This is a genomic window from Aquibium sp. A9E412 (genome assembly GCF_030398335.1).
Taxonomy (GTDB): Bacteria; Pseudomonadota; Alphaproteobacteria; order Rhizobiales; family Rhizobiaceae; genus A9E412.
The window spans coordinates 1-110,308 of sequence record NZ_JAOAOP010000005.1 but is presented as its reverse complement, the minus strand read 5'-3'; the positions used below and the strand labels follow the sequence as shown (position 1 = coordinate 110,308).

Annotated in this window: 112 protein-coding genes, 1 tRNA gene and 1 other RNA gene (1 of these 114 cut by a window edge); 59 read left to right on the top strand and 55 right to left on the bottom strand. The window is 70.9% G+C overall.

Annotated elements, in window-relative coordinates; all coding sequences use genetic code 11:
- The 6 genes in view from N1F89_RS04275 to N1F89_RS04250 are tightly spaced (at most 44 nt apart) and all read right to left on the bottom strand, a layout consistent with a single transcriptional unit that may run on beyond the window.
- Positions 1–187, bottom strand: the start of a protein-coding gene (locus N1F89_RS04275; protein WP_290081781.1) for an alpha/beta hydrolase. Its footprint begins 671 nt before the window's first position; the window shows 187 of its 858 coding nt (coding positions 1–187); its start codon is at positions 185–187; the stop codon falls past the left edge of the window.
- Positions 184–1,641, bottom strand: a complete 1,458-nt coding sequence (locus tag N1F89_RS04270) for a M81 family metallopeptidase (protein ID WP_290081779.1) — start codon at positions 1,639–1,641, stop codon at positions 184–186. The genes N1F89_RS04275 and N1F89_RS04270 overlap by 4 nt, the downstream gene beginning before the upstream one ends.
- On the bottom strand, positions 1,638–2,189 hold the full coding sequence (locus N1F89_RS04265; protein WP_290081776.1) for a TRAP transporter small permease subunit: 552 nt from the start codon (positions 2,187–2,189) through the stop codon (positions 1,638–1,640). Before N1F89_RS04265 ends, N1F89_RS04270 begins: the two co-directional genes overlap by 4 nt.
- Positions 2,190–2,193: 4 nt before the next feature.
- Positions 2,194–3,171 (bottom strand): TRAP transporter substrate-binding protein, encoded by a 978-nt coding sequence (locus tag N1F89_RS04260; RefSeq protein WP_290081774.1) that lies wholly within the window; start codon positions 3,169–3,171, stop codon positions 2,194–2,196.
- A 44-nt stretch (positions 3,172–3,215) separates the two neighbouring features.
- Positions 3,216–4,502 (bottom strand): TRAP transporter large permease, encoded by a 1,287-nt coding sequence (locus tag N1F89_RS04255; RefSeq protein WP_290081773.1) that lies wholly within the window; start codon positions 4,500–4,502, stop codon positions 3,216–3,218.
- Positions 4,499–5,644 (bottom strand): FAD-binding oxidoreductase, encoded by a 1,146-nt coding sequence (locus N1F89_RS04250; RefSeq protein ID WP_290081771.1) that lies wholly within the window; start codon positions 5,642–5,644, stop codon positions 4,499–4,501. The genes N1F89_RS04255 and N1F89_RS04250 overlap by 4 nt, the downstream gene beginning before the upstream one ends.
- 135 nt (positions 5,645–5,779) lie before the next feature.
- Here N1F89_RS04250 and N1F89_RS04245 point away from each other — a divergent pair, with 135 nt between their 5' ends.
- The 13 genes from N1F89_RS04245 to N1F89_RS04185 all read left to right on the top strand — a co-directional run bounded on the left by N1F89_RS04245 (position 5,780) and on the right by N1F89_RS04185 (position 20,461).
- Positions 5,780–6,421: an XRE family transcriptional regulator gene (locus tag N1F89_RS04245; RefSeq protein WP_290081769.1), complete on the top strand. Its 642-nt coding sequence runs from the start codon at positions 5,780–5,782 to the stop codon at positions 6,419–6,421.
- Positions 6,422–6,554: 133 nt separating this feature from the next.
- Entirely contained in the window at positions 6,555–7,295 is a 741-nt protein-coding gene (locus N1F89_RS04240; protein WP_290081766.1) for an XRE family transcriptional regulator, read from the top strand.
- Positions 7,292–8,896 (top strand): ABC transporter substrate-binding protein, encoded by a 1,605-nt coding sequence (locus tag N1F89_RS04235; RefSeq protein WP_290081763.1) that lies wholly within the window; start codon positions 7,292–7,294, stop codon positions 8,894–8,896. The genes N1F89_RS04240 and N1F89_RS04235 overlap by 4 nt, the downstream gene beginning before the upstream one ends.
- Before the next feature lie 70 nt (positions 8,897–8,966).
- Positions 8,967–9,989: an ABC transporter permease gene (locus N1F89_RS04230; RefSeq protein ID WP_290081761.1), complete on the top strand. Its 1,023-nt coding sequence runs from the start codon at positions 8,967–8,969 to the stop codon at positions 9,987–9,989.
- Positions 9,990–9,992: 3 nt separating this feature from the next.
- Positions 9,993–10,826 carry an ABC transporter permease gene (locus tag N1F89_RS04225; protein ID WP_290081760.1) on the top strand — a complete coding sequence of 278 codons (834 nt, stop codon included), beginning with the start codon at positions 9,993–9,995 and terminating at the stop codon, positions 10,824–10,826.
- On the top strand, positions 10,823–11,713 hold the full coding sequence (locus tag N1F89_RS04220) for an ABC transporter ATP-binding protein (protein WP_290081758.1): 891 nt from the start codon (positions 10,823–10,825) through the stop codon (positions 11,711–11,713). Before N1F89_RS04225 ends, N1F89_RS04220 begins: the two co-directional genes overlap by 4 nt.
- A complete protein-coding gene (locus N1F89_RS04215) occupies positions 11,710–12,531 on the top strand; it encodes an ATP-binding cassette domain-containing protein (protein ID WP_290081755.1) in 822 nt (273 codons plus the stop codon). Before N1F89_RS04220 ends, N1F89_RS04215 begins: the two co-directional genes overlap by 4 nt.
- Positions 12,524–13,021 (top strand): GAF domain-containing protein, encoded by a 498-nt coding sequence (locus tag N1F89_RS04210; protein ID WP_290081753.1) that lies wholly within the window; start codon positions 12,524–12,526, stop codon positions 13,019–13,021. Before N1F89_RS04215 ends, N1F89_RS04210 begins: the two co-directional genes overlap by 8 nt.
- Positions 13,021–15,096 carry a hydantoinase/oxoprolinase family protein gene (locus tag N1F89_RS04205; RefSeq protein WP_290081751.1) on the top strand — a complete coding sequence of 692 codons (2,076 nt, stop codon included), beginning with the start codon at positions 13,021–13,023 and terminating at the stop codon, positions 15,094–15,096. Before N1F89_RS04210 ends, N1F89_RS04205 begins: the two co-directional genes overlap by 1 nt.
- Positions 15,097–15,107: 11 nt before the next feature.
- Complete coding sequence (locus tag N1F89_RS04200) at positions 15,108–16,772, top strand: hydantoinase B/oxoprolinase family protein (protein ID WP_290081749.1); 1,665 nt, start codon at positions 15,108–15,110, stop codon at positions 16,770–16,772.
- A 21-nt stretch (positions 16,773–16,793) separates the two neighbouring features.
- The gene (locus N1F89_RS04195; protein WP_290081747.1) at positions 16,794–17,630 is read left to right on the top strand and encodes an aspartate/glutamate racemase family protein; all 837 of its coding nucleotides are present in this window, start codon (positions 16,794–16,796) and stop codon (positions 17,628–17,630) included.
- Positions 17,631–17,735: 105 nt separating this feature from the next.
- Positions 17,736–18,833, top strand: a complete 1,098-nt coding sequence (locus N1F89_RS04190; RefSeq protein ID WP_290081746.1) for a M24 family metallopeptidase — start codon at positions 17,736–17,738, stop codon at positions 18,831–18,833.
- 35 nt (positions 18,834–18,868) lie between these two features.
- Positions 18,869–20,461, top strand: coding sequence for a hydantoinase B/oxoprolinase family protein (locus N1F89_RS04185; RefSeq protein WP_290081743.1), 1,593 nt, complete (start codon positions 18,869–18,871; stop codon positions 20,459–20,461).
- Positions 20,462–20,576: 115 nt separating this feature from the next.
- Here N1F89_RS04185 and N1F89_RS04180 read toward each other — a convergent pair whose 3' ends face one another.
- The 4 genes from N1F89_RS04180 to N1F89_RS04165 all read right to left on the bottom strand — a co-directional run bounded on the left by N1F89_RS04180 (position 20,577) and on the right by N1F89_RS04165 (position 23,993).
- A complete protein-coding gene (locus tag N1F89_RS04180) occupies positions 20,577–20,891 on the bottom strand; it encodes a GNAT family N-acetyltransferase (protein WP_290081740.1) in 315 nt (104 codons plus the stop codon).
- The gene (locus N1F89_RS04175) at positions 20,888–21,523 is read right to left on the bottom strand and encodes an alpha/beta hydrolase (protein ID WP_290081737.1); all 636 of its coding nucleotides are present in this window, start codon (positions 21,521–21,523) and stop codon (positions 20,888–20,890) included. The genes N1F89_RS04180 and N1F89_RS04175 overlap by 4 nt, the downstream gene beginning before the upstream one ends.
- An 11-nt stretch (positions 21,524–21,534) precedes the next feature.
- Positions 21,535–22,467, bottom strand: a complete 933-nt coding sequence (locus N1F89_RS04170; RefSeq protein WP_290081735.1) for a ring-cleaving dioxygenase — start codon at positions 22,465–22,467, stop codon at positions 21,535–21,537.
- Positions 22,468–22,655: 188 nt separating this feature from the next.
- On the bottom strand, positions 22,656–23,993 hold the full coding sequence (locus N1F89_RS04165; protein WP_290081733.1) for a PRC-barrel domain-containing protein: 1,338 nt from the start codon (positions 23,991–23,993) through the stop codon (positions 22,656–22,658).
- 236 nt (positions 23,994–24,229) lie between these two features.
- On the opposite strand from N1F89_RS04165, the gene N1F89_RS04160 reads away from it, so the two are divergent.
- Positions 24,230–25,144 (top strand): diacylglycerol kinase family protein, encoded by a 915-nt coding sequence (locus N1F89_RS04160; protein ID WP_290081730.1) that lies wholly within the window; start codon positions 24,230–24,232, stop codon positions 25,142–25,144.
- Between the two features lie 5 nt (positions 25,145–25,149).
- Positions 25,150–26,442, top strand: coding sequence for a DUF2254 domain-containing protein (locus N1F89_RS04155; protein ID WP_290081728.1), 1,293 nt, complete (start codon positions 25,150–25,152; stop codon positions 26,440–26,442).
- A gap of 24 nt (positions 26,443–26,466) precedes the next feature.
- On the opposite strand, the gene N1F89_RS04150 is transcribed toward N1F89_RS04155, so the two are convergent.
- From N1F89_RS04150 to N1F89_RS04135, 4 genes are all read right to left on the bottom strand, one after another.
- Complete coding sequence (locus N1F89_RS04150; protein ID WP_290081727.1) at positions 26,467–26,976, bottom strand: DNA starvation/stationary phase protection protein; 510 nt, start codon at positions 26,974–26,976, stop codon at positions 26,467–26,469.
- 79 nt (positions 26,977–27,055) lie between these two features.
- The gene (locus N1F89_RS04145; RefSeq protein ID WP_290081726.1) at positions 27,056–27,241 is read right to left on the bottom strand and encodes a hypothetical protein; all 186 of its coding nucleotides are present in this window, start codon (positions 27,239–27,241) and stop codon (positions 27,056–27,058) included.
- Between the two features lie 212 nt (positions 27,242–27,453).
- Entirely contained in the window at positions 27,454–27,903 is a 450-nt protein-coding gene (locus tag N1F89_RS04140; protein WP_290081723.1) for a hypothetical protein, read from the bottom strand.
- 2 nt (positions 27,904–27,905) lie between these two features.
- Positions 27,906–28,253 carry a hypothetical protein gene (locus tag N1F89_RS04135; protein WP_290081718.1) on the bottom strand — a complete coding sequence of 116 codons (348 nt, stop codon included), beginning with the start codon at positions 28,251–28,253 and terminating at the stop codon, positions 27,906–27,908.
- A 159-nt stretch (positions 28,254–28,412) separates the two neighbouring features.
- Between N1F89_RS04135 and N1F89_RS04130 the strand changes: the two genes are divergently transcribed.
- A complete protein-coding gene (locus tag N1F89_RS04130; RefSeq protein ID WP_290081716.1) occupies positions 28,413–29,606 on the top strand; it encodes an AI-2E family transporter in 1,194 nt (397 codons plus the stop codon).
- Here the strand turns inward: N1F89_RS04130 and N1F89_RS04125 are convergent.
- Entirely contained in the window at positions 29,528–30,289 is a 762-nt protein-coding gene (locus tag N1F89_RS04125) for a Crp/Fnr family transcriptional regulator (RefSeq protein WP_290081713.1), read from the bottom strand. The two genes, N1F89_RS04130 and N1F89_RS04125, sit on opposite strands and share 79 nt — an antisense overlap.
- 125 nt (positions 30,290–30,414) lie before the next feature.
- On the opposite strand from N1F89_RS04125, the gene N1F89_RS04120 reads away from it, so the two are divergent.
- Positions 30,415–30,813 (top strand): response regulator, encoded by a 399-nt coding sequence (locus tag N1F89_RS04120; RefSeq protein ID WP_290081712.1) that lies wholly within the window; start codon positions 30,415–30,417, stop codon positions 30,811–30,813.
- Here the strand turns inward: N1F89_RS04120 and N1F89_RS04115 are convergent.
- Both N1F89_RS04115 and N1F89_RS04110 read right to left on the bottom strand, forming a co-directional pair.
- Entirely contained in the window at positions 30,796–31,347 is a 552-nt protein-coding gene (locus N1F89_RS04115; protein WP_290081710.1) for a sigma-70 family RNA polymerase sigma factor, read from the bottom strand. The genes N1F89_RS04120 and N1F89_RS04115 overlap by 18 nt on opposite strands.
- Positions 31,348–31,351: 4 nt before the next feature.
- Positions 31,352–31,558 (bottom strand): NepR family anti-sigma factor, encoded by a 207-nt coding sequence (locus N1F89_RS04110; RefSeq protein WP_290081709.1) that lies wholly within the window; start codon positions 31,556–31,558, stop codon positions 31,352–31,354.
- A gap of 220 nt (positions 31,559–31,778) precedes the next feature.
- On the opposite strand from N1F89_RS04110, the gene N1F89_RS04105 reads away from it, so the two are divergent.
- From N1F89_RS04105 to N1F89_RS04085, 5 genes are all read left to right on the top strand, one after another.
- Positions 31,779–32,573 (top strand): response regulator, encoded by a 795-nt coding sequence (locus N1F89_RS04105; protein WP_290081707.1) that lies wholly within the window; start codon positions 31,779–31,781, stop codon positions 32,571–32,573.
- Between the two features lie 144 nt (positions 32,574–32,717).
- Positions 32,718–32,885, top strand: coding sequence for a DUF1328 domain-containing protein (locus N1F89_RS04100; protein ID WP_290081705.1), 168 nt, complete (start codon positions 32,718–32,720; stop codon positions 32,883–32,885).
- 43 nt (positions 32,886–32,928) lie between these two features.
- Positions 32,929–33,111, top strand: coding sequence for a hypothetical protein (locus N1F89_RS04095; RefSeq protein ID WP_290081703.1), 183 nt, complete (start codon positions 32,929–32,931; stop codon positions 33,109–33,111).
- A 207-nt stretch (positions 33,112–33,318) separates the two neighbouring features.
- Positions 33,319–33,645 carry a hypothetical protein gene (locus N1F89_RS04090; RefSeq protein WP_290081702.1) on the top strand — a complete coding sequence of 109 codons (327 nt, stop codon included), beginning with the start codon at positions 33,319–33,321 and terminating at the stop codon, positions 33,643–33,645.
- 81 nt (positions 33,646–33,726) lie between these two features.
- On the top strand, positions 33,727–33,978 hold the full coding sequence (locus tag N1F89_RS04085) for a hypothetical protein (RefSeq protein ID WP_290081700.1): 252 nt from the start codon (positions 33,727–33,729) through the stop codon (positions 33,976–33,978).
- Positions 33,979–34,170: 192 nt separating this feature from the next.
- On the opposite strand, the gene N1F89_RS04080 is transcribed toward N1F89_RS04085, so the two are convergent.
- The 3 genes from N1F89_RS04080 to xylF all read right to left on the bottom strand — a co-directional run bounded on the left by N1F89_RS04080 (position 34,171) and on the right by xylF (position 37,526).
- Entirely contained in the window at positions 34,171–34,959 is a 789-nt protein-coding gene (locus N1F89_RS04080) for an ATP-binding cassette domain-containing protein (protein ID WP_290081697.1), read from the bottom strand.
- Between the two features lie 115 nt (positions 34,960–35,074).
- Entirely contained in the window at positions 35,075–36,388 is a 1,314-nt protein-coding gene (locus tag N1F89_RS04075; protein ID WP_290081694.1) for a sugar ABC transporter permease, read from the bottom strand.
- Positions 36,389–36,482: 94 nt separating this feature from the next.
- Complete coding sequence (gene xylF, locus N1F89_RS04070) at positions 36,483–37,526, bottom strand: D-xylose ABC transporter substrate-binding protein (RefSeq protein ID WP_290081693.1); 1,044 nt, start codon at positions 37,524–37,526, stop codon at positions 36,483–36,485.
- 191 nt (positions 37,527–37,717) lie between these two features.
- Between xylF and N1F89_RS04065 the strand changes: the two genes are divergently transcribed.
- The 6 genes from N1F89_RS04065 (at position 37,718) to serA (ending at position 45,444) form a co-directional block, all read left to right on the top strand.
- Positions 37,718–38,962, top strand: a complete 1,245-nt coding sequence (locus tag N1F89_RS04065; RefSeq protein ID WP_290081691.1) for an ROK family protein — start codon at positions 37,718–37,720, stop codon at positions 38,960–38,962.
- Positions 38,959–40,371 carry a hypothetical protein gene (locus N1F89_RS04060; RefSeq protein WP_290081689.1) on the top strand — a complete coding sequence of 471 codons (1,413 nt, stop codon included), beginning with the start codon at positions 38,959–38,961 and terminating at the stop codon, positions 40,369–40,371. Before N1F89_RS04065 ends, N1F89_RS04060 begins: the two co-directional genes overlap by 4 nt.
- Complete coding sequence (locus N1F89_RS04055; RefSeq protein ID WP_354670305.1) at positions 40,368–42,002, top strand: CRTAC1 family protein; 1,635 nt, start codon at positions 40,368–40,370, stop codon at positions 42,000–42,002. Before N1F89_RS04060 ends, N1F89_RS04055 begins: the two co-directional genes overlap by 4 nt.
- A 73-nt stretch (positions 42,003–42,075) precedes the next feature.
- Positions 42,076–42,414: a hypothetical protein gene (locus N1F89_RS04050; protein WP_290081687.1), complete on the top strand. Its 339-nt coding sequence runs from the start codon at positions 42,076–42,078 to the stop codon at positions 42,412–42,414.
- A 156-nt stretch (positions 42,415–42,570) separates the two neighbouring features.
- Positions 42,571–43,749 carry a phosphoserine transaminase gene (locus N1F89_RS04045; protein ID WP_290081686.1) on the top strand — a complete coding sequence of 393 codons (1,179 nt, stop codon included), beginning with the start codon at positions 42,571–42,573 and terminating at the stop codon, positions 43,747–43,749.
- A gap of 99 nt (positions 43,750–43,848) precedes the next feature.
- Positions 43,849–45,444 carry a phosphoglycerate dehydrogenase gene (serA, locus tag N1F89_RS04040; protein WP_290081682.1) on the top strand — a complete coding sequence of 532 codons (1,596 nt, stop codon included), beginning with the start codon at positions 43,849–43,851 and terminating at the stop codon, positions 45,442–45,444.
- Positions 45,445–45,492: 48 nt separating this feature from the next.
- Here the strand turns inward: serA and N1F89_RS04035 are convergent, their stop codons facing one another.
- The gene (locus tag N1F89_RS04035) at positions 45,493–46,410 is read right to left on the bottom strand and encodes a DMT family transporter (RefSeq protein ID WP_290081679.1); all 918 of its coding nucleotides are present in this window, start codon (positions 46,408–46,410) and stop codon (positions 45,493–45,495) included.
- A 198-nt stretch (positions 46,411–46,608) separates the two neighbouring features.
- Between N1F89_RS04035 and N1F89_RS04030 the strand changes: the two genes are divergently transcribed.
- Both N1F89_RS04030 and N1F89_RS04025 read left to right on the top strand, forming a co-directional pair.
- On the top strand, positions 46,609–47,904 hold the full coding sequence (locus tag N1F89_RS04030) for an adenylosuccinate synthase (protein WP_290081677.1): 1,296 nt from the start codon (positions 46,609–46,611) through the stop codon (positions 47,902–47,904).
- 87 nt (positions 47,905–47,991) lie between these two features.
- On the top strand, positions 47,992–49,527 hold the full coding sequence (locus N1F89_RS04025) for a hypothetical protein (RefSeq protein WP_290081674.1): 1,536 nt from the start codon (positions 47,992–47,994) through the stop codon (positions 49,525–49,527).
- Positions 49,528–49,807: 280 nt separating this feature from the next.
- Here the strand turns inward: N1F89_RS04025 and rpoH are convergent, their stop codons facing one another.
- On the bottom strand, positions 49,808–50,725 hold the full coding sequence (gene rpoH, locus N1F89_RS04020) for an RNA polymerase sigma factor RpoH (protein WP_290081672.1): 918 nt from the start codon (positions 50,723–50,725) through the stop codon (positions 49,808–49,810).
- 180 nt (positions 50,726–50,905) lie between these two features.
- Entirely contained in the window at positions 50,906–51,934 is a 1,029-nt protein-coding gene (locus N1F89_RS04015; RefSeq protein WP_290081670.1) for an RluA family pseudouridine synthase, read from the bottom strand.
- A 26-nt stretch (positions 51,935–51,960) separates the two neighbouring features.
- Between N1F89_RS04015 and N1F89_RS04010 the strand changes: the two genes are divergently transcribed.
- The 6 genes from N1F89_RS04010 (at position 51,961) to N1F89_RS03985 (ending at position 54,612) form a co-directional block, all read left to right on the top strand.
- A complete protein-coding gene (locus N1F89_RS04010; RefSeq protein WP_290081668.1) occupies positions 51,961–52,368 on the top strand; it encodes a fimbrial protein in 408 nt (135 codons plus the stop codon).
- Positions 52,365–52,766, top strand: a complete 402-nt coding sequence (locus N1F89_RS04005; protein WP_290081666.1) for a VOC family protein — start codon at positions 52,365–52,367, stop codon at positions 52,764–52,766. Before N1F89_RS04010 ends, N1F89_RS04005 begins: the two co-directional genes overlap by 4 nt.
- Positions 52,767–52,829: 63 nt before the next feature.
- A tRNA-Glu gene (locus N1F89_RS04000) sits at positions 52,830–52,905 on the top strand.
- Between the two features lie 161 nt (positions 52,906–53,066).
- On the top strand, positions 53,067–53,765 hold the full coding sequence (locus tag N1F89_RS03995) for a DUF5343 domain-containing protein (protein ID WP_290081664.1): 699 nt from the start codon (positions 53,067–53,069) through the stop codon (positions 53,763–53,765).
- Positions 53,758–54,240 carry a TIGR02391 family protein gene (locus N1F89_RS03990; protein ID WP_290081661.1) on the top strand — a complete coding sequence of 161 codons (483 nt, stop codon included), beginning with the start codon at positions 53,758–53,760 and terminating at the stop codon, positions 54,238–54,240. The genes N1F89_RS03995 and N1F89_RS03990 overlap by 8 nt, the downstream gene beginning before the upstream one ends.
- 18 nt (positions 54,241–54,258) lie before the next feature.
- Positions 54,259–54,612 (top strand): hypothetical protein, encoded by a 354-nt coding sequence (locus tag N1F89_RS03985; protein ID WP_290081658.1) that lies wholly within the window; start codon positions 54,259–54,261, stop codon positions 54,610–54,612.
- Between the two features lie 20 nt (positions 54,613–54,632).
- On the opposite strand, the gene N1F89_RS03980 is transcribed toward N1F89_RS03985, so the two are convergent.
- From N1F89_RS03980 to N1F89_RS03970, 3 genes are all read right to left on the bottom strand, one after another.
- Entirely contained in the window at positions 54,633–54,839 is a 207-nt protein-coding gene (locus N1F89_RS03980) for a hypothetical protein (RefSeq protein ID WP_290081655.1), read from the bottom strand.
- A gap of 56 nt (positions 54,840–54,895) precedes the next feature.
- Positions 54,896–55,138 (bottom strand): hypothetical protein, encoded by a 243-nt coding sequence (locus N1F89_RS03975; RefSeq protein ID WP_290081653.1) that lies wholly within the window; start codon positions 55,136–55,138, stop codon positions 54,896–54,898.
- Between the two features lie 229 nt (positions 55,139–55,367).
- Positions 55,368–56,465, bottom strand: coding sequence for a hypothetical protein (locus tag N1F89_RS03970; RefSeq protein ID WP_290081650.1), 1,098 nt, complete (start codon positions 56,463–56,465; stop codon positions 55,368–55,370).
- 277 nt (positions 56,466–56,742) lie between these two features.
- Between N1F89_RS03970 and N1F89_RS03965 the strand changes: the two genes are divergently transcribed.
- The 7 genes from N1F89_RS03965 (at position 56,743) to phoB (ending at position 67,901) form a co-directional block, all read left to right on the top strand.
- The gene (locus tag N1F89_RS03965; protein WP_290081647.1) at positions 56,743–60,849 is read left to right on the top strand and encodes a PAS-domain containing protein; all 4,107 of its coding nucleotides are present in this window, start codon (positions 56,743–56,745) and stop codon (positions 60,847–60,849) included.
- Between the two features lie 613 nt (positions 60,850–61,462).
- Positions 61,463–62,461, top strand: coding sequence for a PstS family phosphate ABC transporter substrate-binding protein (locus N1F89_RS03960; RefSeq protein WP_290081645.1), 999 nt, complete (start codon positions 61,463–61,465; stop codon positions 62,459–62,461).
- Between the two features lie 140 nt (positions 62,462–62,601).
- Positions 62,602–63,990: a phosphate ABC transporter permease subunit PstC gene (gene pstC, locus N1F89_RS03955; protein WP_290081644.1), complete on the top strand. Its 1,389-nt coding sequence runs from the start codon at positions 62,602–62,604 to the stop codon at positions 63,988–63,990.
- Entirely contained in the window at positions 63,983–65,593 is a 1,611-nt protein-coding gene (pstA, locus tag N1F89_RS03950) for a phosphate ABC transporter permease PstA (RefSeq protein ID WP_290081642.1), read from the top strand. The genes pstC and pstA overlap by 8 nt, the downstream gene beginning before the upstream one ends.
- 14 nt (positions 65,594–65,607) lie before the next feature.
- The gene (gene pstB, locus N1F89_RS03945; protein ID WP_290081802.1) at positions 65,608–66,423 is read left to right on the top strand and encodes a phosphate ABC transporter ATP-binding protein PstB; all 816 of its coding nucleotides are present in this window, start codon (positions 65,608–65,610) and stop codon (positions 66,421–66,423) included.
- Between the two features lie 34 nt (positions 66,424–66,457).
- Positions 66,458–67,165: a phosphate signaling complex protein PhoU gene (phoU, locus tag N1F89_RS03940; RefSeq protein ID WP_290081640.1), complete on the top strand. Its 708-nt coding sequence runs from the start codon at positions 66,458–66,460 to the stop codon at positions 67,163–67,165.
- Positions 67,166–67,211: 46 nt separating this feature from the next.
- Positions 67,212–67,901 (top strand): phosphate regulon transcriptional regulator PhoB, encoded by a 690-nt coding sequence (gene phoB, locus N1F89_RS03935; protein ID WP_290081638.1) that lies wholly within the window; start codon positions 67,212–67,214, stop codon positions 67,899–67,901.
- Between the two features lie 19 nt (positions 67,902–67,920).
- On the opposite strand, the gene N1F89_RS03930 is transcribed toward phoB, so the two are convergent.
- Positions 67,921–68,241: a hypothetical protein gene (locus tag N1F89_RS03930; RefSeq protein ID WP_290081636.1), complete on the bottom strand. Its 321-nt coding sequence runs from the start codon at positions 68,239–68,241 to the stop codon at positions 67,921–67,923.
- A gap of 161 nt (positions 68,242–68,402) precedes the next feature.
- On the opposite strand from N1F89_RS03930, the gene N1F89_RS03925 reads away from it, so the two are divergent.
- Entirely contained in the window at positions 68,403–68,576 is a 174-nt protein-coding gene (locus N1F89_RS03925; RefSeq protein ID WP_290081634.1) for a peptide ABC transporter permease, read from the top strand.
- 8 nt (positions 68,577–68,584) lie between these two features.
- On the opposite strand, the gene N1F89_RS03920 is transcribed toward N1F89_RS03925, so the two are convergent.
- The 6 genes from N1F89_RS03920 to N1F89_RS03895 all read right to left on the bottom strand — a co-directional run bounded on the left by N1F89_RS03920 (position 68,585) and on the right by N1F89_RS03895 (position 75,341).
- Positions 68,585–68,815, bottom strand: coding sequence for a hypothetical protein (locus tag N1F89_RS03920; protein WP_290081632.1), 231 nt, complete (start codon positions 68,813–68,815; stop codon positions 68,585–68,587).
- A gap of 439 nt (positions 68,816–69,254) precedes the next feature.
- Positions 69,255–70,115 carry an outer membrane protein gene (locus N1F89_RS03915; RefSeq protein WP_290081630.1) on the bottom strand — a complete coding sequence of 287 codons (861 nt, stop codon included), beginning with the start codon at positions 70,113–70,115 and terminating at the stop codon, positions 69,255–69,257.
- Between the two features lie 283 nt (positions 70,116–70,398).
- Positions 70,399–71,247, bottom strand: a complete 849-nt coding sequence (locus N1F89_RS03910) for an outer membrane protein (RefSeq protein WP_290081628.1) — start codon at positions 71,245–71,247, stop codon at positions 70,399–70,401.
- 225 nt (positions 71,248–71,472) lie between these two features.
- The gene (glmM, locus tag N1F89_RS03905; RefSeq protein ID WP_290081626.1) at positions 71,473–72,825 is read right to left on the bottom strand and encodes a phosphoglucosamine mutase; all 1,353 of its coding nucleotides are present in this window, start codon (positions 72,823–72,825) and stop codon (positions 71,473–71,475) included.
- A 178-nt stretch (positions 72,826–73,003) separates the two neighbouring features.
- On the bottom strand, positions 73,004–74,101 hold the full coding sequence (locus N1F89_RS03900) for an SO2930 family diheme c-type cytochrome (RefSeq protein WP_290081625.1): 1,098 nt from the start codon (positions 74,099–74,101) through the stop codon (positions 73,004–73,006).
- Position 74,102: 1 nt separating this feature from the next.
- Positions 74,103–75,341, bottom strand: a complete 1,239-nt coding sequence (locus tag N1F89_RS03895) for a parallel beta-helix domain-containing protein (protein ID WP_290081623.1) — start codon at positions 75,339–75,341, stop codon at positions 74,103–74,105.
- A 92-nt stretch (positions 75,342–75,433) separates the two neighbouring features.
- Here N1F89_RS03895 and N1F89_RS03890 point away from each other — a divergent pair, with 92 nt between their 5' ends.
- A complete protein-coding gene (locus tag N1F89_RS03890) occupies positions 75,434–76,066 on the top strand; it encodes a TetR/AcrR family transcriptional regulator (RefSeq protein WP_290081621.1) in 633 nt (210 codons plus the stop codon).
- 85 nt (positions 76,067–76,151) lie between these two features.
- On the opposite strand, the gene ftsH is transcribed toward N1F89_RS03890, so the two are convergent.
- From ftsH to ruvC, 12 genes are all read right to left on the bottom strand, one after another.
- Positions 76,152–78,092: an ATP-dependent zinc metalloprotease FtsH gene (ftsH, locus tag N1F89_RS03885; protein WP_290081618.1), complete on the bottom strand. Its 1,941-nt coding sequence runs from the start codon at positions 78,090–78,092 to the stop codon at positions 76,152–76,154.
- A 105-nt stretch (positions 78,093–78,197) separates the two neighbouring features.
- Positions 78,198–79,562, bottom strand: coding sequence for a tRNA lysidine(34) synthetase TilS (gene tilS / locus N1F89_RS03880; RefSeq protein ID WP_290081616.1), 1,365 nt, complete (start codon positions 79,560–79,562; stop codon positions 78,198–78,200).
- On the bottom strand, positions 79,556–80,575 hold the full coding sequence (gene ybgF / locus N1F89_RS03875; protein WP_290081615.1) for a tol-pal system protein YbgF: 1,020 nt from the start codon (positions 80,573–80,575) through the stop codon (positions 79,556–79,558). Before ybgF ends, tilS begins: the two co-directional genes overlap by 7 nt.
- 128 nt (positions 80,576–80,703) lie before the next feature.
- Positions 80,704–81,207: a peptidoglycan-associated lipoprotein Pal gene (pal, locus tag N1F89_RS03870; RefSeq protein ID WP_290081612.1), complete on the bottom strand. Its 504-nt coding sequence runs from the start codon at positions 81,205–81,207 to the stop codon at positions 80,704–80,706.
- A gap of 181 nt (positions 81,208–81,388) precedes the next feature.
- A complete protein-coding gene (tolB, locus tag N1F89_RS03865; RefSeq protein WP_290081611.1) occupies positions 81,389–82,702 on the bottom strand; it encodes a Tol-Pal system beta propeller repeat protein TolB in 1,314 nt (437 codons plus the stop codon).
- A gap of 49 nt (positions 82,703–82,751) precedes the next feature.
- The gene (locus N1F89_RS03860) at positions 82,752–83,759 is read right to left on the bottom strand and encodes an energy transducer TonB (RefSeq protein WP_290081609.1); all 1,008 of its coding nucleotides are present in this window, start codon (positions 83,757–83,759) and stop codon (positions 82,752–82,754) included.
- A gap of 7 nt (positions 83,760–83,766) precedes the next feature.
- A complete protein-coding gene (gene tolR / locus N1F89_RS03855) occupies positions 83,767–84,213 on the bottom strand; it encodes a protein TolR (RefSeq protein WP_290081608.1) in 447 nt (148 codons plus the stop codon).
- A 12-nt stretch (positions 84,214–84,225) separates the two neighbouring features.
- Positions 84,226–84,936 (bottom strand): protein TolQ, encoded by a 711-nt coding sequence (gene tolQ, locus N1F89_RS03850; RefSeq protein ID WP_290081606.1) that lies wholly within the window; start codon positions 84,934–84,936, stop codon positions 84,226–84,228.
- 312 nt (positions 84,937–85,248) lie between these two features.
- Complete coding sequence (gene ybgC / locus N1F89_RS03845) at positions 85,249–85,740, bottom strand: tol-pal system-associated acyl-CoA thioesterase (RefSeq protein ID WP_290081604.1); 492 nt, start codon at positions 85,738–85,740, stop codon at positions 85,249–85,251.
- A 54-nt stretch (positions 85,741–85,794) separates the two neighbouring features.
- On the bottom strand, positions 85,795–86,835 hold the full coding sequence (gene ruvB, locus N1F89_RS03840) for a Holliday junction branch migration DNA helicase RuvB (RefSeq protein ID WP_290081603.1): 1,041 nt from the start codon (positions 86,833–86,835) through the stop codon (positions 85,795–85,797).
- Positions 86,836–87,079: 244 nt separating this feature from the next.
- On the bottom strand, positions 87,080–87,691 hold the full coding sequence (gene ruvA / locus N1F89_RS03835) for a Holliday junction branch migration protein RuvA (protein ID WP_290081601.1): 612 nt from the start codon (positions 87,689–87,691) through the stop codon (positions 87,080–87,082).
- 209 nt (positions 87,692–87,900) lie between these two features.
- Positions 87,901–88,410, bottom strand: coding sequence for a crossover junction endodeoxyribonuclease RuvC (ruvC, locus tag N1F89_RS03830; protein ID WP_290081600.1), 510 nt, complete (start codon positions 88,408–88,410; stop codon positions 87,901–87,903).
- Positions 88,411–88,561: 151 nt separating this feature from the next.
- Between ruvC and N1F89_RS03825 the strand changes: the two genes are divergently transcribed.
- Positions 88,562–89,335, top strand: a complete 774-nt coding sequence (locus tag N1F89_RS03825) for a sulfite exporter TauE/SafE family protein (RefSeq protein WP_290081598.1) — start codon at positions 88,562–88,564, stop codon at positions 89,333–89,335.
- Between the two features lie 120 nt (positions 89,336–89,455).
- On the opposite strand, the gene N1F89_RS03820 is transcribed toward N1F89_RS03825, so the two are convergent.
- From N1F89_RS03820 to N1F89_RS03810, 3 genes are all read right to left on the bottom strand, one after another.
- Positions 89,456–89,989 carry a DUF1465 family protein gene (locus N1F89_RS03820; protein ID WP_290081596.1) on the bottom strand — a complete coding sequence of 178 codons (534 nt, stop codon included), beginning with the start codon at positions 89,987–89,989 and terminating at the stop codon, positions 89,456–89,458.
- Between the two features lie 328 nt (positions 89,990–90,317).
- The gene (locus N1F89_RS03815; protein WP_290081594.1) at positions 90,318–91,976 is read right to left on the bottom strand and encodes an acyl-CoA synthetase; all 1,659 of its coding nucleotides are present in this window, start codon (positions 91,974–91,976) and stop codon (positions 90,318–90,320) included.
- A gap of 73 nt (positions 91,977–92,049) precedes the next feature.
- Positions 92,050–92,820 (bottom strand): sulfite exporter TauE/SafE family protein, encoded by a 771-nt coding sequence (locus tag N1F89_RS03810; protein ID WP_290081591.1) that lies wholly within the window; start codon positions 92,818–92,820, stop codon positions 92,050–92,052.
- Positions 92,821–92,985: 165 nt separating this feature from the next.
- Here N1F89_RS03810 and N1F89_RS03805 point away from each other — a divergent pair, with 165 nt between their 5' ends.
- The 8 genes from N1F89_RS03805 to N1F89_RS03770 all read left to right on the top strand — a co-directional run bounded on the left by N1F89_RS03805 (position 92,986) and on the right by N1F89_RS03770 (position 101,440).
- Positions 92,986–93,639 (top strand): thiamine phosphate synthase, encoded by a 654-nt coding sequence (locus N1F89_RS03805; RefSeq protein ID WP_290081590.1) that lies wholly within the window; start codon positions 92,986–92,988, stop codon positions 93,637–93,639.
- Between the two features lie 2 nt (positions 93,640–93,641).
- Positions 93,642–94,652 (top strand): tetratricopeptide repeat protein, encoded by a 1,011-nt coding sequence (locus tag N1F89_RS03800; protein WP_290081589.1) that lies wholly within the window; start codon positions 93,642–93,644, stop codon positions 94,650–94,652.
- 124 nt (positions 94,653–94,776) lie between these two features.
- Positions 94,777–95,340: an elongation factor P gene (efp, locus tag N1F89_RS03795; RefSeq protein ID WP_290081588.1), complete on the top strand. Its 564-nt coding sequence runs from the start codon at positions 94,777–94,779 to the stop codon at positions 95,338–95,340.
- A gap of 39 nt (positions 95,341–95,379) precedes the next feature.
- The gene (locus N1F89_RS03790; RefSeq protein ID WP_290081587.1) at positions 95,380–96,180 is read left to right on the top strand and encodes an inositol monophosphatase family protein; all 801 of its coding nucleotides are present in this window, start codon (positions 95,380–95,382) and stop codon (positions 96,178–96,180) included.
- A 121-nt stretch (positions 96,181–96,301) separates the two neighbouring features.
- Positions 96,302–97,327 carry a MotA/TolQ/ExbB proton channel family protein gene (locus tag N1F89_RS03785; RefSeq protein ID WP_290081585.1) on the top strand — a complete coding sequence of 342 codons (1,026 nt, stop codon included), beginning with the start codon at positions 96,302–96,304 and terminating at the stop codon, positions 97,325–97,327.
- A 1-nt stretch (position 97,328) separates the two neighbouring features.
- Positions 97,329–98,360 carry a peptidoglycan -binding protein gene (locus tag N1F89_RS03780; protein WP_290081583.1) on the top strand — a complete coding sequence of 344 codons (1,032 nt, stop codon included), beginning with the start codon at positions 97,329–97,331 and terminating at the stop codon, positions 98,358–98,360.
- Between the two features lie 5 nt (positions 98,361–98,365).
- Positions 98,366–99,745 (top strand): mechanosensitive ion channel family protein, encoded by a 1,380-nt coding sequence (locus tag N1F89_RS03775; protein ID WP_290081582.1) that lies wholly within the window; start codon positions 98,366–98,368, stop codon positions 99,743–99,745.
- Between the two features lie 39 nt (positions 99,746–99,784).
- Entirely contained in the window at positions 99,785–101,440 is a 1,656-nt protein-coding gene (locus N1F89_RS03770; RefSeq protein ID WP_290081580.1) for an FAD-binding dehydrogenase, read from the top strand.
- Here the strand turns inward: N1F89_RS03770 and N1F89_RS03765 are convergent.
- Both N1F89_RS03765 and N1F89_RS03760 read right to left on the bottom strand, forming a co-directional pair.
- Complete coding sequence (locus tag N1F89_RS03765) at positions 101,428–101,913, bottom strand: hypothetical protein (protein WP_290081579.1); 486 nt, start codon at positions 101,911–101,913, stop codon at positions 101,428–101,430. The two genes, N1F89_RS03770 and N1F89_RS03765, sit on opposite strands and share 13 nt — an antisense overlap.
- A complete protein-coding gene (locus tag N1F89_RS03760; protein WP_290081578.1) occupies positions 101,910–103,715 on the bottom strand; it encodes an ABC transporter transmembrane domain-containing protein in 1,806 nt (601 codons plus the stop codon). Before N1F89_RS03760 ends, N1F89_RS03765 begins: the two co-directional genes overlap by 4 nt.
- Before the next feature lie 201 nt (positions 103,716–103,916).
- Between N1F89_RS03760 and rpmE the strand changes: the two genes are divergently transcribed.
- Both rpmE and N1F89_RS03750 read left to right on the top strand, forming a co-directional pair.
- Positions 103,917–104,138, top strand: coding sequence for a 50S ribosomal protein L31 (gene rpmE, locus N1F89_RS03755; protein ID WP_290081576.1), 222 nt, complete (start codon positions 103,917–103,919; stop codon positions 104,136–104,138).
- Between the two features lie 208 nt (positions 104,139–104,346).
- Complete coding sequence (locus tag N1F89_RS03750) at positions 104,347–104,967, top strand: YdeI/OmpD-associated family protein (protein WP_290081575.1); 621 nt, start codon at positions 104,347–104,349, stop codon at positions 104,965–104,967.
- A 100-nt stretch (positions 104,968–105,067) separates the two neighbouring features.
- Here the strand turns inward: N1F89_RS03750 and N1F89_RS03745 are convergent, their stop codons facing one another.
- Entirely contained in the window at positions 105,068–105,817 is a 750-nt protein-coding gene (locus N1F89_RS03745; protein ID WP_290081574.1) for a YebC/PmpR family DNA-binding transcriptional regulator, read from the bottom strand.
- Between the two features lie 199 nt (positions 105,818–106,016).
- Here N1F89_RS03745 and N1F89_RS03740 point away from each other — a divergent pair, with 199 nt between their 5' ends.
- Entirely contained in the window at positions 106,017–106,853 is an 837-nt protein-coding gene (locus N1F89_RS03740; RefSeq protein ID WP_290081572.1) for an MBL fold metallo-hydrolase, read from the top strand.
- A gap of 40 nt (positions 106,854–106,893) precedes the next feature.
- On the opposite strand, the gene N1F89_RS03735 is transcribed toward N1F89_RS03740, so the two are convergent.
- The 4 genes from N1F89_RS03735 to ssrS form a co-directional block, all read right to left on the bottom strand.
- On the bottom strand, positions 106,894–107,670 hold the full coding sequence (locus N1F89_RS03735; RefSeq protein ID WP_290081570.1) for a TerC family protein: 777 nt from the start codon (positions 107,668–107,670) through the stop codon (positions 106,894–106,896).
- Between the two features lie 70 nt (positions 107,671–107,740).
- Positions 107,741–108,571, bottom strand: coding sequence for a YmdB family metallophosphoesterase (locus tag N1F89_RS03730; protein ID WP_290081567.1), 831 nt, complete (start codon positions 108,569–108,571; stop codon positions 107,741–107,743).
- 8 nt (positions 108,572–108,579) lie between these two features.
- Positions 108,580–109,167 (bottom strand): 5-formyltetrahydrofolate cyclo-ligase, encoded by a 588-nt coding sequence (locus tag N1F89_RS03725; RefSeq protein WP_290081566.1) that lies wholly within the window; start codon positions 109,165–109,167, stop codon positions 108,580–108,582.
- A gap of 69 nt (positions 109,168–109,236) precedes the next feature.
- A non-coding RNA gene (gene ssrS / locus N1F89_RS03720) (6S RNA) lies at positions 109,237–109,393 on the bottom strand.
- A gap of 287 nt (positions 109,394–109,680) precedes the next feature.
- Here ssrS and N1F89_RS03715 point away from each other — a divergent pair.
- Both N1F89_RS03715 and N1F89_RS03710 read left to right on the top strand, forming a co-directional pair.
- On the top strand, positions 109,681–109,914 hold the full coding sequence (locus N1F89_RS03715; protein WP_290081564.1) for a hypothetical protein: 234 nt from the start codon (positions 109,681–109,683) through the stop codon (positions 109,912–109,914).
- A 137-nt stretch (positions 109,915–110,051) separates the two neighbouring features.
- Positions 110,052–110,282, top strand: a complete 231-nt coding sequence (locus N1F89_RS03710) for a hypothetical protein (RefSeq protein WP_290081563.1) — start codon at positions 110,052–110,054, stop codon at positions 110,280–110,282.
- The last annotated feature ends 26 nt before the right edge of the window (positions 110,283–110,308 follow it).

Below are 110,308 nucleotides of genomic sequence, written 5' to 3'. Positions count from 1 at the left end.
GGCCCTCCAGCGCGGCGATCTGCTGCCAGAAGATGTCGGCCCGGCCGAGCGTGCCGGGGATGAGCAGCAGCGCCGGCCCGTCGCCGCGCAGCTCGACGACGCCCCATTCGCGGCCGCCGAGCACGGTGCGGCGCTCGGGATGCGCGGCCGCGAAGCGCTCGCGCGCGGCGATCAGGCTGTTGGTCATGCGAAGGGGTCCTCCATCTTCGGCCAGTAGTTCGGCGCCCGCCGCGTGTAGGGGATGTTGGCGAAGTCGGGCGTGATGGCGCCGGGCGTGGCGACGTGGATCACCTCGGCGGCGATCGGCGCGAAGCCGGCATAAAAGTGCTGCGAGGACTTCACGCACACGATCGCCTTGCCGGCCAGGTCGATGCCGAGCCCGGTGAAGGCTTCCGGATGGAAGGTCTGCGTGCGCTGGTCGTTGATCACGAGGTCGATGTCGCCGGCCAGCGACAGCCACACCGTCTGGCCGAGCGGCGTCGACAGCTCGCCGAAGCGCTGCGTCAGCCCCTCGGCGACGCGCCGCACGGTGACCTCGAGGTCGAGCGGCCGGCCCGACATCGGGCCGCACTTGCCGCCGAGCCTGAGCGGCAGGGTCGCGCCCTCGCCCGCCTCGCGGCAGATGCGCACGGCGACCGGGTCCCAGTAGACGCCGCTCGCCACATTGGTCAGCCCGCGCGCGAGGATCGCCTCGAGCAGGAAGGTCGCGTCGCTCGGCGCGCCGCCGCCGGCATTGTCGGAGACGTCGGCCAGCACCACCGGCCCGGCCGGCGCCGCCGCCGCACGCGCGAGCGCGGCGTCGATGTCGGGATAGGCCGGCGCCACCTCGCGCCGCATGGCGAACAGCCGGTCGCCCATCGCGCGGGCCGTGCTGTCGGCCAGCTCGGCATCGCCGTCGGCGATCGCCAGCATGCGCGCGCCGACGCGCGGATGGTCGCCCCAGGGAAAGCCGTGCGCCAGCGACAGCGACAGGATGCCGGGCTCGCGCTCGCGCGCCTTCATCGCCTCGACGAAGCCGCGCATCGGCTCGCGCGGCGTGTGCATGGCGCAGATCATCCGGCAGTCGTGGTCGCGCATCACCGGCCGCGTCCTGCCCTCGGCCGCGTCGGCGGCGAGCGCGAACAGGTCCTGCGCCCGCTCGGGAATGTCGACATGCGGATACTCGCGGTAGGCGACCAGCAGCGTCGCCGCCTCGATCATCGCCTCGGTGAGGTGGCAGTGCGGATCGAGCAGCGCACCGATCACCGCGTCGCGGCCGACGACCTGCCGGCAGCGCGCGATCAGGTCGCCCTCGCAGTCCTCGTAGCCGTCGGCCATCATCGCGCCGTGCAGCGACAGAAGCACGACGTCGACCGGCATCGCCGCCTCGAGGTCGCGCAGGATCTCGTCGCGGAAGCCCTCGTAGACGGTCCTGACGGTCGGGCCGGCCGGCTGGGCGTGCGCCGTCAGGCTCTCGACGACCGGCCAGCCGCGCTCTTCCGCCGCCTCGCGCCACAGCCGCATCGGCGCCGACCAGTACTGCACGGGCCCGCGCGAGGCGTCGCCATGCGCGATCACCGCCTCCTCGAAGGACAGCATGCCCGTGGGCAGCGGCGAGAAGGAGTTTGTCTCCGTGCTCAGGCTGGCGATGAAGGTCTTCATGCGGGGCTCTCCTTGCGCGCCGGGTCGGGGTCCGGCGCGGGCGCGCCGGCGAAGCGGGTGACGAGGCCGGCCAGCACGTGCACCATGATGATGGCGAAAGCGACCGGCACCGCGGCGGTGAACCAGATCATCGGCACGCCGAGCATCTCGGCCTGGCGCTCCAGGCTGCGGCCGAGGAAGCCGCGGGAAAGCTGCATGTTGGCGCCGAACAGCGAATAGTAGAGGACGGGGAAGGCGAAAACGGCGACGCCGGCCGCGCGCACCAGCGCCAGCGCCTTGCCCGCCGCCCCGTCGAGCGCCGCCATGCCGGCGAACAGCACCGGGTCGGAGCGCTCGTGGAAGGCGACCGAGGCGCCCAGCATGCCGGCCCACACCATGGCGCGGCGGGCGAGCTCCTCGGTCCAGATCGGCGGCGCGTCGAACAGGTAGCGGGCGACGACCTGGTAGGCGGCCGCCGCGGCCATGGTCGCCACGGCCGCGATGGCGCCCCACAGCGCCAGCCGGTTGAGCCCGTCGGAAAGACGGGTCAGAAGCGCCGCCGCCCGCACGGGCTCACTCGCCCTTGGCGGCGCGCCAGGCGTCGAGCTGCTCGGCCGTCAGCAGGCCGCTGTCGTAGGTCTCCTCCGACGCCGCGCGGAAGGCCTCGCGCGCCGCCTCGTCGAGCCGCACGATCGACACGCCGGCCGCCTCGAGCTTGTCGTAGACGCCGCCCTGCGTCTTCAGCCATTCGCGGTTGGCCGCGTTGGCCGCATCCGCCGCGGCGTCGACCACGGCGCGCTCCTCGTCCGAAAGCCCCTGGTACCAGTCCTCCGAGACGATGGTGATGCGCAGCGACGGCGAGATCTCCGCGTCGGTGAAGTGCTTGATGAAGTCGGTGTGGCCGAACAGCAGCGGCACGATCGGCGGGTTGAGGTAGCCGTCGGCGACGCCCGTCTGCAGCGCGTTCGGCACCTCCGCCCAGCTGACGATCGTGCCGGTCGCGCCCCACGCCTTGAACAGCTCGATCTGGCTTTCGTCGAGCGCGCGCATGCGCAGGTCCGCCATGTCGTCGAGCGTCTCGACGGGGTGCTTGGTGTTGAAGATGCCGCTGCCCTGGCCGACCGTGTTGACGGCCAGCACGCGCACGCCCGACGGCGTCGTCTCGGCGTTGATCTGCTCCAGCATGCCGCCCTCGTAGAGCGCGCGGTCGACGTCCTGCATGCCGTCGAAGAAGTAGGGCAGCCGCAGGCCGAAGATCAGGTCGTCGAGCGAGGCGACGATGTTGAGCGGCGACATCGACACCTCGAGCAGGCCCTGCGAGACCTGGTCGAACAGCTCGTCGTCGCCGCCCAGCGCGCCGCGCTGGTACTCCTCGGCCTCGATGCCGTTCTGCTTGAGGTGCTCGACGAAGGTGTGCGCCCACACATAGCTGCCGGAGCCTTCGAGGTCGGGCGGGCTGTCGAGCGCCACCTTGACCTGCGCGGCCGCCGGGGCGGCGAAGGCGAGCGTCGCGGCGACGGCCGCCGCCCTGGTCAGTCTGGTCAGTGTCATGTCGGTTCTCCTCCCATTGGTTGCGGGTCTTGCGGTTTCCCCGGCTAGCCGCCGATCAGGCCGAGCGCGCGCGGCAGCGCCAGGCTGATCTCCGGCACGGCGACGAGCAGCGCCAGCACGGCGATCTCGGCCAGCACGAAGGGAATGACGGCGGCGGCGAGCCGCCAGTAGTTGGTGCGCGTCACCGCCGACACGACGAGCAGGCAGCCGCCGACGGGCGGCGTGGCGAGGCCGAGCGACAGGTTGAAGCACACGATGATGCCGAGATGCACCGGGTCGGCGCCCTGCGCCAGGGCGACCGGCGCCAGCAGCGGCACGAGCAGGGCGAGCGCCACGGGAATGTCGAGCACCATGCCGGCGACCAGCAGGATGACGTTGAGCACGATCATGAAGGCGACCGGCCCGAGGCCGAGCTCGGTGACGGTGGCAGCGATCGTCTCGGGCAGCCGCTCGAGCGCGCCGAGATGGCCGAGCGCTGCGATCGCCGCGATGATCATGAAGATCGAGCCCGACAGCGTCGCGGTGCGCTTGAGGCCGGCCAGCAGCGCGGCGCGGGTCAGGCCGTTGTAGAAGGCCGAGGCCGCCAGCGCCGCGAACACGGCGACGGCCGCGGCCTCGGTCGGCGTCATCCAGCCGAGCACGATGCCGCCGACGATGACGACCGGCAGCACCAGCGCCGGCGCCGAGCGCAGCAGCGTCGGGACGAGCGGCGGCGTCTCGCCGCGCGCCAGCTTGGGGTGGCCGGCGCGCCAGGCATAGACGGCGTTGACGATGAACAGCGCCAGCGCCAGCACCAGCCCCGGCACGATGCCGGCGAGGAAGAGCGCGGTCACCGAGGTGCCCATCAGGGCGCCGTAGAAGATCAGGATGATCGACGGCGGCACGATCGGCCCGATGATCGAGGAGGCCGCGGTGATCGCCCCGGCATAGGTGTCGGAATAGCCGCGCTCGCGCATCGCCGGCACCAGCGTGTTGGACAGCGCCGCGGCGTCGGCCACCGCCGAGCCGGAGATGCCGGCGAAGAACACGCTGGTCATGATGTTGACGTGGCCGAGACCGCCGCGCAGCCGCCCGACCAGCGCCATCGACAGGTCGATCAGCGCGCGCGTCACGCCGCCGCGGTTCATCACCTCGCCGGCGAGGATGAACAGCGGCATCGCCATCAGCGCGAAGACGTCGATCTTGGAGAAGATCTGCTGCGGCAGGATGGCGAGATAGCGCGCCTTGTCGGCCGCCACGAAGGCGAGCACGGCGGACGCGCCGATCACGTAGGCGAGCGCCAGACCCGATGCCAGCAGCACCAGTGCGGCGACGGGGACGAAGCCGATCATGCCGCTTGCGCCAGCCGGGCCGGCGCCAGCGCGGCCGGCGTCACGCCCTGGTCGGCGATGTCGGCCGGCAGCGCCTCGCCGCGCACCAGCGCGGCCGCCGCGCGCGCCATGGCCGGCGCCGACTGGATGCCGTAGCCGCCCTGGCCGGCGAGCCAGAAGAAGCCGGGCCGCTCGGGCGCGTAGCCGACCACCGGCCCCTTGTCGGCGACGAAGCTTCGCAGACCCGCCCACTTGTTCTCGATGCGCCGCACCGCGATGTCGAAGGCGCGCTCGATGCGGTCGACGCAGATCGCCACGTCGAGCTCCTCGGGCTGCGCGTCGCAGGGCGGCGACGGCGTCTCGTCGGCCGGCGAGACGAGCAGCCGGCCGGCGTCGGGCTTCATGTAGAACTCCTCGGCGACGTCGACGACCATCGGCCAGCCCGCCGGCCTGGCGCCCTCCGGCGCGGCGACGATCAGCGCCGTGCGCCGCTTCGGCACCAGGCCAACCGGCGCGGCGCCCGCCATCTGCGCCACCGCGTCGGCCCAGGCGCCCGCCGCGTTGACCACCGCGTCGGCCAACACGGTGCCGGCGCGCGTGTCGACCCGCCAGCGGCCGCCCTCCGGCGCCAGCGCCACGAGCTCGGCATCGGTCACAAGCCGCCCGCCGGCGCGGCGGAAGCGGCGCAGATAGCCCTGGTGCAGCGCATGCACGTCGATGTCGCGCGCGCCCGCCTCGGCGATGGCGCCGGCGGCATAGCCGGCGCGCAGCAGCGGCGCGCGCTGCCGTGCCGCCTCGCCGGTCAGCCGCTCGACCGTGCCGTGCTCGGCCAGCGCGGCATGCGCGGCCTCCAGCGCCTCGGCCTGGTCGGCCCTGGCGATCATCAGCATGCCGCGCGGGCCGAGCAGCGCGTGCTCGGCGAAGGCCTGCGGCGGCGCCTCGAAGAAGCCGGCCGAGGCACGCGACATGGCGCGGATCACCGGCGGCCCGTAGGTGGTGGAAAACAGCGCCGCCGAACGGCCGGTGGTGTGATAGCCGGGCTGCGGCTCGCGCTCGACGAGGACGACGCGATGCGTGGCGGCGAGCTCGCTCGCCAGCGAGGCACCGGCGATGCCGGCGCCGATCACGGCGATGTCGCAGCTCTCTCGCGCTCCGGCCGGCATGGCACCCCCCGATCTCAGCCCCGCACGAGGCGGAGCGGCGGGAAGCGTAACAGAGCTTTTCCGATGGGAAAACCGAAAATTTTCGTATCGGAAAACCGGCATGGACGCCGCCCCCCGGCACCGCTAGAGTGAGGCATGGACGAACGGCTGCGATCGGAACCGGTACGCGCGGAGCGCCGCGCCGAGATGGGCGAGCGGCTGCGCCAGATCCGGCACGAGCGCGGCCTCACGCTCGCCGAGGTGGCGCAGCGCTCCGGCCTCGCCGTGTCGACGGTCTCCAAGGTCGAGCGCGGCATCATGGCGCTGACCTACGACCGCTTCAGCCAGCTCGCCGACGGGCTCGGCGTCGACATCGCGGCGCTGTTTTCCGACGAGGGCGGCCAGTTCCTGCCCGGCGAGGTGGCGGTCGCCCGGCGCGGCGACTTCATGCTGCACGAGACGCCCAACTACGTCTACGAGATGCTGTTTCCGCAGCTCTGGCAGAAGGCGATGACGCCAATGCTGGGCACGCTGCGGCCCTACGAGGCGATGCGCTTCGACCGCTTCGTCAGCCATCCGGGCGAGGAGTTCCTGATGGTGCTCGAGGGCCGCGTCACGGTGCATCTGCAAGGCCGGGAGCCGGTCGCGCTGGAGACCGGCGAGAGCATCTATTTCGACAGCCGCCGCGGCCACCTCTACGCCTCGGCCGGCGCCGCCGACGCGCGCATCCTGGTGGTCTGCACGCGCCTGCCCGGCACCGAACCGGCGCCGCGCGCGGCCCCGGACGACGCAATCTAAGCCATTGGAAACATGAGCGGAACGCGTTTCAGCACGCGGTTTTTCGACAGCGCGTTTTACCTATACTAAAAACCGCTTGACTCGCGTCGCCAGCCTGTCACAGTTTTAGCAAGACTAAAACGGGAGGCCCGGCTTGAACGACGCCGCCAGTGGCAGTGAAGGCATCGCCATCGCGCACAGCCAGCTCGGCAAGCGGCTGCGCGAGCGCCGCCAGGAGCTCGGCCTCACGCTCAAGGAGGTGGCGAGCGCGGCGGGCCTCTCGGTCGGCTTCATCTCGCAGATCGAGCGCGACATCACCACGCCCTCGCTGTCCTCGCTGGCCTCCGTCTCGCGGGTGCTCGGCACCGACGTCGGCGAGTTCCTGTCGCAGCCGCGCGGCGACGCGGCGGCGACGCGGCGCAACCAGCGGCCGGTCTACTCGCTCGGCGGCGCCTCGCTCAGCTACGAGCGGCTGTCGGCCTCCTTCCCCGGCAACGTGCTGCGCAGCGTCATCATCCACGAGCCGCCGGGCCACCGCAGCGAGCCGATCGCCCACGAGGGCGAGGAGATCTTCTTCCTGCTCGACGGCGCGATCACCGTCGAGGTCGAGGGCGAGCGCACCATCCTGGAGGCGGGCGACTCCATCCACTTCCCCTCCGACCGCACCCACTCGACCTGGAACCACACCGACCGTCCGGCGACCATCCTGCACACCTGCACGATGGACGTCTTCGGCGACGCGCACGAGGCGGCCAGGACCGACCCGGCGCCGGCCGTGCGCAGGAGCAGCAGCCGAAAGAAGCTGCCCACAGCGAGAAAGGCGGCCGGCGCGACCGGATCCGGCCGTCCTTCGCCCAACCAGAAGCGAACTTCCACCAGAGAGGACAAGTCATGAAGACCAGAACCATGAGCGCCTGGGCAGGCGCCCTCCTCGCCGCCACCGCGCTGACCGCGACGACCGCCCTGCCGGCCGCCGCCCAGACGGTGCTGCGCCTCGACGAATCGGCCGTCGGCGAGCTCGACCCCGGCAAGGCGACCGACTACGCCGACTCCATCCTGATGTTCAACGTCTACGACACGCTGGTGCTGCCGGTGCAGGGCGGCCCGGGCTACGCGCCGCACCTGGCCGAGAGCTGGGAGACCGACGGCAGCGACTTCGTCTTCACGCTGCGCGACGACGTCACCTTCCAGTCCGGCAACAAGATGACCGCCGAGGACGTGGTCTTCTCCTTCGACCGCATGAAGGCGCTCGGCCAGGGCCTGTCCTTCCTGTTCGACAAGGTGGAGAGCGCCGAGGCGATCGACGAGCGCACCGTGCGCTTCAACCTCAGCGAGACCTACTCGCCCTTCGTCGCCTCGCTGGTGCGCCTGCCGATCGTCGACAAGAAGCTGGTGATGGAGAACCTCGGCGAGGGCGAAGGCGAGATGGGCGACTGGGGCCAGGCCTTCCTGTCGGCCAACGCCGCCGGCACCGGCGCCTATTCGGTGTCGGCGCACAATCCGCAGGAAGAGACGGTGATGCAGAAAAATCCCGACTACTTCCTCGGCATCGCCGACAAGGCGCCGGACGAGGTGCGCCTGCGCTACAGCCTGGAGGCGGCCACCGTGCGCACGCTGCTCGCCCAGGGCGAGCACGACATCTCCTCGCAGTGGCTGCCGCCGGAGGTCATCAAGTCGCTGGCGGCCGACGGCGCGCAGCTCCTCACCGAGACCGGCGGCGGCGCCTTCTACGTCAAGATGAACACCACCAAGCCGCCGCTCGACGACGTGAACTGCCGTCTGGCGCTGGCCAACGCCTACGACTACGCCGCCGGCCTGACCATGGTGGCGATCACCGACGAGGTGGCCCAGGGCAGCCCGGCGACGGGCGCGGTGCCGGTCGGCATGTTCGGCGCCAATCCGGAATCCGAGACGCTCGAGCGCGACCTCGAGGCGGCCAAGCAGTACCTGGCCGACTGCCAGTACGACCCGGCCGACTTCACGCTCGAGATCTCGTGGATCGGCGAGGTGCCGATCGAGGAGCGCTTCGCGCTGCTCATGCAGGCCAACTTCGCCGAGCTCGGCATCAAGTCGGAGATCCGCAAGGTGCCGTGGGCGCTGTTCACCGAGCAGGTGACCAAGCCGGAGAACACGCCGCACATCTCGCAGATCTTCGTCAACGCGGTGACCGGCGATCCCGACACGCTGCTCTTCCCGATGTACCACTCCTCGCTCGCCGGCACCTGGCAGTCGCCGGAATACCTGAACGACGAGACGGTCGACGCGCTGCTCGAGAAGGGCCGCACGGTGAGCGGCAAGGAGGAGCGCGACGCCGTCTACTCCGAGCTCAACGACCGGCTGATGGAGATCGCGCCGTCGATCTACGCCTATGACCGGCAGTCGATCTTCGCCGCCTCCGACCGCGTCAGGGCGCCGGCGCTGTCCGATCCGGACAAGGCCTTCGGCCTCGACGGCATGGGCTTCTCGTTCCGGCTCATGGAAATGACCGAAGAGTAAGGGGCCGCGCGCCCCGCGGGCCGGCGGCCAGCCGCCGGCCCGCCCACGCCACCACTGGAAAGCGAGCGCAATGTCGCCTGTCGTCCGCCTCATCCTGAAGCGGCTGGGGATCTCCTTGATCGTGCTGGTCGGGGTCTCGATGCTGATCTTCGCCATCGCCCGGGTCATCCCCGGCGACCCGGCGCGCATCGCGCTGGGCCCCAACGCCTCGGCCGAGCAGGTCGAGGCCCTGCGCGAAAGGCTCCACCTCGACGAGCCGCTGCCGCTGCAATACGCCTACTTCATCGCCGACCTGGCGCAGGGCGACCTCGGCGTGTCGCTCTACACCAACCGGCCGGTGACGACCGACATCGCCCAGTTCCTGCCGGCCACGCTGGAGCTGATCATCGTCGCCGGCCTGATGATGATCATGATCGGCCTGCCGCTCGGCGTGCTTTCGGCGCGCTACCGCGGCGCCTGGCCCGACAACGCCATCCGCATCGTCGCCATGCTCGGCGTCTCCGCCCCGAGCTTCGTGTGGGCGGTGATCCTGATGCTGATCTTCGCCTTCTTCCTGCCGCTGTTTCCGATCGCCGGGCGCATCGCCGACAGCTTCTCGGTGCCGTCGGTCACCGGCTTCCTGCTGATCGACACGCTGCTGGCCGGCGACATCCGCGCCTTCGGCAACGCCGCCTGGCACCTCGTGCTGCCGGCCTTCGCGCTGGCGCTGTCGGGCATCGGCCAGGCCGCCCGGCTGACCCGCGCCAACATGGTGGAGACCTACGACCGCCCGTTCATCGAGATGGCGCGCTCCTACGGCTTTCCCGAGCGGCGCATCGCCAACCGCTACGCCTTCCGGCCGTCGCTGATCCCCTCGCTGACGATCATCGGCCTCGACTTCGCCGCGCTGCTCGGCAACGCCTTCCTGGTGGAGGCGGTGTTCGCCTGGCCGGGCCTGTCGCGCTACGGCGTCGCGGTGATCCTGCGCAAGGATCTCAACGCCATCGTCGGCACGGTGCTCATCATCTCGGCGATGTTCCTGATCGTGAACATCGTGGTCGACCTGCTGATCGCGCTCATCAACCCGCGCATCCGTCTGTCGCAGAGGTCCTGAGCCATGAAGCGAACCGCCGCCATCCTGATCGCCAATCCGCTGTCGGCGCTCGGCGTCGCGCTCGTCGCGCTCGTCGTCCTGTCGGCCGTCTTCGCCGATTTCATCGCGCCCTTCCCCGAGCATCGCGGCGCCGTCGTCGACTTCGCCAATTTCAACAAGGCGCCCGGCTGGCCCTATCTGTTCGGCACCGACCTGGTCGGCCGCGACCTGTTCTCGCGCGTCATCTACGCCTACCGCATCTCGCTGATGCTCGGCATCGTCGTGCTCGCCATCGCGGTGCCGATCGGCGTCACCATCGGCCTGGTCGCCGGCTATTTCGGCGGCTGGACGGAAGCGGTGCTGATGCGCATCACCGACGTCTTCCTGTCGATCCCGCCGCTGGTGCTGGCCATGTCGATGATGGGCCTGCTCGAGCCGACGCTGACCAACGGCATGCTGGCGGTCACCGCCATGTGGTGGCCGTGGTACACGCGCCTCGTCTACAACCTGACGCGCGGCGAGAAGGAGGAGGGCTACGTGCTCGCCGCCGAGGTGATCGGCGCCTCGCGGCTGCACGTCGTCTTCCGCGAGATCCTGCCCAACTGCGTGCCGGCCGTTCTCACCAAGATGACGCTCGACCTCGGCTTCGTCATCCTGATCGCCTCATCGCTGTCCTTCCTCGGCCTTGGCGTGCAGCCGCCCACCCCCGACCTCGGCTCGATGGTCGCCGACGGCGCCAAGTACCTGCCGGACTCCTGGTGGCTCACCGTGTTTCCCGGCATGGCCATCCTGATCGCGGTCTTCGGCTTCAACCTGCTCGGCGACGCGCTGCGCGAAATCCTGGGAGTGGACCAGTGACCCCGCCCACCCTGCGCATCCGCGACCTGCACCTGTCGTTCAAGACCTACAGCGGCCTGATCGAGGTGCTGCACGGCATCTCGCTCCACATCCGCCGCGGCGAGCGCGTCGCGCTGGTCGGCGAATCGGGCTCCGGCAAGTCGGTCACCGCGCGCATCATCCTCGGCCTGCTGCAGACCCTGCGCAGCGCCCGCGTCGACGGCCTGGTCGAGTTCGAGGGCCAGGACCTGGAGGCGCTGTCGTGGCGCCAGCGCCACCGGCTGCGCGGCACGCGCATGTCGATGATCTTCCAGGATCCGACCTCCTCGCTCAACCCGGTCTACCGCATCGGCGAGCAGTTCCACGAGGTGCTCCGGCGCGCCGACGCGGCGATCACGCGTGAGGCGGCCGACGCCCGCGCGGCGCGCCTGCTCGAGGACGTCTCGATCGCCGAATCGGCGCGTGTGCTGGAGAGCTATCCCTTCCAGCTTTCCGGCGGCATGAACCAGCGCGTGATGATCGCCATGGCGCTCGCCAACGAGCCCTCGCTGCTGATCGCCGACGAGCCGGGCACCGCGCTCGACGTGACCGTGCAGGCGCAGACGCTGAGCCTGATGCGCGATCTGGTCATCGAGCACAACACGGCGGTGCTGTTCATCTCGCACAATCTCGGCGTGGTGCGCGAGTTCGCCGACCGCGTCTACGTCATCTACAAGGGCCGCATCGTCGAGCACGGCACGGCCGAGGCGCTGTTCGAGGACCCGCGCCACCCCTACACCCGCGCCCTGATGCGCGCCATCCCGCGCATCACCGGCGGCGGCATCCCCGAGATCGAGGACACCTCGGACGACTACTACGCGCCGCTCGTCGTGCACGAGGGCTGCGGCGAGCCGGAGGGCGCCCGATGAGCAACCCGCTGCTGTCCCTCCGCGACGTCGGCAAGACCTTCCACGTCGGCGAGCGCGAGGTGCGCGCCGTCGCCGACGTCTCGTTCGACGTGGCCGAGGGCGAGTGCCTGGCCGTCGTCGGCGAGTCGGGCTCCGGCAAGTCGACGATCGCCAACATGATCCTCGGCATCTATCCGCCGAGCGCCGGCCGGATCGCCTATCGCGGCGAGGCGCTGCCCGAGCGGCGCACGCTGGCGCACCGCCGCGCCATCCAGCTCGTGCAGCAGAACCCGCTGTCCTCGCTCAATCCGAAGCGCTCGATCGGCGCCTCGCTGCGCCTGCCGCTCGACGTGCACGGCATCGGCGACAAGGCCGGCCGCTGGGACCGCGTCGGCGCGCTGCTCGAGGAGGTTGGCCTGCCGGCCGACCACCGCAACCGCTCGCCGGCCGCACTGTCGGGCGGCCAGCGCCAGCGCGTCGCCATCGCCCGGGCGCTGGCCTGCGAGTCCGACCTGGTGGTGCTCGACGAGCCGACCTCGGCGCTCGACGTGCTGGTGCAGGCGCGCATCCTCAAGCTGCTCGACGAGCTCAAGCGGCGGCGCGGTCTGACCTACGTCTTCATCACCCACGACCTGTCGGTGGTGCGCAACATCGCCGACCGCGTGGCGGTGTTCGAGAAGGGCCGGCTGGTCGAGCTCGGCGACGTCGAGCGGATCTTCTCCGCCCCCGCCCATCCCTACACGCGCGGCCTCATCGCGGCGGTGCCCGTCGTCACCCGCGAGGAGGAGCGGCTGCGCGACAGCCTTTCCAAACAGCAAAGCGAGACCACCCTTGCCTGACTACGCGCCCTTCACCGCCGCGCTGGCCGAGACCGGCCAGCCCGGCCCGGCCTGCGACGCGCTGTGCCGCCTCACCGAGGCGACGCTCGGCGTCAAGCTGTTCACGCTGATGAGCTTCGACTTCGCGAGCGGCGTCGCCGAGCGCTTCTACTCCAACATGCCCGACGCCTATCCGGTGTCCGGCACCAAGCCGGTCAACACCACCGACTGGGCGCGCCAGGTGCTCGAGGAAAAGCGCTGCTTCGTCGCCAACGACATCGACGGCATCGCCGCCGTCTTCGACGACCACCCGCTGATCCGCTCGCTCGGCTGCGAGGCGGTCGTCAACATCCCGATCGTGCTCGACGGCCATGTGGCGGGCACCGTCAATTGCCTGCACGAAGCGGGCTTCTACACCGATGACAGGCTGCGCGCCGGCGAGGCGCTGAAGCTGCCGGCGGCAGCCTGCTTCCTTCTGCAGCAGCAAGCCAAGAACCGGGGAGCCGCATGATGGCCGACAAGACGATACGCGTGGCGACCGACGTGGGCGGCACCTTCACCGACCTCGTCTGCTTCGAGAGCGAGCCCGGCGCCGGGGTCTCGCGCATCACCACCGCCAAGTCCGACACCACGCCGCCGGATTTCGAGCAGGGCGTGCTCAAGGTGCTGGAGAAGGGCGGCGTCGACCCGGCCCAGGTCGACTTCCTGGCGCACGGCACCACGGTGGTCATCAACGCGTTGACCGAGCGCAAGGGCGTCAAGGTCGGCCTCATCACCACCGAGGGCTTCCGCGACACGCTGGAGATCGCGCGCGGCAACCGGCCCGACTTCTTCAACCTGCACTACCAGAAGCCCGAGCCCTTCGTGCCGCGCTACCTGCGCCGCGAGGTGCCCGGCCGCATCAGCTACAAGGGCGAGGAGATGCGCCCGCTCGACCTGTCGGGCCTGCCGGCGATCCTCGACGACTTCCGGGCCGACGGCGTCGAGGCCGTCGCCATCAGCTTCCTGCATTCCTACGCCGACCCGGCGCACGAGCAGGCCGCGCTCGCCGAGGTGCGGCGCCTGTGGAACGACGTCGCGGTCGTCGCCTCGCACCAGATCACCCGCGAATGGCGCGAATACGAGCGCACCAACACGGCCGTTCTGTCGGCCTATGTGCAGCCGATCGCCGAGCGCTACCTGTCGCGGCTCGCCGGCGGGCTGAAGGACAAGGGCTTCGCCCGCAGCCCCTACATCATGCAGTCGAACTGCGGCGTCGATTCGCTCGAGGCGGTGTCGCAGATCCCCATCACCATGGTGGAATCGGGCCCCGCCTCCGGCTTCTGGGGCGCGGCCGAGCTCGGCAAGCTGATCGGCGAGCCCAACGTGCTGGCGCTCGACATCGGCGGCACGACGGCGAAGTGCTCGCTGATCGAGGACGGCCAGGTCAAGATCATGACCGACTACTGGATCGAGCGCGACCGCACCACGGCCGGCTATCCGATCATGGTGCCCGTCGTCGACCTGGTCGAGATCGGCAATGGCGGCGGCTCGATCGCCTGGGTCGACGATTTCGGCAAGCTGCATGTCGGTCCGCAATCGGCCGGCGCCATGCCGGGGCCGGCCGCCTATGGCCGCGGCGGCGACAAGGCGACGACGACCGACGCCAATCTGTGGCTCGGCCGCATCAACCGCGACTACTTCTGCGGCGGCGACGTCGAGGCCGACATGGGCGCGGCCGAGACCGCGATTAGGGCGGTCGGCGAGCGGCTCGGCGTCGACGCCGACGAGGCGGCGCGCGGCATCGTGCGCATCGCCAACAACAACATGGTCAACGCGCTCAAGCTGGTGTCGCTCAACCGCGGCCACGACCCGCGCGACTTCACCCTCGTCGCCTTCGGCGGCGGCGGCGCCATGCATGCGGTGGCGCTGGCCGGCGAGCTCGGCGTCAGGAAGGTCGTCGTGCCGGCCGCCGCCTCGGTGTTCTCGGCCTGGGGCATGATGATGTCGGACCTGCGCCGCGACTACTTCGTCACCCGGCTGGCCGACCTGAAGCCGGGCGCCTCGGAAGGGATCGAGCGGCTGTTCGCCGAGACCGAGGCGCGCGCGCGCAAGCAGTTCGAGGCCGAGGGCATCGCCGGCGACCGCGTCACCTTCCTGCGCTACGGCAAGTTCCGCTACCAGAACCAGGAGCACACGACCGAGGTGCTGCTCGACGCCGGCGCCGTCACCGACGACCGGCTGTCGGCCATCGAGGACGCCTTCCACGAGACCTACGAGCGCGAATACACCTACCGGCTCGACGCGCCGGTCGAGATGGTCGGCATCCATCTCGTCGCCGCCGCCGAGGTGGGCAAGCTGACCATGGCCGAACGGCAGCCGACCGGCACCGCGCCGGAGGCCGCGGTCAAGGGCCGGCGCAAGGTCGACTATGCGCTCGAGGGCGTGCACGAGGCGACCATCTACGACGGCACGAAGCTGGAGCCCGGCATGCGCTTCGCCGGCCCCGCCATCGTCGAGGATCCCGGCACCACCATCGTCATCCATCCCGGCAACCGGGTGGAGATCGACGGCTACGGCAACATCCTCATCCATCTCGAAGCTTGAGGGAGGCGGCCATGACGGACCGTTCCAACGACCCGATCACGCTGGAGATCATCCAGAACTCGCTGCAGGCGACCGCCGACGAGATGTTCGCCGTGATGAAGAAGACGGCGATGAGCTCGATCATCTACGAGGTGCTCGACATGGGCACCGGCATCACCGACGCGCGCGGCGCGCTGGCCTCCTCGGGCGCCGGCATCCCGGCCTTCATCGGCGTGCTCGACAAGGCGGTCAAGGTGGTCGTCGAGAAGTTCGCCGGGCCCGGCGAGATCAAGCCCGGCGACGTGTTCGCGACCAACGATCCCTATTACGGCGGCGTCACCCATCTCAACGACATCGTCGTGGCGATGCCGGTGTTCGCCGGCGACCGGCTGATCGCCTGGACCGCCAACATCGCGCACAATTCCGACGTCGGCGGCATGGCGCCGGGCTCGCTGTCCGGCGAGGCGACCGAGATCTTCCAGGAGGGCCTGCGCCTGCCCGCCGTCAAGATCATCGACGGCGGCGAGCCGATCCGCTCGGTGATGGAGATCGTCAAGGTCAACTCGCGCATGCCCGACGTGCTGGAGGGCGACCTGTGGGCGGCCATCGCCTCGGTGCGCATCGGTGCCAGGCGGCTCGCCGAGCTGGCCGACAAATACGGCGTCGGCACCTTCGAGAAGGCGATGGCCTCGTTCCTCGACTTCGGCGAGCAGGTCTCGCTCAAGGAGCTCGCCAACCTGCCCAAGGGCACCTTCGAGCTGTCGGAGGAGCAGGACGACGGGCGCATCTTCAACGTCAAGATCACCATCACCGACGACGCCTTCACCGTCGACCTGCGCGACAATCCCGACCAGTCGAACAATCCGGTCAACACCAGCCGCGACGGCGTGATGGTCGCCGCGCAGATGATCTTCAAGTCGCTGACCGACCCCTACTCGCCGGCCAATGAGGGCTCGTTCCGGCCGATCCGCCTGCTCACCCGCGAGGGCTCGGTGTTCCACGCCAGGGAGCCCGCGCCGATCGGCTTCTACTACGAGATCGAGCTGCGCGTTTACGACATCATCTGGCGCTGCCTGGCGCCGCACATGCCCGAGCGGCTGGCCTCCGGCCACTTCGCCTCGGTGTGCGGCACCTTCATCGGCGGCACCCACCCCGACACCGGGCGCCAGTACACCATCATCGAGCCGCAGCTCGGCGGCTGGGGCGCCAGCCACGGCCATGACGGCAACTCGGCGATCTTCTGCGGCTTCCACGGCGAGACCTACAACTGCCCGGCCGAGGTCAACGAGGCGCGCAACGGGCTGATCGTCGACCGCATGGAGCTCAACCTGGCGCCCGGCGGCGAGGGCGAGTTCGCCGGCGGCCGCGGCATCGTCATGGACTACCGCATCCGCGCCGACAACGGCTTCCTGACCGCCGGCTACACGCGCTCGAAGTTCCCGCCATGGGCGCTCGACGGCGGCTGCGAGGGCTCGCCCAACTATGTCGAGGTGCTGCGCACCGACGGCAGCAAGGAGCAGTACGCCTTCGTCTCCGGCCTCACGGTCAACAAGGACGACGTCATCCGCGTCATCACCGGCACCGGCGGCGGCGTCGGCGATCCCGAGCAGCGCGACCCGGACAAGATCCGGCAGGACATCCGCAACGGCTATCTGACGCCGGAGCGGGCAAGGGAGGTCTACGGCTTTGCCGGCTGACCGCCATTCAGGAGGAAGAAAATGACCGAAACACCGCTCAAGATCATGTATCTCAACCCGCTGGCGAGCAGCGCGGCCTATGACGACATCTTCGCCGCCATGGCACGCGACCACAAGCTGCCGGGCACCGAGGTGCATGTGACCTCGCTGCCGGAGGCCGAGGGCGGCTTCACGCACATCGAGTACCGCTCCTACGAGGCGATGGTGACGCGCGGCATCATCCGCGCCGCCCGCCAGGCCGCCCGCGAGGGCTTCGACGCGCTGGCGATCGGCTGCTTCTACGACACCGCGCTGCACGACGCCCGCGAGGTCTCCGGCGACATGATCGTGACGGCACCCTGCGTCGCCTCCTGCGAGATCGCCGCCAGCCTGTCCAACCGCTTCGGCATCATCGTCGGCCGCCGCAAGTGGGTGCACCAGATGCATTCGACCGTGCGCGAGCACGGCCACGACCACCGGCTGTCGGGCTTCTACCATGTCGAGCTCGGCGTCACCGAGTTCCAGTGCGACCACGAGGAGACCGGCCGCCGGTTGATCGCGGCCGGCCACAAGGCGGTCGAGGAGGAATACGCCGAGGCGCTGATCCTCGGCTGCACCATGGAGATCGGCTTCTACCGCGAGGTCGAGAAGGAGCTCGGCGTGCCGGTCATCGACCCGTCGATCGCCGCGCTCAAGCGGGCCGAGTACGCCGCGGTGCTGAAGCGCCAGTGCGGCTGGGCTCCGAGCCGCAAATGGTCGTGCGAGGCGCCGCCGGAAGACGAGATCGCCCGCATCGGCGTGTTCGACGGCGGCGAGGTGTTCGGCAACCGCGTCGTGGTCGAGGCCGAAACGCCCGGCCCGCAGCGCAAGGCCGCCTGAGCGGCGCTCCCGCCACCACCGACCGCACGGGGCGGCCGCCGGCCGCCCCGTGCCCGGCGCCACGCGCCGCCAGGACACACCCCGACCATCGAAAGGACCTCCGCCATGGCCGACACGGCGAAACGACTGGCCGCCCTGCGCGAACGGATGCGGCAGACCGGCACCGACCTGGTGGCGCTCGGCCCCGGCTCGCACATGCAGTGGCTGCTCGGCTTCCACCCGCACCCGGACGAGCGCCCCTGCCTGCTGTTCGTCGGGCCGCAGCGCGAAGCCTTCCTGATGCCCGCGCTCAACGCCGAGGGCAGCCGCGGCGCGACCGACATCCCGTTCCATCCGTGGAGCGACGCCGAGGGGCCGCAGGCCGCGCTCGCCGCCGCGCTCGCGGATGCCGGCGCCACCGATGCGCGCCGTGTCGTGCTCGACGAGACGATGCGCGCCGACTTTGCGCTGACCCTGCTCGAGGCGCTGCCGCAGGCCGGCCATGCCTTCACCGATGCGACGGTCGGCGCGCTGCGCATGCGCAAGGACGAGACGGAGTTCGCCGCGCTGAAGGCGAGCGCGACCGCCGCCGACCGGGCGATGCAGCGCGCCTTCTCCGCCCTGCGCCCCGGCCTGTCGGAGACCGAGCTGGCCGCCGAGATCCGCGCCGCATTCGCCGAGCAGGGCGCGGCGCCGCTGTTCACCATCGTCGGCGGCGGCGGCAACGGCGCCTTCCCGCACCACCAGGCCGGCGAGCGCCGCTTCGAGGAGGGCGACGCGGTGGTGATCGACATCGGCGCGCGCAAGGGCGGCTATCCGAGCGACATCACGCGCATGGCCGTCGTCGGCCGGCCGCCCGAGGGCTACCGCGACGTGCACGCGGTGGTCGAGCGGGCCGTTCAGGCCGCGCTCGCCGCTGCCCGGCCGGGCGTGCCGGCCAAGGCGGTCGACGCGGCCGCGCGCGGCGTCATCGCCGAGGCCGGCTACGGCGACTACTTCGTCCACCGCACCGGGCACGGGCTCGGCATCGACGGCCACGAGCCGCCCTATCTCACCTCGACCTCCGAGACCGAGCTGGAGGAGGGCATGGTGTTCTCCATCGAGCCGGGCATCTACCTGCCGGGACGCTTCGGCATCCGGCTCGAGGAGATCGTCATCCTGCGCGCCGACGGGCCGGAGATCTTCTCCGATCTGCCGCGCGACCTCCACGTGGCCGGCGCTTAGGCCGGCGCATGCCGGACAGGCAGGAAGGAGTCCCCATGGCAGCCCGCCCCGCCGCGGCCGCGCCCGAGGCCGGCGACCCGATCACCGCCACGGTGATCCAGGCGAGCCTCGTGGCCGCCGCCGACGAGATGTTCGCGGTTCTTCGCAAGACGGCGATGAGCCCGATCATCTACGAGGTGCTCGACGTCGGCACCGGCATCACCGATGCCGACGGCGAGCTGGTCTCCTCGGGCGCCGGCATTCCCACCTTCGTCGGCGTGCTCGACAAGGCGGTCAAGCGCATCCTCGCTCTGCACGGCCGCGAGGCGATCCGCGAGGGCGACCTGTTCGTCACCAACGACCCCTACTATGGCGGCGTCACGCATCTGAGCGACGTCGTCATCGCCCAGCCGGTGTTCGCCGAGGGCGCCCTCGTCGCCTGGACGGCCTCGATCGCCCACTGGAACGACATCGGCGGCGCCACGCCCGGCTCGATGGCGGTCGATGTCACGGAGATCTTCCAGGAGGGGCTGCGGCTGCCGGCGGTGCGGCTGTTCGAGGCAGGCCGGCCGATCGGCGCCGTGTTCGACATCATCGCGGCCAACTCGCGCCTGCCCGACTTCGTGCGCGGCGACCTGTGGGCGCAGGTGGCCGCCAGCCGCAAGGCGGAGGCGCGCATCCGCCAGCTCGTCGAGAGCTACGGGCTCGCCGCCTACCGCGCAGCACTCGCCGCGCTGTTCGAGGAGGGCGAACGGCGCGGCCGCGCCGGCCTCGCCGCGCTGCCGGCCGGCACCTACACGATCGAGGAGGAGCAGGACGACGGCGCGATCTGGCGCGCGGCGATCACCGTGTCGGCCGAGCGCTTTCTGGTCGACCTGCGCGGCAACCCGCCGCAGCGCGCCGCGCCCTACAACACCAGCCGCGACGGCGCCGTGATCTCCGCCCAGATGATCTTCAAGGCGCTGACCGACCCGACGCTGTTCGCCAATGGCGGCTCGTTCCGCCCCCTCGAGGTCGTCACCGAGCCGGGCAGCGTGTTCCACGCCACCGGCACCGCGCCGCACGGCTACTATTTCGAGACGCGCATCCGGCTCTACGACATGCTGTGGCAGTGCCTCGCCCGCGCCATGCCGGAGCGCCTGCCGGCCGGCCACTTCGCCTCGATCTGCGGCACGGTGATCGCCGGCGATCATCCCGACACCGGCCGCCGCTACACCATGGTCGAACCGCAGATGGGCGGCTGGGGCGCGACGGCGACGCGCGACGGGCTCGACGCCATGTATTCGGCGAGCCACGGCGAGACCTTCAACTGCCCGGTCGAGATCTGCGAGGCGCGCTACGGCATCGACGTCATCCACAAGCGCTTGAACGAGACCGGCGAGGGCGCCGGCCGGCATCGCGGCGGCAAGGGTCTTTCGGTGCGCTACCGGCCGCGCGGCCGCGCCGTCCTGTCGGCCGGCTACAGCCGCAACCGCCAGCCGGTCTGGGGCCTGGCGGGCGGCGCGGCGGGCGGCACCAACGGCCTGTCGGTGCACCGCCGCGACGGCGCGGTCGAGCGCCACGCCTTCGTCAGCGGGCTCGCCGTCGAGCCAGGCGACGAGATCGCCGTCGACACCGCCAATGGCGGCGGCTGGGGGCCGGCCGGCTGAGCCGTTTCCGGCCGGACGGAACCCCGCTCCGCCGCCCGCAAGCGCGACAAGACCATGAGCCGGAGCCGATCCGCGCTTCGCTGAAATTGCCGTTCGGCTTCCGGTCGTCCGCCGCTCAGCGCTTCTGCGAGGGCCGGCGCAGCACGTCGGCCCATTCGGGGTGGCGCTCGAACTGCGCCTTGGCGAAGGGGCAGAGCGGGATGACGGTCTTGCCGGCCGCGCGCGCCTGCTTGACCGCGTGCTCGACCAGCCGCTCGCCGACGCCGCGGCCGCGAAAGGCGTCGGGCACGCCGGTGTGGTCGAGGATGATCTGGCCGGCGCCCACCTTGGTGAAGGTGAGCTCGGCCTCCGCGCCGTCCATGGCGAGCACGTAGCGGCCCTTGGACGGGCCGTCCTCGAGGGTGATCGGTGCGCTGTTGTCGTTGGTCACGGTCGTTCCTCCGCATGTGTCTCGCGCCACGGCGCAAGGAAGCGCCGCGCCGCCGCGATCTCGCCCGGCCGCACCTCGTGGCCACCCTCGTGCCAGTCCACCGTCACCGCGGCGCCGGCGGCCCGCAGGTGGCTTTCGAGCCGCGCCGTCAGCTCCGGCGGGCAGATCGGGTCGCGCCGGCCGGCCGTCATCAGGATCGGCCGGTCGGTGAGCTCGCCGGCGATCTGCGGCGCGAAGGGGATGAGCGGATGCATCAGCACGACGGCGTCGAACAGCGCCGGCTCGGCGAACACCACGCTCGCCAGGATGTTGGCGCCGTTCGAATAGCCGAGCCCGAGCACCGCCGAGGGCGCCGCGGCCTCGACATGCGCGCACACGAAGCGCCGCATCTTGTCGGTGGCGCGGGCGAGGTCGTCCATGTCGTAGACGCCCTCGGCCGCGCGGCGGAAGAAGCGCGCCGCGCCGTGCTCCGAGACGTCGCCGCGCGGCGCCACCAGGCCGGCGCCGGGCACCAGCTCGTCGGCGAGGCCGAGCAGCTGCGTCTCGTCGCCGCCCGTGCCGTGGAACAGGAAGACCAGCGGCCGGCCGGCGCCGGCCGGCCGTGCCTCGTGCGGGTAGGCGTCGGTCGTCATCGCCCGCCCCTTCAGTCGCCGATCGGCGGCAGGTGCCGCTCGAGCTCGGCGCGCAGATGCGCGTGCTGCTTGGGCAGCTTGAGCGCCTCGCCGAGACGCTCCGGCGCCTCGTCGCGGTCGAAGCCCGGCTCGTGCGTGGCCACCTCGAACAGCACTCCGCCGGGGCTGCGGAAATAGATGGCGTAGAAATAGTCGCGGTCGATCACCGGGGTCACCTGGTGGCCGGCCGCCGCCAGCGCCTCTTGCACCTTCGCCTGCGCGGCGCGGTCCTCGACCGCGAAGGCGATGTGGTGGACGGAGCCCGCGCCCTGCTCGGCCGGCGGCGCGTCCGAGGCGACGACGATGTCGAGGATGTGCGCGCCGTTGCCGCCGGCAAGCGCCAGCCGGCGCAGCCGGCCCTCCTCGCCGGCCGCCGCGTAGCCCCAGCCTTCGAGCAGCGCCTCGGTCGGGCCGGCCTCGCGCAGCGTCAGCGTGACGGAATGGAAGCCGCGGATCGCCGCTTCCTCCGGCACGTCGGCGCCGGTCCACGGCGTGCGGCCGTCGGCGGCCGTCTCGACCAGCGCGAAGCCGTCGCCGTCCGGCCCGGCAAAGCTGAGCCGCCGCTCGCCGAAGCGCTCCTCGGCGGCGATCCCGCTCACGCCGGCCGCCGCCAGGCGCTCCTGCCAGAAGGCGCTGGCGCCCTGCGGAATGGCGAAGGCGGTCTCGCCCGCCTCTCCGGTGCCGCGCCGGCCGCGCCTGGCGCCGGGAAACGGAAAGTAGGTCATCACCGTGCCGGGCGTGCCGGCGCCGTCGGCATAGTAGAGGTGATAGACCTCCGGCGCGTCGAAGTTGACCGTCTTCTTGACGCGGCGCAGGCCGAGCGTGCGGGTGAAGAAGCGGTTGTTCTGCGCCGCGTCGCTCGCCAGCGAGGTGACGTGGTGCAGGCCTTTGATCGCGGTGTTCATCGCGGGTTCCTCCGTGGGACGTGTCGAAGGCTATATGGCGCGGCACGCGGGCGCAAAAAACGCCGCGCGGGCGAATGCAGTGTTCACCATCGCCGAACGCGCGACGCCGCTTCGTTCGATACCGCGCACGAAAAGGCCCGCGCCGGCGGCGCGGGCCCTTCCTGCAACGGAATACGCGTTGCCTACGCTTACTGGATGGTCAGGCGCATCTCGTCGCGCCGGTCGGCATAGGCGTCCTCCTCGAACTCCGGCTGCGACTCGAGCTGCTCCTCGGTGAAGTCGGTGTAGAGGTAGAGGTCGCCGCCGTCGTCCGACAGGAACACCAGGTTGTCCAGCCCGATGGCGACTTCCTTCTCGCCGAGGCCGAGGAACCCGCCGACATCGACGATGATGGCGTCGATCTCGCCGTCGGCCGTCAGCAGGACGTCGCCGATCTCGCCGATCGTGTCCTCGTTGGCGCCGTAGACGGTCGTGCCGATGAACTCCTCGGCGCGGATCTGGTCGGTCTCCATGCGGCTCAGGCCGTCGCGGTCGATCGCGGCGGTGGTCTCCTCGCCGACCTGCTCGTCGCCGGCCTCGGCGGCCGTCTGCTCGTCGCGGATGACCGTCTCGTCCTCGGCCGCCATCTCCTCGCCGGCCTGCTGGTCGGCGGCCTGCTCGTCACTCGCCGCCATGTCCTGCTCGCCGGCGGCCTCGTCCTCGGCGGCCATCTGCTCGCCGTCCTGGCCGTCCTCGGTCGCCTGCCCGTCGGTGGCGGCCATCTCGTCGCTCGCCTGCCCGTCGGCAGCCTGCTCGTCGCTGGCGGCCATGTCCTGCTCGCCGGCGGCCTCGTCCTCGGCGGCCATCTGCTCGCCGTCCTGGCTCTGCGCGTTGTCCTGCTGCGCATCGGCCGCCTGCTGCTGGTCGTCGCCGACGGCGTCGCGGTCGGACGGCGCCGAGACCATCTCGTCGTCGGACTGCGCACCGTCCTCGGCCGCCATCTGCTCGTCGGCCTGCTGGTCGCCGGCCTGCTCGCCCTCGGCCGGCGCGGAAGCGAGATCCTCCTCGCTCGCGGGCCTGGTCTCGCTGACCTCGACATCGGCCGGCATCGGCTCGTAGGCGGCAGCGTCGAACTCTTCCTGCGCCTTGAGCTGGTCGGCGGTGGTCTCGACCACCAGGAAGCGCTCGCCGTCGAGCTCCGACCACTTCACGACGTCGTACTCGATCGCGACCTTCTTCTGGCCAAGGCCGAGGAAGCCGCCGACGCCGATCACCACGGCCTCGACGTCGCCGTTCTCGCCGATGATGATGTCGTCGACCTCGCCGATGTTCTCGGCGCCCTCGCCGGTACCGTTGTAGACGGTCTCGCCGATGATGTTGGAGGCCAGGTGGCCGTCCGCGCGCACCACCATCTCGGGTGCCTGGTTAATGCCCTCGGTCTGGGCCGTCGGCGCGGTGGTCGAGGCGCTCGGGTCGGTCGTCTGCGCCACGGCGCCCGTCGCCACCAGCGTGGCGATGGCGGTGGTCGCCAAGAGATTGCGCATCATGTTAGTCTCTCCTTGTGCATGTTCCTTGCACGGTCGCATCCGGGTCTGAACGTCGCGGGGAAGGTTCGGGTGCGGCCATCACTCGCCCTAAACGCCGATCACGGGAAGTTGTTCCGCGAGCAGCGGCCGGCGGATGCGCCGCGCCCCGTGCCCGCGCCTCGCGGAACCGCAGCGCCCCTCGGCCATTGCCGCAGGGGCCGCACGGCCCTGAGCGGGCACGGCGGAAAGGACGGACGATGCATTTCCTTGCGGTTCTCAACCGGAACGGCGGCGCGCTGGCGACGATGGACCTCGACGCGCTGGCCGATCACATCGCGGCCGAGTTCGCCGCCGCCGGCCACACCGTCGAGATCCGCGTCGTGAGCGGCGCGGAGATTCCCGCCGCGCTCGAGGCGGCGGCCGGCGCGCACCAGGCCGAGGCGGTGCTGGCCGGCGGCGGCGACGGCACGATCTCCGCCTTCGCCGGACGCCTGATGGACAGCGGCAAGGCGCTCGCCATCCTGCCCGCCGGCACCATGAACCTGTTCGCGCGCAGCCTCGGCATCCCGCTCGAGCCCTATGCCGCCGTCAGCGCGCTGGCCGCCGGCCGCCGCCGCAGGGTCGACATCGCCAGCGCGAACGGTCACCCTTTCGTGCATCAGTACTCGCTCGGCATGCACCCGGAGCTGATCGACGTGCGATCGCGCATGCATTTCGAAACCAAGCTCGGCAAGCTGCGCGCCACCGCGCGCGCCGCGCTCGAGATCGTCTGGCGCCCGCCGCGGCTGCGCCTGGCGCTGGCGCTCGACGGCGGCGCCAGGCGCACCGTCTCCGTGGCGGGACTGGCGGTGACCAACAATCCCTACGGCGAAGGCCACCTGCCCTACACCGACACGCCCGACGGCGGTGTGCTCGGCGTCTACGTCACCCGCGCGCGCCGCCGCCGCGACGTCCTGCGCTTCTTCCTCAACATGGCGCTCGGCCGCTGGCGGGCCAACGACCAGGTCGAGATGCACGAGGCGAAGGCCGTGCACGTCGCCGTGCTGTCGCCGCGGCGGCGCTTCAAATGCGCCATCGACGGCGAGTTGAAGCCGCTCGACGGCGAGACGCATGTGAAGATTCACGCCGGCGCGCTCGAGGTGGTGGTGCCGGCCGACGGCGCGGAGACCTGAGCCCCTTGTACGCCTTCCTCGCCAAGCTGCGCTACCGCATCGCCGGCGTCCGGCTGCTGTCGCTGGTCACCGTGCCGGCGATGATCGCGCTGTTGCTGATGGGCCTGGCCTTCGTGCTCATCTGGATGGAGACGCTGCGCGAGGAGGCGGCCGAGACGCTGTGGCCGCTCGACATCTCCTACGACACGGCGACGAGCTTCCTGTCGGTCGTGGCGACGGGCGCCATCACCGCGCTCAGCCTGGCCTATTCGCTCGTTCTGGTGGTCTTCACGCTGGCCGCCGGCAACATCGGGCCGCGCCTGCTCAAGCGCTTCAGCACCGACCGCGTCAACCAGGTGACGGCGGGGCTGTTCGGCGGCACGTTCCTGCACGCGCTGACGACGCTCTACGCGACGGAGCCCGGCTTCGTGCCGCAGCTCGCCATCGGCGGCACCGGGTTCCTGGCGGTGCTCAGCGTCGCCCAGCTCATCTATTTCGTGCGCGAGGTGTCGACCAGCGTGTCGATCGACGACGAGATCGCCGAGATCGCCAACGGGCTGGAGCGCGACATCGGCCGGCTGATCGCCGGCGGCGAGACCACCTCGGTCACCCTCGACGAGGACCGGATCGACTTCTCGCACACGCTGCGCACCGAGCGCTCCGGCTATATCGGCCATGTCGACTGGCACCGCCTGGCGACGCTTGCCGCCGAGGAGGACGTGGTGGTGAAGTTCGCCGAGCGCCGCGGCCGCTTCCTGATCCGCGGCCAGACGCTGCTGCACCTTTCGGACGCGATCGGCGACGACAGCGTGGCGGCGATGCGCAACTGCATCGAGATCGCCGAGGCGCGCTCGATGCGCGACAACATCGAGTTCTCCATCCATCTGCTGCTCGAGATCGCGCTGCGCGCGCTGTCGCCGGGGGTCAACGACACCTTCACCGCCATCACCTGCGTCGACCGCCTGTCCTCGGCGCTGGCCGGACCGGCCGAAAGCGGCATGCGCCAGCAGGTGATGCCCGACGACGACGGGGTGCCGCGCGTGCTGGTGCCCGGCATGTCGGCGGCCGACCTGATCGGCACCGCCTACCATCCCATGCGGCGCGCCTCGCGCGACAACGTTCTGATGGCGCGCCATCTGGCCGACGCGCTGGTGCGCCTGGCGGAGGTCGCGCGCGACGAGGTGCGGGCCGCCCTCGAGGAGCACGCCCGGCTGCTGCTGCGCGAGATCGAGGCCAACGACTTCCTGCCCGAGGACCTCGCATTCGTGCGCCAGCGGCTGGCGCCGCTGCTCGAGCCCGGCGCCGCCGCCGAAGCGTGACGGCGGCGCGCGCCGGCCGCCCGCTCAGTCGGCCACGGTGGCGCGCAGCATCCACAGCGCCTTTTCGTGGAAGGTCAGCCGCTCCGTCAGCATGTCGTGCGTGACGAAGTCGCTCTTGTCCTCGGCGAGGTCGGCGGCCGAGCGCATCTGGCGCACGATCTCCTCGTGGTCGGAGATCAGGTCCTCGACCATCTCCTTGGCCGAGCGGCCGGAGGCGCGCAGCTCGATTCCGGTGTCGACGCCCTTGCCGGCCATCATCGGCGCGTGATGGCCGAGTGCGCGGATGCGCTCGGCGATCGTGTCGGTCGCCTCGAACAGGTCGCCATACTGCTCTTCCGTCAGCACGTGGATGGGATGGAACAGCGGGCCGACCACGTTCCAGTGGTAGATGTGCGTCTTGATGACCAGCCGGTAGGTCGCGACCAGGATGGCCGAGAGCCCCTCGGCAATCTGCTCGCGCTCGACGTCGCCGATGCCGACATTCATGCTCTCGCCCTGCATCTTCGGCTTCAGGACGGCCGTTGCCTCGCTCATCGTCGCCTCCTCGGTTGTCGCGTGCTCGGTTGTCGCGTGTTCGCTCGCATGGCGCGGCCGGCGGCAGGCCGGCGCCGCCTCAGTCGGTCGGCAGGTCGTCGGCCGGCTCGACCGTCGGCGGAACCTCGTCGCCGATGTCGGCCACGAAGACCTCGACGCCCCACCACACCAGACCGGCCAGGATCAGCCCGCCGATCAGCACCAGCAGCACCGGCGAGCCGCGGCGCCCCTGCTTGGCGTCGTTCTGGTCGACTTGCTTGTTCATGAATTCCTCCGTCGGACCACGATGCCGGGAGCCGGGCAGCGCCTCGCACGGCGCCGTGGTCCTTCCCGTTGATCTTTGCGCATGGCGGCACCATGCGCGGGGCCGGTCGTCGACCGCCTCAGGAGGAAATGCGCGCTTGCGCGGCAGGTTCCCTCGCCGCCGGCAGCGGCGGCGAGAGGGGCCCGCGTGCGCCACCGCGCCGCGCCGGGCCTTCAGTCGAAATCGTCGCCGTCCGGCTCCATGTTCTCGCGGTAGACGGCATAGGCGCCGAGCGCGACGATCGGCGCAAGCAGCGCGAGCATGCCGCTGCGCCGGGCAAGCAGCGACGGCAGCAGCGCCACGGCCGCCGTGCCGGCAAGGGCGCGCGCGTCGGTCGCCCGCCGGCGCGCCACCTTCTTGGCGCTGCGCCGCGTCACCACGCGCTGCACGATCAGGACGATCACCGCGATGACGAGGAAGCCGACGCCGAAGCCGGTCGCCGCCGCCAGCGCGCCCCATTCCTCGGCCGCCAGGATGTAGAGGGCGACGACCAGGAACGCGAGCGCGAAAAGTGCGGCCAGCGCCGCCAGTCCGTAGTAGACTACCGCCAGGCGCGTCCGCTTCATCGCGTCGGACACTTCGCCCGACGCGATCGAGGTGATCACGGTGATGAGAAAACGCATGTCTAGCGGCGGGTCATGAGCGCCAGCAGGAAGCCCACGCCGGCAGCCATGGCGAGCGCCGTCAGCGGCTTCTCGCGCACCGCCCCGCTCAGCTCGCGCTCCATGTCGCGCATGCCTTCACGCATATCGGCCATCGTCTCTTCCCCCTGGGCTCTGAGCTTTTCGGCGCGCGCCGAGGCTTGGCGGCGCGCGGAGTCCATCCTGCGCTCGCCCATCTCCTTGATGTGGCGGGTCAGCTGGGCCACGTCCTCGCGCAACTGGCGGATGTCGGCCTCGAGATCCTGTTGGGACTTGGCCGTTTCCGCATCGGCCGTCTTTGCGGTCTTGCTCGTCGTCGAGCTCGTTGCCATTGCCGGACTCCTTTCTCGAAGATCAACGCAAACGCAGCAGGCGTTCGCGGGTTCCCCGCCCGTTGCGCCGCGGGCACGGCGACCGCGCTCCGGCCGGCCGGGGTGGAACCGCCGGGCATCAAAGGCCGTTTGCTTCTACCTGTCCAGCCGGAATTGCCGATGATCCCCGCCAGCCGCAAGAAGCCGCCGATCGTCCGGCTGCCGCCCAAATCGAGCCTCGAGGTGGTGCTGCAGCGCTCCTCGCAGAGCGCCATCATCCTGATGGGGCTGGTGGTCGCGGTCGTCGCGCTGCACTACGGCCGGTTCCTGCTCGCACCGGCCGCGCTGGCGATCGTCATCGGCCTGATGCTCGGGCCGCTCGCCGCGCGCATCGAGCGCGGCGGCCTGCCGCCGGTGCTGTCGGCGCTGTTCGTGACGCTCGCCTTCGTGCTGCTCGTCGGCACGCTGGCCATCCTCATCGCGGTGCCGCTCACCTCCTGGTCGCGCCGCCTGCCGCAGGTGTGGAGCGAGCTCCAGTTCCAGCTCTCGAGCCTGCGCGAGCCGCTCGACACGGTGCGCAACATGCGCGACCAGATCCGCGCCGCGACCGGCGAATCCGGCGTCACCGTGACGGTCGAGGAGGGCTCCGCGGTGGAGGAGGTGGCGAGCCTGGCGCCGGCGCTGATCGCGCAGGTGCTGATCTTCCTGGCCGGCCTCTACTTCTTCGTCGCCACCCGGCACGAGACGCGGCTGTCGATCCTGCGGCTGTGCGTCAACCGGCGGCTGCGCTGGCGCGTGGCGCACATCTTCCGCGACGTGGAGGCGGCGATCTCGCGCTACCTGCTGTCGATCGCCCTGATCAACACCGGCCTCGGCCTCGCCGTCGGCACGGCGCTCTTCCTCGTCGGCGTGCCGTCCGCCGCGCTGTGGGGCGCGCTCGCCGGGCTGCTCAACTTCATCATGTACATCGGCCCGGCCGTCATGGCGGTGATCCTGTTCGGCGTCGGGCTGGCGACGTTCGACACCCTGTCGGCGAGCTTCATGCCGCCGCTCGTCTACCTGTCGCTCAACCTGATCGAGGCGCAGTTCGTCACGCCGCTGGTGATCGGCCGGCGCATGACGCTCAACCCGTTCGTGGTGTTCCTGGCGATCACCTTCTGGCTGTGGCTGTGGGGTCCGATCGGCGGCTTCGTGGCGATCCCCGCGCTGCTCGCCGCCGGCACGATCGTCGCCAACCTGGTGCCGGCCTCGGACTGGCAGCCGGCACCGCCCGCGGCGGGCCGCGCCGCGCCGCCTCACAGAAACGGCCGCGCCTCCGTCGCCGTGTCCTCCCAGCCGGCCAGCTCCGCCAGACCCTTCAGGTCGAACACCTGACAGCCGCCGTCGCCCCAGCGAAGCAGGTCGCGGCGCACCAGCTTGCGCAGCGTCTTGTTGGTGTGCACGAGCGACAGGCCGAGCGTGTCGGCGACGTGCTGCTGCGTCATGCCGATGGTCACCGCGTTGCTGCGCTTCATCAGCCCGCTGGCGATCGAGCGGCTGCCGATGAAGGCGAGCAGATAGGCGATGCGCTCGAGCGCGCTGCGCCGGCCGATCGTCAGCAGGTTCTCGTCGAGCATGCACTCCTCGCGCGAGGCGATCCAGGTGACGTCGTAGGCGAGCTCCGGATGCGCCTGGTAGAGCGTGAACAGCTCGTTGCGGTCGAACACGCACAGCGTCATCGGCGACAGCGCCTCGACCGAGTGCTGCATGGCGCCGAGCAGACTGCCCTGCAGGCCGACGAGATCGCCGGGCATGGCGAAATTGACGATCTGCCGGCGGCCGTCCTCCAGCGTCTTGTAGCGGAAGGCCCAGCCCGACAGCACGGTGTAGAAGTGCGGGTTCTGCGCCCCCTCCATCAGGATGGAGGCGCCGCGGTTGACCTTCAGCTCGCCCTGCTTGAACCGGCGCATGAAGTCGAGCTCCGCCTCGCGGAAGCTGCGGAATGTCTCGTTCCGGCGCAGCGGGCAGTGCTCGCAACTGACCGCCGCCGTCTCATGCCCGTTGGTCGCTGGTGCCATCCCCGCCCGTCCCCGGCCCGCCCGTCTGCGCCGGTTGCGGCGCAAACCATGCCGGCATTGTCAAATCTTAATGACAGCAAGCCGCCGCGCGGGCATCAACGCTCCTCATACAAGGGAGTCGCTGTTTGGACAATCAGTTGCTGCGAGGCCTCAGCGTCCTCGTCGTCGAGGACGAATTCCTGATCGCGATGGACGTGGAGCAGGTGTGCCGCGACAGCGGCGCCGTGGACGTGCGGGTGATCGGCCAGCGCGAGGCGTTGACGGCCGCCGCACTCGACGCGCCGACCGACGTGGTCATCCTCGACGTCAAGCTCGGCGGCGAACACACGCTCGAATTCGCCCGGCTTCTCGCCAGCCGCGGCATCCCCTTCATCTTCGCCACCGGCTACGGCGATCTCGGCGCGTTGCGCGACGAGTTTCCCGGCGTCGCGGTGGTCGGCAAGCCCTATGCGACGGCCGCCATGGTCGACGCGCTCGCCGCCGCCACGCTCGGGCGCCGCGGCGGCCTAGGCGACGGCGGATGAATTCGTCACCTGGGCGCTGATGCCGTCGGGGCCGTACTCCGTCTCGCCCGACACGCCGAGGATCTCCTGCAGGCGCGAGCGCGCCCGGCTCACCCGGCTCTTGATCGTGCCCACGGCGCAGTCGCAGATTTCCGCCGCCTCCTCGTAGGAGAAGCCCGACGCGCCGATCAGCACGATCGCCTCGCGCTGGTCTTCCGGCAGCGTGGCCAGCGCGCGCTTGAAATCGTCGAGGTCGAGCGAGGAATCCTGGTTTGGGTGGATGGCCAGCCGCGCGGTCATCACGCCGTCGCTGTCCTGCACCTCGCGGCCGCGCTTGCGCATCTGCGAATAGAACTCGTTGCGCAGAATGGTGAACAGCCAGGCCTTGAGATTGGTGCCGGGCTGGAAGCTTTTCTGCTTGTCCCATGCCTTGACCAGCGTTTCCTGCACCAGATCGTCGGCCCGGTCGGAGCTCTTGACCAGCGACACGGCGAACGCGCGCAGGCTGGGGATGGCCTCGAGGAGACCCTCCCGGAAGGCGGCGATATCGCCCATGGGGCTAATTCCTTTCCGTGCCGGACCGATCGCTTTCTTTCTGCTCGAGCTGCTTGAGCAGCTCGGTGAAGCGGTCCGGCACATCGTCGGCCATCAGCTCGTCGTAATACTGCCGGAGCTTGCGGCCGATCTCCGTGTTCGTGCCCAGGGGATCGTTCTTTCCGTTCCCCTTGGGGCCCGCCTTTCGTGCGGCGGTCTTTTCGTTCGCCATAAAATGTCTCTTCGCCCGTTGCACCTCCGAACCCCAGCGCAAGCGCGTTCCGGCCCGGTGGCCCGCCCCGGTTGCGCAATGGCCCGGGCCGCACCAAATCCGCCTCTCAACGCACATTGAAGAATTTCGTTCCGGCCGGCGGAACTTTTTTTTCTCCGCCGCGTTTGCAGCCCAACGGTCGTTCGACCGACCCACCTGTCACCGAGGGAGACGCGCCAGCATGAGTCTGTCCAACCGAATTGCCCCCCACCTTCCCTATCTGAGGCGTTACGCGAGGGCGGTCTCCGGCGCGCAGACGAGCGGCGACGCGCTGGTGGCGGCAACGCTGGAAGCGATCATCGCCGACGTCGACATCTTTCCCGAAGCCTCGAGCGACCGCGTCGCGCTCTACAAGCTGTTCTCCCGCCTGTTCGATTCCATCGACATTCCCGTGCCCGAAGCCGCGCCCACCTCGCTGTGGGAGAAGCGCGCCATCGACAATCTGTCGGCGCTCGCGCCGCAGCCGCGCCAGGCCTTCCTGCTGGTCGCCGTCGAGGGCTTCGATTCGGCCGAGGCGGCCGAGATCCTCGCCGTCGAGGAAAGCGAGCTCAACGCCCTGTTGAGCGAGGCGAGCCAGGAGATCTCGCGCCAGGTCGAGACCGACATCATGATCATCGAGGACGAGCCGCTGATCGCGCTCGACATCGAGGAGATGGTCGAAAGCCTCGGCCACCGGGTGGTCGGCACCGCGCGCACCCATGCCGAGGCGACCGAGCTGTTCGCCAAGTCCAACCCGAGCATGGTGCTGGCCGACATCCAGCTCGCCGACGGCAGCTCGGGCATCGAGGCGGTCAACGAGATCCTCGCCGCCACCCCGGTGCCGGTGATCTTCATCACCGCCTTCCCCGAGCGGCTGTTGACCGGCGAGCGGCCGGAGCCGACCTTCCTGGTCACCAAGCCGTTCAGCCCCGACATGGTCAAGGCGCTGATCAGCCAGGCGCTGTTCTTCGACCGCCAGGCCAAGGCCGCCGCCTGAGGCCGCCGACCCCGCAGGCGCGGGCGCCAACCCTTCGGCAAGGCCGCCCCCGGGCGGCCTTTTTGCTGCGGAACCAATGGCCTCGCCGGTCGTTTCCTCCGCGATGACTGCCGCACCGGCGGCTGCGCGAAAGGAGCCAGACCTATGCTTTATTGGGCCCTCATTTTTCTCGTCGTGGCGCTGGTCGCCGGCGTTCTCGGCTTCGGCGGCATTGCCGGCGCCTCGGCCGGCATCGCCCAGATCCTGTTCTTCATTTTCCTCGTGCTTCTGGCAATATCGCTGGTCGCCGGCCTGATGCGGCGGTCCCGCTGACGCGCGGCGCCGGCACCGCCACCCGCATGCGAGGAGGGAGACCATGAACAGAACGGCCATCAGCGAGCTCGAGAACGCCGCCCGCCTGGCGCTCGGCCATCCCGAGGGCGAGAGCGAGGACCCGCTGCCGCCCGGTCCCAACTACGGGCCGTTCGGTTACTTCCGGCTGGCGATCCTCATCTTCGCCGCCTTCCTGCTGGCGCTGATCGTGTTCACGGTCTTGTGAGACGCCACGACGACGACGCAAGTCGAACCGACGCGACGAACCAGAAGGCCACCCCGCTTTCGCAAGAAACGGGGCGGCCTTTCCTTTTGGCGGCAAGCGACGGCCGGCGCACGGACGATTTCTTGTCGCGATTCCACTTTCGCACTTGACAGAAGAAGCGGAACCCGCGCAGTCGCATGCGCGTTGTCATGGCGAAAGGAACACGCCATGGAACACATTGCTGCGCTTCTTCTCATCGTCGGCTGCTCGGACGACCTGTCCTACTGCCGCGAGCTTCCCGCCCCGGCCCCGCTCTACCAGACGGAGGCGGAATGCGACGCCGAGCTGGAGACGTCGATCCGCGGCTTCGTCGGGCAGTATCCGCAGATTCTCGGCAAGTGCGTGTCGGTTGATCCGGCGCTTGAGTATGTCGACGCCGAACTGGTATGGGATATCACCGGCAGCGGCAACCTGGTTGCCTCGATCGAACCCGTGACCGACGTGCTCGTCGCCTCGCGCGAGGAGCAGCAGACGCCGGCCATGGCCCGTCCCTGACGGACGATCGCCTGCGGACGTGCTGCGTCGGTGCGGCACCCCGTCGGTGCCGGAGGGGAGGCCGAACGGAGAGACAGGCACATGAAGAAGATGGTGATTTCCCTGGCGCTGGTGGGTGCGCTCGCCGGATGCACGACGACCGAGCAGGATGCCGCGGTCGGCGGCGCGGCCGGCGCGGTGATCGGCGGGCTGGCGAGCGACTCGGTCGGCGGCGCCGTGATCGGCGGCGTGGCGGGTGCCGCGGCCGGCGTGCTGATCGGCAAGGCGGCGCGCACCGGCTACTGCCGCTATCGCGACCGCTACGGCCGCATCTACGAGGCGCCCTGCCGCTGAGCTGGCGCGCGCGACACTGAAATCCGGGCCGGCGGCGACGCCGGCCTTTCTTTTTTGAAGCGCTTCCAGGCGAAGTGGAAACCGGTTCGCCGTTTCGCAACGCGGCAAGACAATAGCTTGGAAAGACAATAGCCTGGAGCCGGTCTGCGATTCCGTGAAAAGCAGATCGGCTCGAGCCGCAAGGCGCCACCGTCAGGCCGCGGCGGCCCCGTCGATGGCGCCCGGACCCGGCACCGCGCCCGCCGGGCACTTGCCGAGGATGATCATGCCGAGCACGTCGTCCTTGCTGACGTCGCCGGTCGCCGCGCTGCCCACCACCTGGCCGTTCTTCATCACCACCACGCGGTCGGCGAGGTCGAAGACGTCGTGGATGTCGTGGCTGATCAGGAAAATGCCGATGCCCTCGTTCTTAAGCTGCAGCACCAGCTCGCCGACCTGCGCGGTCTCCTGCGGGCCGAGCGCGGCGGTCGGCTCGTCCATGATGAGGATGCGCGCGTCGAAATGGATCGCCCGAGCGATGGCGACCGACTGCCGCTGGCCGCCCGACAGCCGGCTGACCGGGTCCTTGAAGCGCTGGAAACGCGGGTTGAGGCGACCCATCACCTTGCGCGTCTCCGATTCCATCGCCACGTCGTCGAGCGTGCCCCAGCGCGTGCGCAGTTCGCGGCCGAGGAACAGGTTGGCCGCCGCGTCGACGTTGTCTGCCAGCGCCAGCGTCTGGTAGATCGTCTCGATGCCGTAGCGCTTGGCGTCGCGCGGGTTGGCGATGGCCGCCTCGCGGCCGTTGACCCAGATCGTGCCCGCGTCGCGCCGGTAAGCACCCGACAGGATCTTGATCAGCGTCGACTTGCCGGCGCCGTTGTGGCCAAGCAGCGCGACCACCTCGCCGGCCCGCAGGTCGACCGAAACGTTGTCGACGGCATGGATGCCGCCGAAGGCGATGGAGATGTTCTGCATCTCGACCAGGGGCGCGTCGCTCATTGCCGTTCCTCCTCCCGGCGCGTCCCGCCACAGAGCGGCTGCCGGTTTCTCGCCGATGACGATGCGGCGGCAGGGACCAGGGGCATGGCGCTCCCTCCGCCGCTCCGTGTCGCGTCTACTGCAGCCGGCGCCGGTAGAGCGTGTCGAGCCACACGGCCAGCACCAGCACCATGCCGACCACGATGTTCTGCAGCGGCGTGTCGACGCCGAGCAGGATCATGCCGGTGGCCAGCGACTGCATCAGCACGGCGCCGATCATCGCTCCGGCGATGGTGCCGATGCCGCCCGACAGCGAGGTGCCGCCGATCACCGCCGCGGCGATCACCAGCAGCTCGTCGAGCGTGCCCTGCGCGTTGGTCGCCGCGTTGAGCCGGGCCGTCGAGATGGCCGAGCCGATGGCGGCCAGCATGCCCATCAGGATGAAGATCTTCATCACCACCCAGCGCGTGTTGATGCCGGCGAGTTCGGCCGCCTCCGGGTTGCCGCCGATGGCGAAGACGTAGCGCCCGAAGCGGGTGCGCGTGGCGATGAAGGTCATGACGATGCCGACGCCGACGGCGATCAGCACCGGGATGGCGATGCCGTGCGCGATGAACAGGCCGCCCTCGGGCACGGCGATGCCGGTCGCCTCGGCGTAGCGCCGCACGATGCCGACCGGCCAGGGATAGGCGTTGGCCACCGCCACCGCACCGAGGATGACCGCGCAGCCGACGCCGGCCAGAAACGCCTCGGCCCACAGCGGGCGCAGCGGGAAGTGGAACTTGCGGCGCTGGTTGCGGCCGCTGGCGAGCGCCAGCACGAGCGCGGCGCCGGCGACGAGCCCGACGATCCAGCTCCAGGTCGCGCCGATCGCCCCCTCGGGGCCACCGCCCATCAGCCGGAAGGTGGAATCCATCGGCGCCACGGTGCGCCCGCTGGTCACCCACCAGGCCGCGCCGCGCCACACCAGCAGGCCGCCGAGCGTGACGATGAAGGCCGGCACGCCGAGATAGGCGATGATGTAGCCCTGCAGGCCGCCGATCGCCGCGCCCGCCACGAGCCCGACGGCGAGCGCCAGCATCCAGGTCGCCGGATGGTCGAAGCCGAGCAGCCCGGGCAGGAGCTGCGCCTGGGTGACGCCCATCACCATGCCGACGAAGCCGAGCACCGAGCCGACCGACAGGTCGATGTTGCGGGTGACGATGACCAGCACCATGCCGGTCGACATCACCGCGATCGAGGCCGACTGCACCGACAGGTTCCACAGGTTGCGCGGCGTCAGGAACAGCCCGCCCGACAGGATGTGGAAGCCGACCCAGATCAGCGCCAGCGCCGCCAGCATGCCGAGCATGCGGGTGTCGAGCTCGGTCGCCTTGAGGAAGCGGCCGAGCGGCCCGCCCGCATCCGCGCGCGCGCCGTCGACCGGCGCATGCGTCGTCACCTGCGTCATGCTCTCCTCCCGCCGGCCGCCCGTCGTCGCGGCCGACCCTCCCGGTGCGGCGGGGCGGCCGCGCGGCGCACCGCGCGGCCGCCGGCGCGTCACCTCAGCCGCAGACCTCGGCCGAGCCCGGCTCGACGCCCTGGCAGACCACGTCCTTCGAGACCCACCCCGCGTCGATGACGACGTCGAGATTGTCGCGGGTGATCGGCACCGGCTTGAGGAAGATGGCGTTCATCTCCACGCCGTTCGGCCCGTCCGACCACGCGGTGGCGCCCTCGACCTCGTCCATCGCCGTGCCCGCGGCGAGCTGGTCGGCGATCTGCGCGGCCGCCTTGCCGAGCTCGCGCGCGTCCTTCCACACCGAGACCGTCTGCGTGCCCTTGGCGATGCGGTTGAGCGCGGCGTGGTCGCCGTCCTGGCCCGACACCGGCACCGAGCCGGCCATGCCCTGCGCCTCGAGCGCGGCGATGGCGCCGCCGGCCGTGCCGTCGTTGGAGGCGACCACCGCGTCGACCTCGTTGTTGTTGGAGGTCAGGATCTGCTCCATGTTCTTCTGCGCGTTGGCCGGCAGCCAGCCGTCCGTGTAGGCCTCGCCGACATTCTTGATCTTGCCCGAATCGATCGCCTCCTGCAGCACCTCCATCTGGCCGGAGAACAGGAAGTCGGCATTGGGATCGGCCGACGAGCCCTTGATGAAGGCGTAGTTGCCCTCCGGCTGCGCCTCGTAGACGGCCCGCGCCTGCATGCGGCCGACCTCCTTGTTGTCGAAGGTCAGGTAGAAGGCGTTGGGATTCTCGATCAGCCGGTCGTAGCCGACCACCGGGATGCCCTCGGCGACCGCCTTCTCGACCGCCGGGCCGATGGCCGAGGCGTCCTGCGCCAGGATGATCAGCGCGTCGGCGCCCTGCGCGATCAGCGCCTCCACGTCGGTGAGCTGCTTGGCCGCCGACGACTGGGCGTCGGCCGAGATGTAGGTGTTGCCGTCGGCCTCGATCTGCGTCTGCATCGCCGCCTCGTCGGTCTTCCAGCGCTCCTCCTGGAAGTTCGACCAGGACACGCCGATGGTCCTGCCCTCGGCCAGCGCCGCGCTCGAAAGCGCCACCGACACGGCGAAACCCGCCACCAGGGCGGTCGTGATCTTCCTCATGATGTTCCTCCCTTGGCCCGGCCTTGGCGCGCGGGCTCTGTATCGAGCGAAGCCCTTTTTTTCGAGCCTCGAAAAAAAGAATGACTCAGAGCGCCCCCTATGTCAATATGCCGCAAGCGGCCGCCGGCGAGCCGCGCGCCGCGGGCTCGCGCGGGGCGGCGCGGGCGGGCGGCACAGGGAGGAACGGCGCCATGACGGCGGGCATCCGTCACGACGACCTGAGAAAGCGCAACCGCGCCCTCGTCATCCGCGCCGTGCGGCGCGCCGGCCAGCCCTCGCGCACCGAGCTCGCCGGGCTGACCGGGCTCAGCCATTCGACCATCTCGGCCATCGCCGCCGACCTGATCGCCGAGGGCACGCTCGCCGAGACCAAGCCGGCCGATGCCGCCGCCAGCCGGCGCGGCCGGCCGCAGGTGGCGCTCGCGCTCAACCCGCGTGCCGGCGCCGTGGCGACCGTGGTGCTGTCGCTCGGCCGGCTGTCGGTCGCGCTGGTCGACTATGCCGGCACGGTGGTCGCCGAGCAGAGCGAGCGCCTGCCGACGCTGACCGCCGAGCCGGGTGCGCTGGTCGCGCGCGTGACGGCGGCGCTGCGCGGCCTGCTCGCGCGCGGCGGCGGCGACGCCGGGCGGCTGATGCGCATCTGCCTCGCCGTGCAGGGCATCACCGATTCGGCCGGCCGCACGCTGCTGTGGTCGCCGATCACGCCGCACAGCGACATCGCCTTCGCCCCGGCGCTGGAAAAGGCCTTCGCCGTGCCGGTCGCCGTCGTCAACGACTGCAACATGATCGCCACCGCGCTGACCTGGCGCGCGCCGCAGCGCCACGGCGACGACTTCGTCGCCGTGCTTCTGTCCAACGGCATCGGCATGGGCCTGATGCACAAGGGCGCGCTGTTTTCCGGCACGCGCTCGTCGGCCGGCGAGTTCGGCCACATGATCCACCGTCCGCACGGCGCCCTGTGCCGCTGCGGCCGGCGGGGCTGCATCGAGGCCTATGCCGGCAACTACGCCATCTGGCGCAAGGCCGAGGGGCACGACGAGCAGCAGCGCCCGGTGGCCGACATCGACGCCGGCGCGATGGCCGCGCTCGCCGCGCGCGCCCGCGCCGCCGACGGGCCGGAGCGCACCGCCTTCCGCGCCGCCGGCGAGGCGATCGGCTTCGGGCTCGGCAGCCTGTTCGCCGTGTTCGATCCCGCCCCCGTCGTCTTCGTCGGCCAGGGCACCGCGGCCTTCGACCTGCTCGAGCCGGTGATCCGCGAAGCGCTCGGCCGCACCGCCGGCGGCCAGGCCGCCGGCGCGCTCGCCTTCGAGACGGAGGCCAACGAATTGCCGCTCATCCGCCACGGCTGCGCCATGACGGCGCTCACCCAGCTCGACCGGGCGGTCTTCGCGCTCGGCGCCGAGCCGGCCGCCGCGCGCGGCCGCGCGGTGGCATGAGGGCGCCCGCCGCAGCGCTCGCGCTCGCGCTCGCCGCGCCGGCGGCGGCCGAGCCGGTCGCCGAGCCGTGGGCCGAGCGCGTGCTCCTCGAGCGCGTCGATCCCGCCGCGGTCGCCGGCCGGCTCGACGCCGCGGCGCTGGCGGCGCTGCGTGCGACGGGCGAGCGCCTGTTCGTCGGCCGCTTCACCGAGGCCGACGGCGTCGGCCGCCCGTTCGCCACCCAGGCGATCGTGCCGACCGCGCGCCGGCGCGCGCCCGAGAACGCCTTCTTCCGCTCCGCCGGGCTCGACGCCAACGCCTGCTCGGGCTGCCACAACCAGCCGGCCACCGGCGGCGCCGGCGACTTCGTCGCCAACGTGTTCGTCTCCGAGGGCTTCGAGAGCGCCGACTTCGACAGCCTCGATCCGCAATTCTCCAACGAGCGCGGCACCAACCACCTGTTCGGTGCCGGGCTGATCGAGCTTCTGGCGCGCGAGATGACGGCCGAGCTGCACGCCGTGCGGCGCGCCGCGCTGGCCGAGGCGCGCGCCGGCGGCGCGCCGGTCACCGCCGCGCTCGCCGCCAAGGGCGTCGGCTTCGGCGCCGTCACCGCCCATCCCGACGGCATGCTCGACCTCGGCGCGGTCGAGGGCGTCGACGACGATCTCGTCATCCGCCCGTTCAGCCAGAAGGGCGTGATGACGTCGCTGCGCCAGTTCACCGTCAACGCGCTCAACCACCACCACGGCATCCAGGCCGACGAGCGCTTCGGCCCGCGCTGGACCGGCACGCGCGACCATGACGGCGACGGCGTCGACGACGAGATCGGCGCCGGCGAGATCTCCGCTCTCGTCGCCTGGCAGGCCGGTCTCGCCCCGCCGGCGGTCGAAACGCCGGCCGACGCGGCCTGGCGCGCCGCCGCCCGGCGCGGCGACGCGCTGTTCGACGGGCTCGGCTGCCAGGCCTGCCACCGCCGCGCCCTGCCGCTCGACAGCCTGGAGTTCGCCGATCCCGGACCGCTCGACATGGCCGGCACGCTGCGCGCCGGCGAGACGCCGCACGGCGCCGTCTACGACCTGGCGCTGATGGCCTGGGCCGAGCGCCTGCCGCGCGATGCTGACGGCCGCATCCTGGTGCCGCTCTTCGGCGACCTGAAGCGCCACGTGATCGCCGACCGCCAGGTGGCGACGCTCGGCAACGAGCTGCTCGCCCAGCGCTTCGTCGAGCGCAACGTCTTCATGACCGCCGAGCTGTGGGGCGTCGCCGAAACCGCGCCCTACGGCCACCGCAACGACCTGACGACGCTCGACGCGGTGATCCGCGCCCACGGCGGCGCGGCGCGCGCCGCGCGCGACGCCTATGTCGCGGCCGCCGAGACCGACCGGCGGGCGCTGATCGCCTTCCTGCGCACCCTGGTGATCGCGCCGTGAGGCGGCTGGCCGCCGCGCTCGCGCTTCTCGCGCTGGCCCCGGCCGCGGCGGCCGAGCGCGACATGCCGGCCGGCGACGTGCCGGCGATGCGCGAGGAGGCGGCGGAGGCCGGCATCGCGCACGCCTATCGCGGGCCGTGGGAGTACTTCGTCGGCGGCGGCGCCGCCGCGCTCGACTGCAACGGCGACCGCATGCCGGACCTGTTCGTCGCCGGCGGCAAGGCGCCCGCCCGCCTCTACGTCAACCGCGGCCGCGCCGGCGGGCCGCTGCGCTTCGCCGAGACCGACACCGGGCTCGCCGCGCGCGACCTGGAAAGGGTGCTCGGCGCCTATCCGCTCGACATCGACAGCGACGGCCACCCCGACCTGGTGCTGCTGCGCCTCGGCGAGAACCTGATCCTCAGGGGCGGGCCGGACTGCCGCTTCACCAAGGCCAACCGCCGCTTCGCCTTCGACGGCGGCCGCGCCTGGACGACCGCCTTCGCCGCGGCGTGGGAGAAGGACGGCGCGTTCCCCACCCTCGCCTTCGGCAACTATGTCGACCGCCAGGCGCCCGGCGCGCCCTGGGGCACCTGCCACGACAACGCGCTGCATCGGCCGGCCGCCGGGGCGGCGCCGGACTACGGCACGGCGCTGGCGCTCGCGCCCGGCCACTGCGCGCTGTCGATGCTGTTCACCGACTGGAACCGCTCCGGCCTGCCGGCGCTGCGCGTGACCAACGACCGGCACTACTATCGCGGCGGCGAGGAGCAGCTCTGGCATGTCGAGCCGGACCGGCCGCCGCGCCTGTTCACCCGCGCCGACGGCTGGCAGCGCCTCACCATCTGGGGCATGGGCATCGCCGAGGGCGACATCGACGGCGACGGCTATCCCGAATACGCCCTCACCTCGATGGGCGACACCAAGCTGCAGCGCCTCGACGAGGAGGCCGAGGAGGACCGGCCGGTCTATGCCGACATCGCCTACGCGCGCGGCGCGACGGCGCACCGGCCCTACCGCGGCGACGACCTCAAGCCGTCGACCGGCTGGCACGCCGAGTTCGCCGACTTCAACAATGACGGGCTGTTCGACCTGTTCATCGCCAAGGGCAACGTCGAGAAGATGGAGGACTTCGCCGCCTTCGATCCCGACAACCTGCTGATCGGCCAGTGGGACGGCGGCTTCGCGGAGGCCGGCGACCTGGCCGGCATCGACCGCGACACCAGGGGGCGCGGCGCGGTGGTCGACGACTTCAACCGCGACGGCCGGCTCGACCTTCTCGTCGTCAACCGCGAGGCGCCCGTCTCGCTGTTCCGCAACATGGGCGCCGCCAGCGCCGACGGCCCGCGCCAGGGCGGCAACTTCGTCGCCGTCGAGCTCGCCCAGGACGGCGCCAACCGCAACGCCGTCGGCGCGCTCGTCTCGCTGCGCTGGGGCGCCAGGACCCTCAACCGCACCGTGCAGGTCGGCGGCGGCCACGCCTCCGGCCGCCTCGGCTTCCTGCATTTCGGCATCGGCACGGCCGAGCGCGCGACGATCCGCGTCAAGTGGCCGGACGGCGAGTGGAGCGCGCCCTACCGCGTCTTCGCCAACAACTTCGTGCATCTGGCGCGCGGCGCCGCCGACGTGCGCTACTGGTACCCGCCCGAGTGAGGGAACATCCGCCCGCGCCGCCGGTTATCCGGGCGTGGCGGCACGCGTCGCCGCCAGCCGAACGGAGGCCGCGATGCCCATATACCGTCTCGAGCCGAGCGCCGCACCCGACGACCCGCGCTGGGACAACGCGCCGACCCAGGGCACGGTGATCGTGCGCGCCGAATCGCCCGCCGACGCCCGCCTGGTGGCGTCCGAAGCCGAGGCCGATTTCCTCGAGGTCGACGCCAAGCCGGGCGACGGCGTGTCGACCAGCTTCGCCAGCGCGTTCCGCAATCCGCTGCTCTACTCCGTCGTCGAGGACACCGGCACGCGCTTTGCCGCCGAGGGGCCGCGGGCGGTGCTGGAGGGCGACCTGACGCGCGACGTGCTGCTGACGACGCGAACCGCCGGCGGCGACGCAAAGGGCTGATCTTCCAGGCGGAACCGCCGTCCATGCCGGCCCGCGTCGCGGCAGCGCGCGGCGCGCCGGCCGACAAGGCGCTTGCGCTTTCGCGGCGCCTGCGCTATGCGCCGCGGCGGGCCACCCCTCCCCACCGAGGGGCGTGCTATCTGGAAGGATAGAACCATGACGACCCCGCTTGCCAAGCCGGACCTGCGTCCGGCCAATCCCCGTTTTTCATCCGGTCCCTGTGCCAAGCGTCCCGGCTGGACCCTGGATGCGCTCGCCGACGCCGCGCTCGGCCGCTCGCACCGCGCCAAGCTCGGCAAGGCCAAGCTGGCGCGCGCCATCGCGCTGACGCGCCAGGTGCTGCAGGTTCCCGAAAGCCACCGCATCGGCATCGTGCCGGCGTCCGACACCGGCGCCGTCGAGATGGCGCTGTGGTCGCTGCTCGGCGCCCGCGGCGTCGACGTGCTGGCCTGGGAATCCTTCGGCGCCGGCTGGGTGACCGACATCGCCAAGCAGCTCAGGATCGCCGATCTGCGCCGCATCGAGGCCGACTACGGCCACTTGCCGAACCTCGCCGAGGTCGATTTCGACCGCGACGTGGTGTTCACCTGGAACGGCACCACCTCCGGCGTGCGCGTTCCCGACGGCGGCTTCATCCCTGCCGACCGGGCCGGCCTGACGATCTGCGACGCCACCTCGGCCGCCTTCGCCCAGCGCCTCGACTTCGCCAAGCTCGACGTCGTCACCTTCTCCTGGCAGAAGGTGCTGGGCGGCGAGGCCGCGCACGGCGTCCTCATCCTGTCGCCGCGCGCGGTGGAGCGGCTGGAGACGCACACGCCGCCCTGGCCGCTACCCAAGATCTTCCGCCTGACCAAGGGCGGCAAGCTGAACGAGGGCATCTTCAAGGGCGAGACGATCAACACGCCCTCCATGCTGTGCGTGGAGGACTATCTCGACGCGCTCGAATGGGCCGAGGGCCTGGGCGGGCTCGACGCGCTGATCGCCCGCGCCGACGCCAACTTCGCGGTCATCGACCGCTTCGTGGCGGCCAGCGACTGGGCCGAGCATCTCGCCGTCGACCCGGCGACGCGCTCCAACACCTCGGTCTGCCTGTCGATCGCCGATCCCGAGATCCGCGCGCTCGATCCGGCCGCCCAGGCCGCCTTCGCCAAGGACATGGCGGCGCGGCTCGAGGCCGAGGGCGTCGCCTACGACATCGGCGCCTATCGCGACGCCCCGCCCGGCCTGCGCATCTGGGCCGGCGCCACGGTCGAGACCGCCGATCTCGAGGCGCTGATGCCGTGGCTCGACTGGGCCTTCGCCGGCGCCCGCTCGGCGCTGCGCGCCGCCGCCTGAGCCGCCCGGCCACGCCGTCGCCAATGCCTGAGGCGCCGCCCCTTGCCGGGGCGGCCCGTCGGCCCTCCCCTTCTTCTTCCGTCACCCGAGGAATCCGCCATGCCGCGCGTGCTCGTCTCCGACAAGCTTTCCCCCACCGCCGTCGACATCTTCAAGACCCGCGGGGTCGAGGTCGACTACCTGCCCGATCTCGGCAAGGACAAGGACAAGCTCCTGTCGGCGATCGGCGACTATGACGGCCTTGCGATCCGCTCGGCCACCAAGGTCACCGAAAAGCTGATCGCCGCCGCCGACCGGCTCAAGGTCGTCGGCCGCGCCGGCATCGGCGTCGACAATGTCGACATCCCGGCGGCCTCGCGGCGCGGCATCATCGTGATGAACACGCCGTTCGGCAACTCGATCACCACGGCCGAGCACGCCATCGCCATGCTGTTCGCCGTCGCCCGGCAGATCCCCGAGGCCAACGCGTCGACCCATGCCGGCAAGTGGGAGAAGAACCGCTTCATGGGTGTCGAGATCACCGGCAAGACGCTCGGCGTCATCGGCTGCGGCAACATCGGCTCGGTGGTCGCCATGCGCGCCGTCGGCCTGCGCATGCACGTCGTCGCCTTCGACCCCTTCCTGTCGCAGAAGCGGGCCGACGAGCTCGGCGTCGAGAAGGTCGAGCTCGACGAGCTGTTCCAGCGCGCCGACTTCATCACCCTGCACACGCCGCTCACCGACAAGACGCGCGGCGTCGTCGACAAGGCGGCGATCGCGCGCATGAAGGATGGCGTGCGCATCATCAACTGCGCGCGCGGCGGCCTGGTGGTCGAGGCCGACCTGGTCGAGGCGCTGAAGGCCGGCAAGGTGGCCGGCGCCGGCATCGACGTCTTCGAGGTGGAGCCGGCGACCGACAACCCGCTGTTCAACCTGCCCAACGTGGTGTGCACGCCGCATCTCGGCGCCTCGACGCGCGAGGCGCAGGAGAACGTGGCCCTGCAGGTGGCCGAGCAGATGGCCGACTACCTGACCAAGGGCGCGGTCACCAACGCCATCAACATGCCCTCGATCAGCGCCGAGGAGGCACCGCGGCTGAAGCCCTTCGTCAAGCTCGCCGAGGTGCTCGGCGCCTTCGTCGGCCAGGTGACCGAGGAGCCGATCCGCGAGGTCGAGATCCTGTTCGACGGCGCCACGCGCGAGATGAACACGCGCGCGCTGGTCAGCGCCACGCTGGCCGGGCTGATCCGGCCGCAGGTCTCCGACGTCAACATGGTGTCGGCGCCGATCATGGCCAAGGAGCGCGGCATCATCCTGTCGGAGGTCAAGCGCGACAAGTCCGGCGTGTTCGACGGCTACATCAAGCTGACGGTGAAGACCGCCGAGAAGACGCGCACCATCGCCGGCACCGTGTTCTCCGACGGCAAGCCGCGCTTCATCCAGATCAAGGGCATCAACCTCGATGCCGAGATCGGCGAGCACATGCTCTACACGACCAACAACGACGAGCCGGGCATCATCGGCCTGCTCGGCACCGTGTGCGCGCGGCACGGCGTCAACATCGCCAACTTCCAGCTCGGCCGCAACCGGCCGGGCGGCGACGCCATCGCGCTGCTCTATCTCGACGAGCCGATCGCCCCGAACGTGCTCGCGGAGCTGCGCGGCCACCAGGAGATCCTGTCGGCCAAGCCGCTGCGCTTCGACGTCTCGGGCTGACCGCCGCCGCGCCGGCCGGCCGGCCGCCTGCCGCCGGCCGCGCCCGCTCTACGGCCGCGGCTGCCGCGCCGCCTGGCGCAGCGCGGCGTTGCGGCCGCTGTGCTCGGCCAGCCAGATGCCGCCGAGCACCAGCACCATGGCGAGCCCGTGATAGGGACGGAACGCCTCGCCGAGCAGCAGCACCGACAGCCCGGTGCCGAAGATCGGCACGAGGTTGATGAACAGGCTGGCGCGGTTGCCGCCGAGCAGTTCGTTGCCGCGGATGAAGAAGATCTGCGCCAGGAGCGACGGGAAGATCGCCGTGTAGGCCGCCACGCCCCAGCCGGCGGCGTCGGGCCAGACCATGCGGCCGGTGGCATATTCCCAGGCGGCGAAGGGCAGCGAGGTGATCATCGCCGTCACGGCAAGCGCGGTGATCGTGCTTTGCCAGTGCAACGCCGGCTTGAAGCGCAGGAACACGGTGTAGACGCTGTAGATCAGCACTGCGAACAGCATCAGCGCGTCGCCGCCGTTGAGCTCGAGCGCGGCGAGCCGCGTCAGGTCGCCATGCGTGGCCGTCAGCGCCACGCCGGTGACCGACAGCACGAAGCCGACGGCGTGCAGCCAGGTGATGCCGAGGCGGAACAGCACGAAGTTGATCAGCACCACCACCATCGGCATGCCGGCCTGCTCGATCGACACGTTGATCGCCGAGGTCATCGTCAGGGCGCTGTAGAGCGCGGCGTTGAAGCCGGTGAAGCCGATCACGCCGAGAAAGAAGAACAGCGGCAGGTGCCGGCGAATCACCGGCCAGTCGCGCCGCACGTGGCGCCACGAGAAGGCGCCGAGCACTGCGAGCGCGATCGTCCAGCGCAGGCTGGTCAGAAGCAGCGGCGAGATGTGGCCGACCGCCAGCTTGCCGGCGACCGCGTTGCCGCCCCAGAACAGGGCGGTGGCGGTGAGCATGGCATAGGCGGTGCGGTGCATGGCGGGCGGCGGGTCCGTCGGGTGGGAGCGCAAAGACTGACGCATAAAGTGTGTCGCCGCGTTCGTAAACGCGGAACGCGGGAATCCGCCGCAGCCGGAGGGCCGGGATTGGGGGCTCGCGCCGCCGCATGCGCGAGGCTATAGAGGCCTGTCGGTCGCCGGGGGCGGCCGCGCGCAACAGCGAAACGGGGACGCGCGATGACGAATGTGGTGGTGGTCGGCTCGCAGTGGGGCGACGAGGGCAAGGGCAAGATCGTCGACTGGCTGTCGGAGCGGGCCGACGTGGTGGTGCGCTTCCAGGGCGGCCACAATGCCGGCCACACGCTGGTCATCGACGGCGTCAGCTACAAGCTGTCGCTGCTGCCGTCCGGCGTCGTGCGCGGCGGCAAGCTGTCGGTGATCGGCAACGGCGTGGTGTTCGACCCGCACGCCTTCGTCGCCGAGCTCGAGCGGCTTGCCGAGCTCGGCGTCGACGTCACGCCGGAGCGCCTGAAAATCGCCGAAAACACGGCGCTTATCCTGTCCGTGCACGGGGAGCTCGACCGCATGCGCGAGGAAAAGGCAGGCAAGGGAACGCGGATCGGCACGACCGGCCGCGGCATCGGCCCGGCCTACGAGGACAAGGTCGGCCGGCGCGCCATCCGCCTGATGGATCTGGCCGATCCCGACACGCTGCCGGCCAAGGTCGACCGCCTGCTCGCCCACCACAACCCGCTGCGTCGCGGCCTCGGCGTGGCCGAGGTCGACGCGGCCGCGCTGCTCGGCGAGCTCGGCGACGTGGCCGACAAGGTGCTGCCCTACATGGACCGCGTGTGGAAGGTGCTCGACGACGCGCGCCGCGACGGCCGGCGCATCCTGTTCGAGGGCGCCCAGGGCACGCTGCTCGACATCGACCACGGCACCTATCCCTTCGTCACCTCCTCAAACACGGTCGCCGGCCAGGCGGCCACCGGCTCGGGCGTCGGGCCGGGCGCCATCGGCTACGTGCTCGGCATCACCAAGGCCTACACCACGCGCGTCGGCGAAGGCCCCTTCCCGACCGAGCAGGACAACGAGATCGGCGCCTTTCTCGGCGAGCAGGGCCGCGAGTTCGGCACCGTGACCGGGCGCAAGCGGCGCTGCGGCTGGTTCGACGCCGTCCTGGTGCGCCAGGCCGTGGCGGCCAACGGCATCGACGGCATCGCGCTGACCAAGCTCGACGTGCTCGACGGGCTCGACGAGATCCGCATCTGCACCGGCTATCGGCTCGACGGCCAGACGATCGACTACCTACCGGCCAGCCAGGGCGCGCAGGCGCGCGTCGAGCCGATCTACGAGACGCTGGAGGGCTGGAAGAGCAGCACCAGGGGCGCGCGAAGCTGGGCCGCGCTGCCGGCGCAGGCGGTCAAGTATGTGCGCCTGGTCGAGGAGCTGATCGGCGCGCCGGTCGCCCTCCTGTCGACCAGCCCGGAGCGCGAGGACACCATACTTGTGACCGACCCCTTTCGCGACTAGGCTCGCGGCCGGGCCGCCGGCGCACGCGCCAGCACCTCGACCAGCGAAGAAGAACGACGAAAAAAGGGACCAACGGACCGGGATAGCATGGCGGATTTTGTAGCGGTCTTGAACAAGACGATCGGCGGGCTGAGCGAGAACACGCCCGAGATGCGTCAGCGCGTCTACGAAAAGGCGCGCGCGACGATCGCCGCCAAGCTGGCCGCCCTGTCGCCGCCGCCCTCCGAAGCCGTGGTCGCCCGCCAGAAGGGCCTGCTCGAGGAGGCGATCGCCGAGGTCGAGGCCTCGCACGCCGCGCAGGAGGCCGCGGCGTCCGCGGCTGCTGCGCCGGAGCCGGAGCCGGCGCCCGAACCGCCCCGACCGGAGCCGGCCGCCGAGCCCGCGAGCCCCGCGCCGGCCGCCGACCGGGCGCCGCCGGCGACCGCACATGCAGAGCCGCCCGCGCCGCGCGAGCCCGAAACCCCGGCCGCCGCCGCCGGCCAGGCCGCCGAGAGCGTCGCGCCCGGTCCCGGCACGACCGCCGCCGCGGACGAGCCGGCCGGACGGACGGACGAGGAGCCCGCGCGCGAGCCCGACGAGAGCGAGCCGCTCGAGCCGGCCGCGGCCGTTCCGCCGCCCCGCCGGCGCGGCCGGCGCGGCGTCGGCGGCATGATCGCCGCGCTCGTCGTCCTGCTGGTGCTGGCCGGCGCCGGCTATGCCGTGTGGCTCAACCGTGCCGAGATCGGCCCGATGCTCGGCTTCGGCGCCGCGCCGGAGGCGCCCGTGGCGATCGACACCGAGGACGGCGCACAGCCCGAGACGGCGGCGGACGACGAGGCGCCGCCGGCCGACGGCGATGCCGGGCAGGAGCAGGCCGCCGCGCCGGCCGAGCCCGCTCCCGCGGCACCGACGGCGCCGGCCGACGAGGCGCCGCAGAAATTCACCCAGCGGCTTCTGTCGGACGGCACCGAGGTGGACGAGGGGCCCGCCGGCGGCGAGCCGGGCCTCGGCGAAGGCACCTCCGTCGCGGCCGCCAACCCGCCGCCCGAGGGCGAGACGGGCGCCGCCGCCGAACCGAGCGCCGAGGTGCCGGTCGGCCAGAAGGCGATCTTCTACGAGGAAGGCACGAACGCCGCCCAGGGCTCGGCCGAATCCGGCGCCACCGTGTGGTCGCTCGTCCAGGAATCGCCCGGCGCCGACCAGCCGCCGGAGCCGGCGATCCGCGCCGAGGCGACGATTCCCGGCAAAGACCTGCAGCTTCGCATGACGATCCGGCGCAACGCCGACCCGTCGCTGCCGGCCAGCCACATCATCGAGATGATCTTCCTGACGCCCGACAACTTCGCCGAGGGCGGCATCGACAACGTGCTGCGCGTGGCGATGAAGCAGTCGGAGGAGGACACCGGCAATCCGCTGCTCGGCATCCCGGCCAAGATCGCCGACGGCTTCTTCCTGCTGGCGCTGAGCGACAGCCAGGCGGAGCTGGAGGCCAACCGCACGCTGCTGCGGCGGCAGAGCTGGATCGACATCCCGATCATCTACCGTTCGGGACGGCGCGCGCTGATCACGATGGAAAAGGGCATTCCGGGCGACAAGGTCTTCGACGAGGCGCTCGACGCCTGGCAGGCCGCGACGAGCGGCTGAGCCGGCGCGGCTCCGGCACCCGCGCCCCGGGCCGCCGGCCGGCCGCGCTCTTCCATGTTGCCGCAGGGCCCGCGGCGGTTCGTGCGACGGCACCCGACCCCGCGCGAGATGACGGTCGAGCCCGACGCGACACCAGCGCATGAGTGCCGCCTGACGCATTCCCGACGAAGTGGAAACCGGTTCGCCGTTCGAAAACGCGTCACAACGACAACGTGGAGCCGAACTGCGATTGCCGTGACATGCGGCGCGGTCCTGGCCGCGCCGGACGCAACGGCGGGGCTCAGCCCGCGGCCGCGCGGCCTTCCTCCGCCTCGATCACCCGGGCGGCCTGGCGGCGGGCGGAGGCCTTGACGGCCTCCTGCACCTTTTCGAAGGCGCGCACCTCGATCTGGCGCACGCGCTCGCGCGAGATGTCGAACTCGCCCGACAGCTCCTCGAGCGTCATCGGGTCCTCGGCCAGCCGGCGCGCCTCGAAGATGCGCCGCTCGCGCTCGTTGAGCACCTTCATGGCGTCGGCGAGCATCTCGCGCCGGTTCTCCAGCTCGTCCTGCTGGACGAGCATGTCCTCCTGGCTCTCCTGCTCGTCGACCAGCCAGTCCTGCCACTCGCCGGATTCGCCCTCCGTCGCGCGGATCGGCGCGTTGAGCGAGGCGTCGCCCGACAGCCGGCGGTTCATCGAGATCACCTCTTCCTCGCTGACATTGAGGCGGGTGGCGATCTCCGAGACCTGCTCGGGGTTGAGGTCGCCCTCGTCGAGCGCGCGGATCTTGCCCTTCACCTTGCGCAGGTTGAAGAACAGCCGCTTCTGGTTCGCCGTGGTGCCCATCTTGACCAGGCTCCACGAGCGCAGGATGTACTCCTGGATGGCGGCCTTGATCCACCACATGGCATAGGTCGCCAGCCGGAAGCCGCGCTCCGGCTCGAACTTCTTGACGGCCTGCATCAGGCCGACATTGCCTTCCGAGATCACCTCGCCGATCGGCAGGCCGTAGCCGCGATAGCCCATGGCGATCTTGGCGACGAGCCGCAGATGGCTGGTCACAAGCTTGTGTGCGGCGTCGGTGTCGTCGTGCTCCTGATACCGCTTGGCGAGCATGTACTCTTCCTGCGGCTGGAGCATGGGGAAGCGTCGGATCTCCTCCAGGTAGCGCGTCAGGCCACCCTCGCCGGAGACGATGCTGGGCAGTGTCTGGGCCATAAAGCACCCTCCTCTCTTGCTGTTCGCCCCCTTTGCGACAGGCGGGCGTCGGCGCCGTGCTCCGCGAAAGACGCACTGCGCCACATGACATATAGGCACGACTGGGGAAATTTGAAGGCCGCGGCCACGGTTCCGCGGCAGCCGTCGATTTTGCTAGCACGGCGGCGCTTCACGCGCACATCACAAGCGCCTGAACGCCTCCACCAGGGCGGCCATGTCGGCCGGCGGATCGGCCTGAAAGCGCATCGCGGCACCGGTTTCGGGGTGGCGGAAGACGATGACGTTGGCGTGCAGCGCCTGCCGCGCGAACCCCGCGACATGGCCGCGCAGCGGCTCGGGCAGGCGGTTCGCCTTGCTGCGGAAGCCGCGGCCATAGGCCGGGTCGCCGACCAGCGGATGGCCGAGATGCGCCATGTGGACGCGGATCTGGTGCGTGCGGCCGGTCTCCAGCCGGCATTCGACGAGGCTCGCCAGCGCCTCGCCGCCGGCCCCGCCATAGCGCTCCAGCACGCGGTAGCGGGTGACGGCGCGGCGCGCGTCGGCGCGGCCCTCGGGCACCACGGCGCGCAGCGTGCGGTCGCCCGGCGCGCGCCCGAGCGGCGCGTCGACGCGGCCCTGCGCCGGTTCCGGCGCGCCCCACACCAGCGCCAGATAGGCGCGTTCGACGCCGCCCTCCTCGGCCTTGCGGGCGAAACCCCCCGACAGCCGGCGATGCGCCCGGTCCGTCTTGGCCACCACCATCACGCCGCTGGTGTCGCGGTCGAGCCGGTGCACGATGCCCGGCCGGCGCACGCCGCCGATGCCCGACAGCGTGTCGCCGCAATGGTGGATCAGCGCGTTGACCAGCGTGCCGTCGGGATTTCCCGCGCCGGGATGGACCACCAGGCCCGCCGGCTTGTCGATCACGATCAGCGCCGCGTCCTCGTGCAGGATCGCCAGCGGGATCGCCTGCGGCGCCGGCACCGGCTCCGCCGCCGGCGGCAGCGCGAGCGTGTAGACCTCGCCCTCGGCGACCTTGCGGCTGGCCTCCGCCACCGCCGCGCCGTCGCACGACACCGCGCCGGCGCGGATCAGCGCCTGCACGCGGCTGCGCGACAGATCGGGCGCGAAGACGCCGGCCAGCCAGCGGTCGAGCCGCGCGCCCGCGTCATCGGGCGCCACCCGCGCCTCTTTCCTTGCCTCGACGGCTTCGTTATCCAGATCGCCCATCACAACTGATTCCGGACCGCCGCCCGATGGCCACACCTTCCCACGACGACGAGACCGAACGCCCGCTCGACCCGGCCGCCGAGCGGGTGCGCCGCAAGCTGATGCGCTTCGTGGCGATCAATCTCGGCCTGCTCTTCGTCGCCGTTATGGCGGTGATGGGCGCGGTTGTCTACCAGACCTGGTGGACCGGCGAGGACGCCGCGGAACCGCCCGCCCTCGCCGGCGGCGAAACGCTCGCCGAAGGCACCATCGCGCTGCCCGACGGCGCGCGGCTCGTCTCGCACGCGGCGAGCGGCCGGCAGCTCACCCTGCATGTGGCGCTGCCCGACGGCAGCGCCGCGATCCTCGTCTACGACATGGCCGCCGGTGCGATGGTCGGGCGCTTCGCGCTCGCCACCGCGCCGGCCGGCGCGGTGCCCGAGGGCGCCGAGTGAGCATCCGCGTCGCCCAGGTCACCATCCTGGTCGACGACTACGACGCGGCGATCGCCTGGTATCGCGAGCGGCTCGGCTTCCGGCTGATCGAGGACAGGCCGCTTGCCGGCGGCAAGCGCTGGGTCGTCGTCGCGCCGCCCGGCGATGCCGGCGCCCGGCTGCTGCTGGCCCGCGCCCGCGGCCCGCGCCAGCGCGCCGGCGTCGGCGCCCAGGCCGGCGACCGCGTGTTCCTGTTCCTTGAGACCGACGATTTCTGGAGCGCCTACCGGCGCATGAGCGCGGCCGGCGTCGCCTTCCGCGAGACGCCGCGCGAGGAGCCCTACGGCACCGTCGCCGTCTTCGCCGACCTGTCCGGCAATCTCTGGGACCTCATCGAGCCCGCGCCGCGAAAGAGTTGACGCGACCCCACACGACGTGTTGCATTTGCCGTCGATCGCGACTATATCGTCGCGGCGCACCGCGCTCCCATCGTCTAGCGGTCTAGGACGCCGCCCTCTCACGGCGGAAACAGGGGTTCGAGTCCCCTTGGGAGTGCCACTTTTTTCATAACTTTTCCAAGGGCTTGGCTTCTTTGCGATTTTAGCGAAGACGTCGACGAGCTAAATATCGCCTAATGTCCAAAAAAGTTAGCGTTTGACGTTGGGCCGCCAAGCAGACAAATTTTGCACATCAGAGCTGGGCGGGGGTGGATCAGGGGCATGGCAGCTGCGCATCCATACATTTCGGGGCCGGGCAACATCGCTCTAATGGTAAACAACCTCAGGAGCAGCTTTCCGGCGACTATCACGTCCGAGACCGTCAAAAGGTTGGGTATTGCACCCAACAACGAAAGTTACGTCATAAACGCTCTCGTGTTTGTTGGGATTATCGATGGCGAGGGAAAAAAGACGAAGGAGGCCGCCGATGTATTCTCTCATCATAGAGATGAGGATTTTGCGCAGGCATTCTCCGAACTCGTCAAGTCAGGTTACAAAGATCTCTTCGACCTCTACGGAGATCCTGCGTGGGAAAAGGACAAGGATGCCTTAATCACCTTCTTTCGACGAGCGGATGGGACAAGCGCAGCGATAGGCGCGAGGCAGGCTGGCACATTTCAAGTGTTTGCCGCGCTCTCCGGCCACGGGGAGCTTCCAACGCGGCAGAAGCCCACAGAACGGAAGGCAGCCCCGAAGGGGTCTCGCGAAGATAAGCGCCAAAAGAGGAACCCGGAAGCAAAGAGCATAAAATTGGCGCCGGTGGCTCAACCTGAGCAAGCGAGCACAACTGACAATGGATATAATCCGAAAAAAGATTGGGCGCTGACTGTGCGCGTGGAGGTTAACTTGCCGGCTGATGCTAGTGCCGAAACGTACGACAACATTTTTAGGAGTATCAGGGCAAACTTGATGAATGACTGAGAACTTCGGAAAATTCGAAGCTTTTGTAAGGAGTGCGCACCTCGTAAGTTCGCAGCCGAGTGAGGTTGACGAAGGGAAGCTTCATCCATTCGACGAAAGGAATATTCACCCGGACATATCATCCGTGGCCATTAAGCTGTTCGATGATGGGCATTATTCGCAAGCAACGTTTGAAGCGTACAAGTTATTGGATAATAAGGTATCCGAGCTAGCTGGCATTTCTGAAACAGGTTACAAATTGATGATGGCTGCGTTCAATGCAGAAAGCCCTAAAATCCGCCTTAATGACCTGACCACACTAAGTGAAAAAGATGAACAGAGAGGATTCTCGCATTTATTTGCGGGAGCGGCTACTGCGATAAGAAACCCTCGCGGGCACACAGTAGGAAATAACGAGTCTCTTGATCTTTGTCTTGACCATCTTAGTTTGGCATCATTCCTGCTGCGTCGAATTTATAGCAGACGTGCTCCTTAGAGGAGGCCGTTTATCAAAATGCTGGATGCGGCCAACACAAGACGTCTCGCCATCGGCCTTTTGACAGCAGCAGGCGCTCTGCTGTTTGCAGCACTCCAGCTTGTTGGGGCCGGAGTGTCCGCTGGCAATCTCGAATACGCCGCTGGCGTCTCACGGGCTCTGTCGCCTCTGGCGGCCAGCGGACTTGCCGGGATAATAGCTCTAGTCTTTGCGGAGATCGCAGATTATCCCGGTACGCCAGAAGACGGGCACCCCCATGGGAGAATCAACTATCTCCAATCGGCGTTCGTAGTCATCGGAGTCTGGGGGCTGGGCACATTGATTTGGGGAGGCGTCGAGTTGCTGGTCAACGCCATGGTCTTGCAACCGTAGCATACCCCTTCCCCGGAGACCTATATCGGTGATCGGGGTCCGCGCGGAACGGGAAACGGCTCGGTCTGCCGCGAGAACTGGTCGGCCGGAAGGTAGAAGATGTTGGTCTTCGCCTTGCGGGGGTATATCTCCTTGGCGGCTGCGGCGAAGTGCTTCCGTAGGACGTTGGCGACTTTGATCCGCTGCACCCGCCAGGGATGGCTGTTCTCGCGCTCCATGAACTTCATGAGGTCCTGGATGCGGAACCAGTACAGACACCGCTCCTCGTCGTATCATGGCTTGCCTAGAGTATCTCGTCCCGCTCTTGTGCTCGGTAGCGGTCAGTCAGGAACGTCTGCAGCAGCTCCGCGAAATGATCCAGCAGTGTCGCGCCGGGCGGCGGGTCGACATACTCCTCCTCGGCGAACAGGGCATCCATCTGCGCCTCGAACTGCGCCTTGCGCGACTCCGGCAGTCGGACCTCGGCGCGCTCGTTGACCGCGTGGCGAAAGCGGCGCTGGTCCAGCACATCGTCGCCGTCTAGCATCACCCGCCGATTCGTAGGCGAACCCATGCAGGTGGGCTAGCCGCCCTCTCACGGCGGAAACAGGGGTTCGAGTCCCCTTGGGAGTGCCACTTCGCGCTCTTTTTCCAATCACTCACGGCATGTCCCTGGTGAACGGCATTCGGCTCGCCGATGCGCCGGGTGCGCGTTGTGCGGCCGGCACCGGGCGTGCGCGGGCACGCCCGGTTCTCGATTCGGCCGGCGTCCGGCCTCACGCCGTGCGCGGCTGCGCCCTGGCGCCGAGGGCGGCCGACCGCCCGGCGCTTGCCGCCGCCATGGCGCGCAGGCGGCCGGCCAGCATGAGCGCATAGCCCCACACCACGATCGCGATCAGGAACTCGCGGATCTCGGTCAGCTCGTGGCCTTCCGCCATGCCGCCGCCGAACAGCACGAACACCGCCTGCGAGACGGCCAGCAGACCGCCCATCGCCGCAGCGGCGAGCGCCTCGCGCCGCGGCGCATGGCGCCACAGGTCGAGCGCGATCCACAGCCCGGCGAAGAACCAGAGCTGGTAGGCCGCGAAGTTCCAGCTGTTGTACATCAGCCCGCACAAGGGCAGCGCGAGGACGGCCATGCTCGGCGGCGGGATGTAGGGCGCGAGCGGCGCCAGGAGGCGCGGCGCGCGCTGCGGCCACGCATAGGGCACCAGCACCAGAAGCAGCACGGCGGCGCTGTAATAGGCCGCCTCGAAGCGGTGCGTGTAGAAATTGTGCAGGTTGGTCTCGCGCTGCAGATTGCCCTCGAAGAGCTCCGGCGTGCCCCAGCCGAGCCAGTGCTGGCCCCACGACATCTCCTCGCCCAGCACGACCGCGACGCCGAGGAACATCAGCCACACCAGCACGGCCGGGCGCAGCCCGAAAACCCGCGCGACGGCGACCCGCCGCACCGCGAGCGCCGTGCGCGCCAGGACCCACAACGCGGCGATGAACACCACCTCGGTGGCGATGCTGAGGAACTGGCCCTCGCGCACGGTGACGGCGAACACCGTCGGCTCGACCAGCATCACGACCATGGTGGCGGCAAGCGTGCCGAACATGGCGCCGTAGAGCGTGCCGGGCAGCCGCAGCGCCGCCCAGTCGAACGGCCGCTCCGCGGCCGCCGACGGCCGCAGCGCGCGCACCAGCGCGTAGCCCGCCACCGCCAGCACGAGCGACACCGCAAGGCCGCGCGCGTCGAGCGCCGGCGGATACTTCTGGAGTACCCGCACCCCTTCCACGAGATAGCGATAGGCCACCACGCCGAACACCAGGCCGACCGCCACCGACAGGGCAACGGTCCTGCCGAACCAGCCCGAAACACATCCCGTCATTGTCTTGCTCCACCGTCCCTGCCGCCCTGTTCGAAGCATAGCCGGCGCCATAGTGGCGACGAAGCGCTTCCCTTCCGCAGGGTTAACGCCGGCGGCGGACAAGGCGGCGAGACCCGCCGGCCAAGGACGGCCGCGGCAACGCGGCGTTGCTCTGCCGCCCTTAAGCCTGTTCTTCCGCTGCGGCAACAAGCATTTGACGCGCCTCGATTAATCTTAGCCGAACGTTAAGTCTCGCCGGCAACAATCGGTCCCAACAAACAAGCGGGGAGTGTCTTCCTTGAGGTGCAGCGAGAGGGAGGACGGGGAGACCGCGCATCCCGGCGCACCGGCCGAGGAGGCGCAGACGGACGTTGCCGCGGCGGCGGCCGCGGCGACGCTCGCCGAACTCGGCGCGGACTGGCTGTGGGCGACCGACGCGCAGGACCGCTTCACGGTCCTGTCGGACGGCTTCTGCGCGGCGACCGGCCTCGACCCGGCGCGCGTGCTCGGCCGGCCGCGCCGCGAGGTGATGGCGGGCGCGGCCGCCGACCGCGACAGCCGGCGCGCGCTCGCAGACGACACGCCGCGCCCCTTCCGCGATCTGCTCCTGCGCATCGAGCGGCCCGACGGAACGCGCCTTCTGAGCGTTTCCGGCACGCCGTGCCGCGACGAGGCCGGCCGCTTCGCCGGCTACCGCGGCACGGGCCGCAACGTCACCGCGCTCGCCGCGCGCCTGGCCGCCTCGCCGCGCCCGGCCGAGGCCGACGCCGCGCGCCCGCTGATGGCGGCGCTCGAGGTGATGCAGGATGCCTTCTGCTTCTACGACGAGCACGACCGCGTCGTGCTCTACAACCGCGCCATGGTCGAGATGTATGGCGAGCTCGAGGACGTGCTGCGGCCCGGCCTGTCCTTCGAGGTGCTGCTCGACATCGGCCTGGCCCGCGGCATCTGGGACACCGGCCCGCTCGACGCAGCCGCGTGGCGCGCGGCGATCCTCGCCAAGCGGCGCCAGGAGTGCGAAGCCGAAGCGGTGATCGCGTTCCGCAACGGCCGCCGCGTGCTGCACCGCGAGAAGAGCACCGCCGGCGGCACGATCGTGGTGTGCACCGACGTCACCGAGCTCGAGCGCGCCAAGGAGAACTCCGAGGCGGTGCTGTCGGACCTCAAGACGACCCTCGACACCATGCGCATGGCGGTCGTGGTGGTCGACCGCGACCTGCGCGCGGTCTACGCCAACCGCGTCTTCTACGAGATGTGGTCGCTCGACGAGGCGCGCTTTCCGCTCGGCAGCCACTATCGCCTCCTGATGGAGATCAACCGCCGCGCCGGCATCTACGACATTCCCGACGAGGCGTGGGGCGACCACGTGATGGCCCGGCTGGCCGAGATCGGCGGCGGCAGCGTGGCGCCGCGCGAGTTCCTCCGCGCCGACGGCCGCACGGTGATCTATTCGGTGACGGCGCTGTCGGGCGGCAAGCGGCTCGTGTCCTTCTTCGACATCACCGACATGAAGACGCGCGAGGCCGCGCTCGCCGCAGCGCTGGAGAAGTCGAAGCTCGCCGAGGCGGTCATCGACAGCCTGCCCAATCCGATCTTCGTCAAGGACGCCAACCTCGAGTTCGTGCTCGCCAACAAGGCGTTCGCCGGGCTGTTCGGCACCAGCCCGCAGGCGATGCTCGGGCGCAAGGGCGCCGACTTCGTCGGTTCCGAGCACGCCGCCACCTTCGAGGCGAGCGAGCGCAGCGTGCTCGAGACCGGCGCGGACTACACCGTCGAGGAGGATTTCGAGTATGCCGGCCTCGGCCAGGCGCGCGTGGTGCGCAAGCACCGCGTATCGACGGGACGCGACACCGGCTACGTCGCCTGCTCGATCTTCGACGTCAGCGAGCTCAAGCGGCGCGAGCGCGACGCCGAGGAGGCGCGGCGCCGGCTCGAGGAGGTCATCGAATCGCTGCCGGCCGGCGTCGTCATCTACGACCGCGACGACCGTTTCGTGCTCGCCAACCGCAAGGTGCACGACAGCCTGCCGGCGATGGTGGAGGCGATGCAGCCCGGCCGGCCGCTGCGCGACGCCATCGCCGCCGCCCACCGCGCCGGCTACTTCCGCGAGACCGGCGACGCCGCGCTCGACGCGCTCTACGACGCCGATCCGGCCGCCTGGATCGAGGCCTACTGCCGGCGCTACCGCGCCCGCCATGCCGCGCACGAGCGGCAGAACCCCGACGGCCGCTGGTTCCAGGTCTACGACACGCGCACCGAGGACGGCACCTTCATCGGCGTGCGCGTCGACATCACCGAGCTCAAGGACCGCGAGTCGGCGCTGCGCGAGAGCATGCGCGAGAACGAGGTCTTCCGGAACCTGATCGACAACGTGCCCGTGGCGATCTACGCCAAGCGGCCCGACCTCAAGCTGATGTACGTCAACGAGGGCTGGTGCCGGCTCACCGGCCGCAGCAAGCAGGAGGCGATCGGCAAGAACGACATCGACATCTTCGGCGAGCAGGGGCGCGCCTTCATGGAAGGCGACCTGGCCGTGCTGCGCACGCGCCAGACCCAGGAGATCGAGGAAACGATGACCGATTCCGCGGGCGGCGAGCGCCACCAGATCGCCCGCAAGGCCGCCATGGTCGCCTCCGACGGCTCGTTCTACCTGATCGGCTCGACCACCGACATCACCGAGCAGCGCCGCCGCGAGGACGAGCTTCGCGTGGCGCGCCGCAAGGCCGAGGCGGCCGACCGCGCCAAGTCGGAGTTCCTGGCCAACATGAGCCACGAGATCCGCACGCCGATGAACGGCGTGCTCGGCATGGCCGAGCTGCTCGCCAAGTCGGAGCTGACCGCCAAGCAGCGCACCTTCACCAACATCATCGTCAAGTCGGGCAACGCGCTGCTGACGATCATCAACGACATCCTCGACTTCTCCAAGATCGACGCCGGCCAGCTCGTACTCGACCCGGTGCCCTTCAACCTGGCCGAGGCGGTCGAGGACGTCGCCGCGCTGTTGTCGATGCGGGCGCAGGAGAAGGACCTCGAGCTGATCCTGCGCGTCGACCCCGACCTTCCCGCCTGCCTGGAGGGCGACGTCGGGCGCATCCGCCAGATCATCACCAATCTCGTCGGCAACGCGATCAAGTTCACCGAGCGCGGCCACGTGCTGGTCGACGTCACGGGGCGGCCGGCCGAGGGCGGCATCGCGCTGCACGTGCGCGTCGCCGACACCGGCATCGGCATCCCCGCCGACAAGCGCGAGCTGATCTTCGACAAGTTCAGCCAGGTCGACGCCTCGTCGACGCGGCGCCACGAGGGCACCGGCCTGGGGCTGGCCATCTCCTCGCGCCTGGTGGCGCTGATGGGCGGCCAGATGGGCGTGGAGAGCCAGGAGGGCTGCGGCTCCACCTTCTGGTTCGAGGTCGCCCTGCCGGAAAGCCAGCGGGAGGAGAGCCGCGTGCCGGTGTGCGACGTGTCCGGGGCGCGCGTCCTGGTGGTCGACGACAACGCCGTCAACCGGGCGATCCTGATGGAACAGATGACCGCCTGGGGCTTCGACGCCTGCGCCGCCGAAAGCGGCGCGGAAGGGCTGCTGGTGCTCAAGGCGGCGGCCGGTCTCGGCATGCCGGTCGACTGCGTCGTCCTCGACTACCAGATGCCCGGCATGTCGGGCGGCGAGGCGGCGCGCGCCATCCGCGCCACGCCGGAGATCGCCGAAACGCCGATCGTCATGCTGACGTCGGTCGACCAGTCGCTCGAAAGCGGCGGCCGCGAGACCTGCGCCGATGCCAGGCTCGTCAAGCCGGCGCGCTCGGCCGCGCTATTGGAAACGCTGGTCGAGACCATCCAGCGCTGCCGCGGATCGCTTGCGCCGGCGGCCGAGGGCGAAGGCCAGACCGCGCCGGCCGCCGCGCCGCCGGGCGACCACGGCGCGCCGGTTCCGGCCACCCGCGCGCCGGCTGCGCCGCTGCGCAGCCCGCCCGATGGCGGGCATCGCGTCGACGTGCTGGTCGCCGAGGACAACGAGGTCAACCAGCTCGTCTTCACCCAGATTCTCGGCGAGGCCGGCATCGCCTTCGAGATCGTCGGCAACGGCCGGCTGGCGCTCCAGGCCTACCGCACGGCGCGGCCGCGCCTCGTCTTGATGGACGTGTCGATGCCGGAGATGAACGGGCTCGAGGCGGCCGCCGCGATCCGCAGGGCGGAAGCCGGCAGCGACCTGCGCGTGCCGATCATCGGCGTCACGGCGCACGCGCTCAAGGGCGACCGCGAGCGCTGTCTCGAAGCGGGGATGGACGACTATCTGTCGAAGCCGATCAGCCCGCGCGCCCTGCTGGAAAAGCTCGAGCGCTGGGGCGGCATCGCACCGGCGGAGCGCCAGCCGCGCCACGCCTCGGGCGGGCCCGCCCCGGCATGAGCCGCGCCGGCTAAGCGTTTCCAGACGAAGTGGAAACCGGTTCGCCGTTCGCAAATGCGCGAAAACAATGCGTTAGGGCCGGCCTGCGATTCCGTGACACGCAGAACGGCTCAAACGGCCGCCCGCCGGCGCCGCGCGCCCCCGCGACGATGCCCGGCGCCGGCATGGTGCGATCGCACCATAGCGGGTGCGAAGATCGCCGTTCTAGGGTCTGCGTGACCGGGGTTCGCTTCCCAGGTTGAGCAGCTTTCCGGACGGTCGGAGCGCCACCGCGATTGCACGGGTCCGAATTGCCCCAACGGGACCCGTCAGGCCAGAAAAACCGCGCCCATGCGCGACTGGTCTCTCACGGCGCCTCCTCCGTCCGGCTTTTTTTGTCGCCGCCTTCGCCCGCATCCTTCGCCGGCTGTCCATCGCCGGAACCTCCAAGCGGTTGATTCCCGACGCCTTCCCGCGACGGCGGACGCCGCCGCCGCGGACGCCGCTTGGCGGTCCCCGGCAGGCGTGATTGGCGCGACACAAAACTGTCATCCCGCTGTAACAAACGGCCGCTAAGCGCACAGCCGTCGCCTGGCACTGGCGACGCGACAAATTGCCAACAGGAGCAGGCCACATGAACAGGATTCTCGTGACGACGTCGGCTGCGGCGCTTGCCGTGGCGATGTCCGCCGGCGTCGCGGCCGCGCGCGACCAGATTCAGATCGTCGGGTCCTCGACCGTCTTCCCCTTCACCACCGCGGTGGCCGAGCGCTTCGGCCAGGGCACCGGCAACCAGACGCCCGTCGTGGAATCGACCGGCACCGGCGGCGGCATGAAGCTGTTCTGCGCCGGCATCGGCGAGAGCCACCCCGACTTCACCAACGCCTCGCGGCCGATCAAGGACTCCGAGCTCGAGAGCTGCATGGCCGCCGGCGTCACCCCGGTCGAGATCAAGGTCGGCTTCGACGGCATCGTGCTGGCCAACTCGAAGACGAGCGAGCGGGTCGATCTCACCAAGGAGCAGATCTTCAACGCGCTCGCCAAGAACGTCGTCGTCGACGGCGCGGTGGTGGAGAACCCCTACACCAACTGGTCGCAGATCGACTCCGCGCTGCCCGACAAGGAGATCGAGGTTCTCGGCCCGCCGCCCACCTCCGGCACGCGCGACGCCTTCGTCGAGCTGGTCATGGAAGAGGCCTGCCCCGAGGCGATCGAGGAGGCCGACGGCTGCACCCAGGTCCGCGAGGACGGTGCCTATGTCGAGGCCGGCGAGAACGACAACCTGATCGTCCAGAAGCTCGAGGCCAATCCGGACGCCTTCGGCATCTTCGGCTTCTCCTTCCTCGACCAGAACGCCGACAAGCTGCAGGGCTCCACCATCGGCGGCGTCGAGCCGACCTTCGACAACATCGCCTCCGGCGACTACGGCGTGTCGCGGTCGCTCTTCGTCTACGCCAAGAAGGAGCATGTCGGCGTCATCCCCGGCATGGCGGAGTTCATCAAGGAGTACACCTCCGAGGCCGCCTGGGGTCCCGACGGCTATCTCGCCGACAAGGGCCTGATCCCGCTGCCCGAGGCCGACCGCGCCCAGCAGCGCGAGGATGCCATCGCCCTCAAGGGCATGGGCAGCTAGGCCGACGCCTGCTATCAGGGCCCGGGCGCGCCCAGCGCCCGGGCCGCTCTCGTCCGAACCGGCCGCGACACGCCGCCGGATGGCGGCCTTGATCCGCACCGCCCGGTGGCGGCCATGATCCACGGAAGCAGCGCATCGCCATGATCGGCTACCTCGTCCTCGCTCTCCTCGGCCTGTTCGTCGTCGCCTTCTACGCCGGCCACCGGCGCGCCGTCGCCTCGGTCGAGGGCGACGTGGCGCGGCTGCACTCGCGGCCGAGCCAGCACGGCCTCTACCTGGCGCTGCTGTCCTGCGTGCCGGCGCTGCTTCTCCTCGTGTTGTGGAGCCTGGTGACGCCGGCGATCGAGGCCTCCATCGTGCGCGCGCGCTTCGCCGCCGAGGTCGCCGAGATGAGCCTGCCGCAGGTGCAGGCCTTCATCCGCGACGCCCGCGCCATCGCCTTCGGCGGCATCGCCGGCTTTCCCGACGAGACCAAGGAGGCGGCGGCCGCGCTGTTTGGCACGCTGCACGGCTGGAGCGTCCGGATCGCCGTCGTCCTGTCGCTGGCGCTCGCCGCCGCCGGCTATCTCTACGGCATCGCCCGCATCGCGCCCGCCTTCCGCGCCCGCCACATGGTGGAGCGCACCGTGCGCGGCTTCCTGATCCTGTGCTCGGTGGTCGCCATCCTGACGACCATCGGCATCGTGCTGTCGCTGATCTTCGAATCGCTGCGCTTCTTCCAGCAGGTGCCGATCTACAAGTTCCTGTTCGGCACGCACTGGAGCCCGCAGAGCGCCTTCACCGGCGCCGGCGCGGAGGAAGGCGCGGTCAACACCGACATCTTCGGCGCCGTGCCGCTGTTCGCCGGCACGCTGCTCATCACGGTGATCGCCATGCTGGTCGCCGCCCCGGTCGGGCTGATGTCGGCGATCTACCTGTCCGACTATGCCTCGCGGCGCGTGCGCGCCGTCGCCAAGCCGATGCTGGAGATCCTCGCCGGCATCCCGACCGTCGTCTACGGCTTCTTCGCCGCGCTCACCGTGGCGCCCTTCTTCCGCCGCTCCGGCGAGGCGCTCGGTCTCGACGTCGCCTCCGAATCCGCCCTCGCCGCCGGCGTGGTGATGGGCATCATGATCATCCCCTTCGTCTCGTCGCTGTCCGACGACGTCATCAACGCGGTGCCGCAGTCGCTGCGCGACGGCTCTGCCGGCCTCGGCGCCACCAAGTCGGAGACGATCCGCAAGGTGGTGCTGCCGGCCGCCCTGCCCGGCATCGTCTCGGCCCTGCTTCTGGCCGTCAGCCGCGCCATCGGCGAGACGATGATCGTCGTCATGGCCGCCGGGCTCGCCGCCAACCTGACCATCAACCCGGTCGAGGCGGTGACCACCGTGACCGTGCAGATCGTCACGCTGCTGGTCGGCGACCAGGAGTTCGACAGCGCCAAGACGCTTGCCGCCTTCGCGCTCGGCCTGGTGCTGTTCTGCGCCACGCTCGCCCTCAACATCATCGCGCTGCGCGTGGTGAAGAAATACCGAGAGCAATATGAGTGACCTGACCTCGACCGCCGGCGAAACGGACGGCCGGACCGGCCTGCACACCTCCGAGGCCGCCAAGCAGCGGCTGGGCCGCCGCTACCGCGCGGAGGCACGCTTCAAGTGGCTCGGCGCCGGCGCCGTGGCGCTCGCCGCCCTGTTCCTGCTCATCCTGCTGTCGACCATCGTCGCGCAGGCGCTGCCGGCCTTCCGCATGAACTACGTGACGCTGCCGGTCGACCTGTCGGCCGAGCGCGTCGACCCGGCCGATCCCGGCGCGGCCAACTATGACGGCATCGTCAACGACGCCATCCTGGCGCAGTTTCCCGCGGTGACGGGCCGCCAGGAGCGCCGGCTGGCGCGCGGTCTGATCTCGAGCGGCGCCCCGCCGCTGCTGCGCGACCGTGTGGTCGACGGCGACGTGCCGCTCGGCGGCACGGTCGAGGTGGCGCTGCCGCTCGACGATTTCGCCGACCTCTATCTCAAGGGCCTGCTCGCCGAGGAGGGCAGGGTCCAGCGGCTGGCCGGCACCGTGCGGGCGACCGTGGAGGAGGGCGCGGCCACGCTCGCCTTCACCGACGCCGCCATCCTCGACCGCGCGCGGGAGGCCGGCGCGACGGCCGGCGAGGACGGCGCGCTGGCGCTGACGGCCTCGACCGCCTCGCTGCTCGTGCGCCTCGACAGCGGCGTCTTCAAGCTGACCGGCGTGGCGCCGGCCGACGACGGCGCGCGCGCCGAGGCCGCCGTGCTGCGGCCGCTGGCCGACGCGGCGACGGCGGCCGACGGCGAGGCCGGGCTGCGCGTCATCGCCACCCCGGAAGGCCAGCGCAAGATCACCGACCAGGAGGTGGTGTGGATCGACGGCCTGGCCGAGCGCGGCCTGACGCAGACCACCTGGAACACCATCTTCCTGTCGAGCGGCGCCAGCCGCGAGGCGGAGATGGCCGGCATCTGGGGCGCCGTCGTCGGCTCGGCGCTGACCATGCTGGTCACGCTGGCGCTGTCCTTTCCGATCGGCGTCGCCGCGGCGATCTACCTCGAGGAGTTCGCGCCGAAGAACCGGCTGACCGGCATCATCGAGGTCAACATCAACAACCTCGCCGCCGTGCCGTCGATCGTCTTCGGCCTGCTCGGCCTGGCCGTGTTCCTCAACTGGTTCAACCTGCCGCGCTCGGCTCCGCTGGTGGGCGGCATGGTGCTGGCGCTGATGACGCTGCCCACCATGATCATCGCCGCGCGCGCCGCGCTGCGCGCCGTGCCGCCGTCGATCCGCGAGGCCGCGCTCGGCGTCGGCGCCTCGAAGGTGCAGACGGTGTTCCACCACGTGCTGCCGCTGGCGATGCCCGGCATCCTGACGGGCACCATCATCGGCATGGCCCAGGCGCTCGGCGAGACCGCGCCGCTTTTGATGATCGGCATGGTCGCCTTCATCGTCGACGTGCCGGGCGGCTTCACCGATCCGGCCACCGTGCTGCCGGTGCAGATCTTCATGTGGGCGGACTTTCCGGAGCCCGCCTTTCAGCAGAAGACGTCGGCGGCTATTTTGATCCTGCTGGCGTTTCTGGTCCTGATGAACGCGATCGCGGTCGTGCTGCGCAAGCGTTTCGAGCGGCGCTGGTGATGGAGCTGAAGGATATGAACATGCTGACAGAAGCGGCGACCGAAAAGGCCCTCGATCCGCACGCCGACAAGACCCGCGTCAAGATGCGCGGCACCGGCGTCAACGTCTTCTACGGCGAGAAGCAGGCGCTCTTCGACGTCGGGCTCGACATCCGCGAGAACCACGTGACGGCGCTGATCGGCCCGTCCGGCTGCGGCAAGTCGACGTTCCTGCGCTGCCTCAACCGGATGAACGACACCATCGACATCTGCCGCGTCGAGGGCGACATCACGCTCGACGGCCAGGACATCTACGACCCGCGGATCGACGTCGTCGAGCTCCGGGCGCGCGTCGGCATGGTGTTCCAGAAGCCGAACCCGTTTCCCAAGTCGATCTACGAGAACGTCGCCTACGGCCCGCGCATCCACGGCCTGGCGCGCTCCAAGAGCGAGCTCGACGGCATCGTCGAGGACAGCCTGAAGCGGGCCGGCCTGTTCGAGGAGGTGAAGGACCGCATGGCCGAGCCCGGCACCGGGCTTTCCGGCGGCCAGCAGCAGCGCCTGTGCATCGCCCGCGCCATCGCCGTGTCGCCCGAGGTGATCCTGATGGACGAGCCGTGCTCGGCCCTCGACCCGATCGCCACGGCCAAGGTCGAGGAGCTGATCGACGAGCTGCGCGAGAACTACACGATCGTCATCGTCACCCACTCCATGCAGCAGGCCGCGCGCGTCTCGCAGCGCACCGCCATGTTCCATCTCGGCTACCTCGTCGAGGAGGGGCCGACCGACAAGATGTTCACCAATCCCGAGAACAAGCGGACGCAGGACTACATCACCGGCCGCTTCGGCTGAGCCGGCGCCGCGATCCGCTGAAAGGACGACATTCATGGGCGAGCACACCGTCACCTCCTTCGACGAGGAGCTGGAGCACATCGACCGGCTGATCCGCGACATGGGCGACCTGTCCGGCGCGATGACGCAGGCGGCCACCGGCGCCCTGCTCGATTCCGACGTGCCGCTCGCCCAGCGCGTGATTTCCGACGACGCGGTGATGGACGCCAAGCAGCGCGAGCTCGACGAGTGCGCCATCACGCTGATCGCCAAGCGCCAGCCGATGGCGCAGGACCTGCGCTCGGTGGTCGGCGCCATCCGCATGGGCTCCGATCTCGAGCGCATCGGCGACCTGGCCAAGAACATCGCCAAGCGCGTCGGCGCGGTCGGCCAGAGCGCGCCGCCGCGCGACCTCGCCCATTCGATCAACACCATGGCGGAGATGGTGCTGCGCCAGGTCAAGGCGGTGGTCGACCACTATGTGGCGCGCAACGCGGAGGCGCTGGTGCGGCTGCGCGACGACGACGAGCAGATCGACGTCGAGTACACCTCGGTGTTCCGCGAGCTGCTGACCTACATGATGGAGGACCCGCGCAACATCACCGCCTGCACGCATCTCCTGTTCTGCGCCAAGAACCTGGAGCGCATCGGCGACCACGTCACCAACATCGCCGAGAACGCCTACTACGTGATGACCGGCGACCAGCTCCCCGTGCAGCGGCCGCGGCTCGACGAGACGCAGATCTCCGCCTCGGCGGACTGAGCGGCGCGCGGCGGCCAAGACGGCGATACCGAAGGACCGGCGGGAAATGATTGCTCCCAAGATCATGGTGGTGGAGGACGAGGAGCCGCTATGCGTGCTCCTGCGCTACAACCTCGAGGCCGAGGGCTACGAGGTCGAGGTGGTGACGCGCGGCGACGAAGCCGAGCTGCGGCTGCAGGAGCATGTGCCGGACCTGCTGGTGCTCGACTGGATGGTGCCGGCCGTCTCCGGCATCGAGCTGTGCCGCCGGCTGCGCATGCGGCCGGAGACCGAGCGCCTGCCGATCATCATGCTGACGGCGCGCGGCGAGGAGAGCGACCGCGTGCGCGGCCTGTCGACGGGCGCCGACGACTACCTCGTCAAGCCGTTCTCCACGCCGGAGTTCATCGCCCGCGTGCGCGCCCTGCTGCGCCGCGCCAAGCCGGAGGTGCTGTCGACGGTGCTGCGCGTCGGCGACATCATGCTCGACCGCGAATCGCATCGCGTCTACCGGCGCAAGAGCGAGATCCGCCTCGGTCCGACGGAGTTTCGCCTGCTCGAGTTCATGATGCAGCACCCCGGCCGCGTCTTCTCGCGCAGCCAGCTTCTCGACAATGTGTGGGGCGAGACGATCTACATCGACGAGCGCACCGTCGACGTCCATGTCGGACGGCTGCGCAAGGCGGTCAACCAGGGCCGCCTGCCGGACGTGATCCGCACCATCCGCGGCGCCGGCTACGCCATCCGCGAGGCGTGAGACCGAGCCGCCGGGCGGTTCAGCCGTCGCCGCGCGCGACGATCTCGTGGAACTCGTAGCGCTGGCCGGGCGTCTCGGCGGCGACCACCAGGCCGAGGCGCCGCCGGTCGAAGATCGCCAGCCATTCGTCCCACTCGACGAGCTGCGGGCCGGCCACCGTGTCGGCCCGGTCGTGGCCGACGTCCTGGTCCTGATAGGCCTGCTGGCCGAAGACGAGAAGCAGCGTCGGCGCGTCCCCGGCATGCGCGGGATGCGGCTCGCGCACGGCCGGCGCGCCGCCGCGCGCGGCTGCCCAGGTGCGGATCTCCTCGTGGTCGGTCAGCATGCGGGTCTCTGTCATCGGCGCTGTCTCCTCTGTCGCGGCGGCCGGCCGGGGTCGCCGGCGGCTTGCGCCGTCGCAGGTCGCAACGACCCGCCGCCGCGCCCGGTTCCGTCCGCGACGCCGGCGGAACGACGAGGCCCTCGTGCCGTTGATCCCGACACGAGACGGAGGCCACCGCGATGAGCGACGACGGCAACGACAAGGCGGGTCGGGAACCCGAACCGCGCACCTTTTCCGGCCGCGACACCAGCCAGGGACACATCGTGCTGCGCCGCCCGTGGCAGCGCCGCGTCTTCATCCTCGGGCTGGCCGGCCTGGTGGTGCTCGGCGCGCTGCTCGCCTGGTTCGCCTGAAAGCCGCCTTAGCCGCGGCGCGACTTGGCGCGGGGGCGCGGCTTGGCCGCCGGGCGCTCCGCCGCCGCCTCGCGCTCGGCGGCTTCCCGCTCGAGGCGCGCCTTCCTGAGGCGTTCCGACTTCGCCTCGCGCGCCGCCGTCTCGGCATCGACGATCGAGCGGGCGATGCTGTCGGTGGTCGCCTGCTTCTGTTCGGCCCGCGAGGGGGTGCGGAACAGGGTGTCCTTGGTCAGCGCCATATCGGCTCCTTTCTCGGCTGCGTGAGCCGCAAACGCAGCAGGCCGGCTATCGGGCCGGCCCCCGCCAGCGCCGCGATCCGGCGCCCTTGATCCGCGGCCGCCGACCGGAAACCGTCGGGCGCGCGGACCTGTTGGCCGCATCCGGGCCGCAGCAGCGGTCTTCCGATCGTGCATGGGGCATGGTGCAGCCGGATGGCCTCGCCTGCGCCGGGCCGCGGACCCGACGCGCGCCCTCGACCGCGATCGGAAGGAAGATCAGGAACGGCGCCGCCTCGCGGCGCGAAAGACGGATCGTCGCGCAGGCTCGTCCTCAGAAACACTTAGCCTTTCCGCCGCCCGAAACAAGCCCCGGCGAGCGGATTCGCCGCCGCTTCGGGTGGCACGGCGGGCCGCGGCGGGCGGCCGGCCCGCCGCCGCGTCGTCCAGGTGGGCGTGGCGCCTACCAGAGCTCGTAGCGCAGGCCGACGCGCACCTCGTGCTGGCTGAAGCCGGGATCGCGGCCCTGCGTGCCGCTCGCCCCGGCCGCGGCGGTCGCCGCGTCGAAGCCGAACATCGCGCCGTCGGCCACGCGCCGGTACTTGTAGCCGAGATCGACCTTCAGGTTGTCGGTAACGTCGTAGGCCAGGCCGGCCATCAGCGCGTAGGTGAAGCGCCAGCTCGCCTCGCCCGGGTGGCTGGCATCGGCGACATAGGCGGCGGGACAGCCGGCGCCGGCGCAGTAGATGCCGCTGTTGAGCGTATCCCAGTCGACGTAGCTGACGCCGGCGCCGGCGCCGACATAGGGCGTGATGCCGACATAGGTGCCGAGGTCGACATAAGCGTTGAGCATCGCCGCATAGGCGGTCATGTCGGCGCCGTCCTCCGACCGGCAGGTGGTGCCGGCATAGGCCGGATCGGGCAGGCAGGGCGCCGGGCTCGTCGTGGTGCCGGTGAAGCTGGTGCCGAAGCGCTCGGCCGTCACGTCGGCGCGCAGCCAGTCGGTGAAGGCGTAGCCGAAACCGACGGCGAAGCTGAAATCGTCGGCCAGCCGGGCCGTGTCGAAGCGGTCGGCGCCATAGGTGCCGGCGACCGGATCGTAGGTGCGGTAGGTGAAGTCGCCATGCGCCTTCGTCTTGAGCGAATAGCCGATGTCGCCGCGCAGATACCAGCCGGAGCCGATTTCGACGGGCACGTATTCCGGCGCCTGCTCGTAGACGGGCGGGTCGTAGTCGACCAGCGGCGGGTCGTAGTCGGCCGCCATGGCCGGCGCCGCAAGCGCCAGGCCTGCGGCGGAAGCGAGAAGAAGAGCGGTGTGGCGCATCGCGAGACTCCATGAGGACGGCAGCGCCGGAAGGCCGGCCGGATGCCGCGTTCGGAGCCAGTGTTAACCATGAGGGTTAAGTCGCGGTTAAGGCTAATGCCCGGTAAAGCGGCTTTGCAGCGTTTCCAGGCGAAGCGGACGCCGGTTCGCCGTCCGCAAACGCGAAAACAGCAACTTGGAGCCGCTCTGCGATTCCGTGAAGCGCGGATCGGGCTCCGGCGACCCGGACAAAAGCAAACCGCCCGGCCAGGGGCCGGGCGGCGCGAAGCGTTGCTGCTGCCGGCTACTTGTAGACCGGCGGCTCGTAGGGCGGCGGCTCGTAGGCGACCACCTCGGGCTCCTGGCAGCCGGCATTGCCGCCGCCGAACTGGTAGCGCACACCGGCGCGCGCCTCGTGTACGTTGAGCCCGCGATCGCGGCCGGGGCCGACGCCGTTGGCGTATTCGAACATGCGGCCGGCCGCGATGCGGGTGAAGCGGTAGCCCACGTCGAGCGCCAGGCGGTCGGTCAGGCAGTAGGAGGCGCCGGCCATCAGCGCCCAGGCGAAGCGCCAGTTGTGCGAGCCCTTGTGCTTGGTGACGACGCCGCCGATGTCGTTCTCCAGGTCGTCCCACTTCATGCGCACGCCGCCGATGCCCGCGCCGACATACGGCGTGATGCCGTAGTAGGTGCCGAGGTCGGCATAGGCGTTGGCCAGAAGCACGAGCGCGCTGTAGGAGGCCTTGTCGATCGAGGCGCACGGCACGCCGCCGCAGGTGCCCGACGTGGTGCCGGTGAAGTCGGCGTTGAACCAGTAGTCGGCGGTCAGGTCGGTGCGCAGGTAGCGGTTGATCTGGTAGCCGACGCCGGCACCGAGCGACAGCGCGCCCTTCAGCTCGCCGCTGTCGAAGGTCTTGACGCCGGGATCGACGACGCCGCAGCAGCCATAGGTGATGTAGTCGGCGTTGCGCCACTGGCTCCAGTGGTAGTTGATGTCGCCGCGCAGGTACCAGCCCCCGTAGGAGACCTCCTTGTAGACGATCTCCGGCGGCGGCACCTCGACCACGGGCGGCTCGTAGAGATCGGCGGCCTGGGCCGCCGAAGCCGTGGCGAAGACGGCAGCGATCAGCAGCGGCTTCACGGTCTTCAGCATCATTCCCATCCCTTGCTCGGCCCCGCATCGACCACGGACGCCGCATTCGGTTGAACTCGATGAGGAAAATTGGACGGGAAAGGTTAAGCCGGACTTAACCCTAACGCTTAACCATGCCGAAAAGCGGATTTTCTTGCCAGCAGTGCAAGAGATTGCTGTAGATCGGCCGCCATGCGGCCGCATGGCGATGAACAAGCGGGCCGTGCTGCGGTCCGCTGCGGCGAATCAGGCCGCCGTCTTGGCGCCGGCGATCGCGCCGACGATGTCCTTGACCACGGCGCGCACCAGCGCGATGTCGTCGGCCTCGGCCATCACGCGGATCAGCGGCTCGGTGCCCGACGGGCGGATCACCAGCCGGCCATGGTCGCCGAGGCGGGCGCGGCCTTCCTCGATTGCTTCCTTGACCGGCGCGCTCTCGAGCGGCTGGTCGCCGCTCACCCGCACGTTCTCCAGCACCTGCGGCACCGGCTCGAACTTGCGGCACACCGCGCTCGCCGGCTTGTTCTGGCGCTTGATGCAGGCCAGCACCTGCAGCGCCGAGACGAGGCCGTCGCCGGTGGTCGAGAAGTCCGACAGCACCATGTGGCCCGACTGCTCGCCGCCGACATTCATGCCGTGCGCGCGCATGTGCTCGACCACGTAGCGGTCGCCCACCTTGGTGCGGTGCAGCGCCAGGCCGAGATCGCCGAGGAAGCGCTCCAGCCCGAGATTGGACATCACGGTGGCGACCACGCCGCCGCCGGCCAGCCGGCCGCTCTCGTGCCAGGACTGGGCGATCAGCGCCATGATCTGGTCGCCGTCGATGACGTTGCCGTTCTCGTCGACCATCACCACGCGGTCGGCGTCGCCGTCGAGCGCGATGCCGATGTCGGCGCGCACCTCGTGCACCTTCTTGGCCAGGCTGGCCGGGTGCGTGGAGCCGCAGTCGAGATTGATGTTGAGGCCGTTCGGCTCGTTGTGGATCGTCACCACCTCGGCGCCGAGCTCCCACAGGGCGGCCGGCGCCACCTTGTAGGCCGCGCCGTTGGCGCAGTCGACGACGATGCGCAGGCCTGCCAGCGACATGGAGCGCGGCAGCGTGCGCTTGGCGAACTCGATGTAGCGGTCGTGCACGCCGTCGACGCGCTTGGCCCGGCCGAGCGAGTCGGCGTCGGCCAGCGCGATCTCGACCTCCTTGTCGAGCATCGCCTCGATGCGCCCCTCGATCTTGTCGGACAGCTTGTAGCCGTCGGGGCCGAACAGCTTGATGCCGTTGTCCTCGAACGGGTTGTGCGAGGCCGAGATCATCACGCCGATGTCGGCGCGCAGCGAGCGCACCAGCATGGCGACGGCGGGCGTCGGGATCGGGCCGAGCAGGAAGACGTCCATGCCGGCCGCGCAGAAGCCGGAGACCAGCGCGTTCTCGATCATGTAGCCCGACAGGCGGGTGTCCTTGCCGAGCACGACGCGGTGGCGATGGCTGCCGTTCTGGAAGGCGCGGCCGGCAGCCATGCCGACCTTCATCGCCACCTCGGCCGTCATCGGAAATCTGTTGGCCCGTCCCCGGATGCCGTCCGTCCCGAAATAGCGTCGCGTCATGCGTCCCCGCCCCGATTCCTGTCGCTGCCCGCGCGAAGCCCTCATTGCCACAGAATCCGGGCCGTTTTGCATCACTTTCTATGAGAAAGTGAAACGTTGCGGTACGGGCGCGACACTGGGTCTGCCGATCCGCCGCAGACCCTAGCGAAACTCCGGTAAGGACGGGTTAACGGCCGCCTCAGCGCATGTCGGCGATCCAGGCGCGCAGCAGTTCGACCGCCTCCGGATCGGGCAAGCTGCGGCCGAGCTCCGGCATCATCACGCCGGGCTCCACGCTTTCCACGCGGTAGAGCAGGATGGACTCGTCGGGCCGGCCGGGCGCGATGTCGAAGGGCCGGCCGCCCGAGCCGCGGCCGGCGGCGACCGGCCGCTTGCCGATGCCGAGCGCCACCGGATCGTCCTCCTGCCAGGTGAGGAACAGGCCGGAATTGCTGGCCGGCCCGGCGCGCCGGTGGCAGTGCGCGCAGTTGACGTCGAGCCAGGCGCGGGCGCGGGCGTCGAGCGGCGCCCCGGCGTCGCGCCAGTCGGGCACCGCCGGTGCGTCCTGCGGCGCCGGCCCGCCCTCGAGCAGGCCCGCCGCGCGCCAGTGCGCGAGCTGGTCGGCCGTCGTCCCGTCGGGATAGGCGAAGACGGCGTTGAGGTTGCGCGCCTTGGGGCCGAGCGGCACGATCGCGCCGTCGAGCGCGTGGCAGCCCTTGCACTGGTTCTTGTTGGGCACCGCGTGCTCGAAGGCGACCGGCCGGCCGGCCGCGTCGCGCGTCTCGACCGGCACGCGCGCGCCGGCGATCGTCAGCTCGGCGTCGGTCTGCGCCGCGTTCCACAGATAGGCCCAGGCCTGCCAGCCGTCGTCGTGGCGCAGCAGAAGCCGCGTCTCGACGAGGCGCGGCCGCGCCTGCGGCGCGTCGGGCCGCACGAAGGCGAAGGTCTTGACCAGCACGCTGCCGACGGGGAAGTCGAACGCCTCCTCGCCGTCATAGCGCGCCGCCTTGCCCTCCGGCACGTGCACGAAGCGGAACTTCACCGCATGGTCGGTGAACAGCGGCGTGGTCGGCGCGAACGGCACGACGCCCGCCGCCGGCACCTGCGCGGCCGGGTCCGCGAACAGGCCGAAGGCCGACAACAGCCGCGGCGGCCGCTCGGCGAGAACCGCCTCGGCCGACACCGCCCGTGCCGGCGCCGCGCCGGCGGCAAGCACGAGAGCGACCGCGAGGGCGAGGGCGAGGCCGCCCGCCGCGGCCCGGCCGAGCGGGGCGATTGCGCGGCCCGCGCCCGTCACGTCAGGCGCCGCCGTCCTGCGGCAGCTCGACCGGCGCCGGCTCCGGCAGGCTGCCGGCATAGCCGGCGATGTCGGTGTCGGGCGACACGCTCCACGGCAAGAGCATCTGCGAGATCATCTTGAGGCTGGCGAAGGTGGTGCCCTCCGCCTCCTCGACATAGATGCGGTCCGGCGCCGCCACCCAGGAGAAGTACTCCGGAATGCGCGTCACCCCGTCCCACACGATGTCGGGCACCGGCGTGCCGGTGATGTCGGAGATCAGCGTGCCGACCTCGCCGTCCGGCGCCTCGCCGCCCGGCCCGTACTCGTTGTCGTGCACGTAGACGCCGCGCGGCACGAACATGTAGCTGTCGTCGTCGTAGTCCTCCGGATAGGCGGCGATCAGCACATGCGCCGTGCCGTTGCCCGACAGCCGGTTGCCGAAGACGTGCACGTTGCGGTTGGCCATCACCATGATGCCCATGCCCTTCGGCACGATGGCGACGATGTTGCCCTCCGGCGCGAAGTTCGGCGTGTCGTTGTCGACCACCTCGTTGTCGAAGACGCGGATGTCGTGGCCGCCCTGCTGCGGCAGGTTGGGCAGGTCGAAGATCAGGATGCCGCCGGTGTTGCGCGTCGCGACATTGCCGTAGACGTCGGCGCGGAAGGAGTTCTCGATCTCGATGCCCGCGACGTTGAACTCGGCGCGGCTGTTGCGCACCACGATGTCCTGGCTCTGGCCGACATAGATGCCGGCGTCGGAGGCGCCGCGCACCGTCACGCCATCGATCAGCACGTTCGTCGACGACACCGGATAGACGCCGTAGGCGCCGTTCGCCGCGTCCGGCCCGTTGGTCCACTCGACCCGCAGGTTGCGGAAGGTGATCTGGTCGGAGCCCTTCGCCTTGACGCCGTCGCCGCGCGTGTCCTCGACGGCGAAGTCCTCCAGCACCACACGGTCGGAGGTGACCAGCAGCCCCTCGCCGGCTCCGGTCTGGCCCTTGAAGGAGAGCACCGTCGCATCCGGCCCGGCGCCGCGCACCGTCACGTCGTCGACGTCGAGCGACAGCCCGTCGACGAGCTCGAAGCGGCCGGCGCCGATCGCCACCGTGTCGCCCGGCTCAGCCAGGATCAGCGCCTCGATGAGCCGCTGGTTGGCGCCCTCGCCCGGCTCTACCGTCAGCTCGGCCGCCAGCAGCGGGGTGGCGGAAACCCCGAGCGTCAACGCTGCGGCCAGCGCCGCGGCGATCCCTGTCCTCATCACGTCCTCCCTCGGCCCGCGGCCGTTTGTCTCAGGCCACGATGCGCCGGTGCTGGACGGGAGTCAAGAAACATGAAAGAGTTTCATTTATCATGCGAAGTCCGAACGGCAGCGACAGGACGGTGGAGCCGCGCCAGGCGCGGGCGCGGGCCACGCGCGCGGCGCTGCTGGCCGCCGTCGAGCGGGTCTGCGTGCGGGAGGGGGCCGACGCCGTCACCACCACGCGCATCGCCGCCGAGACCGGCGCCTCGGTCGGCACCATCTACCGCTATTTCGCCGACCGCGAGGCGCTGCTGCTGGCCGCCTATGACGGCACGGTGACGCGCATCGTGCGCCGCTGCGGGCAGGCGCTCGACACGCTCGATGCCGGCCTCGACGTGCACCGGGCGGCGCGCCGCGTGCTGGCGCTCTATCTCGAGGCGGCCGAGGCCGAGCCGGCCCACGCGCCGCTGCTGGCGGCCATGCGGGCGCTGCGCCCGATCGCCCAGGACCAGGGCGGCAACGACGAGGTGTCGGTGGCCGGCGACCTGCTGGCGCCGTTTCTCGCGCGTTATGCCGGCGGGCCGCCGGCGCCGGAGCGGCTGCGCTTCATGGCGGTTCTGCTCGGCACGCTGGTCGACCTCTATCTCGTGGCGCCGGAGCCGGCCGACCGGGCGGCGCTACGCGGCGAGATCGAGGCGCACATGCTGCTCGCCCTCGAGCGGGCGCTCGCCGGCGACGGCTGACCGCCGTCGGCCGCATACCCTCTGCCAAACGAAAAACGCCGCAGCGGCGGCTGCGGCGTCTCGTTTTCTGGCGAAGGCGGCGGGCTCAACCCTGCGGCTGCGGCTCCATGCCGGCGTCCGGCTCCTCGCCGCCCTTCTTCTTGCCTTCCTTGCGGGCGCCGGCCTTGGGCACGGTCGAGCCGCGCGAGGGCGGCGTGTCGTCGCCCATGTCGCGCGACGGCTTCTCGCCGCGGATCAGCGCGCGGATCTCGTCGCCCGACAGCGTCTCGTATTCGAGCAGGCCCTCGGCGATCGCCGTCCACTCGTCCTTCTTGTCGGTCAGGATCTGCCGCGCGGTGGCATAGGCCTCGTCGATCAGCCGCCGCACCTCGGCGTCGATCTTGCGCTGCGTCTCCTCCGACATGTTCTGCTGGCGCGCCACGGAATGGCCGAGGAACACCTCCTCCTGGTTCTCGCCATAGGCGACCTGGCCGAGCTCGTCGGAGAAGCCCCAGCGCGTCACCATGGCGCGCGCCAGCTTGGTCGCCTGATCGATGTCGGAGGCCGCCCCGGAGGTGATGTTCTCCTTGCCGAACTTGATCTCCTCGGCGACACGGCCGCCCATCATGATGGCGAGCCGCGAGACCATCCACTTGTAGCTCATCGAGTAGCGGTCGCCCTCGGGAAGCTGCATGACCATGCCGAGCGCGCGGCCGCGCGGGATGATCGTCGCCTTGTGCAGCGGGTCGGCCGACGGCACGTGCAGCGCCACGATGGCGTGGCCCGCCTCGTGATAGGCCGTCAGCTCCTTCTCTTCCTGGGTCATGACGTGCGAGCGGCGCTCCGCCCCCATCATCACCTTGTCCTTGGCGTCCTCGAACTCCTGCATGGTGACCAGGCGCTTGTTGCGCCGGGCCGCCATCAGCGCCGCCTCGTTGACCAGGTTGGCGAGATCGGCGCCGGAGAAGCCCGGCGTGCCGCGCGCCACCACCTTGAGGTCGACGTTCGGCGCCAGCGGCACGTTGCGCACATGCACCTTGAGGATCTTCTCGCGGCCGGCGACGTCGGGATTGGGCACCACCACCTGGCGGTCGAAGCGGCCGGGGCGCAGCAGCGCCGGGTCGAGCACGTCGGGCCGGTTGGTCGCGGCGATCAGGATGATGCCCTCGTTGGCCTCGAAGCCGTCCATCTCGACGAGCAGCTGGTTGAGCGTCTGCTCGCGCTCGTCGTTGCCGCCGCCCAGCCCGGCGCCGCGGTGCCGGCCGACGGCGTCGATCTCGTCGATGAAGATGATGCAGGGCGCGTTCTTCTTGGCCTGCTCGAACATGTCGCGCACGCGGCTGGCGCCGACGCCGACGAACATCTCCACGAAGTCGGAGCCCGAGATGGTGAAGAACGGCACGTTCGCCTCGCCGGCGACCGAGCGCGCCAGAAGCGTCTTGCCGGTGCCGGGCGGGCCGACGAGCAGCACGCCGCGCGGGATCTTGCCGCCGAGCCGCTGGAACTTCTGCGGGTCGCGCAGGAACTCGACGATCTCCTCGAGATCCTCCTTCGCCTCGTCGACGCCGGCGACGTCCTGGAAGGTGACGCGGCCGTGCGTCTCGGTCAGGAGCTTGGCCTTCGACTTGCCGAAGCCCATGGCGCGTCCGGAGCCCGACTGCATCTGCCGCATGAAGAAGATCCACACGGCGAGGATCAGGATCATCGGCAGCCACGAGATCAGGTAGCCGAGGATCGAGTTGGAGCCGTCGCTTTCCGGCCGCGCGTTGATCGTCACGCCGCGCTCCTCCAGCCGCTCGACCAGCGTCGGGTCGCCCGGCGAATAGGTCTGGAAGGAGGTGGAGCTGTCGACATAGGTGCCGGTGATGCGGTCGCCGGTGATCGTCACGGACTCGATACGGCCCGACGACAGCTCGTCGAGGAACTGCGAGTAGGCGATGTCGCGCGAGGCGGTGCGCTGCTGCGGCGCCTGGAACAGGTTGAACAGCGCGATGAGAAGAACGGCGATGATCGCCCACAGCGCGAAGTTGCGATAGTTCGGATTCATATGCGTCCCGCTGGGTGCGCCGGCGCGCGGCCCCGTCCGTGTGAGGTGGTTTCGCCTAACATAGGGAGCACCCGCTGGCTTGCCAAGCGCGGCGCTCCGTCTCGGTTAAGCAAGCGGTTCAATGTGTCCGCGCCAAGGCGAAGCGGGCGGTTCCGGCGCGCCGACGAGGCGCGCAAGCGCCGCCGCCGGGCCGAGGTCGAAGGCCGGCAGATGGCGGACCCACGGCCCGGTGACCGGGGTGCACGCGACCGCAGCGCGGCCGGCGGTCGGGCCGAGGCACACGCCGCCGCGCCACAGCGCCGGTTCGGCCGCCATCGCCGCCCGTGCCAGCGCGGCCGGAGCGCCGTCGCCGATCGCCGCGGCCGGGACCGGCACCCGGCCGAGCGCGGCGATGGTGGCTGCGTCGCCGCCGGCCGGCGGGATTTCTGCCTCGCGGCGCGCGATCCGGTAGCGGCCGTCCCACACCACCGGGTCCGCGCCGAGCGGCACGGCGGGCAGCCCGCGCGCCTCGCGCAGCAGGAAGACGCCCTCGCGCCGGCGCACGACCAGCGCCCGCGACAAGGTGGCGCGGCACGGCCCGGCGGCAAGCCGCGCGGCCAGCGCCCGGGTGCGCGCCAGGTCGGCGAGCTGGTCGCGGCCGCCCGCCACGGCGAGCAGCAGGCGCAGCGCGTGGACGGCCGTCTCGGCCTCGCCCGCAAGCGCCGCCGGGTCGACACGCAAGAGGCCCGGCGCGACCCGCGCCGCCGCCGCGTCGATCAGCGCCGCCGCCGACCGGTTGAGCCCGCGGCGCGCCGCCGCCGCCTGCCGGGCCTCGGTCAGCCGGGCGGCGATCGCCGGTTCGTCGAGCGCGGCACGCAGCCGGGCGCGCTCGAAGGCGGGGTCGCGGTTGCTCGGATCGTCGTGCCAGGCGACGCCGTGCGCCTGCAGCACCCGGCGCAGCGCTACCCGCCGCGTGCCGAGCAGCGGGCGCACGAACCACACCCGGCCGTCATAGAGCGTCGCCGGCGCGATGCCGGCCATGCCGCGCCCGCCGCCGCGGCCGGCCCGCATGGCCACCGTCTCGGCCTGGTCGTCGGCGGTGTGGCCGGTCAGCACGAGGTCGGTGCCGGCCGCGCCGGCCGCTTCGGCAAGCAGCGCATGGCGCGCCGCGCGCGCGGCCGCCTGCAAGCCGCTCGCCGGCCGCCGCGCCCGCCAGGCGACGGTGCGGTGGGCGATGCCGCGCGCCGCGCACAGCCGCGCGACCGCCTCCGCCTCCGCGCCCGAGCCGGGCCGCAGCCGGTGGTCGACGGTCACGGCCACGAGGGCCGGCGGCGCGGCGAGCCGCGCCAGATAGGCCTGGAAGAGCAGCAGCAGGGCGAGCGAATCGCCGCCGCCCGACACCGCGGCGACGACGGTGGTGCGTCCTGCAAGGTGGAGGTCGCCGAACAGGCGGCCGGGGTCGGGAAGAGGCTCGTGCGCCCGGGTCAGCACCCGGCCAGCGCCCGTTCCTGCCGGACGCGCTCGCGCAGCGCGTCGGAGGCGCCGGGATAGCGCTTGCCGATCTCGTCATAGGTGGCGCAGGCGACGTCGCGCTGGTTCATGGCGGCCAGCGAGATGCCGAGCTTGAGCAGCATGTCGGGCGCCTTCTTCGCGTCGGGATACTCGCGGTTGGCGCGCAGGAAGACCTCGGCCGCGTCGCGGTAGCGGTCCTGGCCGAGCAGCGCCTCGCCGAGCCAGAAATGCGCGTCCGAGGCGCGCGGGTCGCCGGGAAAGCGGTCGATGTGGTCGCGGAATCCGGCCTCCGCCGTGCGGTAGTCGCCCGACAGGATGAACTCGTAGGCGTTGCGGTAGAGCTCTTCCGGGTCGTCGGTCGGCGGCAGCGCTGCGACGGTGGTCTGGTCGGCGGCCTGCGAGCCCTGCGGGGCGGCGGCCGCGCCCGCCCCGTCTTCTGCTGGCGCGGAGGCCGCCGGCGCCGGATCGCCCGGCGCCGCGCCCACCACGTTGCCGTCGGCATCGAAGGTGATCGAGCCGAAGGTGCGCTCGGGCTCGCCGCGTGCCACCGCGACATCGTCGCCGGCCGCCGGCGCGCCCTCCTGCGCCGCCGTCGCCGGCGGCGCCTCGCCGCCGGCCGGGGCGCCGGCATCGGAGCGCTGCTCGAGCTGCTGGAAGCGGAACTCGTTGTCTTCCTGCATGCGGCGCATCTGGTCCTGCATCTGCAGGATCTGGAAGTTGAGCTCCTCGATGCGGCCGTTGAGCTGGCGCACCTGCTCTTCCAGCGCGGTGACGCGCGGGTCGACCGCCTGGGCGAGCAGCACCGGCGCGTCCGACCCGTCCGGAAGCCCGGCCGCCGGACGCGGCGTGCGGACCGGATCGGGTTGTGCGGCCAGCGCGGCCCGCGCCTCGTGTGCACCGTCGGCCGGGCCGCGGAGCGCGGCGGCCGGGCTTGCCACGGCCGCCAGGAGCGGCAGCGCCAAGACGCCGCTCAGGACTGTTCGCGTTATCATGTCGATCGCGCCCTTGAAGACAATTGGCTGCGGCGCGCGGCCGCACTCGATTGGCTTCTATCAGGTCGCGAGACTTCGGCCAAATTTTGATGCCGCCGCCTCTGTGCGCCGCAGGACGGCGGCCGGGGTCAGCTTCCCGCGCCGTTGAGCACCGTGACCGCGCGCCGGTTCTGCGACCAGCACGAGATGTCGTCGCACACCGCCACCGGGCGCTCCTTGCCGTAGGAGATCGTCTTCATGCGCGTGGCCTGCACGCCCTGCGAGACGAGGAAGTCGCGGGTGGCCGCCGCGCGCCGGGCGCCGAGCGCCAGGTTGTACTCGCGCGTGCCGCGCTCGTCGGCATGGCCCTCGATGGTGATCGAGTAGGACGGATACTGGCGCAGCCACTGCGCCTGGCGCGCCAGCGTCGCCTGCGCGTCGGCCCGGATCACCGAGGAATCGGTGTCGAAGAAGACGCGGTCGCCGATCTTCACGGTGAACTCCTGGCGCGAGCCGGGCGTCGCCGCCCCGTCGAGCCCGATCTCGGCGGCCGTGTTGGGCACCGATTGCTTCGAAGCGCAGCCGGCAAGGGCGAGCGAGGCCACCAGGGCCACGGCCATCGGGCTGCGGGTCAATGCTGCGATACGGCGCATGGCCGCCTCTCCTTGGCATTCGAGTGAAACCGTTCAACGATCAGTAACCACGTGTGGGTTAACCGCCCCTCAAGACGGATGGTTAACGGATCGTTGCGCCGCGCCGGCCGAATCGTCCCCCGGCCACGGCCCGTCCCGGCCACCGTAGGGCCAATTGGGGCGGAAACGCGGCGTCTGCGCCCTATTCGAGCAGCGGCGACCAGGCCGGGTCGGAGGCGAAGTTGGGCGTGTCGATGCGCTGCTCGTTGCGGCCGGTCAGGTCGATCGTGTGGAGCTGCGGCCCGCCGCTGCCGGCCTGCTGGCGGAAGAACATCAGCACCCGCCCGTTCGGCGCCCAGGTCGGTCCCTCCTGCAGGAAGCCGGTGGTCAGGATGCGCTCCTGCGAGCCGTCGGTGCGCATGACGCCGATCGAGAACTCGCCGCCCGACTGCTTGGTGAAGGCGATCAGGTCGCCGCGCGGCGACCACACCGGCGTCGAGTAGTTGCCGTTGCCGAACGAGATGCGCCGCGGGTCGGAGCCGTCGGCGTTCATCACGTAGATCTGCGGCCGGCCGCCGCGGTCCGAGGTGAAGACGATCTGCTGCCCGTCCGGCGCGTAGGACGGCGAGGTGTCGATCGAATTGGAGCTGGTCAGCCGCGTCGTGTTGCGGCTTCTCAGGTCCATCGTGAAGATGTTCGAGTTGCCGTCGTCGCGCAGCAGGCTCATGATGACCTTCTGGCCGTCGGGCGAGAAGCGCGGCGCGAAGGTCATGCCGGGGAAGTTGCCGACGAGCTCGCGCTGCCCGGTCTCGATCTGCAAGAGATAGACCTGCGGCTGGCCGCTCTCGTAGGACATGTAGGTGATTTCCTGGCGCGTCGGCGAGAAGCGCGGCGTCAGCACGATCGCCCGGCCGTCAGACAGGAAGCGGTGGTTGGCGCCGTCCTGGTCCATGATGGCCAGTCGCTTGACGCGGCGGTCGCGCGGGCCCGACTCGTCGATGTAGACGATGCGGGTGTCGAAATAGCCCTTCTCGCCCGTCAGCCGCTCGTAGATCGTGTCGGCGATGATGTGCGCGACGCGGCGCCAGTTGGCCGGCGTGGCGAAGAACTGCTCGCCGACGAGCTGCTGGCCGGCGAAGGTGTCCCACAGCCGGAACTCGGCGCGCAGCCGGCCGCCGGATTCCTGCGTCACCCGGCCGGTGACCAGCGCCTGGGCGTTGATCACGCGCCAGTCCTCGAAGCGTGGCGCCACGTCGGGATTGGAGATCTTCTCGATGAAGGCGGCCTTGTCGATCGGCGCGAACAGGCCGGAGCGCCGCAGGTCGGCCTCGACGACCGCGGCGATCTGCGCGCCCATGCCGTCGGCCGACAGGAACTCGGTGACGGCGATCGGCAGCGGCTCGACCACGCCCTTGTTGACGTCGATCTCGACCAGCGCGCGCGCCGGCAGGCTCGCCGTCAGGAACGCGGCGAAGAGCGCGCAGAGGGTGAGAAGCGTGCGATGGGATCGTCTCATTGGGGGTCCTTGCCTTCCTGGTCGCCCGCGCGGTGGTCGGACTGGGGTCTCAGAACATCTCGCTGGGGTCGAAGTTGACGACGATGCGCGACCACACCTCGGCCTTGCCGGCCGGCAGCCGCAGGCCCTGCTGGTCGCACTTCTGGATGGCGCGCACCGCGCTCTCGTCGAACTGGCGGTGGCCGCTCGAGCTGACCACCCGCGGCATGCCGTCGATCCGCCCGTCGCTGCCGACGCTGAACTCGACCGAGGCGCGCAGCCCGTCCGCGCCCTCCGCGCCGATCGGGATGTTCCAGCAGCCGCTGAGCTGGCTGCGCAGCGCCTCCATCTCGCCCTGGCTGAGCTGCTCGGCGGTGGTGCGCTCGCCGCCCAGCGCGGCCTGCTGGCGCGAGCGCTGCGCGCCGCCGCCGGCGTCGTCCTCCTGGTTGAGCAGCGCGGCGATCTGGTCCTCGTCGAACGCGCTGTCGCTGTCGGCCGTCTGCTGCGGCCGCGGCCGCGGCGGCTCCGGCCGCGTCTGCGGCACCGGCGCGCTTTCGGGCAGCGCCACACGCTCGGGCTCGGGCTCGGGCTCGGGCTGCGGCTCCGGCTCGGCCTCCTCGGCGATGGTCTCGGCCACCGGATCAGGCTCGGGCGCCGGCTGCGGCGGCGCCGGCTCGGCCTCGGCCTGCGGCGCGGGCGCCGGGGCGGGTTCGGGCTCCGGCGCGGGGTCGGGCTCCGGCGCCGGCTCGGGCTCGGGCGGCGGCGCCGCCGCGCTCTCCACCGGGCGCGGGCTTTCGTTCGGCGTCGGCGGCGTGTCGAGGTCGACGTCGTTGTCGCCCACGGTGCGCGCGTCCTCCACCGTGTCGGGCCGCTCGGTCGGCTGCGGCGCCGGCGTGTCGGCGGGCTCGGCCGCGCTGTCGCCGGCCTGCATCTGGGTGATCGCGCCGATCGGCACGATGTCGACCGGCAGCGCCTCGACGTCGGCCGTCTCGAACGCCTTCGGCGCCGGCAGCGAGACGAGGCCGATGCCGATCAGGGCCGCATGCAGGGCCACCGATGTGACGAGGCCGGTCTTCATCGCGCCGTCAGTTGTCCTGTTCCTGCAGGGTGACCAGGCCGAGATTGCGGTAGCCGGCGGCCGAGATGCGCGCCATCACCCGCATCACGGTGCCGTAGTCGGCCGCCCGGTCGCCGCGCACGTAGATGCGCTCGTCATAGCCGGCCCGGGCGATGGCCTGCAGCTTGGCCACGACCTCCTCGAGCGGCACCTCGGTCTCCTGCAGGAAGACCTGGCCGGACTGGTTGACCGACACGGTGATCGGCTCGGTCTCCGAGTTGAGCGCCTGCGCCTGCGTCTCCGGCAGGTCGATCGGCACGCCGACGGTGAGCAGCGGCGCCGCCACCATGAAGATGATGAGCAGCACCAGCATCACGTCGACGAACGGCGTGACGTTGATCTCCGACATCAGCGCCTGCCGCCGACCGCGGCGGCGGTGGCCGTTGCGCCCCTGCGAGCCCACTGACATTGCCATCGCGACCGCTCCCTACGCCCTGGCGGCGACCTTCTCATCGATTTGCCGCGACAGTATGGCGGAGAACTCGTCGGCGAAGCCCTCCATGCGCACGGCCAGCTTGCCGGCGTCCGACGTCAGCTTGTTGTAGGCGATGACGGCCGGGATCGCGGCCAAGAGGCCGAGCGCGGTCGCCAGCAGCGCCTCGGCGATGCCCGGCGCCACGACGGCCAGATTGGTCGACTTCGAGCCGGCGATCGCCTGGAACGAGGTCATGATGCCGACCACGGTGCCGAACAGGCCGATGAACGGGGCGGCCGAGCCGATCGAGGCGAGGAAGCCGAGCCGGCCCTCGAGCCGCTCCATCTCGCGCGTCAGCGCCAGGTCCATCGCCTTGTCGATGCGCGTCTGCAGCCCGAGCGGCGAACGGGCGCCCTTTTCGAACGACTTCTTCCATTCGCGCATGGCGGCGACGAAGATCGAGCCCATGCCGCTGGTCTTCTTCTCCGACAGGCCGCGATAGAGCTCCTCGAGCGACTGGCCCGACCAGAACACCTGCTCGAAGCGGTCGAGCGCGGTGCGCATGCGCGCGAAGGCGATCGCCTTGTCGATGATGATGGCCCAGCTCCACACGGAGGCGAAGATCAGGCCGATCATCACCAGCTTGACGACCCAGCCGGCCTGCCAGAACAGCGCCCAGATCGACAGATCGCCGCCGGGGGCGGCCAGTTCGCTTGGGTTCATGAATTCCCGTCCTCAGTCGGCGGGGGCGGCACGGGGGCCTTGCCGGCCGGGCCGCTCCCGCGAGCACTTGCCGTCGGCATGAACCGCGGCGCACCGCCTCGAGCGGCGTTCAGGCCGCTTCTTTCGGTCAATTTTGGTCAAAGGAAGGCGTCTGCGGTCCATGCGGATTCTCTCCGCTTCGTTCATGGACCGTTATGGTTAAGGATCTGTTAGAGCCTTCTTCGGCGAAGGGGTAGCCGCTTCGCCGCCCGCAACCGCGTCACGGCGGCGAGGCGGAGCCGACCGGCGGACCGCTCGCGGGCGGAACGGCCGTCAGGACGCGGCGTCGCCGGTCGCGCCGCGCGGCATGAAGGCGGCGATCCAGTCGCGCGGAAAACGTCGCGGCCGGCCCTCGGCGCCGATGATCGCCGCCTCGACGCGGGCGGAGACGAGACGCTGCTCGCCGCGCCGGATCTCCTGCGCCATGAAGATGCGCGCGCCCGAGATGCGCTCGGTGCGCGTGTCGACGATAAGCACGTCGTCGATGCGCGCCGGACCGCGAAAGTCGAGCTCCATGCGCTTGACGACCCAGACCAGCTTCTCGCCGTGCTTGCCGTCGGCGAGCTCGGTGTGGTGGACGCCGGCCAGGCGCAGGAAATCCGAGCGGCCGCGCTCGAAGAACTCGAGATAGCGCGCGTGATAGACGACGCCGGAAAAGTCCGTGTCGGCGAAATAGACCCGCACGAGCAGCCGGTGCCCGTCCTCCGTCAGCCGGCCGGCAAGCCCCGCCGCCAGCATCGCATCGCCGTCGCTGTGTCCGTTCATGTCGTCTCCCGCCGTCACCGGCTGCCTCGCGCCGCTCCGTGCGCGCGCCGGTGCCTAGTCCTCGTTCTGGAACAGCGCGATCTGCGCCTGCGCCACGCCCTGCGGCGCCTCGAGGCCGAGATGGCTCCAGGCGCGGCCGGCCAGCACGCGGCCGCGCGGCGTGCGCTGGATGAAGCCCTGCTGGATGAGATAGGGCTCGATGATGTCCTCGATCGCGTCGCGCGGCTCCGACAGCGCGGCGGCCAGTGTCTCGACGCCGACCGGCCCGCCGCCGAAATTGCGCGCGATCATCGTCAGGTAGCGCCGGTCGAGCTGGTCGAGGCCCTGGCCGTCGACCTCGAGCCGCGACAGCGCCGCGTCGGCGACGGCGCGCGAGACATGCGCCTCGCCGGCCACCGCGGCGAAGTCGCGCACCCGGCGCAACAGCCGGCCGGCGATGCGCGGCGTGCCGCGCGCGCGCTGCGCGATCTCGCGCGCGCCGTCGGCGCCGAGCGGCAGGCCGAGGATGCGCGCGCCGCGCCGCACGATCGTCTCCAGCTCCTCGGTGGTGTAGAAGTCGAGCCGGATCGGAATGCCGAAGCGGTCGCGCAGCGGCGTCGTCAGAAGCCCCAGCCGCGTCGTGGCGGCGACCAGCGTGAAGCGGGCGAGGTCGATCTTGACCGAGCGCGCGGCCGGCCCCTCGCCGATGATCAGGTCGAGCTGGTAGTCCTCCATCGCCGGATAGAGGATCTCCTCGACCGCCGGATTGAGCCGGTGGATCTCGTCGATGAACAGGACGTCGCGCTCCTCCAGATTGGTGAGCAGCGCGGCGAGGTCGCCGGCCTTGGCGATCACCGGGCCGGAGGTGGCGCGGAAGTTGACGCCGAGCTCGCGCGCCACGATCTGCGCCAGCGTCGTCTTGCCGAGGCCGGGCGGGCCGACGAACAGCACGTGGTCGAGCGCCTCGCCGCGACCGCGCGCGGCCTCGACGAAGACCTTGAGATTGGCGCGCGCGGCCGCCTGGCCGACGAAATCGTCGATCGTCTGCGGCCGCATGGTGGCCTCGGCGTCCTCGCCGCGCTTGTCGGGCGAGATCAGGCGGGCGGGATCGCTCACGGCATCAGTCCGGCGGCAGGAAGGCCCGCCGCCGCCTCGGTGTCGGATGTCCCGAGACTGGCGCAACCCGGCGCGCAACACAAGGCAGCCGCCGGCGCGCGAGCGCGTCGCCGCCGCGCCTCGGCCGGCGGTGCGAGCTCGCCTTCGGGCGGCAGCGCGGTTTTCTTCCCCATCGTCCGCTCCATTCCTGTCGTCCCGGCCTTCGCAGACGGGCCGCGCATGCGCAAGCGCGCCGCCCGGCGCCTCAGCCGGCCAGCGCCTTTAGCCCGAGACGGATCAGCCGCGCCGAATCCGCCGCCTCGCCGGCTTCCTTCATCGCCGCGGCGACGGCATTGGCCGCGACGTCGCGCGGATAGCCGAGATTGGTCAGCGCCGAGACCGCATCGGCCGCCGGCGCCGGCGCCGCGCCCTCGCCGAGCTCCTGCGCGAAGCCGGAGGCGCCGCCGCCCGCGGCCAGCGCCGGCCCCTTGCCCTTGAGCTCGCTGACGATGCGCTCGGCCACCTTCTTGCCGACGCCGGGCGAGCGCGCCACCATGGCCGTGTCGCGCAGCGCGATCGCGTTCGACAGGTCGGCCGCCGACAGGGTCGACAGCACCGACAGCGCGACGCGCGCGCCGACGCCCTGCACGTTCTGCAGCAGCCGGAACCATTCGCGCTCGGCCGCCGAGGCGAAGCCGAACAGCCGGATGGCGTCCTCGCGCACATAGGTCTCGATGAACAGCGTCGCCGCCGTGCCCGCTTCCAGCGCCGCCAGCGTGCGCGCCGGACAGAAGGCGACATAGCCGACGCCGCCGACGTCGATGATGCAGTGATCCTCGTCGACCGCGTCGACGATGCCCTTGAGCTTGCCGATCATGGCCGCATGTCCGGCACGGCGAGAGCGCGCCGGACGACACGGCATGCCGGGGCCGGGCGCACGCGCCGGGACCGGCGCAGCATCGTCTCATCGCCCCTCATTGCCGGGTCCCCCTTGCTCGATCCGCCCGCGCCGGCCCGAAAGGTCGCAGCAGGCCCCGTCCGGCCGGCAAGCCATAGCGCCCCGCGCGAGAACAGGTCAAGAACATCCTAGCCGGCCGCGGCCAGCCGCGCCGCCGGGCTGGCGCGGTGGTGGGCATGGCAGATCGCCACCGCCAGCGCGTCGGCGGCATCGGCACCGTCGATCACCGCCTTGGGCAGCAGCACCTTGACCATCATGTGGATCTGCGTCTTGTCGCCATGGCCGACGCCGACGACCGCCTTCTTCACCGCATTGGGCGCGTACTCGGCGACCGGCAGGCCGGCCCGCGCCGGCACCAGCATGGCGATGCCGCGCGCCTGGCCGAGCTTCAGCGTGGCCGTGGCGTCCTTGTTGACGAAGGTGCTCTCGACGGCCGCCATGTCGGGCGCATGGCGCGCCAGCACGGCGGCCAGGCCGTCGTGGATCTGGCACAGCCGGCTGGCGAGGTCGGCCTTGTCGTCGGAGCGCACCGTGCCGGCCGCCACGAAGGCGAGCGCGTTGCCGATGCTGTCGACGATGCCCCAGCCGGTGCGCCGCAGGCCGGGGTCGATGCCGAGGATGCGAATCGCGCGTGTCATGCCGGCAGGCTAACCCAATCGCGCCGCGGCGCCCGCGCGAATTTTCGCCGCGACGCGACGGTGGCCGCGCTGGACCAACCGATAGGGCCGGCCGGGATCAACGGCCGGGCGGCCGCGACCGGCTATGGCGGCTGCTGGAGGAGCCGGTGCCGTGCCGTTCGAGATCGACCCGCGCCTGATCGTGCTGTTCGTCTGCGTCGCCGTGGCCGGCGTGGCGCGCGGGCTGGCCGGCTTCGGCACCGGCATGATCATCGTGCCGCCGGCCGCCGCCCTCTACGGCCCGCAGGCGGCGATCGTCATCGTCGTGGTCGTCGACACGCTGCCGGCGGTCCCGCTGACGCTGCCGGTGCTGCGGCTCGCCCGCTGGCGCGAGGTGCTGCCGGTCTTCGCCGGCCTCTTCCTGCTGGTGCCGGCCGGCGTGCTGATCCTCAAGGCGAGCGACCCGGTCGCGCTGCGCTGGGCGATCTCGCTGCTGATCCTGGCGCTCGTCGTCCTGCTTCTGTCGGGCTGGCGCTACCGCGGCCCGCGCACGCCGGCCACCTCGTTCGCCGCCGGCGGGCTGGCCGGGCTGCTGCAGGGCACCGCCTCGCTGCCCGGCCCGCCGCTCATCGTCTACTGGCTGGGCGCGACGATCCCGGCCGCGCTGATGCGCGCCAACCTGATGACGCTGCTGCTGCTCGGCGAGTTCGTGTCGCTCGTCAATCTATGGCTCGCCGGCGTGATGACGCGCGAGGCGGTCGCCACCGGCGTGCTCGCCGCGCCGGTCTACTTCGCCGGGCTGCTTGCCGGCTGGCTCGCGTTCTCGCGCGCCAACGAGGCGGTCTATCGCCGGGTGGCCTTCGGGCTGATCGTGCTGGCCGCCGTGCTCGCGCTGCCGCCGCTCGACCGCGCCTTTTCCGCGCTCGCCTCGGCGGTCGCCGGCTAAGGCGTTTCCAGGCGAGGTGGAAACCGGTTCGCCGTCCGGAGACGCGTCAAAACGACAAGCGAAGCGGACGCCGCTTCGTCATGCGCAGACGGGGTCTCGACCCCGCGTCGCGCGGCCGCCTCAGCCGCCGCCGAAGGCCGTCTTGAGAAGCGTGATCTGGTCGGAGACGGGGTTGCTCGCCGCCCAGCCCTGCGGCTCCTCGATCCGGGCGCCGCCATAGATCTGCTCGTCCATGCGCCGCACCAGCGCCTGCAGGCTGAGCGAGCGCTCGACGATGCTGCGGAACGGCGCGGGAAGCTCGCCCCAGCCCGGCACGTCCTCCTGCGCGGAGGCGGTGTCGAGGCGCACCTTGGTCTTTTCCGCCGCCACCTGCTCGCGCGTCATCTCGCCGGAATTGGCGGCGCGCTGAAGCAGCAGCCAGGAGGCGATCTGCATCAGCCGGGTGGTCAGCCGCATCGATTCGGCGGCATAGAGCGTGGCGGCGACGCGCGACAGGGTGCGCGCGGCCGCCCGTCCCTCGCCGTCGAGGTACTCGGCCGCCTCCTCCACGAGGCCCATTCCCTCGTCGTAGAGCGGCTTGAAGGATTCCGAGAAGATGCGCCGCTCGGCGAGACTGACCGTCTTCCTGTCGCGGTTCGCGTCCGTTTCCGACATCACCCTTCCTTCGTCTCCCACCGGCGAAACCGGCTCCCCACGGGATAACGGATTCCCATCCGGCGGATGCGGAAAATGCGCCGGAAGGCGCGCCAAGGCAAGGCCCTGGCTAACGGAGGGTTAACGGTCGGTGCGAAAAAAAGAGCCGCACAGGCGGCTCTCAGGAGTTTAACAGGGAGGCGTCAAACAGAATGGCTCCAGCCACTCGGTAAGAATCCAGATCACTGGATGCCCCAGTAAACGCACGTAAAGCTTAACCCGGGGTTAACGCGGCGCGCCGCCCTCGAACTTTCCGGCTCCGTCTGTGCCGAAACGGGACGGCCGTCGCTCAGTCGAGCGCCCGGGCCATGTCGCGCAGCCGGAACTTCTGGATCTTGCCGGTCGAGGTCTTGGGAATCTCGGCGAAGATCACGTGGCGCGGGCACTTGAAGCGCGCCAGCAGCGACCGGCAGTGCGCGACGATCTCCGCCTCGCTGGCGCTGCTGCCCGGCTTGAGCTCGACATAGGCGACCGGCGTCTCGCCCCAGCGTTCGTCAGCCCGCGCGACGACGCCGCACGCCGCCACCGCCGGGTGCTTGTAGAGCGCGTCCTCGACCTCGATGGACGAGATGTTCTCGCCGCCCGAGATGATGATGTCCTTGGAGCGGTCCTTGAGCTGGATGTAGCCGTCCGGGTGCAGGACGCCGAGATCGCCGGAATGGAACCAGCCGCCGGCGAAGGCCTCGTCGCTCGCCTTGCGGTTCTTCAGATAGCCCTTCATCACGATGTTGCCGCGGAACATCACCTCGCCGATCGTCTCGCCGTCGTCCGGCACGCGCCGCATGGTCCTGGGGTCCATCACCGTCAGGTCCTCGAGCGCGGCGTAGCGCACGCCCTGGCGCGCCTTGCGCGTCGCCTTGCCGGCCCGGTCGAGATGGTCCCAGTCGCTGTGCCACTCGTTGACGACGGCCGGGCCGTAGGTCTCGGTGAGGCCGTAGAGATGGGTGACGGCGAAGCCGGCGTCGGCCATCGCCGACAGCACCGCCTCGGGCGGCGGCGCGGCCGCGGTGTTGAAGGTGACCGTCTGCGGGAAGGCACGGCGCGCCTCCGGCGGCGCGTTGACCAGCGCCGACATGACCACCGGCGCGCCGCACAGATGGGTCACCCCGTGCTCGGCGATCGCCTCGTATATCGCCGCCGCCCGCACCCAGCGCAGGCACACATGGGTGCCGGCCTGGATGGCCAGCGTCCACGGGAAGCACCAGCCGTTGCAGTGGAACATCGGCAGCGTCCACAGATAGACCGCGTGCCGCCCCATGCCGGCATGGATGGTGTTGGCATAGGCCATCAGCGCGGCGCCGCGGTGGTGGTAGACGACGCCCTTGGGGTTGCCCGTCGTGCCGGAGGTGTAGTTGAGCGCGATCGCGTCCCATTCGTCGTCGGGCATCGCCCAGGCGTGGTCGGGATCGCCGGAGGCGACGAAGGCCTCGTAGTCGGTGCTGCCGATCCGCGCCCCCTTCGGATACGGCGCGTCGTCGGGGTATTCGGGATCGTCGTAGTCGATCACCAGCGGCCGCACCCGTGTGCGCTCCAGCGCCTCCCGCACCACGGCGGAGAACTCGCGGTCGACGATCAGCACCTTGCAGTCGGCATGGTCGAGCTGGAAGGCGACGATCGCCGCGTCGAGCCGCGTGTTGAGCGAATGCAGCACCGCGCGCGTCATCGGCACGGCGAAATGCGCCTCCAGCATCGGCGGCGTGTTCGACAGCATCACCGAGACGGTGTCGCCCTTGCCGATGCCGTGGGCGGCGAGCGCGCCGGCGAGCTGCCGCGCGCGGCGCCAGAACGCGGCATAGCTGGTGCGCTGACTGCCATGCACGATCGCCACGTGCTCGGGAAACACCTTCGCCGTGCGCTCCAGAAAGGTCAGCGGCGTCAGCGGCTGGTGGTTGGCCGCGTTGCGGTCGAGGTCGATCTCGTAGGGGTTTTCGGCTGGCGGAGTGGTCACGGTGCGCCTCCCATTGCGCGTCGTCTTTTTTTCTTCCCGGCTGCGTTTATGCACGCCGGCGCGGGCCGCGTCATCAGCCGACGAGCGCCCCCACCCCGTCATAGATCAGCTTGAGCGCGACGATCAGCACCATCGCGTACATGAAGGGGTAGAACACCGCCGCCCGCATGCGCCGCACCAGCCAGGCGCCGGCCAGCGTGGCCAGCGGCGCCACCGGCACCAGCACCAGCGAGGCCGACAGGTTGGTCGCGTCGAACTGGCCGAGCGCCATGTAGGGCACCACCTTCACCGCGTTGACGACGGCGAAGTAGATCACGCTGGTGCCGGTGTAGACGCGCGGGTCGTGGCGCAGCGGCAGCGTGTACACCTGGTAGGGCGGCCCGCCGGCATGCGCGACGAAGCTGGTGAAGCCCGACACCGTGCTCCACCACAGGCCGCGCGCCGGGCTGTGCGACGCCGCGCGGCCGCCGCCGGCGAGCCGCTCGCGCGCCCAGCGCAGGAAGAACAGCAGCGTGACGACGCCGACGATCAGCCGCACCATCGCCGAGGTGACGAGCGCGGCGGTCAGCCAGCCGATGCCGATGCCGACCATCGCCCCCGGCAGCATGATGGCGAGCGTGCGGCCGTCGCGATAGCCGCGCCAGGTCCACAGCGAGACGAGGTCCATGACGATCAGGATCGGCAGCAGGATGGCCGCCGCCTGCACCGGCGAGACGACCAGCGCCATCAGCGGCACGCCGAGCAGCGCCGTGGCGCCGCCGAAGCCGCCCTTCGACAGGCCGACGAGCACGACGGCCGGCACGGCGGCGGCATAAAACAGCGGATCGGTGAGCAGCGGGGTCATGCGACGGGCGCCTCCGCCGCGCCCCATACGGCAAAGCCGGCGGCTTGGCGAGGCCGCCGGCGCGGCGGCCGCCGCCCCTTCCAGAGCCTCCGCCGATCGGCTATGCCGCCCCATTGCCAACACGATCGCCCGCCAATCAGGGCGCTTCCGGACGCCGTGACCGCCATGACCGCAAGACCCGTGACCGACCGCTGCCGCCTCGTGCTGATCGCCCCGCCACCGGCCGACGGCGACGTCGCGGCGCTCGCCGCGGCGCTGTCGGGCGGCGACGTGGCCTCGCTGATCGTGCCCGCGCACGGCCTCGACGACGACGCGCTGCAGGCGCGCGCCGAGGCGCTCATCGCCGAAGCGCACCGCCGCGACGTCGCCGTGGTGCTCGAGGCCGAGCCGCGCATCGCCGCGCGGACCGGCGCCGACGGCATCCATGTCGAGGCCGGCAAGGCCGCGCTCGCCGACCTGGTGGCGCGCCACCGCGACCGGCTGATGGTCGGCTGCGGCGGCGCCAGGACGCGCGACGACGCGCTCGAGCTCGGCGAGGCGCAGCCCGACTACATCTTCTTCGGCCGCTTCGGCTACGACGGCAAGGAAGAGCCGCATCCGCGCAACCTGGCGCTCGGCCGCTGGTGGGCCGAGATGATCCGCATTCCCTGCATCGTGCTGGGCGGTGCCGCGATCGCCTCGGTCGAGACGGTGGCGGCCACCGGGGCGGAGTTCGTCGCGCTGTCGCAGGCGGTCTTCGCCGCGCCGGACGGGCCGGCCGCGGCGGTGGCGCGCGCCAACGCGGTGCTCGACGAGACGGCGCCGCACCTGGAGGCATGACCATGGCGTACCGCATTCCCGCCCGCCTCGTCCTCGCCGCCGCCCTGTCGCTCGCCGCCGCGCCGGCCGCCCTGGCGCAGGACGCGCCGGCGAGCGAGGACGCGCGCGGCGACCGGCCGGCCGCGGAGCGCGACGCGCTCGGCCGGCCGCCGACCGCCGACCGGATCGATCCCGAGCGCTTCGGCGAGGCGCCGGACGCCGCCTACGGCGCCTTCCAGCGCGGGCTCTACATCACCGCGCTGAACCTCGCCCTGCCGCGCGCGGAGGCCGGCGATGCCGCCGCCCAGACGCTGGCGGCCGAGATCTACGCCCGCGGCCTCGGCGTGCCGCGCGACGGCGAGGCGGCCGCGCGCTGGTATGCCCGGGCGGCCGAGCAGGACGTCGCGGAGGCGCAGTTCCAATACGCGCTGATGCTGCTCGACGGCCGCTATGTCGACAAGGACGCCGAGCGCGCCTTCGCGCTGATGCGCGAGGCGGCCGAGAACGGCAACCCGCTCGCCCAGTTCAACTACGCCCAGATGATCCTCGACCGCGAGGCCGGCTTCGAGAGCACCGAGCGCGCGGTTCGCTACTACGAGATGGCGGCCGAGGCCGGCCTGCCCGACGCGCAGTACGCGATGGCGCAGGTGCATGCCAACGGCGCCGGCGGCCGGCCGCAGGACGAGGCGGCGGCGCGCCGCTGGCTGGCGCGCGCCGCCCGCCAGGGCTACGACACCGCACAGCTCGACCTCGGCACCTGGCTGGTCGAGGGACGCGGCGGCGAAGCCGATCCCGAGGCCGGCTTCGCCTGGCTGAAGCGCGCCGCCGAGGGCGGCAACGTGGCCGCCCAGAACCGCCTCGCCAAGCTCTACCGCGCCGGCGTCGGCACCGAGCCCGACCCGGTCGTGGCGGCGGCCTGGTATGTGCTGGCGCGCCGCGCCGGCCTCGTCGACCCGACGCTCGAGGGCTTCATGGAGGGGCTGACGCCCGAGCAGCGCCGCGCCGCCATCGAGCAGGCCAACCGGCTGCGCTGACGCGCCGCGCCGGGCGCCCGCCGCCGCCCGTCGCGTCTTGCCACGGGCGGCGAAGTGTGGTCTTGAGGCGCCCGAAATCCAGCCTTTTCGCGCGCGCCCAGCGCGCAGCTCCGGGAACTGACTGATGAAGATCAACGGAAACGAGATCCGGCCGGGCAACGTGATCGAGCACAATGGCGGCTTGTGGGTCGCGGTGAAGACGAACCACGTCAAGCCCGGCAAGGGCGGCGCCTACAACCAGGTCGAGCTCAAGAACCTGATCGACGGCACCAAGACCAACGAGCGCTTCCGCTCGGCGGAGACGGTCGAGCGCGTGCGCCTCGAGCAGAAGGACTTCACCTATCTCTACGAGCAGGGCGATGCGCTCGTCTTCATGGACAGCGAGAGCTACGAGCAGCTCGAGCTGCAGAAGGACTTCGTCGGCGAGCGTGCCGCCTTCCTGCAGGACGGCATGACGGTGACCGTTGAGCTCTACGACGACAAGCCGATCGGCGTGTCGCTGCCCGACCAGGTGACGCTCGAGGTCAGCGAGGCCGACCCGGTGGTCAAGGGCCAGACCGCGGCCTCCTCCTACAAGCCCGCGGTGATGGAGAACGGCGTGCGCGTGATGGTGCCGCCGTTCGTCTCCGCCGGCGAGCGCATCGTCGTCGACACCAACGAGATCACCTACGTGCGCCGCGCCGACTGACGGCGCGGCACGCCCAAATTTCGGATACCGGCTGACACAATGGCGCGCTCCGCGATCATCAACGTCATGGTTCAGGCCGCCATCAAGGCCGGCCGCGCGCTGGCGCGCGACTTCGGCGAGGTGCAGAACCTGCAGGTCTCGCTCAAGGGGCCGGGCGACTACGTCACGCAGGCCGACCGGCGCGCCGAGGACATTCTCTACAACGAGCTGTCGCGCGCCCGGCCGGGCTATTCCTTCCTGATGGAGGAGCGCGGCGCGATCGAGGGCCAGGATTCGCAGCACCGCTGGATCGTCGATCCGCTCGACGGCACCACCAACTTCATGCACGGCATCCCGATCTTCTCGGTGTCGATCGCGCTGGAGCGCCAGGGCCAGCTCGTCGCCGGCCTCGTCTACAACCCGGCGATGGACGAGCTCTACACGGCCGAGCGCGGCGGCGGCGCCTTCATGAACGACCGCCGGCTGCGCGTCGCCGCGCGCCGCCGGCTGTCGGACGCCGTCGTCGGCACCGGCATCCCGCATCTCGGCCGCGGCCGGCACGGCCAGGCGCTGCTCGACCTGCGCCACGTGATGCCGGAGACCGCCGGCATCCGCCGCCTCGGCTCGGCCGCGCTCGACCTCGCCTATGTCGCGGCCGGTCGCTTCGACGGCTTCTGGGAAGACGGCCTGGCGCCGTGGGATCTGGCCGCCGGCATTCTGCTGGTGCGCGAGGCGGGCGGCTTCGCCACCGACCGCAAGGGCGGCCAGGCGATCTTCGACAGCGGCTCGGTGGTGGCCGGCAACGACGCCATCCACGGCGCGCTGCTCAGCGCGCTCGCGCGCCAGCCGGCGGCGCGCTGACGCGCCGCGCGCGAACGGCGCCGGACCGCTCGCGCGCCGCCGTGAGCAAACTTTCAATTTCGTCACAATTCCGTTTAGAGTCGCCCGCAGTTCTTGATGCGGCAACCAGTTCGAGGCGCAGATGGCATTGCTGAAATCGCTGGGCGCGGATCGGCTGGCGGCCGATTCCGACTTCGATCCGCGCACGCTGTCGAGCCCGCAGGTCTTCCTGCTGTCGATGCTGGTCTTCCTTGCCATCTCCGGCTTCGTCGCGGCCATCCTCTATCGCCAGATCGCCGAGGCCTTCCGCACCAATCCGGGCCTCAACGGGCTCATTCTCGGCGTGCTGGCGGTCGGCATCCTGCTCGCCTTCATGCAGGTCATCCGGCTGTTCCGCGAGGTGCGCTGGGTCAATTCCTTCCGCGCCGGCACCGAGGTCACCGAGCCGGTCCTGCTGGCGCCGATGAAGGCGCTCCTGAGCCGCTCCTCGTCGATGGCGCTGTCGACCACCTCGATGCGCTCGATCCTCGATTCCATCGCCACGCGGCTCGACGAGAGCCGCGACATCTCGCGCTACCTGATCGGGCTGCTGGTCTTTCTCGGCCTGCTCGGCACCTTCTGGGGCCTCCTGCAGACGATCGGCTCGATCGGCGACACCATCCAGTCGCTCGACCCGGCCTCCGGCAACGCCAACGACATCCTCGACGCGCTGAAGTCCGGGCTCGCCGCGCCGCTCGACGGCATGGGCACCGCGTTCTCCTCGTCGCTGTTCGGCCTCGCCGGCTCGCTGATCCTCGGCTTTCTCGACCTGCAGGCCGGGCGCGCCCAGAACCGCTTCTACACCGAGCTCGAGAACTGGCTGTCGACGGTCACCGACCTCGGCTCCGACCTGTCGGTCGACGGCGCCAAGGGCGGCCAGCCGACCGAGGAGCTGCGCCAGCTTTCCGAGCGCCTGCAGGCGATGCAGGAGGCGGGCGGCCAGCACAATCCGCGCGTCGCCGCCTCGATGGCCGCGCTCGCCGACGGCATCTCCGGCCTGGTCAAGAACATGCGCCACGAGCAGCAGATGATGCGCGACTGGGTCGAGGCGCAGGCGCGCGACCAGAAGGCGCTGCGCGAGACGCTGGAGCGCATCGCCAAGGCGCTCGACCGCAACGGGAAGGACTGACATGGCGCTGGCGCGCGCACGCCGTCGCGACCGCGGGGTCGACTACTGGCCGGGCTTCGTCGACGCCCTGGCGACGCTGCTGCTCGCCATCATGTTCCTGCTGTCGGTGTTCGTGCTGGCGCAGTTCTTCCTGAGCCAGGAGATCACCGGCAAGGACGCCGTGCTCAACCGGCTGAACGCCCAGATCAACGAGCTGACCCAGCTTCTGGCGCTCGAGCGCGCCAACACCCAGGACGCCGAGGACGCGCTCGCCAGCCTGCGCGCCTCGCTGTCGGAAACGGAAGCCGAGCGCTCGCGCCTCGAGGAGCTTCTGGCCCGCGACGCCGGCCGCAGCGAGGCGGCCAGCGCGCGCGTCGGCGCGCTGTCGGAGCGGCTCGACGAGGAGCGCCAGATCAGCCAGCGCGCGCTGTCGCAGGTCGAGCTTCTCAACCAGCAGATCTCCGCCCTGCGCCAGCAGATCGGCGCGCTCGAGGCGGCGCTGGAGATCTCCGAGGAGCGCGACCGCGAATCGAACGCCAAGATCGCCGACCTCGGCCGCCGGCTCAACGTGGCGCTCGCCCAGCGCGTGCAGGAGCTCAACCGCTACCGCTCCGACTTCTTCGGCCGGCTGCGCGAGATCCTGTCCGACCGCGAGAACATCCGCATCGTCGGCGACCGCTTCGTCTTCCAGTCCGAGGTGCTGTTCCCGTCTGGCTCCGACGTCATCAACGACGCCGGCCGCGAGGAGATGCGCAAGCTCGCCGAGGCGATCAAGGACCTGCAGCGCGAGATCCCGCCGGAGATCAACTGGGTGCTGCGCGTCGACGGCCACACCGACAACGTGCCGGTGTCGGGCAGCGGCCGCTTCGCCGACAACTGGGAGCTGTCGAGCGCGCGCGCCACCTCGGTCGTCAAGTTCCTGATCGACAACGGCGTGCCGGCCGAGCGGCTGGTCGCCGCCGGCTTCGGCGAATTCCAGCCGCTCGACGAGGCCGATACGCCGGAGGCGCGCGCGCGCAACCGGCGCATCGAGCTCAAGCTGACCGAGCGCTGACCGTGATGGCCGGGCGCGGCGGGGCGGACGTCAGGCGTTCCGGCGCGGCCGCCCTCGTCCTCGCGCTGCTGCTCGCCCTCGCCGCCGCGCTGCCCGCCGGCGCGCAGAACCAGCCGGCCGGGCCGATCAGCGCCGCCGGCGAGACCGGCGCCGACGCCGACGCCGACATCCGCATCGACCGCCGGCTTGAGGCGATCTTCGACGAGATCGACGGCCTGGCGCAGGTCTCGGCCACCGTGCGCTCGGGCGTCGTCACGCTGCGCGGCACCGTCGCGGAGGCCGAGTTGGCGCTGCGCGCGGAGGAGCTGGCCGGCCGCGTCGAGGGCGTCGTCGCGGTGCGCAACGCCATCGAGGAGACCACCGCGGTCTCCGAGCGCATCGTGCCGGTCTACGAGCGGCTCGCCGCGCGGCTGGCGCAGTTCGCCGGCTATCTGCCGCTGGTCGCCGTCGCCGGGCTGCTGTTCGCGCTGATCGCGCTGGCCGGCGCCTGGGTGGCGGCGCGCGACTGGCCGTGGGGCCGGCTGGCGCCGAACGCCTTCATCGCCGGCCTCATGCGCCAGCTCGTGCGCATCGTCTTCGTCGCCGCCGGCGCGCTGGTCGCGCTCGACATCCTCGGCGCCACCGCGCTGCTCGGCACCATCCTGGGTGCGGCCGGCATCGTCGGCCTGGCCGTCGGCTTCGCGGTGCGCGACACGGTGGAGAACTACATCGCCAGCATCCTCCTGTCGGTGCGCCAGCCGTTCCGGCCGAACGACTACATCCGCATCGGCGAGGAGGAGGGCAGCGTCATCATGCTGACCTCGCGCGCCACCATCCTGATGGACCTCGACGGCAACCACATCCGCATCCCCAACGCCGTCGTCTTCAAGGGCATCATCCGCAACTACACGCGCAACCCCGAACGCCGCTTCACCGTCGCGCTGGGCATCGACCCGGCGGCCAACCTGCGCGCCGCGCTCGACCTCGGGCTGGCGACGCTCGCCGAGCAGCCCTTCGTGCTCGACGACCCCGCCCCCGACGCGTGGATCGAGACGATCGGCGATTCCACCGTCGCGCTCGCCTTCACCGGCTGGGTCGACCAGTCGGTGACGAGCTTCGTGCATGCCCGCAGCGAGGCGATCCGCCTGGTCAAGCTGGCCCTCGAGCAGGCCGGCTACGCGCTGCCCGAACCGGGCTACCGCGTGCGCCTGGAAGGCATGGCCGGGCCGCCCGCCGGGACGCCGCCGGCCCGACCGGCGCCGGAGCCGCCGCCCGCCGCCGCCGAGACGACGCAGGCCGCGGCAACCGGGGCGGAGACCGTCATCAGCCGCAAGGCGGCCGAGGAGCGCGCCCGCTCCGACCGCAACGACCTTCTCGACGAGCGGGCGCCGCAGGAGATCGAATAGCCGCGCTCCGGCGCGGCGCGACAGGGGGGAGGAGTGGCCATGGCCGATGCGGACGCGATCGTGGTGGGGGCCGGGCTCGCCGGGCTGGCGGCCGCCGCCGAGCTGGCCGACGCGGGCCGGCGCGTCGTCATCGTCGAGCAGGAGGGCGACAACAGCGTCGGCGGCCAGGCCTTCTGGTCGCTCGGCGGCCTGTTCTTCGTCGACAGCCCCGAGCAGCGCCGGCTGCGCATCCGCGACAGCCGTGCGCTCGCCTGGCAGGACTGGCTCGGCTCGGCCGGCTTCGACCGTGCCGAGGACCACTGGCCGCGCCGCGTCGCCGAAGCCTATGTCGATTTCGCCGCCGGCGAGATGCGCTCCTGGCTGCACGGCATGGGCATGCGCTGGTTTCCCGTCGTCGGCTGGGCCGAGCGCGGCGGCGGCCACGCGCATGGCCACGGCAATTCGGTGCCGCGCTTCCACATCACCTGGGGCACCGGGCCGGGCGTCGTCGCGCCGTTCGAGCGGCGCGTGCGCGCGCATGCCGCCGCCGGCCGCATCGCGCTCAGGTTCCGCCATCGCGTCGACCGCCTGGTGCGCGACAACGGCGCCGTCACCGGCGTCGCCGGCACCGTGCTCGCCCCCTCCACGGTCGCGCGCGGCCAGTCCTCCGGCCGCGACCCGGTCGGCGCGTTCGCGCTGTCGGCCGGCGCCGTGGTCGTCGCCTCGGGCGGCATCGGCGGCAATTTCGAGCTGGTCCGGCAGAACTGGCCGCAAGACCGACTCGGCCCGCCGCCGGCCGAGATGGTCGCCGGCGTGCCCGACCACGTCGACGGCCGCATGATCGGCATCGCCGCCGAGGCCGGCGCCGCCGTCGTCAACGCCGACCGCATGTGGCACTACACCGAGGGCGTGCGCAACTGGGCGCCGATCTGGCCGAACCACGGCATCCGCATCCTGCCCGGCCCCTCCTCGATGTGGTTCGACTCCGCCGGCAACCGGCTGCCGGCGCCCTGCCTGCCCGGCTTCGACACGCTCGCCACGCTGCGCCACATCCTGGCCACCGGCCACGCCTATTCCTGGTTCATCCTCACCCAGAAGATCATCGAGAAGGAGTTCGCCCTGTCGGGCTCCGAGCAGAATCCCGACCTCACGTCCGGCAGCTGGCGCCAGGTGCTGAAGAGCCGGCGCGGCGCCGGCGCGCCGCCGCCCGTCGAGGCGTTCAAGGAACGGGGCGAGGACTTCATCGTGCGCCGCACGCTGCCCGAGCTGGTCGCGGCGATGAACGCGCTCGCCGGCGACGGGCGGCTCGACGCCGACCACATCGAGCGCCAGATCGCCGCCCGCGACCGCGAGCTCGACAACCCCTTCTGCAAGGACGCGCAGGTGACCGCCATCCGCGGCGCGCGCGGCTATCTCGGCGACCGGCTGATCCGCACCGCCGCGCCGCACAAGCTGCTCGACCCGGCGAACGGGCCGCTGATCGCGGTGCGGCTCAACGTGCTGACGCGCAAGACGCTGGGCGGGCTGCACACCGATCTCGACGCGCGCGCGCTCGACGCCGACGGCGCCGTCGTTCCCGGCCTCTACGCGGCCGGCGAGGCGGCCGGCTTCGGCGGCGGCGGCTATCACGGCTACAATGCGCTGGAGGGCACCTTTCTCGGCGGCTGCATCTTCTCCGGCCGGGCGGCCGGCCGGCACGCCGCTCAGGCGGTCTGACCGTCCGCCAGCGCGCGCTCGATCAGCGCCGCCTTGGCGCGATCCTTCGAGCGGCCGAACAGGCGCATCAGCGCGGCCTGCTCGGCGGGTTCGGCGACGAACACCCGCCCGCCGGCGACCGCGACCGGGCGCCGGGTGGCAAGGCGCACCCACTGCCAGCCCTGCCCGTCGCGCACCCGCAGATCGCCCATCACCTCGATGTCGAGCGCCCCGGGGCGCCGCACGCGGACGAAGGGATCGGAGGCGAAGCGCGCGCCGGCCTGCGGCGCGGCTGCCGGCTCCGCCGCCACGCCGAGGCGCGCGAGAAACGCCAGCGCGGTCTCCCGTCCAGCCAGCAGATCGACATCCTGCGGCTCGGCTGCGGCGATGCCGCAAAGCCGCATCGCGGTGCTGCCGATGAGCCACCAGTCGCTGCTGTCTTCCGGCGCCGCCGCGGCGACCGTGGCGAGCGCGGCGGCCAGCGCCGGGCTCATTCCGCCGCGCCGCGGAAGGCGCCGGCTCCGCTCTCGAACTGCAGCCGGGCGAGCCGGGCATAGGTGCCGCCCTTGCGCACCAGGCTCTCGTGCGTGCCTTGCTCGACGATGCGCCCGCCGTCCATCACCAGGATGCGGTCGGCCTTGAGCACGGTCGCCAGCCGGTGCGCGATGACCAGCGTCGTGCGCCCCTCCATCAGCCGCTCCAGCGCCGTCTGCACCAGCGTCTCGCTCTCGGAATCGAGCGCCGAGGTGGCCTCGTCGAGCAGCAGGACCGGCGCGTCGCGCAGGATGGCGCGGGCGATCGCCACGCGCTGGCGCTGGCCGCCAGACAGCGTGACGCCGCGCTCGCCGACCGGCGTGTCGTAGCCCTGGTCGAGCGCGGCGATGAAGTCGTGCGCGAGCGCCGAGCGCGCCGCCGCCTCGATCTCGGCCTGGCTGGCGCCGGGCCGGCCGAAGGCGATGTTGTCGCCGGCGCTGGCGGCGAACACCGCCACGTCCTGCGGCACGATGGCGATGCGCCGGCGCACCGCCGCCGGATCGGCCTCGGCGAGGTCGACGCCGTCGATCGAGACCGCGCCCGACTGCGGATCGTAATAGCGCAGCAGAAGCGAGAACACGGTGCTCTTGCCCGCCCCCGACGGCCCGACGATCGCGACCGTCTCGCCCGGCTCGACGGCGAAGCTCAGCCCCTCGAGCGTCGGCCGGTCGGGACGCGAGGGATAGGCGAAGCGCACGTCGCGGAAGACGACGGCGCCGCGCGCCGGCTCGGGCAGCGGCGTTGGGTCGGCCGGCACGGCGATCGCCGGCTCCTCGATCAGCAGCTCGGTCAGCCGTTCGGCCGCGCCGGCCGCCTGGCTGAGCTCGCCCCACACCTCCGACAGCGCGCCGAGCGCGCCGGCCGCCAGCACCGAGTAGAGCAGGAACTGGCCGAGCGTGCCGGGCGTCATGCCGCCGTCGAGCACCGCGCGCGAGCCGACCCACAGCACCGCCACCACCGAGGCGAAGGTGGCGAAGATGGCGAAGAAGGTGAGGAAGGACCGCGCGAACACGGCCGAGCGCGCCGCGCTGAAGGCGCGCTCCACCGCGCCGCCGTAGCGGTCGGTCACCAGCGCCTCGTTGGTGAAGGCCTGCAGCGTGCGGATGGCGCCGATATGCTCGCTGGCATAGGCGGTGGCGGCGGCCAGCGTGTCCTGCGCCGAGCGCGACTTGCGCCGCACCGAGCGGCCGAAGGCGACCAGCGGAAAGATGATGACGGGGATCGCCACGACCACCAGCAGCGACAGCCGCGGGCTGGTCACCACCATCATGGCGACCGCGCCGATGCCCATGATGACGTTGCGCAGCGCGGTCGAGGCGGTGGCGCCGACCGCCGACTTGATCTGCGTCGTGTCGGCCGTGAGCCGCGAGACGATCTCGCCCGTCTGGGCGCGGTCGAAGAAGCCGGGCGACAGCTCGGTGACGTGGCTGAAGACGTCGCGCCTCAGGTCGGAGACGACGCGCTCGCCGAGCGTGATGACGAAGTAGTAGCGGCAGGCCGAGGCGAAGGCGAGCACGGCCGCGATCACGATCAGCATGGTGAAGTAGTTGGCGATGAAGGCGGAATCGGCTTCCGAGAAGCCATGGTCGATCATCCGCCGCACGGCGACCGGCAGGGTCAGCGTGGTCGCCGCCGCCAGCACCAGGAAGAACACCGCGCCGGCCAGCAGCCCGCGATAGCGCCCGAGATAAGGAAACAGCCGCCGCAGCGGGCGCAGCGAACGGCGTTTCTGCTCGTCGGTGAGGGGGCTTGTCTGCGCCATCTGCCGCTCGTCTCGTCTTTTTCTGCCGCCGGGCCCCGGCCTTGTGCTCGCATGCCGGCTGATGTATAGGCGTCGCCGACGCATCGGAAGCCGTAGCCGCCCGCGGCCGCGGCTTCAAGTTTTTGCGTGCGGGCGACTTTGCCGCAGCCGCCGCGCCGGCGCCCGCCGCAGGACAGATCCAAGGACCCGCAGGACAGACCGATGAAAGCCGACATCCATCCCGACTACCACACGATCAAGGTCGTCATGACCGACGGCACCGAGTACGAGACGCGCTCGACCTGGGGCAAGGAGGGCGACACGCTGCACCTCGACATCGACCCCACGACGCACCCCGCCTGGACCGGCGGCCAGCAGACGCTGCTCGACCGCGGCGGCCGGCTGTCGAAGTTCAAGAAGCGCTACGAGGGCCTCGGCATCTGAGCCCCGGCGCCTCGCGCGAAACGACGAAAGGCCCCCCGCGCGGGGCCTTTTTTCTTGCCGCAACGCTGGAGCGGCGACCGGGTGTCGACGGCGCCTGGAGACGCTCCGGGCCTCGATCGCCGGAATGACGGGCCGGCGAACGGCGACGGCGAGCCCGGCCCGCCACCCTTTGGCAACCGGCGGGGGCGCGTGTTATCACGCCCCGGTGATGATCACCGACATCGAAGACTATTTCGCGAAAGGCTGCGGGCGGTGCGGGCGCTTCGACACGCAAGGCTGCTCGACGCGGGTCTGGCAGAGCGGCCTTGCGAGGCTTCGCGACATCTGCCTTGCCGCCGGGCTCGCGGAGACGGTCAAGTGGGGGCACCCCTGCTACATGCACGCCGGCCGCAACATCGCGATCATCGGCGCGTTCCAGAGCAACTTCCGTCTCAGCTTCTTCGACGCGGCACTGCTGGAGGACCCCGAGGGCGTTCTGGAAAGGCAGGGGCCGAACACCCGCCATCCCGACATGATCCGCTTCACCTCCAACGACGGGCCCGCGAGGATGGAGCCGGTGATCCGCGCCTATCTGGAGGAGGCGAAGGGCCACGCCGAGGCCGGCAGGAAGCCGCCGAAGGACGACGGCGCCCTGCCGCTGCCCGATGAGCTCGTGGCGGCGCTGGACGCCGACCCGGCGCTGGCGGAGGCGTTCCACGCGCTGACGCGGGGCCGCCAGAAGAGCTATGTCATCGACCTCAACGGCGCGAAGAAGCCCGAGACCCGCGTGAACCGGATCGAGAAGTTCCGCGACAGGATCATTGCCGGCAAGGGCGCGACGGAGCGCTGACGCGGGGCCTCGTCGTGCCGGCTTCGCCCGCGTGCATGCGGCGCGGGACGCCCCCGCCCGGCGGCACCGGGCCGTCGCGCGCGGCCGCCGCCGGTCCGCCTCAGGCGGCGCTCAGCCGCGCCATCGTCTCGTCGTCGACCTCGAAATTGGCGTAGACGTTCTGCACGTCGTCGTCGTCCTCGAGGGTGGCGATCAGCTTGAGGATCGACTGGGCGCGCTCCTCGTCGACCGGGGTGCCGGTCTGCGGCCGCCACACCGGACGCACCGATTCCGCCTCGCCGAGCGCGGCCTCGAGCGCGCCCGTCACGTCGCCGATGTCCTCGAAGGCGCAGGTGATGACGTGGCCGTTCTCGTCGGACTGGACGTCCTCCGCGCCGGCCTCGATCGCCGCCTCCATCACGCGCTCGGCGTCGCCCGCACCGGCCGGATAGACGATCTCGCCGACGCGGTCGAACATGAAGGCCACCGAGCCCGTCTCGCCCATCGAGCCGCCGGCCTTGGTGAAGGCGGCGCGCACGTTGGAGGCGGTGCGGTTGCGGTTGTCGGTCAGGCCCTCGACGATGATCGCCACGCCGCCCGGCCCGTAGCCCTCGTAGCGCACGGTCTCGTAGCTCTCGCCGTCGCCGCCGGAGGCCTTCTTGATGGCGCGCTCAATGTTGTCCTTGGGCATCGACTGCGCCTTGGCGTTCTGCACCGCCAGGCGCAGCCGCGGGTTCATCGCCGGATCGGGCAGGCCTTCCTTGGCAGCGACGGTGATCTCGCGCGCCAGCTTGGAAAACATCTTCGACTTGGCCGCGTCCTGACGGCCCTTGCGGTGCATGATGTTCTTGAATTGCGAATGGCCGGCCATGGGGCTCCTGTTCGAAAAGACACGCCGTTTGTTCCGGAATGGCGCGCGTTATAGTGAATTTGCCGGCGAGCGTCCAGAAGTCGCGCGCGGACGGCGCGCTCGCGAAAAGTTGAACGCGGCGGCCCGCACGGCAGCCCGCGGAGCGGCTTACCATGCGCCTCTGACGACGACCGCAATGCCGTTGCCCGGGAGGCCCGTGATGCATCCGCTCCGCCTTGTCGCCGCTTTCGCCCTCGCTCTCGGCGCGCTTGCCGCCGCCGCCCCCGCGCACGCCCAGGCCGACGGCGAGCCGGTCGCCAGCAGTTGCCTAGCGGTGGCCGAGGCGCTGCCCGACGTCGTCTACGCCAGCCTGGCGCCCGGCGCCGCGGCGGCACCGGCCGGCGGACGCGACGCCGCGGTCACCATCACCTATGCCGGCCACTCGACCTATCTGATCGACACGCCCGGCGGCGTGCGCATCGCCACCGATTTCAGCGGCCGCTACGGCGCCGAGCCGCCGCCGCGGGTGGCGACCATGAACAAGGCGCACTCGACCCACTTCACGCCCTTCCCCGACCCGCGCATCGAGCACGTGCTGCCCGGCTGGAACCCCGACGGCGGACCGGCGCGCCACGCGCTGGTCGTCGACGACGTCTACATCCGCAACGTGACGACCGACATCCGCCGCTACGGCACCATGGAGCCGAACGCCAACTCGATCTTCATCTTCGAGGTGGCCGGGCTGTGCATCGGCCATCTCGGCCACCTGCACCACCGGCTGGAGGACGCCCACTACGCCGCGATCGGCCGGCTCGACGTGGTCATGGTGCCGATCGACGGCGGCATGACCATGTCGCTTCCGGGCATGAGCGAGATCACGCAGCGGCTCTACGCCTCGATCGTGCTGCCGATGCACCGGCACGCCACGCCGATCGGCAGCTTCACCGCGATGATGGGCGAGGCCTTCGACGTCGACTTCCGCGACACGCGCTCGCTGTCGGTGTCGCTGTCGAGCCTGCCGCGGCGTCCCACCATCGTCATCCTGGACGGAGTCTGACGGCGGCCGCCGGGGCGGCCTCGGCCGCCCCCCGCACCTGTCAGTGCCCGCCGGCGCCCTCCGCCTGCAGCGCGCGCTCGCGCCGCCGCTTGCGGCGGGCCAGCATGTTGAGCGCCTCGACCAGCGCCGAGAAGCCCATCGCCGCGTAGATGTAGCCCTTGGGCACGTGGAAGCCCATGCCGTCGGCGATCAGCGTCATGCCGATCATCAGCAGGAAGGCGAGCGCCAGCATGACGATCGTCGGGTTGTCGGCGATGAAGCGCGACAGCGGCTCGGCGGCGATCAGCATCACCGTCACCGCGGCGATGACGGCGATGAACATGATGGCGATCTCGTCGGTCATGCCGACGGCGGTGATAATGGAATCGATCGAGAACACCAGGTCGAGCAGCAGGATCTGGGCGATCGCCGCGCCCGCCGTCAGCGTCGCCGCGCGGCCCACCATGTTCTCCTTGCCGTCCGAGGGATCGACGGAGTGGTGGATCTCCTTGGTCGCCTTCCAGACCAGGAAGATGCCGCCGGCCAGCAGAATGAGGTCGCGCCACGAGAAGGCGTGGCCGAACAGCTCGAACAGCGGGTCGGTGAGCTGCACGATGAAGGAGATGGTGCCGAGCAGCAGCAGCCGCAGCACCAGCGCGCCGGCGATGCCGATGCGCCGCGCGCGCGCCTGCTGCGCCTCCGGCAGCCGGTTGGTCAGGATCGAGATGAAGATCAGGTTGTCGATGCCGAGCACGATCTCGAGCACCACCAGCGTGGCGAGCGCCACCCAGGCCTGCGGGTTGGAGACGAAGGAAAAATGCTCGATGAGCCAGCTCATGGTGCTCCCCCAGCGTTGACGGGATGAAAGGCGTGCGTGTGGCGCCGGTCCGTAACGGCCCGGCGGGCCATCAGTTGCCTCTCCAGAAGGCCGGCACCGCCTCTTCCAGGCGCGGCCCCAGGCGCAGCGGCGCCACCTTCTCGGCCAGCCCCGTGCGGTCGGAGATCTCGACGCCGAGCCCGCAGATGGTGGCCGGCCCGCCCGCCGCCTCGAAGCGGCCGCGCGGCACCTTGAACAGGAACCGGTGGAGCGGCTCCTCCTTGTCCATGCCGAGCGAGGAATCGTAGTCGCCGCACATGCCGGCGTCCGACAGATAGGCCGTGCCGCCGGACAGGATCTGGTGGTCGGCCGTCGGCTGGTGGGTGTGCGTGCCGATGACCGCCGAGACGCGGCCGTCGACGAAATGCGCGAAGCACATCTTCTCCGACGTCGCCTCGGCGTGGAAGTCGACCACCGCGGCGTCGACGTGCTCGCCCAGCCGGCAGGCGGCAAGCTCCGCCTCGGCCGCCTGGAAGGGATCGTCGAGCTCGGGATGCATGAAGACGCGGCCCATGATGTTGGCCACCATCACGCGGGCGCCGTTGCGCGCCTGGTAGACGCCGGAGCCGCGCCCCGGGGTGCCGCGCGGAAAGTTGGCCGGCCGCAGGAAGCGGTCCTCGCGCGGCGCGAACTCGATCGCCTCGCGCTGGTCCCACACGTGGTTGCCGGTGGTCACCACGTCGGCGCCGGCGTCGAGCGTGCGGCGGAAGATCTCCTCGGTGATGCCGAAGCCGCCGGCCGCGTTCTCGCCGTTGACGATCACGAAGTCGAGCCGGAAATCCGAGATCAGGCCGGGCAGCCTCTCCCAGACCGCGGTGCGGCCGGAACGGCCCACCAGATCGCCGAGGAACAGCAGTCTCATCGGCCCATCTATAGGTCGGCGCCGAGGCGGCGCAAGCCGCTTTCGGTCAGGATTTCGGGGATCGGCTGGTCGTGCGGCTCGTCCGGCACGCGCGCCACCTCCTGGCAGTCGAAGGCGACGCCGACGAGCCGCGGCGCGACGCCGCGCTGGCGCAGCGCGGCGATCGCCCGGTCGTAGTAGCCGGCGCCGTAGCCGATGCGGTGGCCGCGCGCGTCGAAGGCGGCGAGCGGCACCAGCATCATCAGCGGCTCCAGCACGGCGGCGTCGGGCCCCGGCCCCTGCGTGCCGTATCCCATGTCGACGAGCGGCGCGCCGCGCGCCATCTCGCGGAAGACGATCGTCGTGCGGTCGAGGATCGCCGGCAGGCACAGCCGCGCGCCGGCCGCGCCGAGCGCGGCCATCAGCGGCCGCACGTCGACCTCCGAGCGCATCGGCCAGAAGCCCGACACGATGGTGCCCGGCGTCACCGCCAGCGCCTCGGCCGTCTCCGCCATCGCCAGCGAGGCCTCGATGCGCCAGCGCACGTCGAGCGCGTCGCGCCGTGCCAGCGCCTCGGCGCGCAGCGTCTTCTTGAGCTGTTGGTCGGACGTCCCCATCGCCGCCTCGATAGCCGCCGCCGCGCGGACGGGCAAGACCGCGGCGCGGCCCGGGCGAAGGGGAAAGAGAGGCGATCCGCGGCAACCGATGGAGAGGTCGATCCCGGGAACCTACAAAGTAGGTGGGCGCCGTATGAAAGGACCCACGGGTCCGAACAGGGACAGCTCCCTTTAGGATCGATAAGGCCCCGGGGAATGTTACTCCTGTCGCGAGGCGCAGAACGCCGAGGCGGAATATAAGGCGCGCCGGCGGGCCGCGCCAGAGGGCAACGGCGATCTTTGCCGGCATTGTTCACTGACAGGCGAACAGACTGTTTTTCAAGCACGAATCCGGTCACGAAGCCGCGACCGGAAGGTCACCCCGCGCTCGCGTCCTGTTGTTTTGAACGTGTTCGCCAGCGGACCCATCTTCCGCTCATCGACGGCGGCCGGCCCCGCGGGGCACCGCCGGATCGACACCAGCAACCGCGGGCCGAGGCCGCAACGGCAGCCCGCAGCAGAAGGGACACCATCATGAACCGCATCCTCATCGCCGCCTTCGCCACCGTCGCCTTCGCCGGCGCCGCCGCCGCGCAGCAGGCGCCGGTCCTGCAGGGCAACTACTCGGCCAACGTGCTCGACCACTACAACGGCGCCAGCGGCGTCGCCGTGGGCGCCGGCGTCGACCGCTTCACCACCGCCGGCATCGAGCGCGCGCCGCGCGCCGACGCGGGCCTGACGGCGTTCGACGAGGACTACGGCCGCTGAGCGAAGCGAAACTTCCGCCGCGCGGTGCCGTGACTCCTCCCCACGACGCCGCATCCCGCGGCAGCGCCGCCCCCGCCGGAGCGACTTCCCGCGTTCCGGCGGCGCGGCGAGACCGACAGACAGAAAGGAACGAGACCATGAAACGCATCCTGATCGCAGCCGCCGCCACGCTGACCTTCGCCGGCGCCGCCGCCGCGCAGCAGGCCCCCTTCCTGCAGGGCGACTATTCGGCGAACGTGCTCGACCGCTTCAACGGCGCCGCCTCCGTCGACCGCATGACGACGTCCTCGGTGGCGCCCGACATGGGCGACGGGATGGCGCCGCGCGAGCGCGGCCCGATCGTCTGGGACGACAATTACGGCCGCTGATCCGGCCGATCCGCACCCCCCCCCCC

Coding starts and splice junctions, on each gene's coding strand:
- N1F89_RS04270 (WP_290081779.1), bottom strand. CDS start 1,641: ATGAAGACCTTCATCGCCAGCCTGAGCACGGAGACAAACTCCTTCTCG.
- N1F89_RS04260 (WP_290081774.1), bottom strand. CDS start 3,171: ATGACACTGACCAGACTGACCAGGGCGGCGGCCGTCGCCGCGACGCTC.
- N1F89_RS04255 (WP_290081773.1), bottom strand. CDS start 4,502: ATGATCGGCTTCGTCCCCGTCGCCGCACTGGTGCTGCTGGCATCGGGT.
- N1F89_RS04250 (WP_290081771.1), bottom strand. CDS start 5,644: ATGCCGGCCGGAGCGCGAGAGAGCTGCGACATCGCCGTGATCGGCGCC.
- N1F89_RS04245 (WP_290081769.1), top strand. CDS start 5,780: ATGGACGAACGGCTGCGATCGGAACCGGTACGCGCGGAGCGCCGCGCC.
- N1F89_RS04235 (WP_290081763.1), top strand. CDS start 7,292: ATGAAGACCAGAACCATGAGCGCCTGGGCAGGCGCCCTCCTCGCCGCC.
- N1F89_RS04230 (WP_290081761.1), top strand. CDS start 8,967: ATGTCGCCTGTCGTCCGCCTCATCCTGAAGCGGCTGGGGATCTCCTTG.
- N1F89_RS04225 (WP_290081760.1), top strand. CDS start 9,993: ATGAAGCGAACCGCCGCCATCCTGATCGCCAATCCGCTGTCGGCGCTC.
- N1F89_RS04215 (WP_290081755.1), top strand. CDS start 11,710: ATGAGCAACCCGCTGCTGTCCCTCCGCGACGTCGGCAAGACCTTCCAC.
- N1F89_RS04205 (WP_290081751.1), top strand. CDS start 13,021: ATGGCCGACAAGACGATACGCGTGGCGACCGACGTGGGCGGCACCTTC.
- N1F89_RS04200 (WP_290081749.1), top strand. CDS start 15,108: ATGACGGACCGTTCCAACGACCCGATCACGCTGGAGATCATCCAGAAC.
- N1F89_RS04195 (WP_290081747.1), top strand. CDS start 16,794: ATGACCGAAACACCGCTCAAGATCATGTATCTCAACCCGCTGGCGAGC.
- N1F89_RS04190 (WP_290081746.1), top strand. CDS start 17,736: ATGGCCGACACGGCGAAACGACTGGCCGCCCTGCGCGAACGGATGCGG.
- N1F89_RS04185 (WP_290081743.1), top strand. CDS start 18,869: ATGGCAGCCCGCCCCGCCGCGGCCGCGCCCGAGGCCGGCGACCCGATC.
- N1F89_RS04175 (WP_290081737.1), bottom strand. CDS start 21,523: ATGACGACCGACGCCTACCCGCACGAGGCACGGCCGGCCGGCGCCGGC.
- N1F89_RS04170 (WP_290081735.1), bottom strand. CDS start 22,467: ATGAACACCGCGATCAAAGGCCTGCACCACGTCACCTCGCTGGCGAGC.
- N1F89_RS04165 (WP_290081733.1), bottom strand. CDS start 23,993: ATGATGCGCAATCTCTTGGCGACCACCGCCATCGCCACGCTGGTGGCG.
- N1F89_RS04160 (WP_290081730.1), top strand. CDS start 24,230: ATGCATTTCCTTGCGGTTCTCAACCGGAACGGCGGCGCGCTGGCGACG.
- N1F89_RS04150 (WP_290081727.1), bottom strand. CDS start 26,976: ATGAGCGAGGCAACGGCCGTCCTGAAGCCGAAGATGCAGGGCGAGAGC.
- N1F89_RS04145 (WP_290081726.1), bottom strand. CDS start 27,241: ATGAACAAGCAAGTCGACCAGAACGACGCCAAGCAGGGGCGCCGCGGC.
- N1F89_RS04140 (WP_290081723.1), bottom strand. CDS start 27,903: ATGCGTTTTCTCATCACCGTGATCACCTCGATCGCGTCGGGCGAAGTG.
- N1F89_RS04135 (WP_290081718.1), bottom strand. CDS start 28,253: ATGGCAACGAGCTCGACGACGAGCAAGACCGCAAAGACGGCCGATGCG.
- N1F89_RS04130 (WP_290081716.1), top strand. CDS start 28,413: ATGATCCCCGCCAGCCGCAAGAAGCCGCCGATCGTCCGGCTGCCGCCC.
- N1F89_RS04125 (WP_290081713.1), bottom strand. CDS start 30,289: ATGGCACCAGCGACCAACGGGCATGAGACGGCGGCGGTCAGTTGCGAG.
- N1F89_RS04115 (WP_290081710.1), bottom strand. CDS start 31,347: ATGGGCGATATCGCCGCCTTCCGGGAGGGTCTCCTCGAGGCCATCCCC.
- N1F89_RS04110 (WP_290081709.1), bottom strand. CDS start 31,558: ATGGCGAACGAAAAGACCGCCGCACGAAAGGCGGGCCCCAAGGGGAAC.
- N1F89_RS04105 (WP_290081707.1), top strand. CDS start 31,779: ATGAGTCTGTCCAACCGAATTGCCCCCCACCTTCCCTATCTGAGGCGT.
- N1F89_RS04100 (WP_290081705.1), top strand. CDS start 32,718: ATGCTTTATTGGGCCCTCATTTTTCTCGTCGTGGCGCTGGTCGCCGGC.
- N1F89_RS04095 (WP_290081703.1), top strand. CDS start 32,929: ATGAACAGAACGGCCATCAGCGAGCTCGAGAACGCCGCCCGCCTGGCG.
- N1F89_RS04090 (WP_290081702.1), top strand. CDS start 33,319: ATGGAACACATTGCTGCGCTTCTTCTCATCGTCGGCTGCTCGGACGAC.
- N1F89_RS04085 (WP_290081700.1), top strand. CDS start 33,727: ATGAAGAAGATGGTGATTTCCCTGGCGCTGGTGGGTGCGCTCGCCGGA.
- N1F89_RS04080 (WP_290081697.1), bottom strand. CDS start 34,959: ATGAGCGACGCGCCCCTGGTCGAGATGCAGAACATCTCCATCGCCTTC.
- N1F89_RS04075 (WP_290081694.1), bottom strand. CDS start 36,388: ATGACGCAGGTGACGACGCATGCGCCGGTCGACGGCGCGCGCGCGGAT.
- xylF (WP_290081693.1), bottom strand. CDS start 37,526: ATGAGGAAGATCACGACCGCCCTGGTGGCGGGTTTCGCCGTGTCGGTG.
- N1F89_RS04065 (WP_290081691.1), top strand. CDS start 37,718: ATGACGGCGGGCATCCGTCACGACGACCTGAGAAAGCGCAACCGCGCC.
- N1F89_RS04060 (WP_290081689.1), top strand. CDS start 38,959: ATGAGGGCGCCCGCCGCAGCGCTCGCGCTCGCGCTCGCCGCGCCGGCG.
- N1F89_RS04050 (WP_290081687.1), top strand. CDS start 42,076: ATGCCCATATACCGTCTCGAGCCGAGCGCCGCACCCGACGACCCGCGC.
- N1F89_RS04045 (WP_290081686.1), top strand. CDS start 42,571: ATGACGACCCCGCTTGCCAAGCCGGACCTGCGTCCGGCCAATCCCCGT.
- serA (WP_290081682.1), top strand. CDS start 43,849: ATGCCGCGCGTGCTCGTCTCCGACAAGCTTTCCCCCACCGCCGTCGAC.
- N1F89_RS04035 (WP_290081679.1), bottom strand. CDS start 46,410: ATGCACCGCACCGCCTATGCCATGCTCACCGCCACCGCCCTGTTCTGG.
- N1F89_RS04030 (WP_290081677.1), top strand. CDS start 46,609: ATGACGAATGTGGTGGTGGTCGGCTCGCAGTGGGGCGACGAGGGCAAG.
- N1F89_RS04025 (WP_290081674.1), top strand. CDS start 47,992: ATGGCGGATTTTGTAGCGGTCTTGAACAAGACGATCGGCGGGCTGAGC.
- rpoH (WP_290081672.1), bottom strand. CDS start 50,725: ATGGCCCAGACACTGCCCAGCATCGTCTCCGGCGAGGGTGGCCTGACG.
- N1F89_RS04015 (WP_290081670.1), bottom strand. CDS start 51,934: ATGGGCGATCTGGATAACGAAGCCGTCGAGGCAAGGAAAGAGGCGCGG.
- N1F89_RS04010 (WP_290081668.1), top strand. CDS start 51,961: ATGGCCACACCTTCCCACGACGACGAGACCGAACGCCCGCTCGACCCG.
- N1F89_RS03995 (WP_290081664.1), top strand. CDS start 53,067: ATGGCAGCTGCGCATCCATACATTTCGGGGCCGGGCAACATCGCTCTA.
- N1F89_RS03990 (WP_290081661.1), top strand. CDS start 53,758: ATGACTGAGAACTTCGGAAAATTCGAAGCTTTTGTAAGGAGTGCGCAC.
- N1F89_RS03985 (WP_290081658.1), top strand. CDS start 54,259: ATGCTGGATGCGGCCAACACAAGACGTCTCGCCATCGGCCTTTTGACA.
- N1F89_RS03980 (WP_290081655.1), bottom strand. CDS start 54,839: ATGAAGTTCATGGAGCGCGAGAACAGCCATCCCTGGCGGGTGCAGCGG.
- N1F89_RS03975 (WP_290081653.1), bottom strand. CDS start 55,138: ATGCTAGACGGCGACGATGTGCTGGACCAGCGCCGCTTTCGCCACGCG.
- N1F89_RS03970 (WP_290081650.1), bottom strand. CDS start 56,465: ATGACGGGATGTGTTTCGGGCTGGTTCGGCAGGACCGTTGCCCTGTCG.
- N1F89_RS03960 (WP_290081645.1), top strand. CDS start 61,463: ATGAACAGGATTCTCGTGACGACGTCGGCTGCGGCGCTTGCCGTGGCG.
- pstC (WP_290081644.1), top strand. CDS start 62,602: ATGATCGGCTACCTCGTCCTCGCTCTCCTCGGCCTGTTCGTCGTCGCC.
- pstA (WP_290081642.1), top strand. CDS start 63,983: ATGAGTGACCTGACCTCGACCGCCGGCGAAACGGACGGCCGGACCGGC.
- pstB (WP_290081802.1), top strand. CDS start 65,608: ATGAACATGCTGACAGAAGCGGCGACCGAAAAGGCCCTCGATCCGCAC.
- phoU (WP_290081640.1), top strand. CDS start 66,458: ATGGGCGAGCACACCGTCACCTCCTTCGACGAGGAGCTGGAGCACATC.
- phoB (WP_290081638.1), top strand. CDS start 67,212: ATGATTGCTCCCAAGATCATGGTGGTGGAGGACGAGGAGCCGCTATGC.
- N1F89_RS03930 (WP_290081636.1), bottom strand. CDS start 68,241: ATGACAGAGACCCGCATGCTGACCGACCACGAGGAGATCCGCACCTGG.
- N1F89_RS03925 (WP_290081634.1), top strand. CDS start 68,403: ATGAGCGACGACGGCAACGACAAGGCGGGTCGGGAACCCGAACCGCGC.
- N1F89_RS03920 (WP_290081632.1), bottom strand. CDS start 68,815: ATGGCGCTGACCAAGGACACCCTGTTCCGCACCCCCTCGCGGGCCGAA.
- N1F89_RS03915 (WP_290081630.1), bottom strand. CDS start 70,115: ATGCGCCACACCGCTCTTCTTCTCGCTTCCGCCGCAGGCCTGGCGCTT.
- N1F89_RS03910 (WP_290081628.1), bottom strand. CDS start 71,247: ATGCTGAAGACCGTGAAGCCGCTGCTGATCGCTGCCGTCTTCGCCACG.
- glmM (WP_290081626.1), bottom strand. CDS start 72,825: ATGACGCGACGCTATTTCGGGACGGACGGCATCCGGGGACGGGCCAAC.
- N1F89_RS03895 (WP_290081623.1), bottom strand. CDS start 75,341: ATGAGGACAGGGATCGCCGCGGCGCTGGCCGCAGCGTTGACGCTCGGG.
- N1F89_RS03890 (WP_290081621.1), top strand. CDS start 75,434: ATGCGAAGTCCGAACGGCAGCGACAGGACGGTGGAGCCGCGCCAGGCG.
- ftsH (WP_290081618.1), bottom strand. CDS start 78,092: ATGAATCCGAACTATCGCAACTTCGCGCTGTGGGCGATCATCGCCGTT.
- ybgF (WP_290081615.1), bottom strand. CDS start 80,575: ATGATAACGCGAACAGTCCTGAGCGGCGTCTTGGCGCTGCCGCTCCTG.
- pal (WP_290081612.1), bottom strand. CDS start 81,207: ATGCGCCGTATCGCAGCATTGACCCGCAGCCCGATGGCCGTGGCCCTG.
- tolB (WP_290081611.1), bottom strand. CDS start 82,702: ATGAGACGATCCCATCGCACGCTTCTCACCCTCTGCGCGCTCTTCGCC.
- N1F89_RS03860 (WP_290081609.1), bottom strand. CDS start 83,759: ATGAAGACCGGCCTCGTCACATCGGTGGCCCTGCATGCGGCCCTGATC.
- tolR (WP_290081608.1), bottom strand. CDS start 84,213: ATGGCAATGTCAGTGGGCTCGCAGGGGCGCAACGGCCACCGCCGCCGC.
- tolQ (WP_290081606.1), bottom strand. CDS start 84,936: ATGAACCCAAGCGAACTGGCCGCCCCCGGCGGCGATCTGTCGATCTGG.
- ybgC (WP_290081604.1), bottom strand. CDS start 85,740: ATGAACGGACACAGCGACGGCGATGCGATGCTGGCGGCGGGGCTTGCC.
- ruvA (WP_290081601.1), bottom strand. CDS start 87,691: ATGATCGGCAAGCTCAAGGGCATCGTCGACGCGGTCGACGAGGATCAC.
- ruvC (WP_290081600.1), bottom strand. CDS start 88,410: ATGACACGCGCGATTCGCATCCTCGGCATCGACCCCGGCCTGCGGCGC.
- N1F89_RS03820 (WP_290081596.1), bottom strand. CDS start 89,989: ATGTCGGAAACGGACGCGAACCGCGACAGGAAGACGGTCAGTCTCGCC.
- N1F89_RS03810 (WP_290081591.1), bottom strand. CDS start 92,820: ATGACCCCGCTGCTCACCGATCCGCTGTTTTATGCCGCCGCCGTGCCG.
- N1F89_RS03805 (WP_290081590.1), top strand. CDS start 92,986: ATGACCGCAAGACCCGTGACCGACCGCTGCCGCCTCGTGCTGATCGCC.
- N1F89_RS03800 (WP_290081589.1), top strand. CDS start 93,642: ATGGCGTACCGCATTCCCGCCCGCCTCGTCCTCGCCGCCGCCCTGTCG.
- efp (WP_290081588.1), top strand. CDS start 94,777: ATGAAGATCAACGGAAACGAGATCCGGCCGGGCAACGTGATCGAGCAC.
- N1F89_RS03790 (WP_290081587.1), top strand. CDS start 95,380: ATGGCGCGCTCCGCGATCATCAACGTCATGGTTCAGGCCGCCATCAAG.
- N1F89_RS03785 (WP_290081585.1), top strand. CDS start 96,302: ATGGCATTGCTGAAATCGCTGGGCGCGGATCGGCTGGCGGCCGATTCC.
- N1F89_RS03780 (WP_290081583.1), top strand. CDS start 97,329: ATGGCGCTGGCGCGCGCACGCCGTCGCGACCGCGGGGTCGACTACTGG.
- N1F89_RS03775 (WP_290081582.1), top strand. CDS start 98,366: ATGGCCGGGCGCGGCGGGGCGGACGTCAGGCGTTCCGGCGCGGCCGCC.
- N1F89_RS03770 (WP_290081580.1), top strand. CDS start 99,785: ATGGCCGATGCGGACGCGATCGTGGTGGGGGCCGGGCTCGCCGGGCTG.
- N1F89_RS03765 (WP_290081579.1), bottom strand. CDS start 101,913: ATGAGCCCGGCGCTGGCCGCCGCGCTCGCCACGGTCGCCGCGGCGGCG.
- N1F89_RS03760 (WP_290081578.1), bottom strand. CDS start 103,715: ATGGCGCAGACAAGCCCCCTCACCGACGAGCAGAAACGCCGTTCGCTG.
- rpmE (WP_290081576.1), top strand. CDS start 103,917: ATGAAAGCCGACATCCATCCCGACTACCACACGATCAAGGTCGTCATG.
- N1F89_RS03750 (WP_290081575.1), top strand. CDS start 104,347: ATGATCACCGACATCGAAGACTATTTCGCGAAAGGCTGCGGGCGGTGC.
- N1F89_RS03745 (WP_290081574.1), bottom strand. CDS start 105,817: ATGGCCGGCCATTCGCAATTCAAGAACATCATGCACCGCAAGGGCCGT.
- N1F89_RS03740 (WP_290081572.1), top strand. CDS start 106,017: ATGCATCCGCTCCGCCTTGTCGCCGCTTTCGCCCTCGCTCTCGGCGCG.
- N1F89_RS03735 (WP_290081570.1), bottom strand. CDS start 107,670: ATGAGCTGGCTCATCGAGCATTTTTCCTTCGTCTCCAACCCGCAGGCC.
- N1F89_RS03730 (WP_290081567.1), bottom strand. CDS start 108,571: ATGAGACTGCTGTTCCTCGGCGATCTGGTGGGCCGTTCCGGCCGCACC.
- N1F89_RS03725 (WP_290081566.1), bottom strand. CDS start 109,167: ATGGGGACGTCCGACCAACAGCTCAAGAAGACGCTGCGCGCCGAGGCG.
- N1F89_RS03715 (WP_290081564.1), top strand. CDS start 109,681: ATGAACCGCATCCTCATCGCCGCCTTCGCCACCGTCGCCTTCGCCGGC.
- N1F89_RS03710 (WP_290081563.1), top strand. CDS start 110,052: ATGAAACGCATCCTGATCGCAGCCGCCGCCACGCTGACCTTCGCCGGC.